Annotated in this window: 85 protein-coding genes, 1 pseudogene and 1 riboswitch; of the genes and pseudogenes, 81 read left to right on the top strand and 5 right to left on the bottom strand. The window is 48.1% G+C overall.

All coding sequences use genetic code 11. The annotated features are described in order from the left end of the window. The first annotated feature begins 260 nt into the window (after positions 1–260). From DW642_RS13060 to DW642_RS13125, 14 genes are all read left to right on the top strand, one after another. Entirely contained in the window at positions 261–743 is a 483-nt protein-coding gene (locus tag DW642_RS13060; RefSeq protein ID WP_055220827.1) for a helix-turn-helix domain-containing protein, read from the top strand. A gap of 195 nt (positions 744–938) precedes the next feature. After that, complete coding sequence (locus DW642_RS13065; protein WP_117510445.1) at positions 939–2,291, top strand: acyclic terpene utilization AtuA family protein; 1,353 nt, start codon at positions 939–941, stop codon at positions 2,289–2,291. Positions 2,292–2,295: 4 nt separating this feature from the next. Further along, positions 2,296–2,595: an AtuA-related protein gene (locus tag DW642_RS13070; protein ID WP_117510446.1), complete on the top strand. Its 300-nt coding sequence runs from the start codon at positions 2,296–2,298 to the stop codon at positions 2,593–2,595. 4 nt (positions 2,596–2,599) lie between these two features. Continuing rightward, positions 2,600–4,294: a CocE/NonD family hydrolase gene (locus DW642_RS13075; RefSeq protein ID WP_158555028.1), complete on the top strand. Its 1,695-nt coding sequence runs from the start codon at positions 2,600–2,602 to the stop codon at positions 4,292–4,294. 149 nt (positions 4,295–4,443) lie between these two features. Then, complete coding sequence (locus DW642_RS13080) at positions 4,444–6,117, top strand: alpha-glucosidase (RefSeq protein WP_117510448.1); 1,674 nt, start codon at positions 4,444–4,446, stop codon at positions 6,115–6,117. Positions 6,118–6,273: 156 nt separating this feature from the next. After that, positions 6,274–8,820, top strand: coding sequence for a GH39 family glycosyl hydrolase (locus tag DW642_RS13085; RefSeq protein WP_117510449.1), 2,547 nt, complete (start codon positions 6,274–6,276; stop codon positions 8,818–8,820). A 200-nt stretch (positions 8,821–9,020) separates the two neighbouring features. Then, positions 9,021–10,415, top strand: a complete 1,395-nt coding sequence (locus DW642_RS13090) for an MFS transporter (protein ID WP_117510483.1) — start codon at positions 9,021–9,023, stop codon at positions 10,413–10,415. Positions 10,416–10,528: 113 nt separating this feature from the next. Further along, a complete protein-coding gene (locus DW642_RS13095; RefSeq protein ID WP_158555029.1) occupies positions 10,529–13,027 on the top strand; it encodes a GH39 family glycosyl hydrolase in 2,499 nt (832 codons plus the stop codon). 165 nt (positions 13,028–13,192) lie between these two features. Then, a complete protein-coding gene (locus DW642_RS13100) occupies positions 13,193–14,743 on the top strand; it encodes a carboxylesterase/lipase family protein (RefSeq protein WP_117510451.1) in 1,551 nt (516 codons plus the stop codon). A gap of 351 nt (positions 14,744–15,094) precedes the next feature. Next, entirely contained in the window at positions 15,095–18,934 is a 3,840-nt protein-coding gene (gene rpoB / locus DW642_RS13105; RefSeq protein ID WP_117510452.1) for a DNA-directed RNA polymerase subunit beta, read from the top strand. 38 nt (positions 18,935–18,972) lie between these two features. Next, the gene (gene rpoC / locus DW642_RS13110; protein ID WP_117510453.1) at positions 18,973–22,698 is read left to right on the top strand and encodes a DNA-directed RNA polymerase subunit beta'; all 3,726 of its coding nucleotides are present in this window, start codon (positions 18,973–18,975) and stop codon (positions 22,696–22,698) included. Between the two features lie 308 nt (positions 22,699–23,006). Beyond that, positions 23,007–23,243, top strand: a complete 237-nt coding sequence (locus DW642_RS13115) for a hypothetical protein (protein WP_055266947.1) — start codon at positions 23,007–23,009, stop codon at positions 23,241–23,243. A 21-nt stretch (positions 23,244–23,264) separates the two neighbouring features. Next, complete coding sequence (locus DW642_RS13120) at positions 23,265–24,479, top strand: hypothetical protein (protein ID WP_117510454.1); 1,215 nt, start codon at positions 23,265–23,267, stop codon at positions 24,477–24,479. 380 nt (positions 24,480–24,859) lie between these two features. Next, positions 24,860–25,951 carry a polysaccharide deacetylase family protein gene (locus DW642_RS13125; protein WP_055220805.1) on the top strand — a complete coding sequence of 364 codons (1,092 nt, stop codon included), beginning with the start codon at positions 24,860–24,862 and terminating at the stop codon, positions 25,949–25,951. Positions 25,952–26,032: 81 nt separating this feature from the next. On the opposite strand, the gene typA is transcribed toward DW642_RS13125, so the two are convergent. After that, positions 26,033–27,862, bottom strand: a complete 1,830-nt coding sequence (gene typA / locus DW642_RS13130) for a translational GTPase TypA (protein WP_117510455.1) — start codon at positions 27,860–27,862, stop codon at positions 26,033–26,035. Positions 27,863–28,267: 405 nt separating this feature from the next. Here typA and DW642_RS13135 point away from each other — a divergent pair, with 405 nt between their 5' ends. From DW642_RS13135 to dapB, 3 genes are all read left to right on the top strand, one after another. Next, positions 28,268–28,897: a single-stranded DNA-binding protein gene (locus tag DW642_RS13135; RefSeq protein ID WP_055220802.1), complete on the top strand. Its 630-nt coding sequence runs from the start codon at positions 28,268–28,270 to the stop codon at positions 28,895–28,897. A gap of 55 nt (positions 28,898–28,952) precedes the next feature. Continuing rightward, a riboswitch (Lysine riboswitch) is annotated at positions 28,953–29,127 on the top strand. Positions 29,128–29,278: 151 nt separating this feature from the next. After that, positions 29,279–30,169, top strand: a complete 891-nt coding sequence (dapA, locus tag DW642_RS13140; RefSeq protein WP_022461866.1) for a 4-hydroxy-tetrahydrodipicolinate synthase — start codon at positions 29,279–29,281, stop codon at positions 30,167–30,169. Positions 30,170–30,204: 35 nt separating this feature from the next. Then, the gene (gene dapB, locus DW642_RS13145; protein ID WP_117510456.1) at positions 30,205–30,966 is read left to right on the top strand and encodes a 4-hydroxy-tetrahydrodipicolinate reductase; all 762 of its coding nucleotides are present in this window, start codon (positions 30,205–30,207) and stop codon (positions 30,964–30,966) included. A gap of 148 nt (positions 30,967–31,114) precedes the next feature. On the opposite strand, the gene DW642_RS13150 is transcribed toward dapB, so the two are convergent. Continuing rightward, a complete protein-coding gene (locus tag DW642_RS13150; protein WP_117510457.1) occupies positions 31,115–32,032 on the bottom strand; it encodes a metallophosphoesterase family protein in 918 nt (305 codons plus the stop codon). A gap of 58 nt (positions 32,033–32,090) precedes the next feature. Between DW642_RS13150 and DW642_RS13155 the strand changes: the two genes are divergently transcribed. Together DW642_RS13155 and DW642_RS13160 are read left to right on the top strand one after the other, a co-directional pair. Next, a complete protein-coding gene (locus DW642_RS13155) occupies positions 32,091–32,300 on the top strand; it encodes a hypothetical protein (protein WP_117510458.1) in 210 nt (69 codons plus the stop codon). A gap of 87 nt (positions 32,301–32,387) precedes the next feature. Further along, positions 32,388–33,032: a DUF4317 family protein gene (locus DW642_RS13160; RefSeq protein WP_055220785.1), complete on the top strand. Its 645-nt coding sequence runs from the start codon at positions 32,388–32,390 to the stop codon at positions 33,030–33,032. A 131-nt stretch (positions 33,033–33,163) separates the two neighbouring features. Here DW642_RS13160 and DW642_RS13165 read toward each other — a convergent pair whose 3' ends face one another. Further along, positions 33,164–33,592: a hypothetical protein gene (locus DW642_RS13165; RefSeq protein WP_117510459.1), complete on the bottom strand. Its 429-nt coding sequence runs from the start codon at positions 33,590–33,592 to the stop codon at positions 33,164–33,166. Between the two features lie 167 nt (positions 33,593–33,759). On the opposite strand from DW642_RS13165, the gene DW642_RS13170 reads away from it, so the two are divergent. From DW642_RS13170 to thiI, 10 genes are all read left to right on the top strand, one after another. Continuing rightward, complete coding sequence (locus DW642_RS13170; protein ID WP_117510460.1) at positions 33,760–33,993, top strand: hypothetical protein; 234 nt, start codon at positions 33,760–33,762, stop codon at positions 33,991–33,993. A gap of 37 nt (positions 33,994–34,030) precedes the next feature. Next, positions 34,031–35,254 (top strand): chloride channel protein, encoded by a 1,224-nt coding sequence (locus DW642_RS13175; protein WP_117510461.1) that lies wholly within the window; start codon positions 34,031–34,033, stop codon positions 35,252–35,254. Positions 35,255–35,519: 265 nt separating this feature from the next. After that, on the top strand, positions 35,520–36,410 hold the full coding sequence (gene rfbA / locus DW642_RS13180) for a glucose-1-phosphate thymidylyltransferase RfbA (RefSeq protein WP_022461852.1): 891 nt from the start codon (positions 35,520–35,522) through the stop codon (positions 36,408–36,410). Between the two features lie 180 nt (positions 36,411–36,590). After that, positions 36,591–37,460: a dTDP-4-dehydrorhamnose reductase gene (gene rfbD, locus DW642_RS13185; RefSeq protein ID WP_022461851.1), complete on the top strand. Its 870-nt coding sequence runs from the start codon at positions 36,591–36,593 to the stop codon at positions 37,458–37,460. A 262-nt stretch (positions 37,461–37,722) separates the two neighbouring features. Continuing rightward, positions 37,723–39,090 (top strand): MFS transporter, encoded by a 1,368-nt coding sequence (locus tag DW642_RS13190; protein WP_117510462.1) that lies wholly within the window; start codon positions 37,723–37,725, stop codon positions 39,088–39,090. A 112-nt stretch (positions 39,091–39,202) separates the two neighbouring features. Further along, positions 39,203–40,159 carry a 50S ribosomal protein L11 methyltransferase gene (gene prmA, locus DW642_RS13195; RefSeq protein WP_117510463.1) on the top strand — a complete coding sequence of 319 codons (957 nt, stop codon included), beginning with the start codon at positions 39,203–39,205 and terminating at the stop codon, positions 40,157–40,159. 42 nt (positions 40,160–40,201) lie between these two features. Beyond that, entirely contained in the window at positions 40,202–40,954 is a 753-nt protein-coding gene (locus DW642_RS13200) for a 16S rRNA (uracil(1498)-N(3))-methyltransferase (RefSeq protein ID WP_022461848.1), read from the top strand. Beyond that, the gene (locus DW642_RS13205; protein ID WP_117510464.1) at positions 40,954–42,108 is read left to right on the top strand and encodes a cysteine desulfurase family protein; all 1,155 of its coding nucleotides are present in this window, start codon (positions 40,954–40,956) and stop codon (positions 42,106–42,108) included. The genes DW642_RS13200 and DW642_RS13205 overlap by 1 nt, the downstream gene beginning before the upstream one ends. Positions 42,109–42,124: 16 nt before the next feature. Further along, a complete protein-coding gene (gene thyX, locus DW642_RS13210) occupies positions 42,125–42,781 on the top strand; it encodes an FAD-dependent thymidylate synthase (RefSeq protein WP_022461846.1) in 657 nt (218 codons plus the stop codon). A 9-nt stretch (positions 42,782–42,790) separates the two neighbouring features. Further along, positions 42,791–43,969: a tRNA uracil 4-sulfurtransferase ThiI gene (thiI, locus tag DW642_RS13215; protein ID WP_082424694.1), complete on the top strand. Its 1,179-nt coding sequence runs from the start codon at positions 42,791–42,793 to the stop codon at positions 43,967–43,969. 133 nt (positions 43,970–44,102) lie between these two features. Here the strand turns inward: thiI and DW642_RS13220 are convergent, their stop codons facing one another. Continuing rightward, positions 44,103–44,336: an HPr family phosphocarrier protein gene (locus tag DW642_RS13220; protein WP_022461844.1), complete on the bottom strand. Its 234-nt coding sequence runs from the start codon at positions 44,334–44,336 to the stop codon at positions 44,103–44,105. A gap of 162 nt (positions 44,337–44,498) precedes the next feature. Here DW642_RS13220 and mtaB point away from each other — a divergent pair, with 162 nt between their 5' ends. The 5 genes from mtaB to DW642_RS13245 all read left to right on the top strand — a co-directional run bounded on the left by mtaB (position 44,499) and on the right by DW642_RS13245 (position 49,127). Then, positions 44,499–45,833: a tRNA (N(6)-L-threonylcarbamoyladenosine(37)-C(2))-methylthiotransferase MtaB gene (gene mtaB, locus DW642_RS13225; protein WP_117510465.1), complete on the top strand. Its 1,335-nt coding sequence runs from the start codon at positions 44,499–44,501 to the stop codon at positions 45,831–45,833. Between the two features lie 262 nt (positions 45,834–46,095). Continuing rightward, positions 46,096–47,007 carry a UDP-N-acetylmuramate dehydrogenase gene (gene murB, locus DW642_RS13230; protein WP_416388352.1) on the top strand — a complete coding sequence of 304 codons (912 nt, stop codon included), beginning with the start codon at positions 46,096–46,098 and terminating at the stop codon, positions 47,005–47,007. 29 nt (positions 47,008–47,036) lie between these two features. Further along, on the top strand, positions 47,037–47,918 hold the full coding sequence (rapZ, locus tag DW642_RS13235; RefSeq protein WP_022461841.1) for an RNase adapter RapZ: 882 nt from the start codon (positions 47,037–47,039) through the stop codon (positions 47,916–47,918). Between the two features lie 10 nt (positions 47,919–47,928). After that, positions 47,929–48,867 carry a DNA-binding protein WhiA gene (whiA, locus tag DW642_RS13240; RefSeq protein ID WP_055220767.1) on the top strand — a complete coding sequence of 313 codons (939 nt, stop codon included), beginning with the start codon at positions 47,929–47,931 and terminating at the stop codon, positions 48,865–48,867. Further along, on the top strand, positions 48,864–49,127 hold the full coding sequence (locus DW642_RS13245; protein ID WP_022461839.1) for an HPr family phosphocarrier protein: 264 nt from the start codon (positions 48,864–48,866) through the stop codon (positions 49,125–49,127). The genes whiA and DW642_RS13245 overlap by 4 nt, the downstream gene beginning before the upstream one ends. A gap of 99 nt (positions 49,128–49,226) precedes the next feature. Here the strand turns inward: DW642_RS13245 and DW642_RS13250 are convergent, their stop codons facing one another. Then, complete coding sequence (locus DW642_RS13250; protein WP_117510467.1) at positions 49,227–49,982, bottom strand: GNAT family N-acetyltransferase; 756 nt, start codon at positions 49,980–49,982, stop codon at positions 49,227–49,229. A gap of 187 nt (positions 49,983–50,169) precedes the next feature. Between DW642_RS13250 and DW642_RS13255 the strand changes: the two genes are divergently transcribed. The 47 genes and pseudogenes from DW642_RS13255 to DW642_RS13490 all read left to right on the top strand — a co-directional run. After that, positions 50,170–51,228 (top strand): hypothetical protein, encoded by a 1,059-nt coding sequence (locus DW642_RS13255; protein WP_117510468.1) that lies wholly within the window; start codon positions 50,170–50,172, stop codon positions 51,226–51,228. A gap of 504 nt (positions 51,229–51,732) precedes the next feature. Continuing rightward, the gene (gene rpsJ, locus DW642_RS13260) at positions 51,733–52,050 is read left to right on the top strand and encodes a 30S ribosomal protein S10 (RefSeq protein WP_117510469.1); all 318 of its coding nucleotides are present in this window, start codon (positions 51,733–51,735) and stop codon (positions 52,048–52,050) included. Positions 52,051–52,243: 193 nt separating this feature from the next. Next, positions 52,244–52,879 (top strand): 50S ribosomal protein L3, encoded by a 636-nt coding sequence (gene rplC, locus DW642_RS13265; RefSeq protein ID WP_022461666.1) that lies wholly within the window; start codon positions 52,244–52,246, stop codon positions 52,877–52,879. Between the two features lie 26 nt (positions 52,880–52,905). Next, entirely contained in the window at positions 52,906–53,526 is a 621-nt protein-coding gene (gene rplD, locus DW642_RS13270) for a 50S ribosomal protein L4 (protein ID WP_055220759.1), read from the top strand. Then, positions 53,526–53,825, top strand: a complete 300-nt coding sequence (rplW, locus tag DW642_RS13275; RefSeq protein ID WP_055220757.1) for a 50S ribosomal protein L23 — start codon at positions 53,526–53,528, stop codon at positions 53,823–53,825. Before rplD ends, rplW begins: the two co-directional genes overlap by 1 nt. Positions 53,826–53,886: 61 nt before the next feature. Beyond that, positions 53,887–54,732: a 50S ribosomal protein L2 gene (gene rplB / locus DW642_RS13280; protein WP_117510470.1), complete on the top strand. Its 846-nt coding sequence runs from the start codon at positions 53,887–53,889 to the stop codon at positions 54,730–54,732. Positions 54,733–54,743: 11 nt separating this feature from the next. After that, positions 54,744–55,025 (top strand): 30S ribosomal protein S19, encoded by a 282-nt coding sequence (gene rpsS, locus DW642_RS13285; RefSeq protein WP_022461662.1) that lies wholly within the window; start codon positions 54,744–54,746, stop codon positions 55,023–55,025. A gap of 33 nt (positions 55,026–55,058) precedes the next feature. Continuing rightward, entirely contained in the window at positions 55,059–55,445 is a 387-nt protein-coding gene (gene rplV / locus DW642_RS13290; RefSeq protein WP_022461661.1) for a 50S ribosomal protein L22, read from the top strand. A 12-nt stretch (positions 55,446–55,457) separates the two neighbouring features. Beyond that, complete coding sequence (rpsC, locus tag DW642_RS13295; protein WP_022461660.1) at positions 55,458–56,114, top strand: 30S ribosomal protein S3; 657 nt, start codon at positions 55,458–55,460, stop codon at positions 56,112–56,114. 2 nt (positions 56,115–56,116) lie between these two features. After that, positions 56,117–56,554, top strand: coding sequence for a 50S ribosomal protein L16 (rplP, locus tag DW642_RS13300; protein ID WP_022461659.1), 438 nt, complete (start codon positions 56,117–56,119; stop codon positions 56,552–56,554). Then, positions 56,544–56,753, top strand: a complete 210-nt coding sequence (gene rpmC, locus DW642_RS13305) for a 50S ribosomal protein L29 (RefSeq protein ID WP_022461658.1) — start codon at positions 56,544–56,546, stop codon at positions 56,751–56,753. The genes rplP and rpmC overlap by 11 nt, the downstream gene beginning before the upstream one ends. A 16-nt stretch (positions 56,754–56,769) precedes the next feature. Continuing rightward, positions 56,770–57,027, top strand: a complete 258-nt coding sequence (gene rpsQ / locus DW642_RS13310) for a 30S ribosomal protein S17 (RefSeq protein ID WP_022461657.1) — start codon at positions 56,770–56,772, stop codon at positions 57,025–57,027. Between the two features lie 35 nt (positions 57,028–57,062). Next, a complete protein-coding gene (gene rplN, locus DW642_RS13315) occupies positions 57,063–57,431 on the top strand; it encodes a 50S ribosomal protein L14 (protein ID WP_022461656.1) in 369 nt (122 codons plus the stop codon). Positions 57,432–57,441: 10 nt separating this feature from the next. Next, a complete protein-coding gene (gene rplX, locus DW642_RS13320) occupies positions 57,442–57,783 on the top strand; it encodes a 50S ribosomal protein L24 (RefSeq protein ID WP_022461655.1) in 342 nt (113 codons plus the stop codon). Between the two features lie 20 nt (positions 57,784–57,803). Further along, the gene (rplE, locus tag DW642_RS13325; RefSeq protein ID WP_022461654.1) at positions 57,804–58,343 is read left to right on the top strand and encodes a 50S ribosomal protein L5; all 540 of its coding nucleotides are present in this window, start codon (positions 57,804–57,806) and stop codon (positions 58,341–58,343) included. A gap of 16 nt (positions 58,344–58,359) precedes the next feature. Then, positions 58,360–58,545 (top strand): type Z 30S ribosomal protein S14, encoded by a 186-nt coding sequence (locus DW642_RS13330; RefSeq protein ID WP_022461653.1) that lies wholly within the window; start codon positions 58,360–58,362, stop codon positions 58,543–58,545. Between the two features lie 24 nt (positions 58,546–58,569). Beyond that, positions 58,570–58,971, top strand: coding sequence for a 30S ribosomal protein S8 (gene rpsH, locus DW642_RS13335; RefSeq protein ID WP_022461652.1), 402 nt, complete (start codon positions 58,570–58,572; stop codon positions 58,969–58,971). Between the two features lie 80 nt (positions 58,972–59,051). Beyond that, positions 59,052–59,591, top strand: coding sequence for a 50S ribosomal protein L6 (rplF, locus tag DW642_RS13340; protein WP_022461651.1), 540 nt, complete (start codon positions 59,052–59,054; stop codon positions 59,589–59,591). A gap of 17 nt (positions 59,592–59,608) precedes the next feature. Next, positions 59,609–59,977 carry a 50S ribosomal protein L18 gene (gene rplR, locus DW642_RS13345; RefSeq protein WP_117510471.1) on the top strand — a complete coding sequence of 123 codons (369 nt, stop codon included), beginning with the start codon at positions 59,609–59,611 and terminating at the stop codon, positions 59,975–59,977. A gap of 20 nt (positions 59,978–59,997) precedes the next feature. Further along, positions 59,998–60,507, top strand: coding sequence for a 30S ribosomal protein S5 (gene rpsE, locus DW642_RS13350; RefSeq protein ID WP_022461649.1), 510 nt, complete (start codon positions 59,998–60,000; stop codon positions 60,505–60,507). A gap of 14 nt (positions 60,508–60,521) precedes the next feature. After that, positions 60,522–60,704 (top strand): 50S ribosomal protein L30, encoded by a 183-nt coding sequence (gene rpmD, locus DW642_RS13355; RefSeq protein ID WP_022461648.1) that lies wholly within the window; start codon positions 60,522–60,524, stop codon positions 60,702–60,704. A gap of 12 nt (positions 60,705–60,716) precedes the next feature. Then, on the top strand, positions 60,717–61,157 hold the full coding sequence (rplO, locus tag DW642_RS13360) for a 50S ribosomal protein L15 (protein ID WP_022461647.1): 441 nt from the start codon (positions 60,717–60,719) through the stop codon (positions 61,155–61,157). Beyond that, positions 61,157–62,473, top strand: coding sequence for a preprotein translocase subunit SecY (secY, locus tag DW642_RS13365; RefSeq protein ID WP_022461646.1), 1,317 nt, complete (start codon positions 61,157–61,159; stop codon positions 62,471–62,473). Before rplO ends, secY begins: the two co-directional genes overlap by 1 nt. 167 nt (positions 62,474–62,640) lie before the next feature. After that, positions 62,641–63,285, top strand: coding sequence for an adenylate kinase (locus DW642_RS13370; protein ID WP_022461645.1), 645 nt, complete (start codon positions 62,641–62,643; stop codon positions 63,283–63,285). A 3-nt stretch (positions 63,286–63,288) separates the two neighbouring features. After that, the gene (gene map / locus DW642_RS13375) at positions 63,289–64,059 is read left to right on the top strand and encodes a type I methionyl aminopeptidase (RefSeq protein ID WP_022461644.1); all 771 of its coding nucleotides are present in this window, start codon (positions 63,289–63,291) and stop codon (positions 64,057–64,059) included. Further along, positions 64,056–64,307, top strand: a complete 252-nt coding sequence (locus DW642_RS13380; RefSeq protein ID WP_022461643.1) for a KOW domain-containing RNA-binding protein — start codon at positions 64,056–64,058, stop codon at positions 64,305–64,307. The genes map and DW642_RS13380 overlap by 4 nt, the downstream gene beginning before the upstream one ends. Positions 64,308–64,310: 3 nt before the next feature. After that, positions 64,311–64,529, top strand: coding sequence for a translation initiation factor IF-1 (infA, locus tag DW642_RS13385; RefSeq protein ID WP_022461642.1), 219 nt, complete (start codon positions 64,311–64,313; stop codon positions 64,527–64,529). A 683-nt stretch (positions 64,530–65,212) separates the two neighbouring features. After that, positions 65,213–66,679 carry a VanW family protein gene (locus DW642_RS13390; protein WP_158555030.1) on the top strand — a complete coding sequence of 489 codons (1,467 nt, stop codon included), beginning with the start codon at positions 65,213–65,215 and terminating at the stop codon, positions 66,677–66,679. A gap of 293 nt (positions 66,680–66,972) precedes the next feature. Further along, on the top strand, positions 66,973–67,086 hold the full coding sequence (gene rpmJ / locus DW642_RS13400) for a 50S ribosomal protein L36 (RefSeq protein ID WP_003022746.1): 114 nt from the start codon (positions 66,973–66,975) through the stop codon (positions 67,084–67,086). Between the two features lie 297 nt (positions 67,087–67,383). Beyond that, a complete protein-coding gene (rpsM, locus tag DW642_RS13405) occupies positions 67,384–67,752 on the top strand; it encodes a 30S ribosomal protein S13 (protein ID WP_117510474.1) in 369 nt (122 codons plus the stop codon). Positions 67,753–67,802: 50 nt separating this feature from the next. Beyond that, positions 67,803–68,195, top strand: coding sequence for a 30S ribosomal protein S11 (rpsK, locus tag DW642_RS13410; protein WP_022461574.1), 393 nt, complete (start codon positions 67,803–67,805; stop codon positions 68,193–68,195). A 16-nt stretch (positions 68,196–68,211) separates the two neighbouring features. Further along, a complete protein-coding gene (gene rpsD, locus DW642_RS13415; RefSeq protein WP_022461575.1) occupies positions 68,212–68,805 on the top strand; it encodes a 30S ribosomal protein S4 in 594 nt (197 codons plus the stop codon). Between the two features lie 72 nt (positions 68,806–68,877). Continuing rightward, on the top strand, positions 68,878–69,840 hold the full coding sequence (locus DW642_RS13420) for a DNA-directed RNA polymerase subunit alpha (protein ID WP_117510475.1): 963 nt from the start codon (positions 68,878–68,880) through the stop codon (positions 69,838–69,840). Positions 69,841–69,944: 104 nt separating this feature from the next. Further along, positions 69,945–70,481: a bL17 family ribosomal protein gene (locus DW642_RS13425; RefSeq protein WP_022461577.1), complete on the top strand. Its 537-nt coding sequence runs from the start codon at positions 69,945–69,947 to the stop codon at positions 70,479–70,481. Between the two features lie 186 nt (positions 70,482–70,667). Beyond that, on the top strand, positions 70,668–71,567 hold the full coding sequence (locus DW642_RS13430) for a diacylglycerol/lipid kinase family protein (RefSeq protein WP_022461578.1): 900 nt from the start codon (positions 70,668–70,670) through the stop codon (positions 71,565–71,567). 179 nt (positions 71,568–71,746) lie between these two features. Further along, positions 71,747–72,610, top strand: a complete 864-nt coding sequence (fba, locus tag DW642_RS13435) for a class II fructose-1,6-bisphosphate aldolase (protein ID WP_022461579.1) — start codon at positions 71,747–71,749, stop codon at positions 72,608–72,610. Positions 72,611–73,025: 415 nt separating this feature from the next. After that, positions 73,026–75,140 carry a glutamine synthetase III family protein gene (locus tag DW642_RS13440; protein ID WP_117510476.1) on the top strand — a complete coding sequence of 705 codons (2,115 nt, stop codon included), beginning with the start codon at positions 73,026–73,028 and terminating at the stop codon, positions 75,138–75,140. A 205-nt stretch (positions 75,141–75,345) separates the two neighbouring features. Continuing rightward, entirely contained in the window at positions 75,346–76,032 is a 687-nt protein-coding gene (locus DW642_RS13445; RefSeq protein WP_117510477.1) for a WecB/TagA/CpsF family glycosyltransferase, read from the top strand. Between the two features lie 5 nt (positions 76,033–76,037). Next, entirely contained in the window at positions 76,038–76,907 is an 870-nt protein-coding gene (locus DW642_RS13450; protein ID WP_117510478.1) for a YitT family protein, read from the top strand. 185 nt (positions 76,908–77,092) lie between these two features. Further along, positions 77,093–78,181 carry a PucR family transcriptional regulator gene (locus DW642_RS13455; protein ID WP_117510479.1) on the top strand — a complete coding sequence of 363 codons (1,089 nt, stop codon included), beginning with the start codon at positions 77,093–77,095 and terminating at the stop codon, positions 78,179–78,181. 26 nt (positions 78,182–78,207) lie between these two features. Further along, a complete protein-coding gene (gene ftsE, locus DW642_RS13460) occupies positions 78,208–78,891 on the top strand; it encodes a cell division ATP-binding protein FtsE (RefSeq protein ID WP_022461638.1) in 684 nt (227 codons plus the stop codon). Next, on the top strand, positions 78,881–79,795 hold the full coding sequence (gene ftsX / locus DW642_RS13465) for a permease-like cell division protein FtsX (RefSeq protein ID WP_022461639.1): 915 nt from the start codon (positions 78,881–78,883) through the stop codon (positions 79,793–79,795). Before ftsE ends, ftsX begins: the two co-directional genes overlap by 11 nt. An 83-nt stretch (positions 79,796–79,878) precedes the next feature. Next, positions 79,879–81,138 carry a S41 family peptidase gene (locus tag DW642_RS13470; protein WP_238032634.1) on the top strand — a complete coding sequence of 420 codons (1,260 nt, stop codon included), beginning with the start codon at positions 79,879–79,881 and terminating at the stop codon, positions 81,136–81,138. 119 nt (positions 81,139–81,257) lie between these two features. Next, positions 81,258–82,502 (top strand): aminopeptidase P N-terminal domain-containing protein, encoded by a 1,245-nt coding sequence (locus DW642_RS13475; RefSeq protein WP_117510480.1) that lies wholly within the window; start codon positions 81,258–81,260, stop codon positions 82,500–82,502. Between the two features lie 27 nt (positions 82,503–82,529). Further along, positions 82,530–83,408, top strand: coding sequence for a NifB/NifX family molybdenum-iron cluster-binding protein (locus tag DW642_RS13480; RefSeq protein WP_055220733.1), 879 nt, complete (start codon positions 82,530–82,532; stop codon positions 83,406–83,408). Positions 83,409–83,635: 227 nt separating this feature from the next. Then, positions 83,636–85,711, top strand: a complete 2,076-nt coding sequence (locus DW642_RS13485) for an efflux RND transporter permease subunit (RefSeq protein WP_117510482.1) — start codon at positions 83,636–83,638, stop codon at positions 85,709–85,711. Positions 85,712–85,775: 64 nt separating this feature from the next. Next, positions 85,776–85,919 (top strand): annotated as a pseudogene (locus tag DW642_RS13490) (transposase); the annotation flags it as partial. Positions 85,920–86,130: the final 211 nt, after the last annotated feature.

The following is an 86,130-nucleotide window of genomic DNA, read 5'->3' on the forward strand; positions in this document are numbered from 1 at the left end:
TCTGCCGCTTAAAGCGGCCGGAAGCACGTGGCTTTAGTCATGTGAGGTTCACCTGAGTCCATACTTTGTGGCAATAAAGTTAAAAATTGCCGGAAGGTATGGTGATGCCATGTGGTATCAAAATGTAATTGCGACCGTGGAGATAAAATTGAGAATGTGATCTATTTATACAAGACATTTACGGAGGAGTATAAGGGCTAAATATCCCCATGACAGAAAGACTCCGAGAGTACAGAAAAAGAAAACGGGAGGAACGAAAAATGCAGGTACATTCCGTTCTGGAATCTTTACAGCAGGGAATCCTGATCTGCGATCAGCACAGCAGGATTGTGTTCTTCAATCAAGTCTACAGCGATTTCATCGGCGTTCCGCTTGAAACCGCGAAAGGTCATAAAATCACGGATTACCGCAAATCTGCCATTGCTCCGGAAGTCATTTGGAGCGGCATCCCGGTCGAGGGAATGGTGCGGAGAGAGGGAACGCAGGAATACTTTGCAAGTGTTTATCCGATCTGGGAAGAGCATCAGATCCGCGGAAGCATCTCAATTGTGACGAGTCTCGTACAGTTTGAAAAACGGGAATCAGAGGCTCACATGACGCTGGAAGAGCGGGTGCGCCGCTTTGAACGGCAGGAGATCCAAAATACGTTGTTGCTGTACGGACGGGATATGGAAGGGAAGCAAAAAGCGGCAAAGGAACTCGGAATTTCGCTGGCAACGTTATATAATAAAATCAAAGAATAAGACAGAAGGAGAATGAAATGCCGGAATTTCTGCAGCTTTGGGGCTTTGTGGTATTTTCTGTCTTTGCTGTAACAGAACTCACATAAAAGAGGGATCATGATTTCTAAAATTTTAGAAATTACGATCCCTTTTGTAGTATCTGCCCGGATATCGCATTACAATGATCTCAGATCAAAGAAAGCGAGGCCATAGAACATGAAAAAAATCAGAATCGGAAGCGGCGCAGGCTATGCGGGAGACCGCATTGAGCCGGCAGTGGAGCTGATGGAAAAAGGAAATCTGGACTACATTATTTTCGAGTGTCTGGCGGAACGCACCGTTGCGATCGGGCAGCAGGACAAAGAGAAAGATCCGTCGAAGGGTTACAACCAGCTGCTCGACTACCGAATGGAAAAAATTCTCCCGCTGATGGCGAAAAACAAAGTAAAAGTTATTACCAATATGGGAGCTGCCAACCCGGTATCTGCTGCAGAACGGACGTGTGAAATTGCCAGAAAACTGGGTGTCGGAGGATTGAAAATTGCCTGTGTGACCGGCGATGATATTACAGAAGAGCTGGACAAATATGAAAATGAGAAGGTGCTGGAGGATGGCACGCTGTTAAAAGAGAAAAAAGATGTTCTGATTTCCGCAAATGTCTATATGGGCGCAGAAGGCATCACAAAAGCGTTGAAAGAGGGCGCCAATCTTGTCATTACCGGTCGCGTTTCCGATCCTGCACTGACGATCGGACCGCTGGTATATGAGTTCGGATGGAACATTGACGACAACCCGGATCAGATGGGACAGGCGGTTCTGGCAGGCCATCTGCTGGAGTGTGCCGGACAGGTGACAGGCGGCTATTTTGCGGATCCGGGCTACAAGGATGTGCCGGATCTGTGGAAACTTGGATTCCCGCTCATTGAGATCGACGGGACAGGCGCATTTACCGTGACAAAAGTCGAGGGAAGTGGCGGACTGGTGAGCGTGGATACCTGTAAAGAGCAGATGATCTACGAAATCCACAACCCAAAGGCTTACCTGACCCCGGATGCAACAGCGGACTTTTCAAAGGTGACGTTCCGGCAGATCGGGGAAAACCAGGTTCGCGCCGAGCATGCGACAACGCATGGAAGACCGGAAACTTTGAAAGTGAGTGTCGGCTACAAGGACTGCTTCATCGGTGAGGGTGAAATTTCCTACGGCGGAAGCAACTGTATGGTACGGGCGGAGCTGGCGGCGGAGATTCTGGAGAAGCGGATTGAACTGACAGACATCGAGCTGGAAGAGTACCGTACTGATTTTATCGGATGCAATTCCCTGTATCGTGATGCAATTTCCAAGGAGATCGGAAGTGGAACTCCGTGTGAAGTGCGTCTCCGCGCCGCAGGCAGAACGAAAGACCGGAAAAATGCCGTTCTGCTGGCAAACGAGGTGGAGGCTCTCTATACCAACGGTCCCGCAGGAGGCGGCGGAGCAGTGAAACGGGTGTCCGAGATTGTCTCGGTCTGCTCAATTTTTGTGCCGCGCGATGCAGTAGAAGCAAAAGTTACATTCCGGGAGGTATAAGGCGATGAAATTAAAAGAGATTGCACATGCAAGAACAGGCGATAAAGGCGAGATCTCCAATATTTCGGTGATCCCATATGATGAGAACAATTATGAAATGCTGAAAGAAAAAGTAACAGAAGCACGCGTAGCAGAATACTTCCGCGAAATCTGTCACGGAAAAGTAACCCGCTACGAACTGAACGGAATCCATGCGCTGAACTTTGTCCTCGACAAGACACTCGGCGGCGGTGTCACAAGATCGCTGGCGCTGGACAAACATGGAAAGACACTCGGTATGGCACTGCTGGAAATGGAGGTTTAGGGCAATGGCAGAAGATTTTATGGCGGCTGCGGTAAAACGCGTAGAAGCACAATTTGCGAAAAGCGGCGTTTCCGAAAGCTGTGCAGCATTTGAAAGAAAAGACAGCCAGATCGAGATGCGCGATGGTGTGAAGCTGCATACAATCTATTATTTTCCAAGGGAAGGCGGATCAGGAGAAAACAAGAAATATCCCGTCATCCTGACTCGTACCTGCTATCCGGGCAACGACCGTATTCACCGTGCCTACGGCGAGGGACTGGCGCGCAGGGGTTATGTGTATGTCTACCAGTATTGCCGCGGCAGAGAGCAGTCGGAAGGAAAATGGGAGCCAAACATTAATGAGCGGAACGATGGCATTGACACCATGGATTACCTTGTGGAGCAGCCATGGTGCGAAATCTTAGGCTACTGGGGCCATTCCTACACAAGCATGACCGGCTGGGCGTTCGCTGATGCCGCGGAGGGGAAAGTTGCCGCAATGTTTCTGGAGGACTATGGAACGGATCGTTTTGTATCAGCCTACGAGAAGGGCTGCTTCCGCCACGATATCCTGACCGCATGGTCGATGGAAAATGCGGAAAAACCAGTGAATGCTGACTATCGCGAAAGCTGCCGTTATCTGCCGCAGATTGAAGTGGACGAGGCGCTGTGGGGACAGCGTGTTCCGTCCTACCGCGAATACATCACAAGCCCGAGCCCGGATGCGGAACTCTGGCAGACGGGCTGGTGGAAACAGTTGCGGGAAATTCCATCAAAAACGAAGGTTCCGATTTATCTTTTAAGCGGCTGGTACGATCATCACCACGGCAGCAGTATGAAAACGTGGGAGCGGCTGAACGAGGAAACAAAACAGCACAGCTGGCTCGAAATCGGCGCCTGGAACCACTTTTTCCAGATCTGCCTCGAGGGCAAAGAGGTGCTGCACCCGCAGAATGAAGAAATTCCAAAGATGCTGGAATGGTTTGAGCTGACGCTGAAACAAAAAGAAATCCCAACACAGCGGATCCGTGCCTATGAGATCGGCTCAGACCGTTGGATTGACATCGTGTCCGACGGACTGGGAGAAGAAGGAACTGCGGGAAGCATGACGCTGTATCTGGATGAGAAAACACTGCGGGAAGACGCGCCGGAACGGGAAAAAACGAGAAACTACACGTTTGACCCGGCCACTCCCGTCGAGAGCATCGGCGGAGAAGCCCTTCTGCATACGATGCCGCAGATCGGCAGCCATCTTCAGCCGGAACCGGACTATCGTGAGGATGTCCTGAGTTTTGTATCAGAACCGCTGGAAGAAACTTTCACGCTGAACGGAAAAGCTTCCGTCCGTCTGTTCGTGGAAAGTGATTGCGAGGATACGGCATTTACCGCTAAAATCATGGAGGTAACGCCGGAAGGAAAAGCGTACAACATTCGTTCCTCGATTGCAACATTGGAGCAGGGAAAAACGGAGGCCGGAGCCTATGAACCGGGCAGCGTGACAGAGGTACAGATTACTATGTGGAATATTGTATACACGATTCCAAAGGGTTCCCGCATTCGTGTAGATATTTCCTCTTCCGACTTTCCGCAGTACCATGTCCACAGCAATCAGAAAGGGCTGTGGTCGGAAAAGACGGAGAATAAAATTGCTCATCAGACCATTCATATGGGTGGAAAAGCTGCATCCTGTGTGATCCTGCCGCTGATGAAAAAACAGTAAAGTGTAACGATAAGGCAGGCGTCCGGGAAAAATCAGAAAGAAAAAGTAGCACAATCCATTCTTTTGTGATATAGTGAAAACACTATAAGTTTTGCGGTAAACCTAAAGAGCAGTACGCATCACGAAAACAAAAGAACAGGAGAAAAGCGATGGAGAAAAAGTGGTGGCACAAAACGGTCGGGTACCAGATTTATCCGAAGAGCTTTCAGGATACCAACGGGGACGGCATAGGAGATCTCAAAGGTGTGATCCGTCATCTTGACCAGATAGAAAAGCTGGGAGCCAATGTCATCTGGCTCTGCCCGGTGTTTGCATCCCCAATGGTGGATAACGGATACGATATTTCCGATTACATGGATATCGACCCGTCGTTTGGAACGATGGAGGACATGAAGGAGCTGATCGCGGAGGCAAAAAAACGCGGCATCCGCATTCTGATGGATCTTGTCGTGAATCATTCCTCTGATCGGCACGCGTGGTTTCAGGCGGCACTCAAAGATCCGTTTGGAAAGTACGGAAAGTATTATGTGTTCCGGGAAGGAAAAGACGGCAAAGAGCCGAACAACTGGCGGTCGATTTTTGGCGGCAGCGCATGGGAGAAAGTACCGAGATATGATAACCTGTATTACCTCCACATCTTCACAAAAGAGCAGCCGGATCTCAACTGGGAGAACCAGGAGCTGCGGGAAGAAATTTATGAGATGATTTTAAAATGGATGGATATGGGACTTGGCGGATTCCGTCTTGATGCGATCAGCCATCTGAAAAAGAATTATCAGTACACCAACCTCCCGCCGGATGGACCGGACGAGTACAATATGGCGTTCGAGTATTTTAACAACGTAGACGGTCTTGCCGACATTCTGCGTGAAATGAAGGAGCGCACCTTTGCGCCGACCGATGCGCTGACGATCGGAGAGTACGATCACATGGGACCGGAGGATGTGGAGGATGTGATTGGGGAAAACGGCAGTTTCTCGTCCGTTTTCGATTTTTGTCACACCCTCGACAATGTGCGTAACCCGAAATGGGGCAATACCGTGGCGTTGTTTGACGATTATCGCGATCAGCTTTTTGCGGCGCAGAAAATCGTGGATGGCCGCGGCATGCTCTGCAACTTCCTCGAAAACCATGACAAAACGCGCATCATCGACCGGTTCCTGATGCCGGAGGATCAGAACCTCTACAGCGAAAAAATGCTTCCGGTCACTAATTTCTTCCTGCCGGGTATTGTGTTCCTGTATCAGGGACAGGAAATCGGCATGCGCGACGACCCGAAACAGTCCATTCAGGGATTTGTCGATAAACCGACCTTTGCTATTTACGACCGCCTGATTGCCGAAGGAAAAACGGATGCGGAAGCGCTCGAGCAGATTAACCGCGAGAGCCGCGAGCACAGCAGAACTCCGATGCAGTGGGATGCATCTGCCGAGGCGGGATTCACAACAGGTACGCCGTGGTTCCCGGTGAATAAAAACTATGCGGAGCTGAACTATGAGGCTGAAGAAAAGGATTCTGATTCGCTGCTGTGGTTTTACCGCAAAATGGTGGCAGTAAGACGACGTGAAGATCTGGAAGAAACCTTCCTCTACGGAATGCTGATTCCGGAATACGAGACGGTAAGCGGCGTTCTGGCGTACCGCAGGAAGGATGAGAAGAATAATATTCTGATCCTTACTACTTCTCTTGCGGATGGCATTACATTGCCATTTACAGATACAATCGAAGAAGTACTTCTGAATAACTATGACACCTGCGAGGCGGGCGAGGGAACGATCCGTCTGCAGCCGTATCAGTGTCTGGTGCTGAAGGTAAATAAATAGACAAAAAACGGAAACAAAAACTGCGGTTCTGCGGATGCATATGCTTTGCGGAACCGCAGTTTTTCGCAGATAGAGAATTAAAATTTCCCCTTGACATACTCCTTGGGAAACGTAAAAATAGAATTAAAAGGTGTGGGAGAGCAAAAGGAAAAGAGGATGAAAAAACAGGAGAAAAAAACAGGTCTGAAAGAAATCCTGAAAGGGGGTCAGGAGACGCTGCCGGGATTTCAGTTTCAGATCTATCGGGCGGAAGACAAGAGATCACTATGGAATGCAGATTTTGAGATTCTGTTTCTGCTGAAAGGTGATGGAAGAGTCAGTTATGAAGACGGTGTTGTGTATCGGGTTCAAGAGAAGGATCTTTTTGTTGTGAATGGGTTTCAGATTTGTTCGATTGATCTGAATGAGCAGGGGATTCTGCTGTCGTTGAAAATGAGTGCAGATGCGATTGCGTCCGTTCATATTGAATTTTTAAAATATGAGATAGAATGCAGATCCTTTTTGTTCACGGAGGAGCAGCAGGAAGCATTTGATGTAATACGCAGTGATCTGGCACGGGTTTTTCAGGAAGCATACAAAAACGATATGATGCAGCCTGTCAATGCGCGCAGTCGGATAACGGCGCTTCTTGAGGATCTTTCGAGGTATTTTGCTGCCGGTGAACGGATGAAACATTCCAGGAGCGGCCGTGAACGGATTCAGATGGCGTCGGATTATATTCTGCAGCATTATAAAGAAGCAATCACGCTAGAGGATTTGGCGGACCATATTTATCTGAGCCGGACGTATATTTCAAGGAGCTTCCCGCGGTATTTTGGTGTTTCGTTTCTGGAATACATAACTCAGGTACGTCTGGCGCATGCAATTCTTGATATGCATGGAGATGCGACGCTGACGGAGATTGCATACAATAACGGATTTTCTAACGAAAATGTGATGATCCGCGCATTCCGAAAATATTTCGGCATGACACCGGGAGAATATCGGAAAAGCATAGTTCAGACTGCCGTAAGAGAAGAAGAAAAGAATTGCGGGCTCATTAAGTATATCGACAGAACAACAGAGGACTATGAGAAAGACAACGATGTATACCGGGTACTTTTGCAGTATGCGGGATTCCGAGAACAGGAATTTGATGCGGAAAAAGAAAATTCAGTTCAGATTCTGGCTGCACTGGGAGGAAGAAAACAGAGAATAGCAGGGCATTGGAGGCGTATCATCAATGGCGGCTATGCAAGATCTGTTCTGGATGCACGTGTGCAGGAGGAACTGGCGCAGGCGATTCGTGATATCGGATATGAATTTATTCGGGTAAAGGGAATTCTGGACGATGATATGTGCGTGCTGCGGAGAGATATGAAAGGAGAAATACGGGTCGGATATCAATATATTGATGCGGTTCTTGATTTTATTCTTTCCATTGGAGCGAAGCCCATGATAGAATTCGGTCATATGCCGGGGCTGCTGGCAGAGCAGCCGAGTCAGATTACCATGCGTCCGGTGCAAAATGCCGCGCCGAAGGATCTGGAAGCATGGAAAAGACTGATCGGCGGGATTATGGATCATCTGCGCACCCGGTATGGAGTGGAACGGATGCGCAACTGGATTTGGGTTCCTTGGGTGAACGCGGATTTCTTTGAGAACTGCGGGATGGATCGGTATATAGAGGTTTACCGGATTTCCCATCAGGAGATTAAAAGAATCTGCCCGGATTTTCTGACCTGTCTTTCTTATGGAACGATGGGAGAACATGGGATAAAAGAGCTGCTTTTGAAAATGGAGGAGGCGGGCTGCCTTCCGGAAATTTACGGAGTACGCAGCTTTGGCGCAGTTATGTCATGGGAAGAGCAGGAAGACCTGAACCTGATTGTCAATAGTGACAGCTTTGATTTTGCAGTCAGCCGGGATATGGATTATTTGCAAAACTATCTTCGGAAAATCAGAAAGAGGCTGCAGAAAATGGGATTTCAGGGAACACCGATCATTGTGGACGAGTGCAGCAATAATGTATGGCAGAGAGATCTGTGCAATGATACCTGCTATAAAGCGGCATGGCTGTTTAAAAACATGCTGGAAAACGAGAATGAGGCAAATGGCCTTGCATATTTTTCCATCAATGACCGTCTGGATGAGATCTTTCCGGTACACGATTCTTTCCATGGAGGATTCGGAATGTTTACGGATGATGGGATACCTAAAGCAGTTTATGGTGCGGCAAAACTTCTCGGAAAGATGGGGACGCGTTTTGTTGCATCGGGAAAAGGGTATTTTATCAGCACCGAAGAAAGAGAAGAGAAAATACAGATTTATCTCTACAATTATGTGCATTATGACATGCTGTACCGTCATCGCCATACCGTCAATATTTCACGGACAGATCGATATCGTGTTTTTCAGGCGGGAGAAAATCTGACATTTTCTGTGCAGCTCCAAAAAGTGCCAGGGGGAGAATACCGTATCCAGTGCTATAAGATTACGCGCGAACAGGGCAGCCCATATGACTGCTGGGCGGCGATGGGTGCGCCGGAGGCAATGACATCGGAAGAGAAGGAAATGATATGCCACAGTGCAGATCCGGAGTACCGTGTCTGGCGGGAAACGGTGGGAGAGGAACAGATTCTTTCTGTTCAGGAACATTTGAAGGTACATGAGGTTGCATGTATAGAGATAATTTGCCTGAATCATTATCGAGAATTGCACTAAAAAATATGAAAACATAATAATAAAACAGAAAAAGACAAGAAAATGAGAAATAGCGTGTGGAAAGTGAGTAGAAAATTGCCAAAAAAATCCTTATACTGAGAAACAGAACAAAGGTCGTAGGCGCATGGTACGGCCACAAAGAGGGCGGAAGAGAGAAGGAGATTCATCCGCAGCCTCAAAAATGTATGGAGGAAAAAACAATGGCAGCAAAAGAACAAGCTTCGGCAAAGCAGAGCCTTACCGAAAAGATCAGCACGAAAGAGAAGGTCAGCTACGGATGCGGAGATCTGGCCAGTAACCTGATTCTCGTGCTGACATCCACATTTGTAGCGTATTTCTACACCGATGCACTGGGATTAAATGCAGCAATCATCGGAAGCATCATGATGTTTTCCCGTTTTGCAGACGGTGTCACCGACATGCTCATGGGATATGTCATGGACCGCGTCAAAACGAAATATGGAAAGGCAAGACCATGGCTGTTATGGCTGGCAATACCGATTGCAGTAGCATGTGTACTTGTATTCCTCGTTCCGAATACCGGAACCGTTGGAAAGTATGTTTACGTAACGATTACGTATAACCTCGTTACCACATTCCTTTACACGATGATCAACATTCCTTACGGCGCACTGACATCCTTAATGAGCCGTGATCAGGGACAGAGAACTGTCATCAACGTATTCCGCATGTTTATGGCACAGGTTGGTTCCCTTATCATCAATGCATCTACCCTTCCGCTGGTAAATAAAATGGGTGGAAGCAGCAACCAGAAGAGCTGGATCATCGTATCTGCGATTTATGCAGTCATCGCAGCAATTCTGTTCTTAGTATGTTTCAAAAACACCAAAGAGCGTGTTACCGTATCTTCCGAGCAGAAAGAAGATGTCAACTTTGTACAGTCTCTGAAATTGATCTTCAAAAACAGCCAGTGGCTGCTGCTCTGCGGCATCTGGATTACTATGTGCCTTGGCATGGGCGCCAGCGGTGCGGTTGGAACTTACTATGCAAAATATATTCTGATGAATGAGAACATGGCAGGATTTATCTCATCTGTTTCTATCATTCCGGTTCTGGTTCTGATGCCGTTCTGTGTACCGCTCAGTCTGAAATACGGAAAACGAAACGTAGCCCTTGTCGGAACTTTCTTCAGCCTTGCCGGCCAGCTCCTGATGGTCATCAATCCGACCAATGCTACCTGGCTTCTGGTATGCTCGCTGATCAAAGGTGTCGGCTCAGCAACCCTGACCGGAACCATCTTCGCAATGGTAGCCGATACGATTGAGTACGGCGAGTGGAAAAATGGAACACGTGTCGAAGGTATGCTGTATTCCACCACAACCTTCGGTGCGAAAGTAGGAAGTGGCTTCGCAAGTGCCGTTGCTTTGTGGGTCATCTCCGCAGCTGGTTATAACGGACTTGCCGCAACCCAGACCGCAAGTGCACTTTCTGCAATCAAAGCCCTGTATCTGTGGATTCCGATTCCGTTCTATGCAATTATGATTCTCTTCTATGTATTTTATAAACTTGACAAAATTTATCCGCAGGTAATGGAAGACCTGAAGGCAAGAGAGGCAGCAAAAGAAAAACACTAAAACAAAAACACTAAAACAAAAACCGAAAAATCGGTCCCACAAAAGGAGAAGATCTTTTTGCGGGACCTTTTTTGTGGTACAATACAACAAAAAAATCTATCATGAGGTGTGAAATGGAAAGAGAAAACAGAGACGAAGACATGATGCTGAAAGGAACAAAACAGGAAATGCCGGGATTCTATTTTCGGCTACTCCGGTCGGAGGAGAAACGGGAACTGTGGAATCCGGATTTTGAACTTTTATTTCTGCTTCGTGGGACGGGAAGAGTCAGCTACGAGGACGGAGAAGTTCACAGTCTCCCGGTGGGATCTGTCTTTGCGATCAACCGGTTTCAGATCTGTGATCTGGATCTGGACGAAGACGGACTGGCCCTGTCGCTCTGCATTTCAGCGGAGACAATTGCTTCATTTCACATTAAGCTGCTGAAATGTGAAGTCAAATGTCAGTCGTTTTTTTATATGGAAGATCAGCAGGAAAAATTTGACCTGATCCGGCGGGATATGGCACGAATCTTTCTTGAAATGTACAAAAATAATGAGGAACAACCGGTCTATATGAAAAGCCGTGTGACGGCGCTTCTGGAGGATCTGCTTTCTTACTTTACATCCAAGAAAAAGGTGGAACAGGGCCGGAGCGGACGGGAACGCCTTCAGCGGGCATCGGACTATATTCTGCAGCATTGCCGGGAAGAGATTACGCTGGAGGATCTGGCGGATCATCTTTATCTGAGCCGTGCCTATATTTCACGGAGCTTTCCGCAGTATTTCGGTGTATCATTTCGGGAGTACGTGACGCAGGTGCGCCTGGCGCATGCCGTACAGGAAATGCACAGCGGCGCAACGCTGACGGAGATTGCCTATCACAATGGATTTGTCAATGAGACGGCGATGATCCGCGCATTCCGCAAATACCGCGGTATGACACCGAGCGAATACCGGAAGCAGATGAAACATACGGCAGAACAGAGTGAAAAGAAAGGAAAAGAGCGGGAAGAGGCGGCGGGAGACCATGATATTTTCCAGAGTCTCCTGCAGTATGCAGCGGTCACGGAGCAGGAGGTTGAGACGACAAATGAGAGTGCCGTTTCCGTGACAGCGGCAGTAAACGGACGGAAACCAAGAGTGGCAGGCCACTGGAAGCGCGTGATCAATGCCGGCTATGCGGCAAGTGTGCTGAACCGCGAGGTGCAGGATGAGCTGGAACAGCTGGTGCAGGAGCTCGGCTATGAGCTGATCCGCGTAAAAGGAATTCTTGATGATGATATGTGCGTACTTCGGCGGAATATGTGGGGCGAGGTTCAGTTCTGCTGGAACTATATTGATGAGGTGATCGATTTCATCCTTTCTACGGGAGCGAAGCCGTTGCTGGAATTCGGCCATATGCCGTTGCTACTGGCAAAAACAGACCCGGGAAGAACGATGCGTCCGGCGCTAAGCAGCTCTCCGCGAGATCTGGCTGAGTGGCGCATGCTGATCAAAAACCTGATGGAACATCTAAGGGAACGGTATGGAATCAACCAGATGCGGCGCTGGATTTTCAACCCGTGGATCAGCGGAGACGTGATCACGATTGATGGAGGAGATGAGTTCTTTGAGACGTGGAAAGCATCGTACGAGGAGATGAAACGTGTGAGCCCGGATCTTGTAACATGTCTTTCCTTTGGTCTTGGACCGGAGGAACATCTCAAAGCCTTTATCGAAACTATGAAGGAAAAGGAATGTGTGCCGGAAATTTTTGCATTCCGCTCGTTTGGCACGGTGATCTATGGAGAGGAAGAGGAGAAAATGAATCTGATCCAGAACAACGAGAGCGTCAATATGATTGTGAGCCGCGACCCGGATTTTCTGCGGAACCGCGGGGAGAAGGTAAAAGGTCTGCTGCAGAAGGCTGGGCTTGGTGCACTGCCGGTTCTGGTGGATGAGTGCAGCAGCAACATTTGGCAGAGGGATCTGTGCAACGATACCTGTTATAAAGCGGCATGGCTGTTTAAAAATCTTCTGGAAAATGAAGAGGCGCTGCAGGGAATTGCGTATTTCTCGGTCAATGACCGTTTGGATGAAGTATTTCCGGCGCGGGAAACGTATCATGGAGGTTTTGGGCTGTTCACGATGAACGGCATTCCAAAGGCGGTCTGCACTGCGCTGCGGCTGCTCGGCAGAATGGGATCTCGTCTGGTGAAGCGTGGGGACGGCTATTTTATCAGCACGGAGCCGGAGAAAAACCAAAGCCAGATTTACCTGTACAATTATGTTCACTACGATATGCTGTACCGCTACCGCCATGCCGTGAATATTTCCCGCACGGATCGTTACCGCGTATTCAATATGGGGGAAATCCGGACCTTTTCAGTGAAGTTGACCGGACTGGAACCGGGAAAATATTGCCTGCGGCTGTATAAAGTGACGAAAGAGCACGGCAGCAGCTACGATGCGTGGGTGCGGATGGGAGCTCCGGAGCGGATGAACCGGATGGAGCGCGCGATGCTGTGCCACAGTGCGGACCCGGAATACCGTGTCTGGGAGCAGGAAACCGACCCGGAAGGCAGCCTCACGGTGCAGGAACGCCTGGAGCCGCACGAGACGGCGCTGATTGAGGTGGAGCAGATTCTGTAAAATCTTCAAAAAATTGCACTCGCGGTGGGAGAATACAGAGAAAGAGTGGAAAAAAAGCAACAATATAAGAAGATCTTGCGGCAATTCGAGTAGAAAAGGACGAAAATATTGTTTATACTGAAAACAACATAAATGCTAAATTCTACAGAAAAGAGGTATTTCAAAATGGGGAAAATATTTGATTACGATGGCGTGCCGGTGCTGCATACCACATCCGGCGATTTAAAAGGTTATTTTTATGACGGTGTTTACATTTACAAAGGAATTCCGTATGCATACGCAGACCGTTTCCAGATGCCGGTTCCGTCCAAATGGAATGGCGTAAAAGACGCAACAAACTATGGTTTTGTATGCCCGCTCCAGAATCAGGATACACCGAACGGCGAGCTTATGGTTCCGCACCGCTACTGGCCGCAGGATGAGCACTGCCAGTCCTTAAATATCTGGACAAACAAACTTGATCCGGAAGCCAAAAAACCGGTTCTCGTATGGTTCCACGGCGGTGGATACGCAGCGGGATCTTCCATCGAGCAGGTTGCGTATGACGGCGTCAGCATCGCAAAGAAAGGTGATTCGATTCTTGTTTCTGTCAACCACAGACTGAATATTTTAGGGTATCTGGATCTGTCTCCGTTTGGGGAAAAATACAAAAATTCCGCAAACGCAGGCCACGCCGATATGGTGGCAGCCCTGCAGTGGGTACATGACAATATCGCCCTGTTCGGCGGCGATCCGGAGAATGTAACCATTTTTGGCCAGTCCGGCGGCGGAATGAAGGTGATTGACCTGATGCAGATTCCATCAGCAGACGGCCTGTTCCAGAAAGGCCTTGTCATGAGCGGTGTGATGGAAGGGGATCCGCTCGGCGCAGGAGAAAAAGATGGAACAGAGATTGTCACGGCAATGATGAAAGAGCTTGGCTTTGATGATGTGGCGCAGCTGGAAACCGTACCGTATCCGCAGCTTGCCGCAGCATATGCAAAGGTATCCCCGGCTATCGCACAGAATGGCGGCTACATCGGCGGCGGCCCGAAAAAGGGCGATTACTTCTGCGGAAATCCATTCGACGCAGGCTTCCGTGAGCATGCACATCAGATTCCGATGATGATCGGAACCGTATACGGCGAGTTCGCAACGTTTGCACCGGCAGCTTATGATAAGAACAAACTGACAGCGGAAGAGATTCTGGAAATCCTCAAAAAGGTTTATGGAGACAATGCCGAAAAGGTTCTGGACGCTTTCAAAGAAGCATATCCGGAGAAGAACGGCGTAGATGTTCTTGCGATCGACCGCGCAATGCGTGAGCCGACCGTAAAACTTGCCAAACTGTTCGCAAAAGGCGGCGGCAAAGCATATCTCTACAACTTCGCTCTGGAATTCCCGTTCCAGCACGGCAAGCCGGCATGGCACTGCTCCGATATCCCGTATTTCTTCGGAAACGCAGATCTCGTAGAAATTTGTGGCATCCCGGATGTCAGCGATAAACTGGAAAGCGAAATCTTCGGAGCACTTCTCGCCTTCGCAAAGAACGGAAATCCGGACCACGAGGGGCTCCCGCACTGGCCGGAAGCAGAAGCAGAGGATGCGGATACCATGGTATTTGACAGAAAGACTGAAGTAAAACACAACTACGATGATAAAGTGTTTGCAGAGATCAACAAAGTTCTGAAACCATGGAGCTTTATGGACATGATGGCTGACAATATTCAGCATTAAAAAGAACGATTCGACGCGGCATAAGCGAAATCGGGATGGAGCTCTGAAATATTAAAAAATTAGAATAAAAAAACCGCCTGTTTGATTTGAAAAATAAAAAAATCAAACAGGCGGTTTTTTTCTGAAAATTCGGTGCTTTCAATCACATCTAAAGTATTATTCTAACAGGGTCACGGAAGAAAAACCAGTAAAAAACAGATTGTACTGAAAAAAATACAATCTGTTTTGTTGACACACTTGAAAAAACATGATAATCTAGAAAATGCACTATTATGGCAAGATATGCCTAAAACCTTTTGTTCAGGCATGAGCGGTAATAAATATATTATAACACAAGGGGTGACAACGTCAATGGAGAAAAACAGAATACGTCCGATACCTACCGGAAAAAGTATGCGAATGAGTTACCAGAGACAAAAAGAAGTATTGGAAATGCCCAACTTGATTGAAGTCCAGAAGGATTCCTATGACTGGTTCCTGAGAAGCGGACTCAAGGAAGTCTTTGATGACATTTCACCAATCTCCGACTACGGCGGACGGCTGAGCCTTGAATTCGTAGACTTTACACTGTGTGAAGATGACGTAAAATACTCAATCGAAGAGTGTAAACAGCGTGACGCTACTTATGCGGCACCGTTAAAGGTAAAAGTAAGATTATATAATAAGGAAAAAGACGAGATCACAGAGCACGAAATTTTCATGGGTGATCTGCCGTTGATGACAGCAACAGGAACATTCGTTATCAATGGTGCAGAGCGAGTAATCGTCAGCCAGCTGGTACGTTCCCCTGGTATTTATTACGGCATCGCACATGATAAGCTCGGAAAGAGACTGTTCTCCTGTACCGTAATCCCGAACCGTGGAGCATGGCTGGAGTACGAGACCGATTCCAACGACGTCTTCTATGTCCGCGTAGACCGTACCAGAAAAGTTCCGATTACAGTCCTCATCCGTGCACTTGGAGTAAGCTCCAATGCAGAGATCGTAGAGCTGTTCGGTGAAGAGCCGAAGATTCTTGCAAGCTTCACCAAAGATACTTCCACCAACTATCAGGAAGGTCTTCTCGAGCTGTACAAGAAAATTCGTCCGGGCGAGCCTCTCGCAGTAGAAAATGCAGAGAGCCTCATCATGAGCATGTTCTTTGACCCGCGTCGCTATGACCTGGCAAAGGTAGGCCGTTATAAATTCAACAAGAAACTTGCACTGCGCAGCCGTATCCGCAACCAGATCCTCGCTGAGGATGTTGTAGATCCGTCAACCGGTGAAATCCTTGCAGAAAAAGGCACCACCGTTACTCTGGAACTCGCAGACAAGATTCAGAACGCAGCAGTACCGTATGTATGGATTCAGACAGAGGAGAGAAACGTAAAAGTTCTTTCCAACTTAATGGTAGATCTGAAAGCATGGGTAGATGTTGACGAGGAAGAACTTGGCATCAACGAGAAAGTATACTATCCGGTTCTGGAAAAGATCCTGGAGGAAAATACCGATATCGAAGAGATCAAACAGGCGATCAAACGTGACATTCACGACCTGATTCCGAAACATATCACAAAGGAAGATATTTTCGCTTCCATCAACTACAACATGCATCTGGAATACGGCGCAGGAAATGCCGATGATATCGACCACCTGGGCAACCGTAGAATCCGTGCCGTAGGTGAGCTGCTTCAGAACCAGTACCGCATCGGTCTGTCCCGTATGGAGCGTGTGGTACGTGAGCGTATGACAACACAGGACATCGACGGAATTTCTCCGCAGTCCCTGATCAATATCAAACCGGTTACAGCTGCAATCAAAGAGTTCTTCGGATCTTCCCAGCTGTCCCAGTTCATGGATCAGAATAACCCGCTTGGAGAGCTGACGCACAAGAGACGTCTTTCCGCCCTTGGACCTGGCGGTCTGTCCCGTGACCGTGCCGGATTCGAGGTTCGAGACGTACACTACTCCCATTACGGAAGAATGTGCCCGATCGAGACTCCTGAGGGACCGAACATCGGTCTTATCAACTCTCTGGCATCGTATGCGCGCATCAACGAGTATGGCTTCGTTGAGGCTCCATACAGAAGAATTGACAAATCAGATCCGAAAAATCCGCGTGTTACCGACGAAGTAGTCTACATGACCGCAGATGAAGAGGATAATTACCATGTAGCACAGGCAAATGAGCCGCTGGATGCAGAAGGACACTTCCTCAACAAGAACGTTTCCGGACGTTATCTGGATGAGACCCAGTCCTACGAGCCGCACATGTTTGATTACATGGACGTGTCTCCGAAGATGGTATTCTCCGTTGCTACGGCGCTGATCCCGTTCCTTCAGAACGACGATGCGAACCGTGCGCTGATGGGATCCAACATGCAGCGTCAGGCCGTACCGCTGATGATCACCGATGCTCCTGTTGTAGGAACCGGTATCGAAGCAAAAGCAGCCGTAGACTCCGGTGTCTGCGTCGTTGCAAAAAAAGCAGGAACCATTTCCTATTCCTGCTCCAACGAGATCCGCATGAACAATGATGACGGAACAAAAGATGTTTACCATCTGACCAAATTCATGCGAAGCAACCAGAGCAACTGCTACAACCAGAAACCGATCGTATTTAAAGGTGACCATGTAGAGGCCGGCGAAGTAATCGCAGACGGTCCGTCTACCTACCAGGGCGAGCTTGCTCTTGGTAAAAACCCGCTGATCGGATTTATGACCTGGGAAGGATATAACTACGAGGACGCCGTTCTTCTTAGCGAGCGTCTGGTACAGGATGATGTTTACACTTCCATCCACATCGAGGAGTACGAGGCAGAGGCCCGTGACACCAAGCTTGGACCGGAAGAGATCACAAAAGACGTTCCGGGCGTCGGCGATGAAGCCTTAAAAGACCTGGACGAGCGTGGAATCATCCGCATCGGTGCAGAGGTACGTGCCGGTGATATTCTGGTCGGAAAAGTAACTCCGAAGGGAGAAACCGAGCTGACCGCAGAGGAGCGTCTGCTCCGTGCCATCTTTGGCGAGAAAGCAAGAGAAGTACGTGATACTTCCCTGAAAGTACCGCACGGTGAGTATGGTATCATCGTGGACGCCAAAGTATTTACCCGTGAAAACGGCGACGAACTTTCTCCTGGAGTAAACCAGGCAGTCCGCATCTACATCGCACAGAAGAGAAAAATCTCTGTCGGCGATAAGATGGCTGGTCGTCACGGAAACAAGGGTGTCGTTTCCCGTGTACTTCCTGTAGAGGATATGCCGTTCCTGCCGAACGGACGTCCGCTGGACATCGTGCTGAACCCTCTGGGTGTGCCGTCCCGTATGAACATCGGACAGGTGCTTGAGATCCACCTGAGCCTTGCAGCAGCAGCTCTTGGATTCAACGTTTCCACTCCGATCTTCGACGGCGCAAACGAGAAAGATATTCAGGATACCCTGGAACTGGCAAACGATTATGTAAACATGGAATGGGATGCATTCTCCGAGAAATATAAAGATATTCTGCTTCCGGAAGTATATCAGTATCTGGAAGAGCATCTGGATCACAGAGAACTGTGGAAGGGTGTTGATATCGCAAGAGACGGTAAGGTACAGCTCCGCGACGGACGTACCGGTGAGCCGTTCGATGGAAGAACGACAATCGGACACATGCATTACCTGAAACTGCATCACCTGGTAGACGATAAGATTCATGCCCGTTCTACCGGCCCATACTCCCTCGTTACACAGCAGCCTCTGGGTGGTAAAGCTCAGTTCGGTGGACAACGTTTCGGAGAGATGGAGGTTTGGGCGCTTGAGGCGTACGGTGCATCCTACACGCTGCAGGAGATCCTGACTGTGAAGTCTGACGATGTGGTTGGCCGTGTGAAGACATACGAAGCCATCATCAAGGGCGACAATATTCCGGAGCCTGGTATTCCGGAATCCTTCAAAGTATTGTTGAAAGAGCTGCAGTCCCTGGCACTCGATGTCCGCGTACTGCGTGATGACAATACCGAAGTTAAAATTATGGAATCAGTTGATTACGGTGATACCAACCTGAACCACATCATCGAGGGAGACCGTTACTCTGACAGAGAGGACGAGAGATTTGGTGACTATGGATTCTCCAAGAAAGAATTTGACGGAGAAGAAATGGTAGATGTGGAAGAGGATGAAGAAGAAGACTCTTATCTTGATCTGGATGAAAGTTCAGATGATGACATGTAACTTGTAGATCTTCGCTTTGCGAGGAAAGGGGTAATCAAATGCCAGAAACAGCAAAAAAAGAAAATTACCAGATGAGCTTTGATGCCATCAAAATAGGACTTGCCTCCCCGGAGAAAATCCGGGAGTGGTCCCATGGCGAGGTAAAAAAACCGGAGACCATCAACTACAGAACGCTGAAACCGGAAAAAGACGGTCTGTTCTGTGAAAGAATCTTCGGACCAAGCAAAGACTGGGAGTGCCATTGCGGTAAATATAAGAAAATTCGCTACAAAGGCGTAATCTGCGACCGATGCGGCGTAGAAGTAACAAAATCCAGTGTGCGCCGTGAGCGTATGGGACACATTGAGCTGGCAGCTCCGGTATCCCACATCTGGTATTTCAAAGGAATTCCGTCCCGTATGGGACTGATCCTGGATCTGTCTCCGAGAACTCTGGAAAAGGTTCTGTATTTCGCAAACTACATCGTTCTTGATGCAGGCGATACCAAATTACAGTACAAACAGGTTCTGACCGAGAAAGAATACCAGGATGCCAGAGAGGAGTTCGGAAACAGCTTCCGTGCAGGTATGGGTGCGGAATCCATCAAAGAGCTTCTGATGGCAATCGATCTGGAAAAAGAGTCTGCTGAATTAAAGGCAGGTCTTAAAGATTCTACCGGACAGAAGAGAGCCCGCATCATCAAGAGACTTGAGGTTGTTGAGGCATTCCGTGAGTCCGGAAACCGTCCGGAGTGGATGATTCTTGATGCGGTTCCGGTTATTCCGCCGGATCTGCGTCCTATGGTACAGCTTGACGGAGGACGTTTTGCAACATCTGACCTGAATGACCTGTACCGCCGTATCATCAACCGTAACAACCGTCTGAAGAGACTGCTGGAGCTCGGTGCACCGGATATCATCGTGCGCAACGAGAAACGTATGCTCCAGGAGGCAGTTGATGCCCTGATCGACAACGGCCGCCGCGGCCGTCCGGTAACCGGTCCTGGAAACCGTCCTCTGAAATCTCTGTCCGACATGCTGAAAGGTAAATCCGGCCGTTTCCGTCAGAACCTTCTTGGTAAACGTGTTGACTACTCCGGCCGTTCTGTTATCGTCGTAGGACCGGAACTGAAGATTTACCAGTGCGGTCTGCCGAAAGAAATGGCAATCGAGCTGTTTAAACCGTTCGTTATGAAAGAGCTGGTTTCCAACGGCACTGCACATAACATCAAAAATGCAAAGAAAATGGTCGAGAAACTCGAGCCGCAGGTATGGGACGTTCTCGAGGACGTCATCAAAGAGCATCCGGTTATGCTGAACCGTGCCCCTACCCTGCATCGTCTGGGTATCCAGGCGTTCGAGCCGATTCTGGTAGAAGGTAAAGCGATTAAGCTGCACCCGCTGGTTTGTACCGCATTCAACGCCGACTTCGACGGTGACCAGATGGCTGTCCATCTGCCGCTGTCTGTAGAAGCGCAGGCAGAGTGCCGTTTCATGCTTCTTTCTCCGAACAACCTGCTGAAACCGTCCGATGGTGGTCCGGTAGCCGTTCCTTCCCAGGATATGGTTCTTGGTATCTACTATCTGACACAGGAGCGTCCGGGCGAGAAGGGCGAAGGAAGCTTCTTCCGCGATATGAACGAAGCCATCCTGGCATACGAGAACGGATATATTACCCTGCAGACCAAGATTACCATCCGCTGCGAAAAAGAGATGGAAGATGGTACTGTAATGCAGCAGAACGTAAGCTCCACACTCGGAAGATTCCTCTTCAATGAGATTCTGCCGCAGGATCTGGGATACGTAGACCGTACGGTTCCGGGTAACGAGCTTGCGCTTGAGGTTGATTTCCTCGTTGCAAAGAAACAGCTGAAACAGATTCTGGAAAAAGTCATCAATACACACGGAGCTACCAAAACCGCAGAGGTTCTGGACTATATCAAGGCAACCGGATATAAATACTCCACCCGTGCAGCCATGACCGTATCCATTTCCGATATGACCGTGCCGCCGCAGAAGCCGGAGATGCTCGCCGAAGCACAGGCAACGGTAGACAAGATTACAAGAAACTTCAAACGTGGTCTGATTACAGACGAAGAGCGTTACAAAGAGGTTGTAGATACCTGGAAGAAGACCGACGATGCGCTGACAAAAGCATTGCTCGACGGACTGGATAAATACAATAACATCTTCATGATGGCTGACTCCGGAGCCCGTGGTTCCGATAAGCAGATCAAACAGCTGGCTGGTATGCGAGGACTGATGGCCGATACAACCGGACACACCATCGAGCTGCCGATCAAGTCAAACTTCCGTGAAGGTCTTCAGGTACTGGAATACTTCATGTCCGCACATGGAGCACGAAAAGGTATGTCCGATACCGCGCTTCGTACCGCCGACTCTGGTTACCTGACCCGTCGTCTGGTAGACGTTTCTCAGGACCTGATCATCCGTGAAATCGACTGTGCCGAGGGCAAGGACGAAATTCCGGGTATGTGGGTCAGCGAGTTCACAGACGGAAAAGAGCAGATCGAGAGTCTGCAGGATCGTATCACAGGCCGTTTCTCCTGCGAGACGATCAAAGACAAGGACGGCAACGTCATTGTAAAAGCAAACCATATGATCACCCCGAAACGTGCTGCCCGTGTCATCAAAGACGGCATCAACGAGAACGGTGAGCATTATACAAAAGTAAAAATCCGTACCATTCTTACCTGCCGTTCCGGTAACGGAATCTGCGCAAAATGCTATGGTGCCAACATGGCAACCGGCGAGGCAGTACAGGTTGGTGAGTCTGTCGGAATTATCGCAGCACAGTCGATCGGTGAGCCTGGTACACAGCTGACCATGCGTACCTTCCATACCGGTGGTGTTGCCGGTGGAGATATCACACAGGGTCTTCCTCGTGTCGAGGAGCTTTTCGAGGCAAGAAAGCCGAAAGGACTTGCCATCATCACCGAAATCGCCGGTGTTGCACAGATCAAAGACACCAAGAAGAAACGCGAAATCGTTGTTACCAATCCGGAAGACGGCGTATCCAAGACATACCTGATCCCTTACGGATCCCGTATTAAGATCGCAGACGGAACAGTTCTGGAAGCCGGAGACGAGCTGACCGAGGGTTCTGTCAACCCGCATGATATCCTGAAGATCAAAGGTGTACGTGCCGTTCAGGATTACATGATCCGCGAGGTACAGCGAGTTTACCGTCTGCAGGGTGTAGAAATCAACGATAAGCATATCGAGGTTATCGTTCGCCAGATGCTGAAGAAGATCCGCATCGAGGAAAACGGAGATACCGAATTCCTTCCGGGCGACATGGTAGACTTCCTGGATTACGACGAGACCAACAAAGCTCTGATCGCAGAAGGCAAAGAGCCGGCAGAAGGAAAACAGGTACTGCTTGGTATCACCAAAGCATCCCTGGCATCCGATTCCTTCCTGTCCGCAGCATCCTTCCAGGAGACCACCAAGGTTCTGACCGACGCTGCTATCAAGGGTAAGGTTGACCATCTGGTAGGCCTGAAAGAGAACGTTATCATCGGTAAACCGATCCCGGCCGGTACCGGTATGAAGTGCTACAGCAACATTCATCTGAATACCGACAGCATGATCGAGGAAGAAGAGGACGAGGATCTGATTCTGACCGAAGATCTTGAGGACGATGCTCCGGCAGCTCCGATGGCAGAAGCTCCGGTTGAAGAGCCGTCAGCTGAAGAGGAAGAGCCGATGCTCGACTTCGACTTTGAGGAAATGATTCCGTCAAAGGATGATACCGAGGAGTAAACCCTTCAACAAATAATAGCAAGGATTCTCCCACCTCTATAGGTGGTGAGATGAATTGCAAATAAGAAAGTTAACGGCAGTGGCGGGCGGAGAGAAATCGGTATCCCCCACTGACATGAGGCAAACCACAGTCAGCATTCTGCTGACATGTCAGACTCTGTGAAATTACCGACTGTGGATTGAAACAAGGTTAAAAAATAAATATGTCATTTGTGAAAAGCAGAGAATTTTCGGTTCGCCGGGGTCTCTGCTTTCCTTGTGTTTTCGGGAGCATTTTGTTACAATGGAGACAGAAAAGAGGGAAGCCTATGTGGATAAAAAAATTACCTGGCATCGTGGCAAATGCGGCGGTACTGATTCTGGATATATTTGTGATTCTGATGATTGCAGCGCTGTTTCTCCACCAGCAAACGGCGGGAGAGCGTGTGAAAGAGACGATTACGCGTTTTTCCACGACATCGGAGGAGTATTATTCCGAGGGAGAGGCATACAGCCAGAAGAGCGACCGGGTGCATACGTATGCGGTGAAAGAACAGTCTAAATAAGAGGAAAAGATGAGGTAAACTATGCTCCAGAAGTGGAAAAGAAAAGGAAAAAGATTCCGCCATGTGGAAAAAGACGGAGAAGAGACGACGGAGCTTTCTGTGAAAATACAGGCGGCAAAATTTCGTGATCTGCCGATGAGTCTGCGGATTCTGATCGTGAATCTCAGTCTGTTTCTGATTCTGTGCGCCGTATTTTTTATGGCAGGCGCGTATCTGTATGCGCCGCAGGCGGCAGGACGGAATTACGTGGAAGCATGCCTGGCAGGAGACTGGAACAGTGCATACGATGTATGCCAGTTCCCGGACAGCACGTTTCTGTCGCGGAAGAACTACGTCAATGCAATGACCTGGAAAGCAAAACAGGACGGCACTGACGGGCAGGAAACACCGGAGATCAAGAGCTTTTTCATGCGCAGAAAACAGAATCTTGAGACCGGGGAAAACAGGATTTATACTGTGCGGTACACGTTAAAAGGCATGAGCGACTCGCAGGAAGAAACATTGGAGATCGCCGCCGGGGATACCGTAAAATGGAACTTCAAAGAGTGGTACGTTGTGCCGAAAGACAGCTGCGTGACGGATGTCGAAATCACCGTCCCGGCGGATGCCTCGTTCTATCTGGACGGCGTGCAGGTCGGGAAAAAGTATTTAAAAGAGACAGCAGATAACGTCAGCATCTACAAAATCCCGTATCTCTTCCTCGGCGGCCACACCATTGAACTGACCGAAAAACAGAAAGACCCATACCGCGAGATCGTCCTCGTGCAGGACAACAGCAGCATGGAATTCCTGCCGGATTTAAAACTCAACGATTCCACCGGCAAAACCATCGCCGACCGCGCAGAAGAGTCCCTGGACAAGGTATTCACAGCCGCAGCCGCCGGAAAATCCTTCAGCACCATCAAAAATGAATTTTCCGCCGACACCGCCGTACAGAAAACCGCCAAAGAACAGTACCAGCAGCTCTGCGATGCCTACCTGAACAGCGACACCAACACCGGAATCATCAGCATCACCGTGAGCAGCGTCTCCACAACCGTAACCAACGAATCCAACCAGATGAAGATCGAAACCAACGTGACCGCTGCGATCGAGCGACGAACCCGTTTCCTCCATTTCTTCCGCAAAACCAAAATAGAGACCGTCACCTGGAAACTCGAGTCCGTTGTGACGCTGGAAAACGAAAAATGGGTGATGGGCAGCGATTTCCTGACTAAAATAGGACATGAGGCATAAGGTGTTTGCTTCCGTTGTTCTGGCAACGTTAAAACTTTGCAGTTACTCTTAAGCAGAGAGGATAATCAGGCTGGACAGGTGAAAGACCTGTGATTTGGTGGCAAAGCACCAGAAAGAAACCAGGTTTTTTAAAAGAGAGTGACAAAGAGTGATTTTGTATCCGCTTTTACCATGGGTGCAGAGTCACTCTTTTTTTGTGACAAGATGTTAAGAAACGATAAACATTAATTTACCAGAAGTGGAAAAATGTAAGAATTTGTGCCTTGCATCTTAGGTCAGATCACGTTATGATAGTAAGTAGAAAAATGTCGAAAAACGTTTGTGTTACGATGGAAGAAAGTTCCGCAAAGGGGCGGGACGATGGAGTATAAACAGATCATATGGAAAGAAAATCATTGAAACAGAGAAGAAAGCAGATGCGCCGCAGACAGATGATGCAGAAAGTATCACGGATTTCCCTGTGTGTGGTAATCGGCCTTCTTTTTCTTGCGCTTATCTGGAAATTTGCGGGAGCGCAGCTTGCGAAAAAAGGAATTGTACTGAGTAATGACACAGCCGCAAAGACGGTGAGCGAGACGGCGCCAGAGGCGGAGGACGGATCGGGAAATGCGGGAATTAAGAAGCTTGCGGAGACCACGCCGCCGAATGAGACGCCGGGATGGCAGTACAGCTCGTCGGGCTGGTGGTACGCAACGGATGCCACAACGTACTACGTCAACGGCTGGGCAGATATCGACGGAAACCAGTACCATTTTGATTCCAATGGTTACATGGCGACCGGCTGGAAAGCGATCGGCGGAAAAGGCTGTTACTTTGATGACCAGGGTGTTTACCAGCCAGACCGCAACGGCTCGATGATGGTAGCCCTGACCTTTGATGACGGCCCAGGCGTCTATACCAGCACGCTTCTCGATACGCTGGAGCAGTACGGGGCACAGGCGACGTTCTTTATGCTCGGCAGCAATGTGGAAAAATACGGTGCAGATGTGATCCCGCGCATGGCGGCGATCGGCTGTGAGCTTGGAAACCACTCCTATGCGCATCCGAATATGAAAGAACTGAGCACCGACGACGGCCTTGCCCAGTTCCAGATGACGGATGATCTGATCGCCCAGTACAACAACGGACAGGGTGCAACTGTCATCCGTTTCCCGTATGGAAACAGCACCGATGAACTGCTCGCATCTATCGGCCGCCCGAGCATCATGTGGGATGTCGATACGCTCGACTGGCAGACGAAAAATGTCCAGGCGAATATCAGTGCCGTTCTCGATAACGTGAGCCCGGGGGACATTATTCTGATGCACGATATCCACGAAACAACCGTAGAATCATGTGCGACGATCGTGCCGGAGCTGATGAACCGCGGCTATGAGCTTGTCACGGTTCATACCCTTGCCGCGGCCAATGGCGTAGATCTTGCCGCCGGAGAGACGTATTACGGCTTCCACGGCGGAACAACAAATGAATAGAAGAGAAAGCAGAAAAAAGAAACCCCGCGGGTTCACCTTTCAAACAGAAGGGAACCGGCGGGGTACTTTTATGATAAGAATTTATTTCATTGCCGCTCTCTTACGAAGTCTGGAATCCAGCTCTTTCTTACGGATACGTAAGGAAACCGGAGTAACCTCAAGAAGCTCGTCCTTGTCGATGAAGTCCAGAGCCTGCTCCAGGGAAAGGATTCTCGGCGGAGTCAGACGCAGTGCCTCGTCGGAGGAAGAAGTACGGGTGTTGGTCAGGTGCTTCGTCTTGCAGACGTTCAGCTCGATATCCTCGGCCTTACCGTTCTGTCCGATAACCATACCGGCGTAAACCTTCTCGCCAGGTCCGATGAACAGAGTACCGCGCTCTTGTGCGGAGTACAGACCGTAGGTAACGGACTCGCCTGCCTCGAAAGCGATCAGGGAACCCTGTTTGCGGTATTCAATGTCGCCCTTGTACGGTGCGTAATCTTCAAACTCGGTGTTCAGGATACCAGTTCCTTTGGTGGAGGTCATGAAGATTCCACGGAAACCAATCAGGCCTCGTGCCGGGATTTCGAACTCCAGACGGGTGGAACCATCGCTTGCGCGGCTCATGCCGTGAAGCTCGCCTTTACGCTCGCTGAGGAGCTGGATGATAGTACCGGAGAACTCGTCCGGAACGTCAACGTATGCGATTTCCATTGGCTCGAGTTTGCGTCCGCGCTCGTCCTCTTTGTAGATAACCTCTGCCTTACTTACTGCGAACTCATATCCCTCACGGCGCATGTTTTCGATCAGGACGGACAGATGCAGCTCACCACGGCCGGAAACCTTGAAGCAGTCTGCGGAATCAGTCTCCTCGACACGCAGGGAAACGTCGGTGTTCAGCTCACGCATCAGACGGTCGCGCAGGTGGCGGGAGGTAACGTATTTACCTTCTTTACCTGCCAGCGGGCTGTCGTTTACGATGAAGTTCATGGAAATGGTCGGCTCGGAGATTTTCTGGAACGGGATGGAAACCGGGTTGTCCAGATCGCCGCAGAGAGTATCTCCGATGTGGATATCCGGGATACCGGAAACAGCAACGATAGAACCGATGCCTGCCTCAGTAACCTCTACTTTTTTCAGTCCGTCAAATTCATACAGTTTGCTGACCTTTACTTTTTTCTTCTTGGTCAGATCGTGGTGGTTGACCAGCATAACGTCCTGGTTCACGCGGATCGTTCCGTTTTCAACTTTGCCGACACCGATACGTCCAACGTATTCGTTGTAGTCGATGGTACTGATCAGAAGCTGTGTGCCAGCTTCCGGATCGCCGGTCGGAGCCGGGATGTATTTCAGGATGGTCTCGAACAGAGGAGTCATATCCTTCGGGGTATCGTTCAGATCGAGTACCGCATGACCCATCTTTGCGGATGCGTACAGAAACGGACAGTCAAGCTGTTCGTCAGATGCATCGAGGTCCATCAGAAGCTCGAGCACTTCGTCGATAACTTCATCCGGGCGGGCTTCCGGGCGGTCGATCTTGTTGATGCAGACGATAACGGACAGATCCAGCTCGAGTGCTTTTTTCAGCACGAATTTGGTCTGCGGCATAGCGCCCTCGAATGCGTCTACAACCAGAATAACGCCGTCTACCATTTTCAGAACTCGCTCAACCTCGCCGCCGAAGTCCGCATGGCCTGGGGTGTCGATGATGTTGATTTTCGTTCCTTTGTAGTAAACTGCTGTATTTTTGGAAAGAATGGTGATTCCACGCTCACGCTCGATATCGTTCGAGTCCATGACACGTTCCTGAACCTCCTGATTGGCACGGAAAACGCCGCTCTGTTTCAGAAGCTCGTCTACCAGTGTAGTTTTACCATGATCGACATGGGCGATGATGGCAACGTTTCTTACATCTTCTCTCGTTGTTTTCATTTCTTCATTCCTCTTCCTATGAGTTGACCCTGCCGGGTTCAATTTTTCAAAATTTCAAGCCGGCCGGGAATGTTTATCACAGCACAAAGGCAGGTGCCTTGCCGTTTTGTCTCTGCTGGATGCCTGCCTATCTGAATTATTATAGCACAGAACAGAGAAAAAAAACAGGGAAGATGTGACATTTTTTGTATTGCAATGGTAGAAAATACGAAGCATGTGGTGCGGTTTTTACAGAAACATATACAAAAAATTGGGCAGAATGCTGATTTGAATAGAAATAAAAAAATCTGGAAAAAAGTGGTTCTGAAAAAGAAATGTGGTTCATACATTAGGATTATAGATCAGCAAAGTACCGATCAGAAATCAATATTCAGAAAGAAAAGACAAAGGAAGGGGATTTTCATTATGGCAGACAAGATGATTGAAAACAATCAGGTGGTTATCATGGGAGAGATTGTCTCCCCGTTTACATTCAGCCATCAGGTATTCGGAGAGGGCTTTTACCTCGTCGATGTGATGGTCAAGCGGTTGAGTGAATCGCAGGACATCATTCCGGTGATGGTCTCCGAGCGGCTGGTGGATGTATCACAGGATTACCAGGGTGAGTGGATCTGCATCAGCGGTCAGTTCCGGTCCTACAACCGCCACGAGGAGAAGAAGAACCGTCTGGTACTCTCCGTATTTGCGCGGGAATTAAGCTTCGTGGAGGAAGAGGACGATTCCGTCAAATCCAACCAGATTTACCTCGATGGATACATATGTAAACCGCCGGTCTACCGGAAAACACCTCTGGGAAGAGAGATCGCCGACCTTCTGATCGCGGTCAACCGTCCGTATGGAAAATCAGATTATATCCCGTGCATCTGCTGGGGACGGAATGCGCGGTATGCCTCTGCGTTTGCCGTGGGCGGCCACGTTCTCATCTGGGGACGGATCCAGAGCCGGGAATATATGAAGCGGCTGAGCGAGACGGAAATGGAAAAGCGGACCGCATATGAGGTTTCGGTGAGCAAGCTGGAATATAGTGAGAGTTAAAGCGCGATCCGCTGTTGACAAGAAAATTTAATGATGCTATAGTAAAAGCAGAACTGAAGTGGATAGAGGTCGCATTACTTCAAGAGTACCTTTTCGGATGCCTCAGCAGCAAAAGAAGAAGAGGAAAAGGGAAGAATGCCGAAGGACATCCGGCGCTGAACCGGTATGCTCCTGGGCGCAGGTTGAAAAAATCTGCGACTGTCATCGAGAGATGGAGAGCTATCTGATCATAGATACTGCGTATGTGTGAATTTGGAGGCGATCTTATCTGGGATGAGGCGCCTCTTTTTTTAACGGAAAGTGAAATTTTCCGTGGGAGATAAGCTCCGGCGACTGATTTCTTATGGTTTTATCTGACACAACATACAGGAGGAAAAGAGAATGTCTATTTTTAAAGGTGCAGCTGTTGCAATTATCACACCGATGACCGAAACACAGGAAGTGAATTACGAAAAACTCGGAGAACTGATTGAGGAGCAGATCGCCGGCGGAACCGACGCCATCGTTATCTGCGGAACCACCGGTGAGGCTTCGACCCTGTCCCATGAGGAGCATCTGGATGCCATCAAATATACCGTGGAAAAAGTAAATCACAGAATCCCGGTAATTGCAGGAACCGGCTCCAACAGCACGGAGACAGCAATTTATCTGTCTCAGGAAGCAGAAAAATACGGCGTGGACGGACTTCTTCTCGTTTCTCCGTATTACAATAAAGCAACACAGAAGGGTCTGATTGCACACTTTACCGCAATCGCAGACAGCGTCAAAGTGCCGGTCATCCTTTACAACATTCAGGGCAGAACCGGCGTAAACATTGCACCGGAAACGATCGTCTATCTGTTCAACAACGTTGAGAATATCGTTGCAGTCAAAGAGGCTTCCGGAAACATTTCCCAGGTCGCAAAAATTATGCAGCTGACCGATGGAAAGATCGATCTGTACTCCGGAAACGACGATCAGGTTGTGCCGATCCTTTCCCTTGGCGGAAGCGGTGTAATCTCCGTTCTTTCCAACGTAGCACCGCGTGAGACCCACGACATGGTACAGAAATTCCTCGACGGCGATGTGGCCGGATCCAGAGAAATCCAGCTGAGAGCACTGCCGCTCATCGATGCGCTGTTCTGCGAAGTAAACCCAATTCCGGTAAAAGCAGCGCTGAACCTGATGGGCAAAGAGGTTGGACCGCTTCGTCTGCCGCTGACCGAGATGGAGCCGCAGAACCAGGAGCGCCTGGCAAAGGCTATGAAAGATTTTGGAATCAAACTGGCTTAAGTTAAGAATACACGAAGTAAAGAAGGAAAAAGACAATGGTTAAAATTATTATGCATGGCTGCAACGGCCATATGGGACAGGTCATCACCGGCCTGGTAAAAGAAGATGCAAATGCAGAAATCATAGCTGGAATCGATATGAACGACAACGGCCAGAACGATTACCCGGTATTCAAAAGCCTGGCAGAATGCGATGTTCCGGCAGACGTAGTCGTTGACTTTTCTTCCTACAAGGCAGCCGACGCACTGCTCGATGCCTGCAAGGAGAAAAAACTTCCACTCGTCCTCTGCACCACAGGCCTCACCGAGGATCAGCTCAAAAAAGTGCAGGAGACCAGCAAAGAAATCCCGGTTCTCCGCTCTGCAAATATGTCCCTTGGTGTGAATACGCTGATGAAACTGGTACAGGCAGCTGCAAAAGTGCTTGCCGAAGCAGGCTTTGATATGGAGATCGTGGAGAAACACCACAAACTGAAATGCGACGCTCCAAGCGGAACCGCCATCGCCCTGGCAGACAGCCTGAACGCGGCAATGGACAACCAGTACCACTACGTATACGACAGAAGCCAGCGCCACGAGCAGCGTGACCCGAAAGAAATCGGAATCTCTGCTGTACGCGGCGGCACCATCGTCGGAGATCACGACGTCATCTTCGCGGGACCGGATGAAGTTGTTACTCTGTCCCACAGGGCATATTCCAAGGGAGTTTTTGGAAAAGGTGCTGTAGAGGCCGCAAAATTCCTGGCTGGAAAGCCAGCCGGTATGTATGATATGCAGGATGTGATTGCCGCGAAGTAAGGCAGAAGCAGGAAATAGAAAAGATAAAAAAGAAGGCAGGCTGTGTGCAGTTGCACAGCCTGCCTTCTTTCGAGCTGCTTTTCTGTTTTAGCCAATGAGTTTTTTCACTTATGCAGCGTAATAGGAATACGTTCCTCTGTCAAAAAATCTATTTCAGCTCCCGTTCCGCTTTTTCCCAGAGCTCTTCGTCAAGATCAGTCAGCGCCAGTGCATCCGCAAGTTCCCGCACCCGTTTTACCGTGAGATAAAAGTAATTGATACCGCAGGTCAGCGTCCGCTTTAAGGAGCGGGCAAGTACACTGCCGTGGGTTTCCAGTTCGGCACGGTCGAACTCGGCGAGATAGCCCTCGAGATCATAGGGGATCTGAAAACATTCGATCTGCCATGTGCTGTTTTCCAACGTCAGAATTGCGAAGTGCGCATGGCCGCCGACATCATCAAGCGCAAGCCCAAGGGATCCTGGATTCAGATACGTTTTTCCTGCGTATTCTTTCTGTTCCTGCTTGTGGCTGTGGCCGCCAAGCAGGATGGAGGCATCGAGATTTTCCAGATGAGAAAGCAGGAGCTCCGGATGCAGCCCGAAATTCCCTCGGATTTCACCAGGTGCGCCGTGGCAGAGCCGAAGTGCCGGGAAAAGGGATTCACGGCAGGTGTCCGGTGTAACTTCTTCCTGCGGCACAAAAACGGGAACCAGTTTCCCGGCTTCATCCAGCTTTCCAATCAGAACACCGTCTGTCGGCAGCTGCTCAAAAAATTTTAGATCCTGCTCGGTAAGATTCCGAAACGTGTAATCCAGAAGCCCGCTCGTCGAAGAACCCGCCTTCCAGTTCTGCGGCTGCCAGAGATTCTCAAGCAGATATTCCTCCCGGTTGCCGCGCACCAGATAGCATGGAAACTCCTCCTGCATTTCGCGGAGCACCCCCATCATCCTCTGCGGAAACGGCCCATCCGTCACAAAATCCCCCAGCCCGATGATACCGTCAATTTGCTGCCTGCGAAGAAACTCCATCACCTCCGAGAGTGCATAATAATTCCCATGAAGATCACTGATTACTGCTAATTTCATGTGTTTTCCTTTCTATGTCAAAATCATAAAATGCGAGATACTGTCTTGATTTTATCAAATGGTGAGAAGGAACGCAATTTATAAAAATATAAGCCAGGCAATTGATGAAATGATGGAAGACAGCAAAACGGAAGGCATTGAAAAAGGCAAACTTGAGGTGTTATCAAATTTATTAAAAAAAGGAACGATCAGCATTCAGGATGCCGCCGACTGTATGGCAGTGTCTGTGGCGGAATTTAAGAAGCTGGTCAATAAGTATCCCATCTGATTCCGAAAAACCTGCTGACAGAAAAAGCATGTTATGATAAGATCAAAGGCAGAGAGTTTCGAATATATTTACTGTCGGAGGGAATGTATGATTAATCGGGAAGACATGCTGGAGCTGACGAGGAGGATGACGCCGGCGCGGACTTCGTTTGTGCGGATGGCGGGTTGCTATACGGATTCGGATGGGGAGTATGACGGCAGTTTCAACATTCATTTTCTGAAACTGTCCGGTTCGGAAAAGGCCAGGAATCTGGCGATTGCCAAGAAAATTCCGTTTGCGGAATCGAATGAGAAGCTGCGGGAATACCGTTTTCCGGAAACATCCCAGGGGCCGGGCAGTATCTGGCAGATGCTGATGGCGCTGCGGGAATGCGGACTGAAGAACGATGCGCTGTTGGAAACGTTCTATGATATCCTGATCGAAGGATTGCAGATTCACGGGGCTTATGCCATTTACATGTTTTATGACCGGTATGATATTCCTGCAAAGGCTTCCGATAAAGAGCGCCTGGGGGAATCCGAGGAGATGTTCCCCTATCTGATCTGCGCTGTCTGCCCGTTGGTTGGAGAATACGAGCCGGGAAATCCTATCTGTGGATTTCTGTTCCCTGCCTTTGTGGACCGGAGCGGAGATCTGGAACGGGTTGATATTTATGCAGAGCGTGCAGCGTGGGGCGATCAGATGGCCAGCATTCTTGGCGCGAAGGGCAGAAAATTCAGATGCGGTCTGTAAAAGAAAAAATCAAAAGTGACGGATCAAACCAGGTGCTGATGTGCCTGGCAGTAAAAAAACTTCCCGGCGAACCTGCATATATCGTTCGCCAAGGGAAGTTTTTTAGATACGGGAGCAGCAGAAGTGCATATTTACTGTGCCATCCCCGCTCCATTCTGTGTAGTTGCTCCGTTTTCCTGCGGATTCTGCGTCTCATTGTCGCCGCCGCTTACCACATCGTCCACCGCGCGGCCGACATCCTCAACGCCCTCGCCGACACCACGGGTCACATCTTCAGCGGCGTCGCCGACATCATCTCCAAGGGTATTTCTATCCCCGGTATTTGTACCGTTCGTACCGTTGGCATTCCCATCGGTGCCCTCCGTCACATCATTTACATTGTCGTTTGACGGCATCTCTGTCGTATTGACATCGTTTCTGTTATCCGTCTGTCCCATGTCGCTCTCCGTGTTGGTATTGCCATTTCCGGTGTCATTCGTGGTGTTGTTTCCACAGGCCGTCATCCCGGCCAGTAATACCGCCAATGCCAGCGTCATACACACTCTTCTGATTTTTCTCATCTTCAAAATCTCCTTTCCCTAACAGTGTCTGGACAGTTGCTAGTATTTGAAAAATGCCGGAAAATATACGGAAAAAAGAGGCTTTTGGAAATCTTGACAAAGGAAGAAAAAAACACTAAAACAAAAAGTACGAAAACGGACTAAAAACGAAAACAGGATATATCGAAATGGAAGTCAATCCGGCAAACCGGCGGGAAAAAATCATCAGTCTGACTGAAACGGGAAAACAGTATGCGAGAGAGCTGGTTCTTCCGCTGTTTCAGTCCGAGGAGGAAGCTGCGGCGCAGTTTACGGAGCAGGAGATGACAAAAGTAATCCGGATGCAGGAAAAATTTGCCGATGCACTGGCAAAGAGTATGGAGGAAAAGGTATCCATAGTTCACAATCTGTCCGCTTCGTGATATGATAACAGCAGAATTCGAAAAGGAGAGAAAGAGAATGAAAGAAGAACTGAAGAAATCCCTTCGCACCTACGGCGCCCTGCTGCTGCTCGGTGTGACCGGCGTTCCGCTCGGTGCGGCAGTCGGTCTGATTGAGGCGCTGTTCTGCCGTCTGCTTTTGAAAGTCACGGCTGTTCGCGTGGCACATCTTTTCTGGTGTCTGCCGTTTCTCGCTATGGCAGGTCTTGTGATCGTGGCAGTCAATCAGAAATTCGGTGGCAGGGGAAAAGGAGGCATGAGTCTGATTTTTGATGTAGCGTATGAGGAGGAGACAGAGCTTCCGCTTCGCATGATTCCGCTGGTAATGCTCTCAACGGCGTTGACGCATCTGTTCGGTGGAAGTGCCGGCCGCGAGGGCGTTGCCGTTCAGATCGGTGCTGTGTTTTCCTATTTTGCCGGCAAAAAATTACCGTTTAAAAACGCGCCCGGTATCTTTCTGGTAACCGGTATGGCCGCCGGCTTTGCGGGCATGTTCGGAACGCCGATTGCAGCTGTGATCTTTGCGGTAGAGGTGCTCGCTGCGGGTGAAATGCGGTACGAGGCACTGCTTCCGGCGTTTACCGCATCTTTCTCTGCGAGCGCTGTAGCTTCCCTGCTTGGAATCCGCAAAGAAAATCTGGCTGTCCACATCAGCGAAAGCCTGACACCGTTCCTGCTGGTGCGTCTGATTACACTTGGTATTATTTTTGGAATCACAGGCGGCCTCTTCGCCTGGTGCTTAAAGCACACGAAAAAATATCTCGGCGAAAAAATCAAAAATCCGCTGGTACGTGTTTTCTCCATCGGTGTTATCCTTAGCATTCTGTTCCTGCTTCTGTACCGCGGACGGTATTGCGGCTTTGGAACGAATCTGGTGGAAGCGGTATTTCATGGGGAAAAGGTATATGCATATGACTGGGCGCTGAAATTTATCCTGACAATTCTGACGCTGTCCGCCGGGTTTCAGGGCGGCGAGGTAACACCGCTGTTTACCATCGGAGCAACCCTGGGAGCAGTCCTTGGCAATCTGTTCGGTATTCCGGTGGAGCTTTCCGCGGCGCTTGGCTATGCGGCGGTTTTTGGCGGCGGAACCAACACCTTACTGGCGGCTATTTTCATCGGCGGCGAGATTTTTGGCTACGATTATCTGCCATATTTCTTTATTGTCTGCACCGCGGCCTACGTATTCAACCGCAACAGCTCGATCTATTCCCGCCAGAAACTGACGAAATACAGCTGCTGATAACAGAAACGTCACAAAGTTATCACACACCGTTACGTGTTACAGTTCACTGGTGCCCAGCGAACTGTAACATTCGCAACCCTCATTTAAAGTTTTGCTTCGCAAAAGGAGGGTTGCTCACACCTGAAACATGTTCTTACGCAGCGAAACAGCAAGTGTTTCACTGCTGAGTGAACAGTAACGGTTACGTTACGATACGGGTTGACGCGTTTCCGGGAATGAGGTTATACTAGAAGTATCATATACGAAAAAGGAGTAACGAATTATGAAAGGTATCGTACTTGCCGGAGGTTCCGGCACACGTCTTTATCCGTTAACTATGGTAACATCGAAACAGCTTCTCCCGATCTATGACAAGCCGATGATCTATTATCCGCTGTCTGTTCTTATGAATGCAGGCATCCGCGACATCCTGATCATCTCCACCCCGCAGGACACCCCGCGTTTCGAGGCACTGCTCGGTGACGGCCATCAGTTCGGTGTACAGCTTTCCTACAAGGTACAGCCAAGCCCGGACGGACTGGCACAGGCCTTCATCATCGGCGAGGAGTTCATCGGGGATGATTCCGTTGCCATGGTGCTCGGCGACAACATCTTCTTCGGACACGGTCTGAACAAACGCCTGAAAGCAGCAGTAGAAAACGCTGAGACCGGAAAAGGCGCAACCGTATTCGGCTATTATGTAGATGATCCGGAGCGTTTCGGGATCGTAGAATTTGACTCCGAGGGAAAAGCCATCTCCATCGAAGAGAAACCGGAGAAACCGAAATCAAACTATTGTGTTACAGGTCTGTACTTCTATGACAACAAAGTCGTAGAGTATGCAAAGAACCTGAAACCGTCACCGCGCGGAGAACTTGAGATCACCGACCTGAACCGGATCTATCTGGAAGACGGCAGCCTGAACGTTGAGCTTCTCGGACAGGGCTTTACCTGGCTGGATACCGGTACACATGAGAGTCTGGTAGAGGCAACCAACTTCGTAAAAACCATCGAGACGCATCAGCACCGCAAGATTGCGTGCCTCGAGGAGATCGGTTACCTGAACGGCTGGATCGGCAAAGACCAGCTTCTGACCGACATCGAGCCACTGAAGAAAAACCAGTACGGCCAGTACTTGATGGATGTGATGAACGGAAAATATATCGACAAATAAAAGCGAACAGCGTTGAAGAAAACTGCCCCGGAAGAAAAATCCGGGGCAGTTTTTGAAAAAAGTGCTTGACCATGACATAACGTCATCCTTTATACTCATGGTACAAACAGAAAATCAGACTGAAAAACAAGAGACAGACAAAACATAACGATAACAAAATCAGAAAAAAGGAGAACCATTATGAGAGTATTTGTAACAGGTGTAAAAGGCCAGCTCGGCCATGACGTCATGAATGAACTTGCAAAACGCGGTCATGAAGGAATCGGCGTTGATATTGAAGAAATGGATATCACCGATGCAGAAAGCGTAAGAAAAGTCATTACCGAAGCAAACCCGGATGTCGTAATCCACTGTGCAGCATGGACCGCTGTAGACCTTGCTGAGGATGATGACAAAAAAGAAAAAGTACATCAGGTCAATGCAGTCGGAACCGAGAACATCGCAAAAGTCTGCCATGACCTTGACTGCAAAATGATCTACATCTCCACCGACTACGTATTCGACGGCCAGGGTACCCGCCCGTGGGAGCCGGATGATGAGCGTCATCCGCTGAACGTATACGGCCAGACGAAATACGAGGGAGAGCTCGCGGTAGAGAAATGGGTGAAAAAATTCTACATCGTCCGCATCGCATGGGTATTCGGCGTGAACGGAAAGAACTTCATCAAGACCATGCTGAACCTTGGAAAGACACACGATCATCTGACTGTTGTAGATGATCAGGTAGGAAGCCCGACCTACACCTACGATCTGTCCCGCCTGCTTGTCGACATGGCAGAGAAAGAGAACTACGGCCGCTACCATGCAACAAACGAGGGACTCTGCTCCTGGTATGAGTTCGCCTGCGAGATTTTCAAACAGGCCGCTGAGATCGATCCGGCTTACGGAAAAGTAAGTGTATCACCGGTAAGCTCTGACCAGTACCCGGCAAAAGCAAAACGTCCGTCCAACAGCCGCATGAGCAAAGAGAAACTGACCGAGAACGGATTCGAAAAACTGCCGACCTGGCAGGATGCGCTGCACAGATATCTGCGCGAGATCGAATTCTGATAGCAAACCCCGAAAATAACGCAAGTTTCTGAGATTGCTATAAACATTTCCAATAGGCGGAGCCCCAGGTAAAACGGGGGCTCCTTTTTCTTATGCCAAACTCATGCATTCAACAGGGAGAATGCCCTTTTTTCTTTTGTGAATATTGACAGAAAATGCCGTTGAAATTCTCACATTGGATCCGGGTATTTCTGTTGACATTTGAACATGAAATTGCCATTATGAAAGCAGAATCTTTACGTATCCGGCAGGGGGCAGGAACGTGAAGCCAACAGAAGAAGGCATGGGGGATGAAGCAATGAAAAAGAGTCTGTTTTACCGGGCAAAGAAGATGCCGCCATCTGCGCAGATCATGCTGCTGTTTGCCGTCGAGGGTGTATTTCTGCAATATATCACATCGATCAACGGTTTCGGCCTGAATCTGTATGCGACAAACATGGGTGCAACCGACAGTCAGATCGGCATTATCCAGATGGTGCCGAACATTGTAGCGTGTGCAGCATTGCTGCCGCTTGGAATTCTGGCGGATCGTCTGAAGTCGACAAAGACGATACCGATGCTTACGCTTCTTGTGATGTGTGCCGGCTATGCATTTCTTGGAAGTGTACCGGCACTCGGCGAGAGACGTATGGAGCTGTTTTTTGTATCACTGGCATTTACTGCGGGGGCACTTGCTATTTACAATGCGCAGTGGCAGGCAATGTTCGGTGCTGCGGTTTCACTGCGGCAGCGAAACGATGTCTATGCCTTTCGGAATCAGTTCATGTTTGTGATTGGCATTCTTGCACCGGTGATCTGCGGGATTCTGATGGGAAGATGCCACACGGCCGATGGAAAACTTCTGGTACTCCGAAGCTTCTTTTATCTGTGTGCTGTCTGCGTTCTGTTGCAGGCCGCTGCAATCAAAAAAATTCCGGTGAAACAGCAGGAGGAGGGCAAAGCTCCGGCAGAAGCAGGGAAGGCATCCTCACGTTTTTCTGTTTCTGATCTGCTGGAGGCGATCACAAGCGTGGGGAAAAATAAAGCATTGCGCTGGTTTTTCGTGCCGGTGGTCTTTTTCTATATCACCTGGCAGCTTGACTGGAGCATGTGGTATTTAGGACAGGTCAAATACTGTAAAATGTCGGAGATGACACTTTCCATCTGCAACGGTGTTTTCAATATCGGTCAGCTTGCGGCAGTTGGAATAATCGCGAAGGTTGTCCGGAAAAAATCGCCGGATTTTGCACTGATTTTCGCCGGGATCGGTCTTTGCTTCTGCCCGGTTATCATGATTCTGGCTCCTCATCTGCCCCTGGCGTACCGCGGGGTTGCTTTTATTGTTTTGATGACGGTTCTGAATGCTCCGCAGTGTGCCGTTGCACTTTGTACGATACAGATTCTCTTAAATGCCGCGCCGGAAAAGAACCGTTCGCTTTTGATCAGCCTCTTTACGATGATTACAACGCTGACCAACAGTGTTCTGCCGCTGCTCGGTGTCCGTCTGTATACGGCACTTGGGGCAGACCTTACGGCACTGTACCGGTTCAATCTGATAGATCTTGGGGTTCGCATTTTATCCACACTCGGGCTGGTATGGCGTTATCAGAAGGCGAAAAAAGATGGCTTTCTGACAAAGATTTCGGATTGAGACGGGCCGTAAAAGCCGAAAATAACATTTACAACAGGAACGATATCGTGTATGATAAATGTGGCTTTCTTTGCACGTATGGAAAAGAGAAGCGCAAAAAGGAGTTTAAACAATGAAATGGAATAAATTTACATTAAAAACAAGATCGGAAGTGGAAGACATTGTGATCTCCACTCTGGCCGATGTGGGAATCGAAGGCGTGGAAATTCAGGACAAACAGCCTTTGACCGAGAGCGACAAACAGCAGATGTTCGTGGATATCATGCCGGATATTCCGGATGACGACGGCATTGCCTACCTGAATTTTTACCTTGATGTAGACGAGGACAAGGAGAAGGTTCTTGCAGATGTCCGCGCGGCACTTGCAGAAATGCAGGAGTTCCTGGACCTTGGAGAGTGCACCATCACAGAGTCTGAGACAGAGGACAAGGACTGGATCAACAACTGGAAACAGTATTTCAAACAGTTCTATGTGGACGACATTCTGATCATCCCGTCCTGGGAGGAAGTAAAGCCGGAAGACCGGGATAAAATGATCATCCATATCGATCCGGGCACAGCCTTTGGAACGGGTATGCATGAGACAACACAGCTTTGCATCCGTCAGTTAAAGAAATATGTGACAAAGGATACCGAGCTGCTTGATGTCGGAACCGGAAGCGGTATTCTTTCGATTATTGCACTGAAGCTTGGTGCGCGTCATGCGGTCGGAACAGACCTCGATCCGTGTGCGGTTCCTGCGGTTGAGGAAAACAAAGAAGTCAATGGAATTCCGGTAGAAGCTTTTGATATGATGATCGGAAATATCATTGATGACAAAGAAGTACAGGACAGAGTCGGATACGAGAAATACGATATCGTTACCGCCAATATTCTTGCAGATGTTCTCGTTCCGCTGACGCCGGTAATCGTACACCAGATGAAGCCGGGCGCTGTTTATATCACATCCGGCATTCTCGATGTGAAAGAGAAAGTTGTCAAAGAGGCAGTCGTTGCAGCGGGACTTGAAGTAGTTGAAGTTACACATCAGGGCGAATGGGTTTCTGTTACAGCAAGAAAACCGATGTAAATTAAGAAAAGCGAAACACCAGAAGAGAAAGAGAACAGATTCATGTACCGTTTTTTTGTAGAAGAAAGTCAGATTTATGACGGCACTGTCCACATCACGGGCAGTGACGTTAATCACATCAAAAATGTGCTCCGCATGCGGCCGGGCGAAAAAATACTGGTCAGTACCGGAGGCGAAAAGGAATATCATTGTGCCGTTTCGGATTTCCCGGAAGGTGAGGTTCTTGCCGCAGTAGAAGAAGTCACAGCAGCAGACAGAGAACTCCCGTCCGGAATTGTACTGTTTCAGGGTCTGCCAAAAGGTGACAAAATGGAACTGATCATCCAAAAAGCAGTGGAACTTGGTGCGACGGAAATTGTTCCGGTGGAGATGAAACGCTGCGTTGTGAAGCTGGACCGGAAAAAGGCGGAAAAGAAAGCAGAGCGTTGGCAGACGATCGCGCTTGGTGCTGCAAAGCAGTCCAAACGGATGCAGATTCCGACGGTACACATGCCTGTTACATTTCAGCAGGCGCTTGCAATGATGGCAGAATCAGACGTCCGCCTGATGCCGTATGAGAACGCAGAGGGGATGGAAGGAACGAGAAGAATTCTGGAATCCATTGAACCGGGTGAATCTATTGCGATCCTGATCGGACCGGAGGGCGGCATCGACGAAGCGGAAGTGGAAATGGCCATGAAGGAAAAGGTAGAGCCGATTACGCTCGGAAAGCGCATTCTGCGCACGGAAACGGCCGGAATGACCGTGCTTTCCATTCTGGTGTATCTTTTAGAAGGAAGGGAACGAACAAGATAATGGAAGCATATCTGGACAATTCCGCAACCACCTGTGTTTATCAGGAAACCGCAGATCTCGTCTGTGATCTGATGGTAAATCATTATGGAAATCCGTCTGCGATGCATCAAAAAGGGGTAGAAGCAGAACAATATATCAGAACCGCCCAGGAAACGCTGGCAAAGATTCTGAAAGTCAAAGAAAAAGAAATTTTCTTTACCTCCGGTGGCACAGAGTCCGACAACTGGGCGCTCGTCGGAACAGCAATGGCAAATAAGAGAACGGGAAACCACATCATCACAAGCGCGATCGAGCACCCGGCCGTGTCGGCACCGCTGGCATTTCTGGAGGAGCAGGGATTCCGTATTACGCGCCTGCCGGTAAATAAAGAAGGCCTTGTGGATGTGAACGAACTCGAAGAAGCGATCACGCCGGAGACGATTCTCGTTTCGATTATGTATGTCAACAATGAGATCGGTGCTGTTGAGCCAATCGGGGAGATCGGACGCAGAATTAAGGCGAAAAATCCGAAAACGTATTTTCATGTCGATGCGATCCAGGCGTTCGGCAAATACCGGATTTATCCGAAACGGATGGGCATCGACATGCTCTCCGTGAGCGGCCACAAGATCCACGGACCGAAGGGAAGCGGCTTTTTATATATTGATGAGAAAGTAAAAATCCGTCCGCTGATCTTAGGCGGCGGCCAGCAGAACGGCATGCGTTCCGGAACCGACAATGTGCCGGGCATCGCAGGCCTTGCGAAATCCGCTGAGATCGTTTACAGGCATTTTGACGAGCAGACCGCGCAGATGCGTGCCTGCAAACACCGTCTGATCGAAGGCTTACGGGAGCTGGACGATGTGGTCATCCATGGCATGCCGGAAGAAGAGGGTGCGCCGCAGATTGTCAATGCATCATTCTTAAATGTGCGTAGTGAAGTGCTGCTGCACACGATGGAGGACCGCCAGATCTACGTTTCCGCCGGAAGCGCCTGCTCATCACACAAGAGAGCCGGAAGCCCGACGCTGACTGCCATCGGCGCATCGAAAGCCGAGATGGAGTCTGCCGTGCGGTTCAGCTTCAGCGAATTTACGACACTGGAACAGATTGATTACACCCTGGATACGCTGCGCGAGGTACTGCCGATGCTGCGCAGATTTACCAGGAAATAATAGAAAGAGGAAAATTATGATTACAATACAGCCGGAAATTGAAATCCTGAGCACCGAATCCTACGAGGATATGCTGCGCCGGATCGAGAAAATCGGAAGAGTCTGCTACAAGAGCGAGGAGCGCATTGGAGAAGGCACTGCAGAGAAATTCATCGCAGGCATCATCAAACGCGGCCATGAATCCGTCATTGAGCACGGCTCCATCACCGTAAAAGTAACGTGCGACCGCGGCGTGACCCATGAGATCGTCCGCCACCGTATCGCAAGCTACAGCCAGGAGAGCACCCGCTACTGCAACTATTCGAAAGATAAATTTGGAAACCAGATCACCTGTATCGATCTGGCAACCGGATTTTCCTATGATCTGGACGACGAGAACGACCGTAAAAAATACGAGGTATGGCAGAAAGCAATGGAAGCTGCAGAGCAGTATTACTTCCAGATGCTCGAACTCGGAGCAAAGCCGGAGGAGGCAAGAAGCATTCTTCCGAACTCCCTGAAAACCGAGATCGTCATGACCATGAACTTAAGAGAGTGGCGCCACTTTATCCGGCTTCGAAGCGCCAACGCCGCACATCCGCAGATGCGTCAGGTATCTGACCTGATCCTGAAGAAATTTTCTGAGGAATATCCTCTGTTCTTCCGTGATCTGGCTGAGAAAAAAGGAGAATAAAAAACGATGATGTACAAAGCATTTCTGGTAAAATATGCCGAGATCGGCATTAAAGGAAAGAACCGTCATCTGTTCGAGAAAGCGCTCTGCGTACAGATGGAGCACGCGCTTGCCCCGGTAGACGGAAATTTCCAGGTCACCCGTGAGATGGGACGAATCTATGTCAACACCGAAGGAGACTTTGATTACGAGGGCGCTGTCGATGCGCTGACAAGAGTTTTCGGTATCGCCGAGATCTGCCCGGTTGTCATTTTAGAGGACACCGGCTTTGAAGATCTGGCAGAGGCAGTGGTTTCCTACGTGAAAGAGCTGTACCCGACCGAGGAGAAAACCTTTAAGGTATGCGCACGCCGTGCGAACAAAAACTATCCGATGCACACAATGGAAGTCAACTGCGAGCTGGGCGGCCGCATCCTCGATGTCTGCCCGAACCTCAAAGTAGACGTTCACGAGCCGGATATCTATCTGAACGTCGAGCTGCGTCAGAAGATTTATCTGTACTGCGAGAGCATCGCAGGCCCTGGCGGTATGCCGGTCGGCACAAACGGACAGGCCATGCTGCTGCTTTCCGGCGGTATCGACAGTCCGGTTGCCGGATACATGATCGCAAAACGCGGTGTTAAGATTGATGCCGTTTACTTCCACGCTCCGCCGTACACCAGCGAGAGAGCCAAACAGAAGGTTGTGGATCTTGCAAAACTCGTTGCACGCTACAGCGGCCCGATCCGTCTGCATGTGGTCAACTTCACCGAGATCCAGCTTGCAATCTACGAAAAATGCCCGCACGACGAGCTGACCATCATCATGCGCCGTTATATGATGAAGATCGCAGAAGCGTTTGCACGTCAGGACAAATGCCTTGGCCTGATCACCGGAGAGAGTATCGGACAGGTGGCAAGCCAGACGATGCATTCCCTCGCCGTTACCAACGAAGTCTGCACCATGCCGGTCTTCCGTCCGCTGATCGGTTTCGACAAACAGGAGATCGTCGATATTTCCGAAAAAATCGGTACGTACGAGACATCTGTTCTGCCGTATGAGGACTGCTGCACGATCTTCGTTGCAAAGCATCCGGTGACAAAACCGAACCTGAATGTCATCAAATGCTCCGAGCGCCATCTGGACGACGTGATCGACGAGATGATGGAACGCGCAGTTTCTACCGCAGAGACGATCGAGGTCTGCTAAGGAAAACTTGCTTTAAAGAACAAAAAGGCCGGATCTTGTTTTGGGGGTTCTGAAAAACAAGATCCGGTCCTGATGATAAACAAAGACAAAAAAAGAGCCGCGGCGAGTGCGCGGCCCTTATGTTCTATCGTAATTATACAATGTACGGAGCAAGAACATCAAGTACGGTCTGAAGAGCATCTCCATCAGCATGGACGTTCAGGTCGATCGGTTTGGAAAGGTCGAGGCTGAAGATTCCCATGATGGATTTTGCGTCGATTACGTATCTTCCGGATACCAGATCGAAATCAAAATCGAATTTGGAAATGTCGTTGACGAAAGATTTTACTTTGTCGATAGAATTAAGAGAAATCTGTACTGTTTTCATGTTTGTAATCCTCCCTGTTATTTGGTTAACATTATTTATTACCCTCATTTAACAGCTTTATCTTACCGTCTGGAGGGGAAAAAGTCAATGCGAAAACATACAAAGATAAAGTGGAATCTTCGTGATTTTTAATAATAAAGATGAAGAAGAAAGGAGTATGGCATGAAAAAAACGGTAGCTTTGCATAATCTTGGGTGTAAAGTGAACGCATATGAGCTGGAAGCCATCCAGCAGCTCCTCGAAGACAGAGGGTACGAGATCGTGCCTTTTGCACCGGGAGCGGATGTTTACATTATCAATACGTGTACTGTGACGAACATTGCGGACCGGAAATCGCGGCAGATGCTGCACAAAGCGAAAAAGATGAATCCCGATGCGGTTGTCGTGGCCTGCGGCTGTTATGTGCAGGCGGCTGGGGAAAAACTCGAAGAGGATACGGCGATTGATCTGATCATCGGAAATAATAAGAAGAAAGATCTTGTGGATATTCTGGAAAACTTTCTGGCAGAACGTGAGGATGGTGGAAAACCATCCGACGCGGAGTGTAAGAGCTTCCTCGTGGATATGACACACAACCGTGAGTACGAGACACTCTCGATCAGCAAAACGGCGGAGCACACCCGCGCATTCCTGAAAGTACAGGATGGATGCAATCAGTTCTGTACTTATTGTATTATCCCGTACGCGCGCGGCAGAGTCAGAAGCCGCCGCCAGAGTGATGTGGTAGAAGAAGTAAAACGTCTGGCAGAGGCCGGTTATCAGGAAGTAGTGCTGACGGGTATCCACCTTTCCTCCTACGGACTCGATTTCCCGGAGGGCGAAAAAGAGACGCTGCTCGACCTCATCCGTGCTGTTGATGCAGTGGACGGCATCAGAAGAATCCGTCTCGGATCCCTGGAGCCGGGCATCATCACCGAAGAGTTTGCAGAGGCGATCGCCGCAATGCCGAAGGTGTGCCCGCATTTCCATCTTTCGCTGCAGAGCGGAAGCAATGGAACACTGAAGCGGATGAACCGGAAATATACCGCAGAAGAATACAAACACAAATGCGATCTTCTGCGTAAGGTATATGGAAATCCGGCGCTGACGACCGATGTGATTGTCGGTTTCCCGCAGGAGAGTGAGGAGGAGTTTGAAGAGTCGCGCGCCTTTGTCGAGGACATTCATTTCTTCGAGACTCACATCTTCAAGTATTCGAGAAGAGAAGGCACCCGCGCCGCAGCGATGACAGGCCAGATTCCGGAGCAGGAGAAGACGAAGCGCAGCCACGTTCTGCTGGAACTGGACGAGAGACGGAGACAGGAATATATGGAAGGCTTCCTCGGAAAAGAGCTGGAAGTGCTCATGGAAGAAGAAGTCGAGATCGACGGCGTCCATTACTGGACGGGACACACGAGAGAATATCTGCGCGTTGCCGTTCTTTCAGAAGAAAATCTCATGAATCAGATGGTGCTTGTCACCCCGGCGAGAATCCATGGAAAAGACTGTCTGATGTAGGAAATGATACTGATCCGGAAGATCTGATAGAAAAAAGAGCCGGAACGAAAAAGTTCGTTGCACTTTTTGAGGGTTCGTGGTAGAATACCCCGTGAGCCTGCAAAAAGGCGGGCAGACGAAGAAGAAAAACAGCGGCTGGCAGAACGAACGAAGAAGTGAGGGATGTCGGCTGCTTTCGCGTCTAAAAAAAGTATAATCTGTAATTCGTAGTAATTCGTAATGAAATGTTCGGCCGCAGATGCGGCAAAGGGTAAAAATCGTGATCAAAGAAGAGATTGTCAGAGAACTTTATGCAATTGCAGGGGAAGATGCGGTACAGACCGCAGAACCGATGAAAAATCATACGACCTTCCGTGTGGGCGGTCCGGCAGATTATTTCGTCGCTCCTCATACAGAAGAAGAAATTAGAAAAATCGTGGCTCTCTGCGAAGAAAAAGAGATCCCGTGGTTCGTCACCGGAAACGGCAGCAATCTCGTTGTAAGTGACGAGGGCTACCACGGTGTGATTCTTTCGGTTTACAAAAACTTTCAGGGAATCGAAGTGGAAGGAAACAGAATCCGGGCGAAAGCCGGAAGCATGCTCGTATCCATCAGCCGGGCGGCAAGAGAAGCCGGTCTTTCCGGTATGGAGTTTGCCTCCGGAATCCCTGGAACTTTAGGCGGCGGCGTCCGTATGAACGCGGGAGCCTACGGCGGAGAGATGAAGGATATTGTACAGAATGTCACTGTACTCACAAGAGAAGGTGAGATCCGGAAACTGGAAAAAGAAGAGCTCGGCTTCGGCTACCGTGCCAGCGTCATCAAAGACAGAGGCTACGTCGTACTTGGAGCAGAACTTATGCTTGTTCCGGGAGATAAAGAAGAAATTCTTGCCCGCATGCAGGAATTGAAAAACAAGCGGGTAGAGAAACAGCCGCTCGAGTATCCGAGCGCCGGCAGCGCATTCAAGCGGCCGGAAGGCTATTTTGCAGGCAAGCTTGTGATGGATGCCGGATTTTCCGGCTACGCAGTCGGCGGTGCAAAAGTATCGGAAAAACACTGCGGCTTTCTGATCAATGCAGGTGGTGCAACCGCATCGGATGTGATGGAACTGATCCGTCAGATCCAGGCAAAAGTAAAAGAACAGTTTGGCGTACAGCTTGAGCCGGAAATCCAGTTCCTCGGGGAATTCTGATTTTCGTTATTCACCAAAGGAGAAAAAACATGCGTTTTGTAATTGTGACCGGCATGTCCGGTGCGGGAAAAAGTACAGCGTTGAAAATGCTGGAGGACGCGGAATATTTCTGCGTCGATAACCTTCCGATCCCGCTGGTTGAAAAATTTGCACAGCTTACCGCCGACGGTACTTCCGGAGAAATCCAGAAAGTGGCAGTCGGAATCGATATCCGAAGCGGCCAGGCGCTCCCGGACCTGCAGAATGTTCTGGAGTGGATGAGCATCAACGGAATCTGCTATGAGATCCTGTTTCTGGACGCGTCCGATGACGTGCTGGTCAAACGATACAAAGAGACGAGAAGAACGCACCCGCTGGCAGGCCTTGGACGGGTGGATGAGGGAATTAGAAAAGAGCGCAAAGCACTTGAGTTCCTGAAAAAAGATGCGGACTACATTCTCGATACGAGCCAGCTTCTCACAAGAGAGCTGAAAGCGGAGCTCGATAAGATTTTCGTGCAGGATCAGAAATTCAAAAATCTGATGATTACCGTGCTCTCATTTGGATTCAAATACGGAATCCCGGCGGATTCGGACCTTGTTTTCGATGTGCGGTTCCTGCCGAATCCCTACTACGTAGAAGGCATGCGCCCGCTCTCCGGCAACGATGCTCCGGTGCGGGATTATGTGATGGGATTTGAGACAGCGCAGGTGTTTGCGGAAAAATTAGAGGATATGATCCGTTTTCTGATTCCGAATTATATTTCCGAGGGCAAGCATCAGCTCATTATCAGCATCGGCTGTACCGGTGGAAAACACCGTTCCGTAACCCTTGCCAACGAGCTGTACCGGCGTCTTTCCAACGCGAAGGACTATGGAATCCGGATTGAGCACCGGGATCTGGAAAAAGACGCCATCCGAAAAGGAATTTAGAGGTGGAAGGATGTCATTCTCAAGCGAGGTAAAAGAGGAATTATCGAGACATCTTCCGACGGCACGCCACTGCCAGATTGCGGAAACAGCGGCGATCCTGTCACTCTGCGGACAGATTTCCGAGAAGGATGGGACGATACGGATTCAGACAGAGAATGCGTATGTGGCAAGAAAGTACTTTACTTTATTGAAAAAAACATTTAATATAGAGGCAGAGCTTGCAGTTAAGCTGAATCAGAAGGAAAATACGTATCTGATCCGCGTAAATGACAGGGAAGAAACCCGTCAGATTCTGCAGGCAGTGAAGTTACACGAGACAGACCGGCAGTTAGCAATGCCGATTCCGGCTGTTGTGGTACAGCGTCAGTGCTGCAAACGGGCATTTCTGCGGGGCGCATTTTTAGCGTCCGGTTCCATCAGCGATCCCAACCGGTTTTACCATCTCGAAATTGTCTGCCCCGATGCGCCGAGAGCAGAACAGGTGCAGGAACTTCTGAAAAGCTTTGGAATTGATGCACGGATCGTTCTCCGGAAAAACCACCATGTGGTTTATATGAAAGAAGGCGCACAGATTGTGGAGATGCTTGGCATCATGGAAGCCAACATCGCACTTATGAATCTGGAAAACGTGCGGATCTTAAAAGAAATGCGCGGCAGTGTTAACCGAAAGGTGAACTGTGAAACTGCCAACATCAACAAAACGGTCAGCGCGGCGATCCGCCAGATCGAAGATATCCGGTATATCGAAGAAACCACAGGCTTTTCTTCTCTGCCGGAACCGCTGGAGCAGATGGCAAGGCTCCGCTTACAATACCCGGAAGCATCGCTTCTGGAACTGGGCAAGATGTTAACGCCGGTTGTTGGTAAATCCGGAGTTAATCATAGATTAAGGAAACTAAAAGAGATTGCAGAAGATTTGCGAAGGAAACAAGGAGGAGAAGTATTATGATTAAGAAACCAATCACAATTCGTCTTTCAAGCGGCCTGGAGGCGAGACCAGTTGCCATGCTGGTACAGGTAGCGAGCCAGTACGAAAGTGAAATCTACGTCGAGAGCGGCAGAAAAAAAGTAAATGCGAAGAGCATTATGGGTATGATGACACTTGGTCTGGACAATGGCGAGGAAGTTACCGTGACCGCAAACGGAAAAGACGAGAGCGAAGCCATGGACGGCGTTGAAAAATATTTAAGCAGTCCTTTTGCTGAATAATCTTACTGCACTTATAGCATGAACATAGAGCAAAACGGCATGTCAGAAAATTTTGACATGCCGTTTTGCTATGCTTTTTTATGTGAAATCAGACGAAAATCAGACCACGTTCTTCGCGCGGAACCAGTAGGTATAGAAATAGGAAAAACCGAGCGATTCATACAGTGTGATCGCAGGCGTGTTTCCCTCGACAACCTGAAGATATGCTTTCGTTGCACCGAGCCGGATTCCCTCGGAGAGGATTGTGCGGCAGATCGAGGAAGCGTAGTGGCGGTGGCGGTACGCAGGATGCACATGGATGGCATAGACACCGACGTAATCGCGGTCGCGGATGCCAAGGCCGGTGGCAACGATCGTTCCGGTTTCATCCTGGATGGAGGTACAGATGGTTTCTTTTGGAATAGCGCGGTACATCGAAGGAACGACCATGCGGTGCATCACGTTCGTCGTGCTCTTTAAAGCAAAGAGGCTGTCAATCCATTTCGGCGGGATAAAGCTGCTGACGGTCACGGCAACGGCAGGATCCTTTTTGGCAAAGTTCGCCAGATCCATTGTCATGACGTGCGTCGTGTGCTGGACTACATAGCCGCGGTCGGCGAGCATTGCATCAAAGCCGGGATTGACAAGCGGACTGATCTTGAAAATTGCCGGTGTACCCCAGCGACGGTAGATCTCCTCACAGTACTGCACTTTTTCCTCCACCGGAATCGTGGACGGCCCGATCTGCTCGACGCTGTTGGTCCGGTGTGTATAAAAATAAGAAAAACGAAGAATCCATCCGTCGTACAGCTCGATCTGGTGAGACGGCCATGCGTTCAGGGAAAGATCTTCGATGGTTTTGATCAGTGTATTCATATGAAAGTATTCCCCCTTTGGTTATGCATATAGTATAGAAGAAACAGGACAGATCTTCAAGAAAAAATCGAAAAATTCGACACGCGGAACCGGGCGGCCGGGACACGATGCGTAACGTTTTCTTGCATAATCGAAGAAAAGGGGTTATAATAGGGGGCAAAGACTGAGAATACAAGGAGAATTGAATATGTCAAAATTACTGAAGGTAATTGTGAATACGCTGCTTCTGCTTGCAATCCTGTCAGCAGGCGCACTGGTGATTCCGCCGTTTGCCGGCATCACGACACTTGTCTCAGACGGGATGGGAAATACCAACATTTCCCGCGGCGCTGTTACGTACGCAAAGAAGACAGATACGTCATCGGTTGCGACGGGAGACAAAATCCTGGTTGATGACAATTCCGGAAAGTATATCTATACGATACAGTCCCTCGACATCGCTGCCGGAACCGCATCCGTAAAAAATGTGATCAGTGGAGACACAACGGAAATTACCGTGAGAGCAACCGTGAGCAAAGTGATCATCACGATTCCGGTGATCGGCTTTCTGTCGATGGCGGCGCAGAGCAGAGAGGGAATCATGATCATCGGACTTGCCATTCTGTTTCTGGTCATTCTGTTCATCCTTTCCGAGGTATGGAAACGTGATGAAGAAGAGGATGAGGAAGAAGAGGAAGAAGACGAAGACGAGGACGATGAGAAAGCGTCCGAAGAGCTTCGCAGCAGAAAGAAAGCTGCCCTGGAAGAAAAAAAGAAACGGGAAGAACAGGAAATGATCGAACAGTTGAGAGCAGCCGACCAGAAAACGGCAGAAGAAGAGAAACAGGACGAATTTGAAATTCCGGATCTGGAAGAAGAAGAAACGGAGCAGGTGTCCTTTAATACCGTCGATCTGCAGAACCTTGTAAGAGGAGAAGAAACCGAAGAAATTCCGGAAGCCGTGGAAGAAACGGAAATCGTCGAAGAAGCTGCCGCAGAAGAAACAGCGGAAGAAGTGACAGAAGAAACCGAAGAAACGGAATCAGCAGAGCCGGAAACTGTGGAAGAAATCGAAGAGTTTGAAGAAACCATCGAAGAGCCGGAAGAAGAGCCGGAACCGGAACCGTCCGAACCGATCGAACTTGCCATGCCGGTTTACACGGCGGAAGAACTCCTCCAGAAGGCCCACGCAGCCGGAGATGACCCGAAAGTCATTGAAGATCCTGCAACCGGCATCACAATCTTAGATTATTCCGACATTCTGTAACTATTCAGAGCCATGCGAACGAAAAGAACGCGAATCATGCTTGCATGAATGGACGTTCTTTTCTTTTTGTTCATATGGCAAGAAGCCACATCGAGATGCATCGCAGCGGAATCGAGATGGGGCTCTGAATAGTTGGAAAACGTCAAAAAAGAGAGAAATATAGGAAAAGTGCACAACACGGCCCCCCTGTATTTCTCTTTTTGCATAAAAACGGATAAATCGAAAAAAATAAAAAAAAACCTTGATTTTTCGCGTGCTTTCTTGTATACTAACAACTGTTGTGACATTGATAGCGTTGAAGCGCGAGGTTGCCGCTGAGAAACAGCGGGTTTTCCGTGGAGCGAATGTCAAGTTAAAGAAACTGGCGACAAGTCACTGTACCCACAATTAAGTCCACCTGTAAGAGTGGAAACGACCGTGTGCAAACATCAGGACACACACGGGTAAGTGTACAGTCACCGCTTGTCGTACTCGTAAAAGTGCGAAAAGGAGGCGACTTTTTTTATGGCAAGTCAAGTAATGAGAATTACACTGAAAGCGTATGATCATCAGTTAGTAGATGCATCTGCACAGAAAATTATCGAAACTGTAAAGAAGAACGGAGCAACGGTGAGCGGACCAGTACCGCTTCCAACGAAGAAAGAGGTAGTAACTATCCTTCGTGCAGTTCATAAGTACAAAGATTCCCGTGAGCAGTTCGAGCAGAGAACCCACAAGAGACTGATTGATATCATCGCACCTACCCAGAAAACAGTGGATGCATTATCAAGACTGGAAATGCCGGCTGGTGTTTACATCGACATCAAGATGAAAAACAAATAAGATCAGCTGCAAAAAGTCCGGGATCAGCCCCCGGCCATCAATTAAGTAAGCAATAGATGATATAGAAGCAACACTCATTCGAAGGAATCAACATCCCTAAGGGTCATAGTGTTCCACTTATATCAACTGTTCGCTAGAATGAACTTCTTTATAATAGGAAGTTCCGCTGTAGATAAAACAGGAGGTAAAAGGAATGAAGAAAGCAATTTTAGCTACAAAAGTCGGAATGACTCAGATCTTCGACGAAAACGGTGTTTTAGTACCGGTAACTGTATTGCAGGCAGGTCCGTGTGTTGTAACACAGGTGAAAACCGCAGACAACGACGGGTACAGTGCAATTCAGGTAGGCTTCGGCGAGAAGAAAGAAAACCGTGTGAACAAACCGATGAAAGGCCAGTTCGCAAAAGCAGGTGTTTCCTGCAAGAGATATCTGAAAGAGTTCAGATTTGAAGATGCCGAAACCTATACATTAGGACAGGAAATCAAGGCCGATATCTTTGGCGCAGGCGACAAAATCGACGCTACTGCAACAAGCAAAGGTAAAGGATTCCAGGGTGCCATCAAGAGACATGGTCAGTCCAGAGGACCTATGGCTCATGGTTCCAAATATCATCGTCACGCAGGTTCCAATGGTGCTTGCTCCGATCCGAGTAAGGTATTCAAAGGAAAAAGAATGCCAGGACAGATGGGTGGAAAGAAAATCACCGTACAGAACCTGGAAATCGTAAAAGTTGACGTAGAGAACAATTTACTGTTAGTCAAAGGTGCTGTACCAGGACCGAAAAAATCCATGGTTACCATCAAAGAGACAGTAAAATGCGGTAAATAAGTTCGTTGAAAGGAGGAACACACGTAATGGCTAACGTATCTGTATTAAATATGGAAGGCAAAGAAGTTGGCAGCATGGAGCTTAATGATGCAGTGTTCGGTGTAGAAATCAACGAGCATCTGGTACATCAGGCTGTAGTGCTTCAGCTTGCAAATAATCGTCAGGGAACTCAGAAAGCTAAAACCCGTTCCGAAGTAAGCGGTGGCGGAAGAAAACCGTGGAGACAGAAAGGAACAGGTCACGCAAGACAGGGTTCAACAAGAGCTCCTCAGTGGACAGGCGGCGGAGTTGTATTCGCTCCAGTACCAAGAGATTACTCTTTCAAAATGAACAAGAAAGAGAAAAGAGCTGCATTAAAATCCGTTCTGACAAGCAAAGTTCAGGAGAACAAATTCATCGTTCTTGATGAGCTGAAACTTGCAGAAGTTAAAACAAAAGAGATGAAGAAAGTGCTTGACAACCTCAAAGTAAACAACGCACTGGTAATCATCGGAGATGACAGCGAAAACGTAGCACTGTCCGCAAGAAACATTGCTGGCGTTCAGACTGCATCTGTTAATACCATCAACGTATTCGACATGCTGAAATACAACACCATCATCGCAACCAAAACAAGTGTTGCATCTATCGAGGAGGTGTACGCATAATGGCAGATATCAGATATTACGACGTAATCCTGAAACCAATCGTAACTGAGAAGAGCATGAATGCTATGGGCGAGAAGAAATACACATTCCTGGTTCACCCGGAAGCAAACAAATCTCAGATCAAAGAAGCAGTTGAGAAAATGTTCGAAGGAACAAAAGTTAAAAGCGTAAACACCATGAACATGGACGGAAAGAACAAACGCCGTGGAATGGTAGTTGGAAAAACTGCAAAGAGCAAGAAAGCAATCGTTGCTCTGACCGAGGACAGCAAAGACATCGAGATCTTCGAAGGACTTTAATTAGCAGCTGTTCGAAATATGCACACATAAGTGCGATACGAAATGAAAGGAGAACAAAGTAATGGGAATCAAAAGCTTTAACCCATATACACCTTCCAGAAGACACATGACCTCCTCTGATTTCAACGAAATCACGAAGAGCACACCGGAGAAATCTCTGGTAGTGTCCCTGAAGAAAAACGCTGGACGTAACAACCAGGGTAAAATCACTGTAAGACACCGCGGAGGCGGAAGCAGAAGAAAATACAGAATCATCGACTTTAAGAGAAGAAAAGATGATGTTCCGGCAACTGTTAAATCGATCGAGTACGATCCGAACAGAACAGCAAACATCGCTTTGATCTGCTATGCAGACGGCGAGAAAGCATACATCCTGGCTCCGGAAGGACTGAAAGTTGGCATGAAGGTTATGAGCGGCGCTGCTGCCGAAGTAAGACCTGGAAACTGCCTGCCGCTGTCCGAGATTCCGGTTGGTACCATGGTTCACAACGTAGAGCTTCATGCAGGCAAAGGCGGACAGCTTGTTCGTGCAGCTGGTAATGGCGCTCAGCTGATGGCTAAAGAAGGCAAATACGCAACCCTTCGTCTTCCATCCGGAGAGATGAGAATGGTTCCGATCAACTGCCGTGCATCCATCGGTGTTGTTGGAAATGGCGAGCACAGCCTGATCAACATTGGTAAAGCAGGACGGAAACGTAACATGGGTATCCGCCCGACTGTACGTGGTTCTGTCATGAACCCGAATGACCATCCACATGGTGGTGGAGAAGGAAAGACCGGTATCGGACGTCCGGGCCCGTCTACTCCTTGGGGAAAACCGGCTCTTGGCCTGAAGACCAGAGCAAAGAACAAGCAGTCTAACAAGTACATCGTAAGAAGACGCGATGGAAAAGCTTTATCGAAATAAGGAGGTAAACGATGTCTCGTTCATTAAAAAAAGGACCATTTGCAGATGAAAGCCTGTTAAAGAAAGTTGACGCTGCAAACGCTTCAGGAGATAAAACAGTCATTAAAACCTGGTCACGTCGTTCTACAATCTTCCCGTCATTCGTTGGACACACAATCGCTGTTCATGACGGAAGAAAACATGTGCCGGTATACGTTACAGAGGATATGGTTGGACACAAACTCGGTGAGTTCGTAGCAACCAGAACCTACAGAGGTCACGGCAAGGACGAGAAGAAATCCGGCGTCCGCTAAGTAGAATGATTTGAGAGAGGAGGTTTTTTAGCAATGGCTAAAGGACATAGAAGTCAGATTAAAAGAGCAAGAAATGCTAACAAAGATACCAGACCGTCTGCAAAGTTATCCTACGCTAGAATGTCTGCGCAGAAAGCTGGATTTGTTTTAGATGCAATCCGCGGTAAAGACGTAACAACCGCACTTGGTATTGTAACTTATAACCCGAGATATGCCTCCAGCGTAGTGAAAAAACTGCTGGAGTCCGCAATCGCAAACGCTGAGAACAACAACGGTCTTTCCAGAGAAAACCTGTATGTAGCTGAGTGCTTCGCTAACAAGGCTCCGACCATGAAGAGAATTCATCCGAGAGCACAGGGCAGAGCTTACAGAATCCTGAAGAGAAACAGCCACATCACGATTGTGTTAGACGAGAAATAAGGAGGACATGTCATGGGACAGAAAGTTAATCCACACGGCCTGAGAGTCGGTGTTATTAAAGACTGGGATTCCAAATGGTATGCCGAGGGTGATTTCGCAGATAACCTCGTAGAGGACTACAACATCCGCACATACCTGAAGAAGAAACTGTACAGCGCAGGTGTTTCCAAGATCGAAATCGAAAGAGCATCTGACAGAGTAAAAGTTATCATCTACACCGCAAAACCGGGCGTTGTTATCGGTAAAGGCGGAGCAGAGATCGAGAAAGTAAAAGCTGAAGTTCAGAAACTGACTGACAAAAAGCTTATCGTAGATATCAAAGAAGTAAAAAGACCGGACCGCGATGCACAGCTCGTAGCTGAGAACATTGCATTACAGCTGGAAAACCGTATTTCCTTCCGTCGTGCTATGAAGTCTACCATGCAGCGTACGATGAGAGCTGGCGCTAAGGGAATCAAAACATCTGTATCCGGACGTCTTGGTGGAGCTGATATGGCTCGTACCGAGTTCTACAGCGAGGGAACTATTCCGCTGCAGACCCTGCGTGCCGATATCGATTATGGATTCGCTGAAGCAGATACCACTTACGGTAAAGTTGGCGTAAAAGCATGGATCTACAATGGCGAAGTACTTCCAACCAGAACTAAAAAGGAAGGGAGCGAGAATTAATTATGTTAATGCCGAAGAGAGTAAAACGTCGTAAACAGTTCCGTGGTTCCATGAAGGGTAAAGCCCTCAGAGGAAACAAAATTAACTACGGTGAATTTGGTCTCGTAGCCCTTGAGCCATGCTGGATCAAATCCAACCAGATCGAGGCAGCCCGTATCGCCATGACACGTTACATCAAACGTGGTGGTAAAGTTTGGATCAAAATTTTCCCGGACAAACCAGTAACCGCACAGCCGGCTGAAACCCGAATGGGTTCCGGAAAAGGTTCTCTGGAGTACTGGGTAGCAGTAGTAAAACCAGGCCGTGTAATGTTCGAAATCGCAGGTGTTCCAGAAGAAACAGCCCGCGAGGCATTACGTCTTGCCATGCATAAGTTACCATGTAAATGCAAAGTTGTTTCTCGTGCAGACTTAGAAGGCGGTGATAACAGTGAAAACTAACGAATTTGTAAAAGATTTAAATACAAAGAGCGCAGCTGAGCTGAATGACGAATTAGTAGCTGCTAAAAAGGAACTCTTCAATTTAAGATTCCAGAATGCAACCAACCAGCTTGACAATACAAGCCGAATCAAAGAGGTTCGCAAAAATATTGCAAGAATCCAGACTGTTATTGCCCAGAAGGCAAACGCAGCTGAGTAATTAGGAGGAAAATATCGTGGAAGAAAGAAATCTTAGAAAAACTCGCGTGGGCAAAGTTGTCAGCGATAAGATGGATAAGACTATCGTGGTTGCCATCGAAGACCATGTAAAACATCCTCTGTACAAGAAAATTGTAAAAAGCACATATAAGCTGAAAGCACACGATGCAAACAACGAGTGCCATGTAGGTGATACCGTACGAGTTATGGAAACAAGACCTTTATCCAAAGATAAGAGATGGAGACTTGTGGAGATCGTTGAGAAAGCGAAATAAATAAGAGATCAGAATGCTAAAGGAGGAATACCAGCATGATTCAGCAGGAAACTAGACTGAAAGTCGCTGACAACACCGGTGCAAAAGAAATCTTATGCATTCGTGTTATGGGCGGTTCTACAAGAAGATATGCCAACATTGGTGATGTAATCGTTGCTTCGGTCAAAGATGCAACACCAGGCGGCGTTGTTAAAAAAGGTGACGTAGTAAAAGCTGTTGTTGTAAGAAGCGTAAAAGGCGCTCGTCGTAAAGACGGTTCTTACATCAAATTTGATGAGAACGCAGCAGTTATTATCAAAGATGACAAAACTCCAAAAGGAACCCGTATTTTTGGACCAGTAGCCAGAGAGCTTCGTGAGAAACAGTTCATGAAGATTGTTTCCTTAGCTCCGGAAGTATTATAGGAGGACAGCTATGTCAATGAAGATTAAAAAAGGCGATACCGTAAAGGTAATCGCCGGCAAAGATAAAGACAAAACCGGCAAAGTAGTCAGCGTTGACGTAAAGAACAACCGTGTTGTTGTTGAAGGCGTAAACATGATTACAAAGCATGAGAAACCGTCTATGAGCAATCAGCAGGGCGGAATCGTTAACAAAGAAGCTCCTATCGATGCATCCAACGTAATGCTGGTTGTAAAAGGAGTTCCGACCCGCGTTGGAATCAAAGTTGAGATGGTTGAGAAAAACGGCAAAACAAAAGCTGTTAGAACCCGCGTTGCAAAAGCAAAAGAGCTGAACGGCGCAGTAATTGATTAAGGAAGAGAGGAGGCAAAACCGTGAGTAGACTGAAAGATCTTTACAACGAGCAGATCGTTGATGCAATGACCAAAAAATTTGGATACAAAAACGTGATGGAAGTGCCGAAGCTCTCCAAAATCGTAATCAACATGGGTGTTGGTGAAGCTAAGGAGAACGCTAAACTTCTGGACGCTGCAATCAGTGATATGGAAGCTATCACCGGACAGAAAGCAGTTACCACCAAAGCGAAAAATTCCGTAGCAAACTTTAAAATCCGTGAGGGTATGCCGATCGGATGCAAAGTTACCCTTCGTGGCGAGAAAATGTACGAGTTCGCAGACCGCCTGATCAACCTGGCACTGCCTCGTGTACGTGACTTCCGCGGCGTAAATCCGAACGCTTTCGATGGCAGAGGAAACTATGCTCTTGGTATCAAAGAGCAGCTGATTTTCCCAGAGATCGAGTATGATAAAGTTGATAAAGTCAGAGGTATGGACATTATCTTCGTTACCACTGCTAACACAGATGAAGAAGCTCGTGAATTACTGACATTATTCAACATGCCATTCGCAAAGTAATAGGAGGAATTGATTCATGGCTAAAACAGCAATGAAAATCAAACAGCAGCGCAAAGCTAAATTCTCTACAAGAGAATACAATCGTTGCAGAATTTGTGGCCGTCCACACGCATATTTAAGAAAATACGGAATCTGCAGAATCTGCTTCCGTGAATTAGCATACAAAGGCCAGATTCCTGGCGTTAAGAAAGCTAGTTGGTAAAATTTTAGAAGGAGGCAAATTCAAATGAGTATGAGTGATCCGATTGCAGATATGCTTACAAGAATCCGTAACGCTAACACTGCAAAACATGATACAGTAGATGTTCCGGCATCCAAAATGAAAATCGCAATCGCTGATATCCTGGTAAACGAGGGATACATTGCAAAATATGAACTCAGCGATGAGGGTGCATTCCAGAATATGCACATCACCCTGAAATACGGCGCTGACAAAAACGAGAAGATCATCACCGGTCTGAAGAGAATCTCCAAACCGGGTCTGAGAATCTATGTTGGCAAAGATGAGCTGCCGAGAGTACTTGGCGGACTTGGAATCGCTATTCTTTCCACAAACCAGGGTGTTATCACCGATAAAGAAGCTCGTAAGCTGCAGGTCGGCGGCGAGGTTCTGGCATTCGTTTGGTAATAGAAACGAAACAAGGCAACTGAAAACAGAGAGAGCTTAAAGCTCTCTCCGAAAATCTAAGTTAATAGGAGGAAATTGGTATGTCACGTATTGGAAGACTGCCAGTGGCAATTCCTGCAGGTGTAACAGTAGACATCCAGGAAAACAACCACGTTGTAGTAAAAGGACCAAAAGGAACATTAGAGAGAACTCTCCCGTCTGAAATGACCATCAAACTGGAAGACGGACACGTAGTAGTTACAAGACCGAACGATCTGAAGAAAATGAAAGCTCTTCATGGTCTGACCAGAACTCTGATCCACAACATGGTAATTGGTGTTAGCGAAGGCTATACCAAAACACTGGAAGTAAACGGTGTAGGTTACAGAGCTGCAAAACAGGGCAACAAATTAGTTCTGTCTCTTGGATATTCTCATCCGGTAGAGATGATCGATCCGGAAGGACTCTCCTCCGCTGTAGACGGCAACAAGATCATTGTTTCCGGTATCAGCAAAGAGAAAGTTGGCCAGTATGCCGCTGAAATCAGAGACAAGAGAAGACCTGAGCCATACAAGGGCAAGGGAATCAAGTATGCTGATGAAGTGATCAGACGTAAAGTTGGTAAGACTGGTAAGAAATAATTAAGGAGAGTGTGAACATGATTAGTAAAGTATCAAGAGCGCAGATGCGCCAGAAAAAGCATAGAAGATTACGTAATCATATCGTAGGTACTGCACAGCGTCCGCGTCTGTGTGTATTCCGCAGCAATAACCATATGTATGCTCAGATTATCGACGATACGATTGGAAATACTTTAGTTTCTGCTTCTACTCTTCAGAAAGATGTTAAAGCAGAGCTTGAGAAAACCAACAATGTAGATGCAGCAGCATATCTTGGAACCGTTCTTGGAAAGAGAGCTGTAGAAGCAGGTATTACTGAAGTTGTATTTGACCGTGGCGGATTCATCTACCAGGGAAAAATCCAGGCATTCGCAGACGCAGCTAGAGAAGCTGGGCTGGTATTCTAAGAAAGGAAGGAAAAGAACACATGAAGCATACAATTATTGATGCAAGCCAGTTCGAACTGGAAGAAAAAGTCGTATCAATTAAGCGTGTTACAAAAGTTGTTAAAGGTGGTCGTAACTTCCGTTTCACAGCTTTAGTAGTTGTCGGCGACGGCAATGGACACGTAGGCGCAGGCCTTGGAAAAGCAGCCGAGATTCCGGAAGCTATCCGCAAAGGTAAAGAAGACGCTATGAAGAAACTGGTAAGCGTAGCAATCAATGAGAACGGAAGTATCACTCATGACTACGTAGGTAAATTCGGAAGCGCAGAGGTTCTGTTAAAGAAAGCTCCTGAAGGTACTGGTGTCATCGCTGGTGGCCCAGCCCGTGCCGTAATCGAGTTAGCTGGTATTAAGAACATCCGTACAAAATCCCTTGGATCCAGAAATAAGCAGAACGTAGTTCTGGCTACCATCGCTGGTCTGTCTGAGCTGAAGACTCCAGAAGAAGTAGCAAGACTTCGCGGCAAATCTACAAACGAGATCTTTGCTTAAGGAGGATGTGAAAAATGGCAGATAAATTAAAAGTAACACTGGTGAAATCCCCGATCGGATGTGTTCCGAAACACAGAAGAACCGTGGAAGCACTGGGTCTGAAAAAAGTTAACAAGACGGTAGAACTGCCGGATAACGCAGCAGTTCGCGGCATGGTTAATCAGGTTTCTTACCTGGTTAAAGTAGAAGAAGCATAAGGAGGTACCGTAATGGACTTATCTAATTTACAGCCGGCTGAAGGTTCCAGACAGAACGATAACTTCCGCAGAGGCCGTGGACATGGTTCAGGAAATGGTAAAACAGCAGGTAAAGGCCACAAAGGACAGAAAGCACGTTCCGGAGCACCGAGACCGGGATTTGAAGGTGGTCAGATGCCTTTATACAGACGTCTTCCGAAGAGAGGTTTCAAAAACAGAAACTCCAAGGAAATCGTTGGAATCAATGTAGATGCTCTGAATCGTTATGAGGACGGAGCTGTTGTAACCGTAGAAACTATGATTGAGACTGGTCTTGTTTCCAATCCGAGAGATGGCGTAAAAATCCTTGGAAACGGTGAAGTCACCAAAAAACTCACTGTAAAAGCAAATGCTTTCAGCGAGAGCGCAAAGGCAAAAATTGAAGCGGCAGGTGGAACAGTCGAGGTGATCTAATGTTTAAGACCTTTATCAATGCATTTAAGGTCAAAGATGTTCGTCGCAAAATATTTTATGTGCTTATGATGCTTGTTGTCATCCGGTTAGGCTCTCAGATGCCTGTACCGGGTGTCAATACAAGCTTTTTTGCGAATTATTTTGCAAATAATACGAATGAGGCATTCAGCTTCCTGAATGCATTCACGGGCGGCGGTTTCGACCGTTTCTCCATCTTTGCTCTGAGTATTACACCGTACATTACTTCTTCCATCATTATTCAGCTGCTCACCATTGCAATTCCACGACTTGAGGAAATGCAGCGTGACGGCGAAGAGGGAAGAAAGAAAATGACTGCGATTACTCGTTATGTGACAGTAGGTCTTGCATTGTTTGAGTCTGTTGCCATGGCAGTAGGCTTTGGACGCCAGGGACTCCTCACCACTTTTAACGCAGTTAATGTGATTGTTGTAGTGGCAGCTCTGACAGCCGGTTCTGCCTTCCTTATGTGGGTGGGAGAACAGATCAACGACAAGGGCGTTGGAAATGGTATTTCTATGGTCCTGTTAATCAACATCCTTTCCAGAATCCCGCAGGATATGGTAACCCTTTACGAAACCTTCGTAAAAGGCAAAACCATCGCGCGTGGTCTGCTGATGTGGATTATCATCGCTGTTGTGATCATCGCTGTTGTTGTGCTGGTACTGATCCTGAATGGCGCTGAGAGAAGAATTCCGGTACAGTATTCCAAGAAAATGGCCGGAAGAAAAATGGTTGGCGGACAGTCATCCAATATTCCGCTGAAGGTAAATACAGCGGGCGTTATCCCGATCATCTTTGCATCATCCATCATGTCTTTCCCATCGATTATCCTGTCGTTTGTCGGAAAGTCGGATATCAAAGGTATCGGCGGAACGCTGATCAAGATGCTGAATTCCAACAACTGGTTTGATAAAACCAATCCAGTTGCTTCGCTGGGCCTGATTCTCTACATTGTCCTTGTTATTTTCTTCGCTTATTTCTATACCTCCATCACCTTCAACCCGATGGAAGTTGCAGATAACATGAAAAAACAGGGCGGCTTTATCCCAGGCATCCGCCCGGGTAAATCCACGGTAGATTATCTGAACAATCTGCTCAGCTATATTATTTTTATCGGTGCAGCAGGTCTTACCATTGTTGCAGTGATTCCATTTTTCTTTAATGGATTTTTCAAAGCGAATGTATCCTTTGGAGGTACTTCTCTGATCATTATTGCCAGCGTAATTCTGGAAACCTTAAAACAGATTGAATCCATGATGCTGGTACGCAATTACAAAGGATTCTTAAACGATTAAGGCATAAGAGGGACTGTCTGGATAAGACAGGCCCTTTCTTTTGTTTAAAGCGCTTTTAAAGAGGCTTTAACAGAGAAAATTTTTGCTATTGTGGTTTATTTTATGGTATAATAGGGTAAATTACACGCAGTGGATTGCTGCAAATTCAAACATGGGAGGAAAAGCGCATGAAAATTATTATGTTGGGGGCACCTGGTGCCGGAAAAGGTACACAGGCAAAACAGATCGCTGCAAAATATGAGATTCCTCATATTTCAACCGGCGATATCTTCCGCGCAAATATCAAAGAGGGAACCGAGCTTGGAAAGAAAGCGAAAGCATTCATGGACAAGGGAGAACTCGTTCCAGACGAGCTGACCTGCGATCTTGTTGTAGACCGTATTTCCAAACCGGACGCAGCAAAGGGCTACGTGCTGGATGGCTTCCCAAGAACGATTCCGCAGGCAGAGGCACTGACCAAAGCCCTGGAAGCACGCGGAGAGAAAATTGACTACGCAATCAATGTAGAAGTACCGGATGAAAATATCGTTCACCGTATGGGCGGACGCCGTGCCTGCATCGGATGCGGAGCAACCTATCATGTAGAATTTAACGCACCAAAGGTAGAAGATGTATGCGATACCTGCGGCGGCGAGCTGGTTCTCCGTGATGACGATAAACCTGAGACCGTACAGAAGAGACTGTCTGTATACCATGCTCAGACACAGCCTCTGATTGACTACTATAAGAAAGCCAATGTTCTGGTGGAAGTTGACGGAACCCAGGATATCAACGTGGTATTTCAGGATATAGTAAAGATTTTAGGAGCGTAAAGGATGTCCATATCAATTAAAACTGCCCGGGAAATTGAAAAAATGCGCCGTGCCGGTGAACTGCTGGAGAAGGTACACGATGAATTAGGCCGCGCCATCCATCCGGGAATGTCAACCTGGGAAATCAACAAGCTCGGAGAAGAGATGATCCGCAGCTTCGGATGCACTCCCAACTTTTTAAACTATAATGGGTATCCGGCTTCGATCTGCGTTTCTGTGAACGAAGAAGTGGTTCATGGAATCCCAAGTAAAAAACGGATTCTGAAAGAGGGCGACATTGTCAGCCTGGATGCGGGACTTATCTATGAAGGATACCATTCCGACGCAGCCCGCACACACGCGGTCGGTGAGATCTCGCCGGAGGCAAGAAAACTGGTGGAAGTAACACGCCAGGCCTTTTTTGAAGGAATCAAATACGCAAAAGCAGGCCATCATCTTCATGAGATTTCGGCGGCGATCGGTGCATACGCAGAGAGCTTCGGCTACGGCGTTGTCCGCGACCTGGTAGGCCACGGCATCGGAACGCACCTGCACGAAGATCCGGCAGTGCCGAACTTCGCACAGCCAAGCCGCGGCGTCCGTCTGCAGCCTGGCATGACGCTCGCCATCGAGCCGATGATCACAGCCGGAGGCTATGCAGTCAGATGGCTGGATGATGACTGGACCGTTGTGACAGAAGACGGCTCTCTTGCCGCACATTATGAGAACACGATTCTGATTACGGAGGGAGAACCGGAAATTCTGACACTTTCGCATACGGAGGAGGATTTATGAAACCGATTGTGAAAGGAATGTTTGCCAGAAGCCTGGCCGGCCACGATAAAGGAAAGCTGTATGTGATTTCGGATGTACAGGAGCCATACGTATTCCTGGTGGACGGAAAAATCCGTACCGCCAACCGGCCGAAAAAGAAGAAGCTGATTCACGTACAGCCGGATTACGAAATGACGGATGCGGTTCGTGATGAAGATATCCGTAAGGCATTAAAAGAAAAAAGTTGCAAAGAGTTGAAGGAGGATTAATCAATGTCTAAGGCAGATGTAATTGAAGTAGAGGGAACTGTCCTCGAGAAATTACCAAACGCAATGTTTAAAGTAGAACTGGAAAATAAACACGTTGTACTGGCTCATATCAGCGGAAAGCTGCGTATGAACTTTATCCGTATTCTTCCGGGAGACAAAGTAACCATCGAGCTGTCCCCATACGATCTGGACAAGGGACGTATTATCTGGAGAGATAAATAAGAAATACGATAAAAAAAGCCATCCGGCATGCCGGATGGCTTTTTCTCTGTATGTGTTTCTCTGTATTCATCCCCAATAACAGTAACCGTTCTACAGAACAAAGATTTCGATCACCGGCCTTCAGATTTCTGACAGCCACAAAGCAAGCACCAGTCTGCAAACCCTGCAGCATCCGCGGCGGCGGGCATCTGAATTTCTTTTCAGTCCCTTTTGAAACCTTCCAGATGTATTATGCAATATTTTAATAGAAAAAGCAATGAAAAAAGTATAAAATTTTATGAAAACTTTTTGTAAAAACCAGGAGAATTTGTGCACTTTTGAAACAAAATTTTTAAACCGTCAGAAAAAAAAGAAAAAGTGAAAAGACAGGAGAAAAGAGCGGCCGGAAAACCGTGAAAATGACAGATGAGGGCTCGAAAGCGACAGAAGAATATATGTTTGTGAATTCTGTGTGAAGTTGAAATATTTGGTTGAATTCTCAAAATAATGTGATACAATGCAATAGAGAAACTTTACGGAGAAATTTTACCGGGAAGGATCTCCTGTGCGGTGCGGTAAAATCCATGTACCGGCAGAAATCAGGGAAACATTTTATGAAACAGCAGGCTGCAGTCTGAAAAAAATTCGGATCTGCAGCAATGGCATCGCTGCTCCTTACAGATAACAGGAAAGGAAAATGTGCAATGACAAAAAGGGGAAAGAAAAAAGGCCTTGTTGCAGCATTGAGCGTAGTTGCAGTGATTGTTTTACTTGCCGCTGCATATGGAATCTTCTGTCTGATCATCGAGGATGACAAAATCTGGGCAGATGCTTCTATTAACGGAGTAAACATTCAGGGAATGAGCAAAAAAGAAGCTGCGCAGACAGTAGAACAGAAGTTTGAAGAAGATTATAAAGATACAGCTGTTACCGTTGAGCTGGATGGTCAGCAGTATACGATGAACGTATTTCCAATGCTGGGGATGGATGCTTCCGCAGAAATTGAAAAAGCATATGAAAAAGGCCATGGAAATCTTCTGGTTCGCGGTCTGGAGTGGGTCGAGATGAAATGGGGAAAGGCAGAGAAGCTTTCCTATGATGTGCAGCCGACTGCGACCCATCCAGATGAGGTGGAAGGAATTGTACAGGCATCCGGCATTCAGGATTACAACTCCATGCAGGATACTACATATGAAGTAACAGATACCGGCCTGATCGTGCATAAAGGCATTTCCGGAACCAGACCGGATGTGGATGCCTTAAAACAGCAGATCCAGACGAATGTGACAGCAATGAATTTCCAGGATGTAATTTCCTGCCCGACGGCAGAAAATCAGCTGACAGAACCGGATTTTGCCGGAATTGCAAGCCAGATTTATACCGATCCCGTCAATGCGACGCTGGATCCGGATAACGGATATTCCGTTGTGGCATCGAAAAACGGAACCTCAATGAATGCGGACAATGCGAAAGCCGAGTATGAGAGTGCAGAAGAAAATACGGATATCACGATTCCGTTTACATTTACCGAGCCGGAGATTACAACCGAGAAGATGAACGCAAACCTGTTTAAAGACACGCTTGGAAGTTACAGCTCCAGCGCAGCGGGTGGAACGAGCGGAAGAATTCACAACGTCGGACTTACGGCATCTATATGCAACGGACAGATTGTTCTGCCGGGAGAAACCTTCTCTTTTAATGGTGTCGTAGGTGATACAACGGCGGAAAAAGGATATCAGGAGGCAGCAGGCTATCAGGATGGCAAAGTCGTCCAGGTACTTGGAGGAGGCGAATGCCAGGTGTCCTCCACACTGTTTTCCGCTATTTTGTACACAGACCTTGATGTGGTGGAAAGAGCCAACCATTCGATGCCGGTACATTATGTGCCGTCTGGAATGGATGCAACCGTATTCTGGGATTCACCGGATTTCAAATTTGAAAATAATCATAAGTACCCGGTGAAAATTGTGATGAATATGGACAGCAGTGACACACTGACCGTAAAAATTCTCGGAACAAAAGAAAACGACTATACCATTGAGCCAAGGGTAAAGCAGATCGATGAAATGAGTAATGTAACGTATCGTGATTACAAAGATGCAAGCGGAAATGTAGTAAAATCAGAATCCGTATGCGCAAGCAAATACAAACCGCTGAACTCAGGATCATGATGCAAAAAAAGATGTTACCTGTAAAAACAGACGGGACAGAGAAAAAAAATCTGTCCTGCCTGTTTTTTTTCTTACCGGTGGGAGAAATGAAAAAATGCACAGAAAAGGAGCAAAAAAAAGTGAAAAAATATGTAAAAAATTCCTTGCATTTCCGGGGACAAAATGCTATACTATAAAACGAACTTTTGCGCGTGGACTTTTTTCTAACCCACAAAAAGAAAGCGCATCCCAAAAGTTTACAACAGAAAATTCCCCTACACGGGGCGCTAGGAGCAAAGAAAGGAGGATTCATCATGAAGGTTAGATCTTCTGTAAAACCGATCTGCGAGAAATGCAAAGTTATCAAAAGAAAAGGTAGCATCAGAATCATTTGTGAGAATCCAAAGCACAAACAGCGCCAGGGCTAATCCGTCATTAGGCTTGATCGTAATTGTGCAGATTTTAAGTGCGGCTGCAGCAAAGATGCGCGTGAGTGCGTTGTTTTGCTGTTAATATTATAAAGTGAGACACCTGGCAGACAAAGCAGCCAGGACACCTCCGGCGGATGGACGCGCGGAGCGCAGACATCCCTTATAATATTGCTTAATACTCCCATCTGTCAGGTGGCAGAAGGAGAAAGGTCGTGCGAACACGGCTGGATACACGCATACCTGTATCCCAATTAGGAAAATATTAATGTTTTAGAAAAATGGAGGACAAAGTACATGGCTCGTATAGCTGGTGTAGACTTACCAAGAGACAAACGTGTTGAGATTGGTCTGACCTATATCTACGGAATCGGTAGAACAAGTGCAGATCGTATCTTAAAAGAGGCTGGAGTAAATCCAGATACACGCTGCAGAGATTTGACAGACGATGAAGTAAAGAGACTCAGCGCAGTTATCGATGAGACTCAGGTTGTAGAGGGAGATCTTCGTAGAGAAATCGCTATGAACATCAAACGTCTGCAGGAGATCGGATGCTACAGAGGTATCCGTCATCGTAAAGGCCTTCCGGTTCGTGGTCAGAAAACAAAGACCAACGCAAGAACCCGCAAAGGTCCTAAGAGAACTGTTGCAAATAAGAAGAAATAATTTAACCAGTAGTCCAATATAAGATTAAGAAAGTGTAGGTTAGTTTTAAAATGGCAAAAGTGACAAAGAAAACGACAAAACGTCGTGTCAGAAAAAACGTTGAACACGGACAGGCACATATCCAGTCTTCCTTCAATAATACAATCGTAACACTGACTGATGCAGAAGGAAACGCTCTTTCATGGGCAAGTGCCGGCGGTCTGGGATTTAGAGGTTCAAGAAAATCTACTCCATACGCAGCTCAGATGGCTGCAGAAACTGCTACCAAAGCAGCGCTGGTTCATGGCTTAAAGACTGTTGACGTTATGGTAAAAGGACCAGGATCAGGTCGTGAAGCTGCAATCCGTGCCCTTCAGGCATGCGGTCTTGAAGTTACAAGCATCCGCGACGTAACACCGGTTCCGCACAACGGATGCCGCCCACCAAAACGTAGAAGAGTCTGATTAGGAGGTTAAGAACATGGCAGTAAATAGAGTACCAGTCCTGAAAAGATGCAGATCCCTCGGAATGGATCCTGTATATCTTGGAATTGATAAGAAGTCCACAAGACAGCTGAAAAGAGCAAACAGAAAAATGTCTGAGTATGGTCTTCAGTTAAGAGAAAAACAGAAAGCAAAATTCATCTACGGCGTTCTGGAGAAACCTTTTGTTAACTATTACAAAAAGGCTGACAGAATGGAAGGACAGACTGGTGAGAACCTGATGATCCTTCTTGAGCTCCGTCTGGACAACGTTCTGTTCCGTATGGGAATGGCTAGAACCAGAAAAGAAGCACGTCAGATCGTTGACCACAAACACGTTCTGGTTAACGGCAAACAGGTAAATATCCCGTCTTACCTTGTAAGCGCTGGTGATACCATCGAAATCAAAGAGGGTAAAAAATCCTCTCAGAGATATAAAGACATCGTAGAGGTTACAGGCGGCCGTCTGACTCCAGAATGGATCGAGGCTGATCTTGAGGCACTCAAAGGTGTTGTAAAAGAGCGTCCTACCCGCGAAATGATCGATGTTCCGGTTGACGAAGTGCAGATCGTCGAGCTGTATTCTAAATAAAGAATCGCCATACGCGGAAGGCTTTATTCCCATGAGTAATGAGCCAACCAATTTAAAAGGAGGGGCTTTCGAGTGTTTGATTTTAACAAACCGAAAATTGAAATTACTGAGATTTCTGATGACAAGAAGTACGGCAGATTTGTGGTTGAACCTCTGGAAAGAGGCTACGGTATCACATTAGGTAATTCTCTTCGCAGAATTATGCTTTCTTCCCTCCCTGGAGCAGCAGTAAGCCAGGTTAAAATCGAGGGCGTTCTTCATGAATTCAGCTCCATCCCTGGAGTAAAAGAAGACGTTACAGAAATCATCATGAACCTGAAGAGCCTTGCAATCCGCAATAACAGCGTAACCAACGAAGCAAAAGTTGCTTATATTGAGTTCGAGGGCGAGGGAGTTGTAAGAGCATCCGATATTCAGGTAGATCAGGATATTGAGATCATGAATCCGGATCAGGTAATCGCAACCCTGAACGGCGGCCCGGACAGCAAGCTGTACATGGAGCTGACGATCACAAAAGGCCGCGGTTATATCAGTGCTGACAAAGGCAAGAGCGATGACATGCCGATCGGCGTTCTCGCTGTGGATGCTATCTATACACCGGTTGAGCGTGTAAACCTCAAAGTGGAGAACACCCGTGTAGGTCAGATTACCGATTACGATAAACTGACACTGGATGTTTACACCAGAGGAACACTGGATCCGGACGAGGCAGTCAGCCTGGCAGCTAAGGTTTTAAGCGAGCATCTGAAACTCTTCATCGATCTGTCTGAGAATGCGAAGACAGCAGAAGTTATGATCGAGAAAGAGGACAATGAGAAAGAGAAAGTTCTGGAGATGAACATCGACGAGCTTGAGCTTTCCGTGCGTTCCTATAACTGCTTGAAACGTGCCGGTATCAATACCGTAGAAGAGCTGTGCAACAAAACTTCCGAAGACATGATGAAGGTTCGTAACCTGGGCCGCAAGTCTCTGGAAGAGGTACTTGCAAAGCTGAAAGAACTGGGACTGTCACTGAGTCCTGGGGACGGAGAATAAATCACAGCGATTTATCTTTCCGTTTGATTTGTAGACGAAAACCCCCTGTCAGTAAGTCCGAGGCAGCATGACTTGCGGGTTCCACAAATGGAGGAAAATTTAAAATGGCAAAATATAGAAAACTTGGCAGAACATCTGACCAGAGAAAAGCATTATTAAGAAACCAGGTAACCAACCTTCTGTATCACGGAAAAATCGTTACCACTGAGACCAAAGCGAAAGAGATCCGCAAGATCGCTGAAAGCATGATCGCACTGGCTGTAAAAGAGAAAGATAACTTTGAGACCGTTACCGTTACTGCTAAAGTAGCTCGCAAAGATGCTGATGGCAAACGTGTGAAAGAAGTAAAAGACGGCAAAAAAGTTACCGTATACGATGAAGTTCAGAAAGAGATCAAAAAAGATCTTCCGTCCAGACTTCACGCTAGACGTCAGATGGCAAGCTTCTTCTATCCTGTAACAGAGGTTCCGACCGAAGCAGCAGGACGCAAGAAAAACACCAAGTCCATCGATATGCCACAGAAAATGTTCGATGAGATCGCTCCGAAATATGCAGACCGTAACGGCGGATATACCCGTATCATCAAGATCGGACCGCGTAAAGGTGATGCAGCTATGGAAGTTGTAATCGAGCTGGTTTAATCTGTAAATAGTTTTGAAATTCGCAGGGGCTGCCTCTTAGTAGGTGGCTCCTGTTTTGTTGTATATCATATTTTATATGACACAATTGCGAAATTGTGGCAATGTACGGGGTTGCATCTGCTTTGCGAATAAGGTACAATACAGAATACAGAACAGCTAAAATGGGATACAAAGGAGAGCATTTGCATGGAGAGCAAGAAAAAAATGTTGTTTATTTTTAATCCGTTTTCCGGAAAAGCACAGATTAAAAGTAAACTGTTTGAAATTATCGATGTTTTTGTAAAAGGCGGATATGAAGTCATTGTCCACCCGACGCAGGCAGTCGGAGATGGTTTCGAAAAGACAAAGGAGCTTGCGCCGCAGGTGGATCTCGTTGTCTGCAGCGGGGGCGACGGAACACTGGATGAAGTTGTCAGCGGTCTGATGGAAGTGGATCAGCGCGTTCCGATCGGTTATATTCCGGCCGGAAGCACCAATGACTTTGCAAACAGTCTTTCTATTTCGAAAGATATGGTACAGGCGGCAAAGGATATCATCGAGGGAAACCTGTATTCCTGTGATGTGGGAGCGTTCAACAACGACAGCTTTGTCTACATCGCTGCATTCGGCCTTTTCACGGATGTTTCCTATGAGACAGATCAGCACATGAAAAACATTCTCGGCCATCTGGCATACCTGCTGGAGGGATCCAAACGGATCTGGAATGTGCCGACGTACTGGATTAAAGTCGAGGCAAACGGGGAAACCTTTGAGGGAGAGTATATCTACGGTATGGTGACGAATGCCAAGTCCGTCGGCGGCTTCAAAAACCTGCCGGGACAGGATGTACGCCTGGATGACGGACTCTTCGAGGTAACCCTGATCAAACGCCCGAAAAACCCGCTGGAACTGAATGAGATCATTGCGTCCCTGCTGATGCAGGAGGATCACACAGACCTCATCGATTCGTTCAAGACCGACCGCATCATCATCGAGTCCAACCAGGAGATTTCCTGGACTCTGGACGGCGAATACGGCGGAGATCACGGCTATGTCTGCATCGAAGCGCGCAAACATGCCATGGAACTGGTTCTGAACAATAAGTAGGCACGGCTTTTTGATAAGTTTTTCACAAAAAAGTGCAAAAAAATGGATTTCGCTACGAAAATCATTTGGCATTTGCAGAAAGATGTTGTATAATAAAACCAGTTATGAAAGTAACAAGTATGCCGTAAGCCTGAAAACGGTACACGGCACAATTACAGACACAGGAGGTCATTTGAGCTATGTTAGTATCAGCAAAAGAAATGTTGGACAAAGCAAAAGCTGGCCACTATGCAGTTGGTCAGTTTAACATCAACAACCTGGAGTGGACAAAATCCATCCTTCTTACCGCACAGGAGATGAATTCTCCGGTTATCCTTGGTGTATCTGAGGGTGCAGGAAAATACATGACAGGTTTCAAAACTGTAGCTGCTATGGTAAAAGCTATGATCGAAGAACTGAACATCACTGTTCCGGTTGCTCTGCATCTGGACCACGGAACCTACGAAGGATGTTACAAATGCATCGAAGCAGGTTTCTCATCCATCATGTTTGACGGATCTCATTATCCGATCGAAGAGAACGTTGCAAAAACAAAAGAACTGGTAGCTGTTTGCAAAGAGAAAGGAATGTCTCTGGAAGCAGAAGTTGGTTCTATCGGTGGAGAAGAAGATGGTGTTGTAGGTATGGGCGAATGCGCTGATCCGAACGAGTGCAAGATGATTGCAGACCTCGGTGTAGATATGCTTGCAGCAGGTATCGGCAATATCCACGGTGTATACCCGGCTAACTGGCAGGGACTGAGCTTTGAGACTCTGGCAGCTGTACAGGAGCTGACAGGAACTATGCCGCTCGTTCTTCACGGTGGTACAGGTATCCCGGATGACATGATCAAGAAAGCCATTGACCTTGGCGTTTCCAAAATCAATGTAAATACAGAGTGCCAGCTTGCATTCGCAGCAGCTACACGTAAATACATCGAAGAGGGAAAAGATCAGCAGGGTAAAGGATTCGATCCTCGTAAACTGCTTGCTCCTGGCGCAGAAGCTATCAAAGCTACTGTAAGAGAAAAAATCGAACTGTTCGGTTCTGCAAACAAAGCCTGAGTTTAAGCACGAAAATGCTGTGCAGGATTCCTGGGGGACTTCCTCCTCAGGGTCCGCACAGTATTTTTTTTCGCGAGCAACGAGTCAAAGTCTGTGCTTGCACGAGACCTTGACGACTGCCGCGAAAGCTTTCATCGAATCCGCTAATTTTTTCGCCTGAATTAGGAAAGTTTTGTAAAATAATACGAAAAAGGGACTGAGTTCAAAAAAGCACTTGCGTTTTTTAAGTTTTTGAGTTATTTTAGTATCAGTTGGAAATCAAATCCATATGCGAATGTAAAACAAGGGCGTTCTACAAAAAATATAGCTTTTTTAGCTACCTTTTTGAGAACTCCTTTTTCTTGTATTAGGATCTTTTTAGAATCCGGCGGGAAGGTCACATCGCAAAATTCACAAATGGAAAGGAAGAAAGAAAATGGGAGAATATGTAAATCCAGCCAAAATTTTTGGCGAAAATGTATTCAATGACACTGTAATGCAGGAACGTCTTCCAAAAAATGTTTACAAGAAGCTGAAAAAGATCATCGAAGAAGGCGGTGAGCTGGATCTTGCTACTGCAGATACGATTGCACATGAGATGAAAGAATGGGCAATTGAAAAAGGAGCAACACACTATACACACTGGTTCCAGCCACTGACCGGTGCAACTGCAGAAAAGCACGATTCTTTTATCACAGCACCGATGCCGAACGGCAAAGTACTGATGAGCTTCTCCGGTAAAGAGCTGATCAAAGGCGAGCCGGATGCATCTTCTTTCCCGTCCGGTGGACTGCGTGCTACCTTTGAGGCAAGAGGATATACAGCATGGGACTGCACCTCACCGGCTTTCGTTCGTCAGGACGCAGCAGGCGCAACCCTCTGCATTCCGACTGCATTCTGCTCCTACACAGGAGAGGCGCTTGACCAGAAAACACCGCTTCTTCGTTCCATGGAAGCTCTGAATGTACAGTCCCTGCGTCTGTTAAAACTGTTCGGAAACACCACTTCCAAGAAAGTAACTCCTTCCGTAGGACCGGAGCAGGAATACTTCCTGGTAGATGCAGAGAAATTCCTGCAGAGAAAAGACCTGATCTACACCGGACGTACCCTGTTTGGCGCAATGCCTCCAAAAGGACAGGAGATGGACGATCACTATTTCGGAACCATCCGTCAGAGAATTGCTTCCTTTATGAAGGATGTCAACATTGAGCTGTGGAAGATGGGTGTTACAGCAAAGACACAGCACAATGAGGTTGCACCGGCACAGCACGAGCTGGCTTCCATTTATTCCGAGGCAAACGTAGCAGTTGACAACAACCAGCTCGTTATGCAGACTTTAAAGAGAGTTGCATGCCAGCACGGACTGAAATGCCTGCTGCATGAGAAACCGTTCGCAGGTGTCAACGGTTCCGGTAAACACGACAACTGGTCCATCACCACAGATGACGGCATCAACCTTCTTGAGCCGGGCAAAACACCGCACGAGAACATTCAGTTCCTGCTCGTATTAAGCTGCGTTCTGAAAGCCGTTGATGTTCACGCAGATCTGCTTCGTGAGTCCGCAGCCGATCCGGGAAACGATCACAGACTGGGAGCTAACGAGGCGCCGCCAGCTATTATTTCTGTATTCCTTGGAGAGCAGCTGGAGGATGTTGTAGAGCAGCTCATCAGCACCGGAAATGCAACAAAGAGCAAAAAAGAGGGCGTTCTGGAGACTGGTGTTAAGACACTTCCGGATCTCAAGAAAGATGCTACCGACCGTAACAGAACCTCACCGTTTGCTTTCACCGGAAACAAATTCGAGTTCCGTATGGTTGGTTCCCGTGATTCCGTTGCAGCTCCGAACATCGTACTGAACACCATCGTTGCAGAAGCATTCCGCGATGCATGCGATGTACTAGAAGGCGCTGAAAACTTCGAGGACGCTGTCCATGATCTGATCAAGAAGAACTTAAGTGAGCATCAGAGAATCATCTTCAATGGCGACGGATATGCAGATGAGTGGTTAGCTGAGGCAGAGAGAAGAGGACTTCCGAACATCAAATCCATGGTGTATGCAATCCCGGCACTGACCACTGACACCGCAATCAAACTGTTCGGCGATTTCAAAGTATTCACCGAGGCAGAGCTGGTATCCCGTGCAGAAGTTAAATTCGAGAACTATGCAAAGACCATCAACATCGAAGCAAAGACCATGATCGACATGGCAAGCAAACAGATCATCCCGGCAGTCATCAAATATGCGACTTCCCTGGCTGGATCTATCAACACCATCACCGCAGCAGGTGTTACAGCAGTTGGTGTACAGAAAAATCTGCTGAACGAGACAAGTGCACTGCTTGAGAAAACCCAGAAAGCACTCGACGAGCTGATCGCAATCGAGAATGCAGGATGCGAGATGGAAGACGGCGAAGCAAAAGCAAAATACTACTACGAGAAAGTTGCTCCGGCTATGGAGGCACTCCGTGCACCGGTTGACAAACTGGAGATGATCGTAGACAAAGAGATGTGGCCGATGCCGTCCTACGGCGATCTGATGTTTGAGGTTTAATCCGCAGACGGTCTGATAAATTGTAAAAATTCTGTGAAAACAGGGCAGAAAAAGAGGCTGTTTTTGACAACAGCCTCTTTTTTTAGTATAATGAAGATTAGCTGTTGCCAGAAGAAAAAGGCGGACAGCGCTGCCGGAAGAAACGGCAGGAAAACATGGAGGAAACGCTTCTGGATTTCGAAGGAAAACAGAAGTATACAGAACAATGAATGCAGAACTGGAAATTTTAGGTGTGAAGCTGAAACATTACCGCGTCGATGCGGCGATGGAGATTGCAGAGGAATACCTCTCAAACGATAAGCTGAACACCATCGGGATTGTTACGATGCAGATGCTGATGCAGGCGAGCAAGGAACCGACGTGGAAACAGTATATCGAAGATCTGGATCTGACGGTCATCGGGGAAACCGAGGTGCTGGAGGCAGCAGGAATTGACCCGGAGACGCCGTCCTATGAGGAAGTGGAGACGAACGAGTTCATCGCACGCTTTTTCTGGGGACTGATTCAGAAGAAAAGCCGGATTTTCGTACTGGGCGACACTGGGGAAGAACTGCAGACACTGCAGAAATATCTGACAGAAACGTATCCCGGCATTGAGATCGGAGGCGGTGCTGTCGTCGAGACGCTGGAGGAATCCGCGTTTGACAGCCTGGTCAACGAGATCAACAGCCAGACGACGGACGTGATTGTGAGCGGCCTTGCAGGAACGCGGCAGGATCGTTTCGTTCTGGAAAACAGCAGCAAAATCAGCGCAAAAATCTGGCTGAGCCTTGGCGAGCATTCGACGCTGCAGAACGAGGCCGGTATAAAAACGAGCTGGTGGGGAACTCTGCTAAAGAAGAATACGTTCAAGTGGATGGTAACAAAATATAACAGCGAAAAGGACGGTTGAAGTTCATGAACTGGATACGGAACAAACAGCAGTGGAGAGATTATCTGCTGATTACGCTGGGAACCGCGGTCATGGCGGTTGCGACCAGCTCGATTTACGACCCGGCGGGGCTTGTTACCGGAGGATTTTCCGGTCTTGCAATCGTCATCAAACAACTGAGCCAGATGCTGTTCGGAAAAGGAGTTCCGCTCTGGGTGACGAACCTTGTGCTGAACATTCCGCTCTTTCTGTTCGGAATCCGTATGAGCCGCGATTTTCTGGTGAAAACCATCTTCGGAACCCTGATGAATACGTTCTGGATTGCCGTTCTCCCGGTGCTGCAGCTGGTGCCGGATGACAGGATGCTTTCCGCACTGTTCGGCGGCGTTCTGATGGGAGCAGGCATCGGCCTCGTCTTCATCGGAAACGGTACGACGGGCGGAACGGATATGATGGCGGCTCTGATCCAGAGAAAGCTGCGCCACTATTCCGTTGCACAGGTTATGCAGGTGCTTGATGGAATCATCGTCATCGCCGGTATTTTTGTCTTCGGTATCCACGCTTCGCTCTATGCGATCGTGGCAATCTACGTGACGACGAAAATGACGGATGCCCTGATGGAAGGTATGAATTATGCGAAATCCGCGTTTATCATTACCGCGCATCCGGAGCAGGTAGCCGATGAGCTCATGAAAGAACTCGACCGCGGCGCGTCCGGCATCCACATCAAGGGAATGTACACGGGCGAAGAGCGTATGATGGTATTCTGTGTTGTGGGCAAAAAACAGATCCCGCAGCTCAAACAGATCGTAGGAACGATCGATCCGGACGCGTTTGTCGTTGTGTCGGATGCAAGAGAGGTCTTAGGAGAGGGCTTCCAGACGGATTTTTCCTGACCTTTTTACGTAATTTGTGGTATAAATGTTGTGTTTTCTCTTCCTTTTTTGTCTATTTTGTATTAAAATAAGTATATCTGTGAGGTACTTTGCATCAGGCGCAGAACCATAGGGGTGTGGATATGCCTGGCAATGAAAGCGGGTGCAGCCGGAGACAAACTATAGGATGAAAGAGGGAAGAAAATATGATTTCAAATCAGATTTTACAGAGTACCATTGAGGGAATCAAAAATATTTCGCGTGTCGAACTCTGCGTGACTGATGTAGAAGGAAAGGTTCTGGTAACGACGTTTCCGGAGGTTGAGATCAGCCAGAATGATATTGTAACGTTTGCGCAGTCTCAGGCAGATTCCCAGACCATGAAAAATTATCAGTTTTTTAAAGTATACGATGAACACCAGCTGGAGTACATTCTGGTTGTAAAAGGCGGAAACGATGACATTCACCTGATCGGGAAAATGGTTACCTTCCAGATTCAGGGCCTCCTTACCGCCTACAAGGAGCGCTTCGATAAAGACAACTTTATCAAGAACCTGCTGCTCGACAACCTGCTGCTGGTCGACATCTACAACAGGGCGAAGAAGTTACATATTGAAGTGGAAGCACGCCGCCTTGTATTTATTCTTGAGACAAATCCGGATAAGAACAGCGGGGCGCTCGAGAGCGTCAAGAGTCTGCTCGGTACCAAATCCGGTGACTTTATCACTGCAGTTGATGAGAAAAACATCATCATCGTAAAAGAACTTGCTCCAGGTGAGGATTATGCCCAGATGAACAAAGTGGCAGCCACCATTCTGGAAGCAGCAGGAAGAGATGAGGAGGGGAAAACCCACGTTGCTTACGGTACCATTGTCAAGGAGATCAAAGAAGTATCGCGTTCCTATAAAGAAGCCAGAATGGCGATGGACGTCGGAAAAATTTTCTCCGCTGAGAATGATATCTATGCATACAGCTCACTGGGCATCGGCCGTCTGATTTACCAGCTTCCGATCCCACTGTGCAAAATGTTCATCAAAGAAATTTTCGGCAACAAATCGCCGGATGACTTTGATGAGGAGACACTGACAACGATCAATAAATTCTTTGAAAATTCTCTGAATGTCTCGGAAACCTCGAGACAGCTTTATATACACCGAAATACCCTTGTCTATCGGCTGGATAAGCTGCAGAAGAGCACGGGACTCGATCTTAGAGTTTTTGAAGATGCGATCACATTCAAGATTGCGCTTATGGTTGTGCAGTACATGAAATACATGGAAACGCTCGATTATTAAGCGAGAACCCTTGAAGGAGGAATTGCATGATAACATTGGATAGTGTAAGTAAGAGTTACGCGAAAGGCCAGCCGGCCGTCAACAACGTATCCTTACACATCGAGAAGGGGGAATTCGTCTTTATCGTGGGAAACAGCGGTTCTGGAAAATCGACGCTGATCAAGCTCCTTTTGAAAGAACTCGAGCCCACATCCGGTACCATTAAGGTAAACGGACAGATCTTAAATAAAATGAAACGCTGGAGAGTGCCGAAATACCGCCGCGGTGTCGGCGTCGTATTCCAGGATTTCCGCCTTTTAAAAGACCGGAATGTCTATGAAAATGTAGCATTCGCACAGCGTGTCATCGAGAAACCGAACCGCGTCATCAAAAAGCGCGTGCCGGAAGTCCTGACGCTGGTCGGACTGGCAGAGAAGTACAAATCCTTCCCGAAGGAGCTTTCCGGAGGAGAGCAGCAGCGAGTTGCTGTGGCAAGAGCCATTGTCAACCGGCCTGACATTCTTCTGGCGGACGAGCCGACCGGAAACCTGGACCCGGGAAACTCCATGGAGATTATGAAGCTCCTGGAGGAAATCAACAACAGAGGAACGACCGTTCTTGTGGTAACCCACAACCGTGAGATCGTCAACTCCATGAAAAAACGCGTTATTACCATGCGAAAAGGCGTGGTAGTCAGCGATGAGAAGGAGGGCGAGTACCATGAGGTTTAGTACACTGGGCTACAGCATCAAACAGGGTGTCAAAAACATCTGGAGAAACAAGATGTTCTCGCTGGCATCCATCGCAACCATGGGAGCCTGTATCTTTCTGTTCGGTATCTTCTTTGCGGTTGTCATCAACTTTAACTACATCGTAAAAAATGCCGAGACAGACGTATCCATGACCGTCTTCTTCAACGAAGATGTGGATCAGGCGACGATCGATGAGATCGGAACGGAGATCAAGGCCAAGACCGATGTGGTCAAGGAATGTAAGTATGTTTCCGCGGATGAGACGTGGGAAAACTTTGCAAAACAGTATTTCGAAGGAAAAGAGGAATACAAGGACGGCTTTAAGCCAAACGACAACCCGCTCGCAACTTCTGCTCACTACGAGGTTTACGTATACCAGGTAGAGACGCAGGATGCACTGGCTGAGTATATCCGCTCGCTGGACGGTGTCCGTGAGGTTAAACAGGCCGAGGGTGCAACAACAACGTTGACGACGATGAACCGTGTCATTGGCTACGTTTCCATCGCGATCATCCTGATTCTTCTTGCCGTATCTGTTTTCCTGATCAGCAATACCGTCACGATCGGTATTTCGGTCCGGAAAGAGGAGATCGGTATCATGAAGCTGATCGGTGCGACGAACCTGTTTGTAAGGGCTCCGTTCCTGATCGAGGGTATCCTGATCGGTCTCGTCGGAGCAGCGATTCCGCTGGGGCTGCTGTACGTTGTATACAACAGAGTCATCAGCTACGTTATGACGGAGTTCAGCGTACTGTCGAACTTTATGGCATTCATGCCGGTATCGGCCGTATTCCGGATTCTGCTTCCGGTCGGACTCATTCTCGGTATGGGAATCGGACTTGTCGGCAGTATCTTTACGATTCGAAAACACTTGAAAGTCTGATAGGATTAGACAATATAATAAAGTAAAAATAAGTCCCGGAATCCGTCAAAAGATTCCGGGATCTTTCGATTGGGAGGCATATTTTGGAAGAACTGATGAAGGAAGAAAAAGAGGGCGTAAAAGCGGCAGAGCAGGAAAAACCGAAAAAGCGCAGAAACAGAAAGAAAAACCGAAAAAATGAGATGCGGAAGAGCTACTTTGCGGGCATGATTTCCATGCTGGCGCTTGTAATGATCGTGCTTGTCGGAACAACGTTTCTTTGGCCGGGAAGCAGTGCGGACCACCCCGGCGGCTTCTGGTCGTGGCGGAAGACGGCGGCGATCAAAGCGATGATCAGCCAGCTTTACGCGGGCGATGTGGATGACACAGAGCTGTCGGATGCGATGTATAAAGGGATGATCAGCGGCCTCGGCGACAAGTATTCTACGTATTACACGAAAGAGGAATACGAAGCGATCAAGACAGCGCAGGAGGGCTACTATCAGGGTATCGGTGTTACGGTGACGCTGGACGGCGATAAGCTGCAGGTCACCGGCGTACAGGACGATACCCCGGCGGCGAAGGCCGGTATTCAGGCGGATGACCGCATTGTGAAGATTGACGGGCAGACACTCGAAGGCTTAAGCCTCAACGATGCGGTCGGTCTTCTGAAAAACAGCGAGAACGATACCGTGACGCTTTCCATCGAGCGGGAAGGCGAGGCGGATCTGATTGAAACGGAAGTCAAAAAAGAGAAGCTTGCGGCGATTGTGGCAGACGGTAAAATGCTGGACGACAAGATCGGCTATCTGGCCATCAGCGAGTTTACAGGGCTTACCTCCGAGCAGTTCCAGAAAGCATACCAGTCACTGCAGGATCAGGGCATGGAGCGCCTGATCATCGATCTGCGCGGCAATCCGGGCGGCCTCGTGACGGCAGTCTGTGACACCCTGCGCCAGATCCTGCCGGAGGGACTCATCGTGTATACCGAGGATAAAAATGGAAAACGGGAAGAGTATACCTGCGACGGCGATACCCCGATCTCGATTCCACTCGTCGTGTTGGTCAATGAAAATACGGCAAGTGCGGCAGAAATCTTCACGGGAGCAGTCAAAGATTACGGCATCGGAACGATTGTCGGAACGACGACATTCGGAAAAGGCATTGTCCAGAATACATTCCAGCTCTCGGACGGCAGCGTGGTGAAACTGACGATTGCCCATTATTACACGCCGCTCGGAAACGACATCCACAAGGTCGGCATTACGCCGGATGTCGAGGTGGAGCTGCCGGATGACGCGACGAGCGATGTGCAGCTCGAAAAAGCGTTGGAAGTTGTCAAAGGACTGGAAAGTGCGGAATAAAATAAGAATTTTTACAGAAAAGCAGGAAAAAGGTAGGAAAAAAAGCACGAACGTGTTATCTTAGTAGAGGAGCCGAAAACAGATCTTGGCAGGCTCTAAAAGAAAGTGAGGAAAGACAGATGAACTTTACAGAAAGAAGAAAACAGGTTTTTGATAAAATGGACCAGGATTCCGCACTGCTTTTGTTTTCTGGAATCGAGCTGCATGTCAGCGCAGACGAATATCTGCCGTTTGAAGCAAACCGCAACTTTTTCTATCTGACCGGCCTTCGCAGAGATCACATGATCCTGATGATGAAAAAGACCGCAAAAGAGGAGAAATCCATTCTGTTTATCGAGGAAGCGGATCTGAACCAGGAGAGATGGTTTGGAAGAAAAGTAACCGTATCCGAGGCACAGGAGATCACCGGAATCGATGACGTTCGTTTCCTGGATTCCTTTGAGGGCGTGGTAAACCGTCTGATGGCACGCGAGGACATCGGAACCCTGTATTTCGACTGCTACCGCTATCAGGTCGAGGATCTGCCGGATTACAACATGGTAAAGGCAGAGGAGTTCGCAAAGAAATTCCCGGGCAGACCGATCAAAGACATTGCGCCTGTCATCGCGGCACTGCGTATGCAGAAGGATGCGGATGAGATCGCACTTGTCCGCCAGGCAATCAAAATCACGGATGATGCGCTGAAATTTGTAATGAAAAACCTGAAACCGGGCTGCACCGAGTATCAGGCACAGGCTGATTTCGAGTACAAGATTTTCCACGAGGGAGCAGACGGAACCGCATTCCCGACGATCGCAGGAAGCGGTGCAAACGGAACGATGCTGCACTACGACACCAACCGTGACGTGTGCGAGGATGAGACCCTGCTTCTGATGGACCTCGGAGCAAAATTCCAGGGCTACTGCGCAGATATCACCAGAACGTATCCAGTCAACGGAAAATATACGGACCGTCAGAGACAGGTTTACGACGTTGTTCTGGCAGCAAACCGCGCCGTTGCAAAAGCAGCAAAACCGGGTATGACATTAAAAGAGCTCGACGATATCGCAAAGGATGTTCTCGGCGAGGGCTGTGTGAAACTTGGCCTGATCGAGAAGAAAGAGGAGGTCGGAACCTATTACATGCACGGCGTTTCCCATCACCTCGGCATCGATGTACACGATGTGACCGCGGCATGGAACGACAAGCTGCGTCCAGGCGCCATCATCACCGATGAGCCGGGTCTTTATATTGATGAGTGGGAGATCGGAATCCGGATCGAGGATGATATCCTGATTACAGAGGACGGATGCGAGGTTCTTTCCGAGAATCTGATGCGTGATCCAGACCAGATTGAAGCCTTTATGCAGGAAAAAGAGGCGTAAGAAAAAAACTACGGAGGATTTAGTTAGATGAAAATTGCAGTTACATACGATAACGGGAATATTTTCCAGCATTTTGGAAAAACAGAGAATTTTAAGGTTTACGAAGTAGAAGACAATCAGGTGGTTTCCAGCGAAGTGATCGGATCCAACGGAACCGGCCACGGCGCACTGGCAGGCCTTCTTTCCGAGCAGGGCGTGGATGTTCTGATCTGCGGCGGCATCGGCGGCGGTGCACAGGCTGCTCTTGCTGAGGCAGGCGTAGAGCTCTGCTCCGGAGCGGAGGGAGATGTAGATGCAGCGGTGGAAGCTTACTTAAACGGAACGCTCACATCTGCGGGTGCAACCTGCGATCACCACGATCACGAGGAAGGCCATTCCTGCGGCGGCCACTGCGGAAGCCATGAGGAAGAGGAGAGCTCCTGCGGCGGTTCCTGCGGAACCTGCGGCGGCGGATGCGGTGCACCGACTCCGGTTATGGAAGGTAAGAATGTCGGAAAAACCTGCCGTACCCACTACAGAGGAACCTTCAACGATGGAACCCAGTTTGATTCTTCCTACGACCGCGGCGAACCGCTCGAGTTCATCTGCGGTGTGGGCCAGATGATCCGCGGCTTCGATGCAGCCGTTGCAGAGATGGAAGTCGGCGAAAAAGTCAACATCCATCTGATGCCGGAGGAGGCTTACGGAATGCCGGATCCGAACGCAATTTTCACCGTTGCGATCGCACAGCTTCCGGGAGCAGAGGAAGTAGAGGTCGGACAGCAGGTTTATCTGCAGAACCAGTACGGCCAGCCGTTCCCGGTAAAAGTTACCGCAAAAGACGAGACCAATATCACGTTTGATGCCAACCATGAGATGGCTGGAAAAGAGCTGAATTTTGAGATTGAGCTGGTTGAAGTGAAATAAAAAAATGCATAAAAAGAGTGTCAGGACGAAGGAGCCAGGCACTCTTTTTTGATGCGCAGAAAAATCAACGATTCCCATTTCCGATTTCCGTTATTTTTTGTAAAAGTAAACAAAAAATGACCAAAATTCATTTTTTGCCATTTCAAATATTGACTAATAGTCATTTAAGTTGTAAGATGTGGTACTAGAAAAACAAGTTAAAAATGAATCAGAGGAGATGAATGAAAATGGTTAAAGTTGGCAAATGGATTGCCAAGCACAGGATTCTGATGCTGATCATTGGATTTCTGCTGATTATTCCGTCAGTCATCGGAATGGCAGCAACGAAAGTAAACTATGATCTGCTCAGCTATCTGCCGGAGCATCTGGAAACTGTAAAAGGACAGGACATTCTGGTAGATGAATACGGCATGGGTGCGTTCTCCATGGTTGTTGTGGAAAACATGGAAATGAAGGACGTACAGAAACTCGAAGAAAAATTCGAGCAGGTAAACCACGTAAAAGAAGTTTTATGGTATGACGATGTGGCAGACATCAGCGTGCCGGTTGAGATGATCCCGGAAAAACTCCGGAAAGCATTCTACAATGGGGATGCAACCATGATGCTCGTTCTGTTCGATAATACGACTTCTTCCGATGACTCCATGGAGGCAATCGAGGATCTTCGTAAAATTGCGAACGAGCAGTGCTTCATCGGCGGTATGACCGGTGTTGTTACCGATATCAAAAACGTAGCATTAAAAGAGCTGCCGGTTTACGTTGTCATCGCCGCAGTTTTGAGCCTCGTTGTCATCGAGCTGACATCGACTTCCTTCGTTGTTCCGATCCTGTTCCTGTTAAGTATCGGACTTGCAATCCTTTACAACCTGGGAAGCAACGTGTTCCTTGGTGAGACTTCCTACATCACAAAAGCGCTGACCGCCGTGCTGCAGCTTGGTGTTACGATGGACTACTCCATCTTCCTGCTGAACAGTTTCGAGGAGAATAAAAAGCGTTTCCCGGATGACAAAGAGCGTGCGATGGGCCATGCAATCGCCAACACGTTCAAATCCGTAGCCGGAAGCTCCGTTACCACCGTAGCCGGTTTCCTGGCACTGTGTGTTATGACCTTTGCCCTTGGCCGCGACCTTGGTATCGTTATGGCAAAAGGTGTTTTGATCGGCGTTGTCTGCTGTGTCACCGTCCTGCCGGCCATGGTTCTGGTATTTGACAAGGCAATTGAGAAAACGAGACATAGACCGCTGGTAAAGAGTCTGGATAAACCGTCCGCCTTTATCACCAAACATTATAAAGTATGGGTTGTGATCTTCCTGGTTCTGCTGTTCCCGTCGATCTACGGAAACAATCATACCCAGATTTACTACAACATTGCGCGTTCTCTTCCGGCTACCCTGGACTGCAACGTGGCAAATGATGAGGTAAAAGCGCAGTTTGACGTAAGCAACATGCATATTGTGATGATGGATCGCGATATGGATTCCAAACAGAAAAAGAAAATGATGGATGAGATCGGCAACGTAAAAGGTGTCAAATCGACCATCAGCATGAGTTCCCTGCTCGGGCCGACGATTCCGGAATCCATGATCCCGGAAAATCTCCGAAGCATGCTGCAGAGCGATGAGTATGAGCTTGCATTTGTGAGCTCTGAATATGAGTCCGCAACAGATGAAGTAAACGAACAGGTCAAAGCGATTGACAAAATCGTAAAATCCTACGATAAAGATGGAATGGTCATCGGTGAAGCACCGTTGATGAAAGACCTGCAGGATGTTACCGATGCTGACCTTGTCAACGTAAACGTGCTTTCCATTGGTGCAATCTTTATTATCATTCTGCTGATCTTCAAATCGATTTCTCTGCCGATTATTCTGGTAGCAGTCATCGAGTTTGCAATTATGCTGAATATGGCAATCCCGTATTATCAGGGAACCAGCCTTCCATTCGTGGCCAGCATCGTAATCGGAGCGATTCAGCTCGGTGCAACCGTGGACTACGCGATCTTGATGACAACCCGTTATCAGAAAGAGCGCCAGAATGGAAAAGACAAAAAAGAAGCTATCAGTATTGCGCATAAGACCAGTATGCCGTCCATCATCAGCAGTGGCCTGAGTTTCTTTGCCGCAACCTTCGGTGTAGCCTGCTACTCTCAGGTTGAGATGATCGGTTCCATCTGTACCCTGCTTGCGCGGGGCGCGATCATCAGTATGGTCGTTGTTATCCTTATTCTGCCGGCAATGTTTATGATTTTCGATAAACTGATCTGTAAGACATCGATTGGATTTTTAAAGAAGAAAACAAAATAAAGTATGACAAATCCCCTGTACCGGAAGTAGCTGGTGCGGGGGAATTTTTTTGCTTTGCGTTCAAATTTCTGATGTGACGGATAAGATTCTGCCACGGATTGAAGACTGGAAGAACCGGCCACTGGACGAGGTCTATCCTATTCTCCACATCGATGCAATCCATTATTCTGTAAGGGATAATGGCGTGATCCGAAAGCTTGCTGCTTATCCAATGCGTCGTAAAACCCCTTGCTGTGGGGAGTGTCAAATGGAAGAAGTATACCGGAAAAGAAGAAGGATAATACGGAAAATCTGAAAAGATAAAAACTACTCTTTATGAAGCGTATTCTCATAGTGACAGATCACTGGATGATATCCTGGCGTTTATTGAAAACTGCGCGTCGCATTCTCGTTACTTCAGCCTGCAAATAAAAAGTCAA

The organism is Blautia sp. AM23-13AC (assembly GCF_003435675.1).
In the GTDB taxonomy this organism is placed as follows: domain Bacteria; phylum Bacillota; class Clostridia; order Lachnospirales; family Lachnospiraceae; genus Fusicatenibacter; species Fusicatenibacter saccharivorans.

Bases quoted from the DNA above. Each gene is read 5' to 3' on its own strand.
- DW642_RS13060 (WP_055220827.1), top strand. From the start codon at position 261: ATGCAGGTACATTCCGTTCTGGAATCTTTACAGCAGGGAATCCTGATC.
- DW642_RS13065 (WP_117510445.1), top strand. From the start codon at position 939: ATGAAAAAAATCAGAATCGGAAGCGGCGCAGGCTATGCGGGAGACCGC.
- DW642_RS13070 (WP_117510446.1), top strand. From the start codon at position 2,296: ATGAAATTAAAAGAGATTGCACATGCAAGAACAGGCGATAAAGGCGAG.
- DW642_RS13075 (WP_158555028.1), top strand. From the start codon at position 2,600: ATGGCAGAAGATTTTATGGCGGCTGCGGTAAAACGCGTAGAAGCACAA.
- DW642_RS13080 (WP_117510448.1), top strand. From the start codon at position 4,444: ATGGAGAAAAAGTGGTGGCACAAAACGGTCGGGTACCAGATTTATCCG.
- DW642_RS13085 (WP_117510449.1), top strand. From the start codon at position 6,274: ATGAAAAAACAGGAGAAAAAAACAGGTCTGAAAGAAATCCTGAAAGGG.
- DW642_RS13090 (WP_117510483.1), top strand. From the start codon at position 9,021: ATGGCAGCAAAAGAACAAGCTTCGGCAAAGCAGAGCCTTACCGAAAAG.
- DW642_RS13095 (WP_158555029.1), top strand. From the start codon at position 10,529: ATGGAAAGAGAAAACAGAGACGAAGACATGATGCTGAAAGGAACAAAA.
- DW642_RS13100 (WP_117510451.1), top strand. From the start codon at position 13,193: ATGGGGAAAATATTTGATTACGATGGCGTGCCGGTGCTGCATACCACA.
- rpoB (WP_117510452.1), top strand. From the start codon at position 15,095: ATGGAGAAAAACAGAATACGTCCGATACCTACCGGAAAAAGTATGCGA.
- rpoC (WP_117510453.1), top strand. From the start codon at position 18,973: ATGCCAGAAACAGCAAAAAAAGAAAATTACCAGATGAGCTTTGATGCC.
- DW642_RS13115 (WP_055266947.1), top strand. From the start codon at position 23,007: ATGTGGATAAAAAAATTACCTGGCATCGTGGCAAATGCGGCGGTACTG.
- DW642_RS13120 (WP_117510454.1), top strand. From the start codon at position 23,265: ATGCTCCAGAAGTGGAAAAGAAAAGGAAAAAGATTCCGCCATGTGGAA.
- DW642_RS13125 (WP_055220805.1), top strand. From the start codon at position 24,860: ATGGAAAGAAAATCATTGAAACAGAGAAGAAAGCAGATGCGCCGCAGA.
- typA (WP_117510455.1), bottom strand. From the start codon at position 27,862: ATGAAAACAACGAGAGAAGATGTAAGAAACGTTGCCATCATCGCCCAT.
- DW642_RS13135 (WP_055220802.1), top strand. From the start codon at position 28,268: ATGGCAGACAAGATGATTGAAAACAATCAGGTGGTTATCATGGGAGAG.
- dapA (WP_022461866.1), top strand. From the start codon at position 29,279: ATGTCTATTTTTAAAGGTGCAGCTGTTGCAATTATCACACCGATGACC.
- dapB (WP_117510456.1), top strand. From the start codon at position 30,205: ATGGTTAAAATTATTATGCATGGCTGCAACGGCCATATGGGACAGGTC.
- DW642_RS13150 (WP_117510457.1), bottom strand. From the start codon at position 32,032: ATGAAATTAGCAGTAATCAGTGATCTTCATGGGAATTATTATGCACTC.
- DW642_RS13155 (WP_117510458.1), top strand. From the start codon at position 32,091: ATGGTGAGAAGGAACGCAATTTATAAAAATATAAGCCAGGCAATTGAT.
- DW642_RS13160 (WP_055220785.1), top strand. From the start codon at position 32,388: ATGATTAATCGGGAAGACATGCTGGAGCTGACGAGGAGGATGACGCCG.
- DW642_RS13165 (WP_117510459.1), bottom strand. From the start codon at position 33,592: ATGAGAAAAATCAGAAGAGTGTGTATGACGCTGGCATTGGCGGTATTA.
- DW642_RS13170 (WP_117510460.1), top strand. From the start codon at position 33,760: ATGGAAGTCAATCCGGCAAACCGGCGGGAAAAAATCATCAGTCTGACT.
- DW642_RS13175 (WP_117510461.1), top strand. From the start codon at position 34,031: ATGAAAGAAGAACTGAAGAAATCCCTTCGCACCTACGGCGCCCTGCTG.
- rfbA (WP_022461852.1), top strand. From the start codon at position 35,520: ATGAAAGGTATCGTACTTGCCGGAGGTTCCGGCACACGTCTTTATCCG.
- rfbD (WP_022461851.1), top strand. From the start codon at position 36,591: ATGAGAGTATTTGTAACAGGTGTAAAAGGCCAGCTCGGCCATGACGTC.
- prmA (WP_117510463.1), top strand. From the start codon at position 39,203: ATGAAATGGAATAAATTTACATTAAAAACAAGATCGGAAGTGGAAGAC.
- DW642_RS13200 (WP_022461848.1), top strand. From the start codon at position 40,202: ATGTACCGTTTTTTTGTAGAAGAAAGTCAGATTTATGACGGCACTGTC.
- DW642_RS13205 (WP_117510464.1), top strand. From the start codon at position 40,954: ATGGAAGCATATCTGGACAATTCCGCAACCACCTGTGTTTATCAGGAA.
- thyX (WP_022461846.1), top strand. From the start codon at position 42,125: ATGATTACAATACAGCCGGAAATTGAAATCCTGAGCACCGAATCCTAC.
- thiI (WP_082424694.1), top strand. From the start codon at position 42,791: ATGTACAAAGCATTTCTGGTAAAATATGCCGAGATCGGCATTAAAGGA.
- DW642_RS13220 (WP_022461844.1), bottom strand. From the start codon at position 44,336: ATGAAAACAGTACAGATTTCTCTTAATTCTATCGACAAAGTAAAATCT.
- mtaB (WP_117510465.1), top strand. From the start codon at position 44,499: ATGAAAAAAACGGTAGCTTTGCATAATCTTGGGTGTAAAGTGAACGCA.
- rapZ (WP_022461841.1), top strand. From the start codon at position 47,037: ATGCGTTTTGTAATTGTGACCGGCATGTCCGGTGCGGGAAAAAGTACA.
- whiA (WP_055220767.1), top strand. From the start codon at position 47,929: ATGTCATTCTCAAGCGAGGTAAAAGAGGAATTATCGAGACATCTTCCG.
- DW642_RS13245 (WP_022461839.1), top strand. From the start codon at position 48,864: ATGATTAAGAAACCAATCACAATTCGTCTTTCAAGCGGCCTGGAGGCG.
- DW642_RS13250 (WP_117510467.1), bottom strand. From the start codon at position 49,982: ATGAATACACTGATCAAAACCATCGAAGATCTTTCCCTGAACGCATGG.
- DW642_RS13255 (WP_117510468.1), top strand. From the start codon at position 50,170: ATGTCAAAATTACTGAAGGTAATTGTGAATACGCTGCTTCTGCTTGCA.
- rpsJ (WP_117510469.1), top strand. From the start codon at position 51,733: ATGGCAAGTCAAGTAATGAGAATTACACTGAAAGCGTATGATCATCAG.
- rplC (WP_022461666.1), top strand. From the start codon at position 52,244: ATGAAGAAAGCAATTTTAGCTACAAAAGTCGGAATGACTCAGATCTTC.
- rplD (WP_055220759.1), top strand. From the start codon at position 52,906: ATGGCTAACGTATCTGTATTAAATATGGAAGGCAAAGAAGTTGGCAGC.
- rplW (WP_055220757.1), top strand. From the start codon at position 53,526: ATGGCAGATATCAGATATTACGACGTAATCCTGAAACCAATCGTAACT.
- rplB (WP_117510470.1), top strand. From the start codon at position 53,887: ATGGGAATCAAAAGCTTTAACCCATATACACCTTCCAGAAGACACATG.
- rpsS (WP_022461662.1), top strand. From the start codon at position 54,744: ATGTCTCGTTCATTAAAAAAAGGACCATTTGCAGATGAAAGCCTGTTA.
- rplV (WP_022461661.1), top strand. From the start codon at position 55,059: ATGGCTAAAGGACATAGAAGTCAGATTAAAAGAGCAAGAAATGCTAAC.
- rpsC (WP_022461660.1), top strand. From the start codon at position 55,458: ATGGGACAGAAAGTTAATCCACACGGCCTGAGAGTCGGTGTTATTAAA.
- rplP (WP_022461659.1), top strand. From the start codon at position 56,117: ATGTTAATGCCGAAGAGAGTAAAACGTCGTAAACAGTTCCGTGGTTCC.
- rplN (WP_022461656.1), top strand. From the start codon at position 57,063: ATGATTCAGCAGGAAACTAGACTGAAAGTCGCTGACAACACCGGTGCA.
- rplX (WP_022461655.1), top strand. From the start codon at position 57,442: ATGTCAATGAAGATTAAAAAAGGCGATACCGTAAAGGTAATCGCCGGC.
- DW642_RS13330 (WP_022461653.1), top strand. From the start codon at position 58,360: ATGGCTAAAACAGCAATGAAAATCAAACAGCAGCGCAAAGCTAAATTC.
- rpsH (WP_022461652.1), top strand. From the start codon at position 58,570: ATGAGTATGAGTGATCCGATTGCAGATATGCTTACAAGAATCCGTAAC.
- rplF (WP_022461651.1), top strand. From the start codon at position 59,052: ATGTCACGTATTGGAAGACTGCCAGTGGCAATTCCTGCAGGTGTAACA.
- rplR (WP_117510471.1), top strand. From the start codon at position 59,609: ATGATTAGTAAAGTATCAAGAGCGCAGATGCGCCAGAAAAAGCATAGA.
- rpsE (WP_022461649.1), top strand. From the start codon at position 59,998: ATGAAGCATACAATTATTGATGCAAGCCAGTTCGAACTGGAAGAAAAA.
- rpmD (WP_022461648.1), top strand. From the start codon at position 60,522: ATGGCAGATAAATTAAAAGTAACACTGGTGAAATCCCCGATCGGATGT.
- rplO (WP_022461647.1), top strand. From the start codon at position 60,717: ATGGACTTATCTAATTTACAGCCGGCTGAAGGTTCCAGACAGAACGAT.
- secY (WP_022461646.1), top strand. From the start codon at position 61,157: ATGTTTAAGACCTTTATCAATGCATTTAAGGTCAAAGATGTTCGTCGC.
- DW642_RS13370 (WP_022461645.1), top strand. From the start codon at position 62,641: ATGAAAATTATTATGTTGGGGGCACCTGGTGCCGGAAAAGGTACACAG.
- map (WP_022461644.1), top strand. From the start codon at position 63,289: ATGTCCATATCAATTAAAACTGCCCGGGAAATTGAAAAAATGCGCCGT.
- DW642_RS13380 (WP_022461643.1), top strand. From the start codon at position 64,056: ATGAAACCGATTGTGAAAGGAATGTTTGCCAGAAGCCTGGCCGGCCAC.
- infA (WP_022461642.1), top strand. From the start codon at position 64,311: ATGTCTAAGGCAGATGTAATTGAAGTAGAGGGAACTGTCCTCGAGAAA.
- DW642_RS13390 (WP_158555030.1), top strand. From the start codon at position 65,213: ATGACAAAAAGGGGAAAGAAAAAAGGCCTTGTTGCAGCATTGAGCGTA.
- rpmJ (WP_003022746.1), top strand. From the start codon at position 66,973: ATGAAGGTTAGATCTTCTGTAAAACCGATCTGCGAGAAATGCAAAGTT.
- rpsM (WP_117510474.1), top strand. From the start codon at position 67,384: ATGGCTCGTATAGCTGGTGTAGACTTACCAAGAGACAAACGTGTTGAG.
- rpsK (WP_022461574.1), top strand. From the start codon at position 67,803: ATGGCAAAAGTGACAAAGAAAACGACAAAACGTCGTGTCAGAAAAAAC.
- rpsD (WP_022461575.1), top strand. From the start codon at position 68,212: ATGGCAGTAAATAGAGTACCAGTCCTGAAAAGATGCAGATCCCTCGGA.
- DW642_RS13425 (WP_022461577.1), top strand. From the start codon at position 69,945: ATGGCAAAATATAGAAAACTTGGCAGAACATCTGACCAGAGAAAAGCA.
- DW642_RS13430 (WP_022461578.1), top strand. From the start codon at position 70,668: ATGGAGAGCAAGAAAAAAATGTTGTTTATTTTTAATCCGTTTTCCGGA.
- fba (WP_022461579.1), top strand. From the start codon at position 71,747: ATGTTAGTATCAGCAAAAGAAATGTTGGACAAAGCAAAAGCTGGCCAC.
- DW642_RS13440 (WP_117510476.1), top strand. From the start codon at position 73,026: ATGGGAGAATATGTAAATCCAGCCAAAATTTTTGGCGAAAATGTATTC.
- DW642_RS13445 (WP_117510477.1), top strand. From the start codon at position 75,346: ATGAATGCAGAACTGGAAATTTTAGGTGTGAAGCTGAAACATTACCGC.
- DW642_RS13450 (WP_117510478.1), top strand. From the start codon at position 76,038: ATGAACTGGATACGGAACAAACAGCAGTGGAGAGATTATCTGCTGATT.
- DW642_RS13455 (WP_117510479.1), top strand. From the start codon at position 77,093: ATGATTTCAAATCAGATTTTACAGAGTACCATTGAGGGAATCAAAAAT.
- ftsE (WP_022461638.1), top strand. From the start codon at position 78,208: ATGATAACATTGGATAGTGTAAGTAAGAGTTACGCGAAAGGCCAGCCG.
- ftsX (WP_022461639.1), top strand. From the start codon at position 78,881: ATGAGGTTTAGTACACTGGGCTACAGCATCAAACAGGGTGTCAAAAAC.
- DW642_RS13475 (WP_117510480.1), top strand. From the start codon at position 81,258: ATGAACTTTACAGAAAGAAGAAAACAGGTTTTTGATAAAATGGACCAG.
- DW642_RS13480 (WP_055220733.1), top strand. From the start codon at position 82,530: ATGAAAATTGCAGTTACATACGATAACGGGAATATTTTCCAGCATTTT.
- DW642_RS13485 (WP_117510482.1), top strand. From the start codon at position 83,636: ATGGTTAAAGTTGGCAAATGGATTGCCAAGCACAGGATTCTGATGCTG.